General features: G+C 69.0%; 77 protein-coding genes and 2 pseudogenes. 40 read left to right on the top strand and 39 right to left on the bottom strand.

The genetic code is table 11. From position 1 onward, the window contains the following. Positions 1-117: 117 nt before the first annotated feature. Together AB0N89_RS11985 and AB0N89_RS11980 are read right to left on the bottom strand one after the other, a co-directional pair. Positions 118-1,320, bottom strand: a complete 1,203-nt coding sequence (locus AB0N89_RS11985; protein ID WP_364203544.1) for a low temperature requirement protein A — start codon at positions 1,318-1,320, stop codon at positions 118-120. A gap of 45 nt (positions 1,321-1,365) precedes the next feature. Next, positions 1,366-2,556, bottom strand: coding sequence for a TetR/AcrR family transcriptional regulator (locus AB0N89_RS11980; protein WP_364203541.1), 1,191 nt, complete (start codon positions 2,554-2,556; stop codon positions 1,366-1,368). A gap of 145 nt (positions 2,557-2,701) precedes the next feature. On the opposite strand from AB0N89_RS11980, the gene AB0N89_RS11975 reads away from it, so the two are divergent. Both AB0N89_RS11975 and AB0N89_RS11970 read left to right on the top strand, forming a co-directional pair. Then, the gene (locus AB0N89_RS11975) at positions 2,702-3,913 is read left to right on the top strand and encodes an acetyl-CoA C-acetyltransferase (RefSeq protein WP_364203538.1); all 1,212 of its coding nucleotides are present in this window, start codon (positions 2,702-2,704) and stop codon (positions 3,911-3,913) included. A gap of 10 nt (positions 3,914-3,923) precedes the next feature. Then, positions 3,924-6,095, top strand: a complete 2,172-nt coding sequence (locus AB0N89_RS11970; RefSeq protein WP_364203535.1) for a 3-hydroxyacyl-CoA dehydrogenase NAD-binding domain-containing protein — start codon at positions 3,924-3,926, stop codon at positions 6,093-6,095. Between the two features lie 82 nt (positions 6,096-6,177). Here the strand turns inward: AB0N89_RS11970 and AB0N89_RS11965 are convergent, their stop codons facing one another. The 4 genes from AB0N89_RS11965 to AB0N89_RS11950 all read right to left on the bottom strand — a co-directional run bounded on the left by AB0N89_RS11965 (position 6,178) and on the right by AB0N89_RS11950 (position 10,128). After that, positions 6,178-7,176 carry an MMPL family transporter gene (locus AB0N89_RS11965; RefSeq protein ID WP_364203532.1) on the bottom strand — a complete coding sequence of 333 codons (999 nt, stop codon included), beginning with the start codon at positions 7,174-7,176 and terminating at the stop codon, positions 6,178-6,180. A gap of 33 nt (positions 7,177-7,209) precedes the next feature. Next, positions 7,210-8,277, bottom strand: a complete 1,068-nt coding sequence (locus AB0N89_RS11960; protein ID WP_364203529.1) for an MMPL family transporter — start codon at positions 8,275-8,277, stop codon at positions 7,210-7,212. A 109-nt stretch (positions 8,278-8,386) separates the two neighbouring features. Next, positions 8,387-9,055: a response regulator transcription factor gene (locus AB0N89_RS11955; protein ID WP_364203526.1), complete on the bottom strand. Its 669-nt coding sequence runs from the start codon at positions 9,053-9,055 to the stop codon at positions 8,387-8,389. Beyond that, complete coding sequence (locus AB0N89_RS11950; RefSeq protein ID WP_364203524.1) at positions 9,052-10,128, bottom strand: sensor histidine kinase; 1,077 nt, start codon at positions 10,126-10,128, stop codon at positions 9,052-9,054. Before AB0N89_RS11950 ends, AB0N89_RS11955 begins: the two co-directional genes overlap by 4 nt. Before the next feature lie 84 nt (positions 10,129-10,212). Here AB0N89_RS11950 and AB0N89_RS11945 point away from each other — a divergent pair, with 84 nt between their 5' ends. The 5 genes from AB0N89_RS11945 to AB0N89_RS11925 all read left to right on the top strand — a co-directional run bounded on the left by AB0N89_RS11945 (position 10,213) and on the right by AB0N89_RS11925 (position 14,468). Next, positions 10,213-10,770: a helix-turn-helix domain-containing protein gene (locus AB0N89_RS11945; RefSeq protein ID WP_364203521.1), complete on the top strand. Its 558-nt coding sequence runs from the start codon at positions 10,213-10,215 to the stop codon at positions 10,768-10,770. Next, on the top strand, positions 10,763-11,650 hold the full coding sequence (locus AB0N89_RS11940) for an SRPBCC domain-containing protein (RefSeq protein ID WP_364203518.1): 888 nt from the start codon (positions 10,763-10,765) through the stop codon (positions 11,648-11,650). The genes AB0N89_RS11945 and AB0N89_RS11940 overlap by 8 nt, the downstream gene beginning before the upstream one ends. Positions 11,651-11,659: 9 nt before the next feature. After that, on the top strand, positions 11,660-12,412 hold the full coding sequence (locus AB0N89_RS11935) for an SDR family oxidoreductase (protein WP_364203516.1): 753 nt from the start codon (positions 11,660-11,662) through the stop codon (positions 12,410-12,412). A gap of 73 nt (positions 12,413-12,485) precedes the next feature. Continuing rightward, positions 12,486-12,983, top strand: a complete 498-nt coding sequence (locus AB0N89_RS11930; RefSeq protein ID WP_364203513.1) for a DUF3761 domain-containing protein — start codon at positions 12,486-12,488, stop codon at positions 12,981-12,983. 63 nt (positions 12,984-13,046) lie between these two features. Further along, positions 13,047-14,468 carry an MFS transporter gene (locus AB0N89_RS11925; protein WP_364203511.1) on the top strand — a complete coding sequence of 474 codons (1,422 nt, stop codon included), beginning with the start codon at positions 13,047-13,049 and terminating at the stop codon, positions 14,466-14,468. Positions 14,469-14,516: 48 nt separating this feature from the next. Here AB0N89_RS11925 and AB0N89_RS11920 read toward each other — a convergent pair whose 3' ends face one another. Both AB0N89_RS11920 and AB0N89_RS11915 read right to left on the bottom strand, forming a co-directional pair. Next, positions 14,517-16,070 (bottom strand): acetolactate synthase large subunit, encoded by a 1,554-nt coding sequence (locus tag AB0N89_RS11920; RefSeq protein ID WP_364203508.1) that lies wholly within the window; start codon positions 16,068-16,070, stop codon positions 14,517-14,519. A 12-nt stretch (positions 16,071-16,082) separates the two neighbouring features. Continuing rightward, positions 16,083-17,465 carry an FAD-binding oxidoreductase gene (locus tag AB0N89_RS11915; RefSeq protein ID WP_364203505.1) on the bottom strand — a complete coding sequence of 461 codons (1,383 nt, stop codon included), beginning with the start codon at positions 17,463-17,465 and terminating at the stop codon, positions 16,083-16,085. 189 nt (positions 17,466-17,654) lie between these two features. Between AB0N89_RS11915 and AB0N89_RS11910 the strand changes: the two genes are divergently transcribed. Continuing rightward, a complete protein-coding gene (locus tag AB0N89_RS11910) occupies positions 17,655-18,443 on the top strand; it encodes a Calx-beta domain-containing protein (RefSeq protein WP_364203502.1) in 789 nt (262 codons plus the stop codon). On the opposite strand, the gene AB0N89_RS11905 is transcribed toward AB0N89_RS11910, so the two are convergent. Next, positions 18,427-21,390: a BTAD domain-containing putative transcriptional regulator gene (locus AB0N89_RS11905; protein ID WP_364203500.1), complete on the bottom strand. Its 2,964-nt coding sequence runs from the start codon at positions 21,388-21,390 to the stop codon at positions 18,427-18,429. The two genes, AB0N89_RS11910 and AB0N89_RS11905, sit on opposite strands and share 17 nt — an antisense overlap. Before the next feature lie 174 nt (positions 21,391-21,564). Between AB0N89_RS11905 and AB0N89_RS11900 the strand changes: the two genes are divergently transcribed. Next, positions 21,565-22,551, top strand: coding sequence for a hypothetical protein (locus tag AB0N89_RS11900; protein ID WP_364203497.1), 987 nt, complete (start codon positions 21,565-21,567; stop codon positions 22,549-22,551). Positions 22,552-22,614: 63 nt separating this feature from the next. Here AB0N89_RS11900 and AB0N89_RS11895 read toward each other — a convergent pair whose 3' ends face one another. Continuing rightward, on the bottom strand, positions 22,615-23,112 hold the full coding sequence (locus tag AB0N89_RS11895) for a DUF3830 family protein (RefSeq protein ID WP_364203494.1): 498 nt from the start codon (positions 23,110-23,112) through the stop codon (positions 22,615-22,617). Next, a complete protein-coding gene (locus AB0N89_RS11890) occupies positions 23,112-24,362 on the bottom strand; it encodes an aminotransferase class III-fold pyridoxal phosphate-dependent enzyme (protein WP_364203490.1) in 1,251 nt (416 codons plus the stop codon). Before AB0N89_RS11890 ends, AB0N89_RS11895 begins: the two co-directional genes overlap by 1 nt. 88 nt (positions 24,363-24,450) lie before the next feature. Between AB0N89_RS11890 and AB0N89_RS11885 the strand changes: the two genes are divergently transcribed. The 3 genes from AB0N89_RS11885 to AB0N89_RS11875 all read left to right on the top strand — a co-directional run bounded on the left by AB0N89_RS11885 (position 24,451) and on the right by AB0N89_RS11875 (position 27,721). Beyond that, on the top strand, positions 24,451-25,914 hold the full coding sequence (locus tag AB0N89_RS11885) for an NAD-dependent succinate-semialdehyde dehydrogenase (RefSeq protein ID WP_364203487.1): 1,464 nt from the start codon (positions 24,451-24,453) through the stop codon (positions 25,912-25,914). Further along, positions 25,911-27,017 (top strand): tartrate dehydrogenase, encoded by a 1,107-nt coding sequence (locus tag AB0N89_RS11880; protein ID WP_364203484.1) that lies wholly within the window; start codon positions 25,911-25,913, stop codon positions 27,015-27,017. The genes AB0N89_RS11885 and AB0N89_RS11880 overlap by 4 nt, the downstream gene beginning before the upstream one ends. 227 nt (positions 27,018-27,244) lie before the next feature. Continuing rightward, the gene (locus AB0N89_RS11875) at positions 27,245-27,721 is read left to right on the top strand and encodes a DUF4262 domain-containing protein (RefSeq protein ID WP_364203482.1); all 477 of its coding nucleotides are present in this window, start codon (positions 27,245-27,247) and stop codon (positions 27,719-27,721) included. Between the two features lie 4 nt (positions 27,722-27,725). Here AB0N89_RS11875 and AB0N89_RS11870 read toward each other — a convergent pair whose 3' ends face one another. From AB0N89_RS11870 to AB0N89_RS11860, 3 genes are read right to left on the bottom strand one after another with little or no spacing between them, the layout of a single operon-like run. Continuing rightward, complete coding sequence (locus AB0N89_RS11870) at positions 27,726-28,418, bottom strand: GntR family transcriptional regulator (RefSeq protein ID WP_364203479.1); 693 nt, start codon at positions 28,416-28,418, stop codon at positions 27,726-27,728. A 3-nt stretch (positions 28,419-28,421) separates the two neighbouring features. Then, positions 28,422-29,192 carry a maleate cis-trans isomerase gene (locus AB0N89_RS11865; protein ID WP_364203476.1) on the bottom strand — a complete coding sequence of 257 codons (771 nt, stop codon included), beginning with the start codon at positions 29,190-29,192 and terminating at the stop codon, positions 28,422-28,424. 44 nt (positions 29,193-29,236) lie between these two features. Then, on the bottom strand, positions 29,237-29,977 hold the full coding sequence (locus AB0N89_RS11860) for an Asp/Glu/hydantoin racemase (protein ID WP_364203474.1): 741 nt from the start codon (positions 29,975-29,977) through the stop codon (positions 29,237-29,239). A 99-nt stretch (positions 29,978-30,076) separates the two neighbouring features. Here AB0N89_RS11860 and AB0N89_RS11855 point away from each other — a divergent pair, with 99 nt between their 5' ends. Further along, positions 30,077-31,066, top strand: a complete 990-nt coding sequence (locus AB0N89_RS11855) for a D-2-hydroxyacid dehydrogenase (protein WP_364203472.1) — start codon at positions 30,077-30,079, stop codon at positions 31,064-31,066. 7 nt (positions 31,067-31,073) lie between these two features. Further along, complete coding sequence (locus AB0N89_RS11850) at positions 31,074-32,450, top strand: amidase (RefSeq protein ID WP_364203470.1); 1,377 nt, start codon at positions 31,074-31,076, stop codon at positions 32,448-32,450. A 60-nt stretch (positions 32,451-32,510) separates the two neighbouring features. Here AB0N89_RS11850 and AB0N89_RS11845 read toward each other — a convergent pair whose 3' ends face one another. Together AB0N89_RS11845 and AB0N89_RS11840 are read right to left on the bottom strand one after the other, a co-directional pair. Continuing rightward, positions 32,511-33,731 (bottom strand): MFS transporter, encoded by a 1,221-nt coding sequence (locus AB0N89_RS11845; protein WP_364203468.1) that lies wholly within the window; start codon positions 33,729-33,731, stop codon positions 32,511-32,513. Beyond that, a complete protein-coding gene (locus AB0N89_RS11840; RefSeq protein ID WP_364203466.1) occupies positions 33,728-34,246 on the bottom strand; it encodes a helix-turn-helix domain-containing protein in 519 nt (172 codons plus the stop codon). The genes AB0N89_RS11845 and AB0N89_RS11840 overlap by 4 nt, the downstream gene beginning before the upstream one ends. Positions 34,247-34,391: 145 nt before the next feature. Here AB0N89_RS11840 and AB0N89_RS11835 point away from each other — a divergent pair, with 145 nt between their 5' ends. Further along, positions 34,392-35,330 carry an aldo/keto reductase gene (locus AB0N89_RS11835; RefSeq protein ID WP_364203463.1) on the top strand — a complete coding sequence of 313 codons (939 nt, stop codon included), beginning with the start codon at positions 34,392-34,394 and terminating at the stop codon, positions 35,328-35,330. Here AB0N89_RS11835 and pqqB read toward each other — a convergent pair. The 5 genes from pqqB to pqqA form a co-directional block, all read right to left on the bottom strand. Then, positions 35,327-36,190 (bottom strand): pyrroloquinoline quinone biosynthesis protein PqqB, encoded by an 864-nt coding sequence (gene pqqB, locus AB0N89_RS11830; RefSeq protein ID WP_364203461.1) that lies wholly within the window; start codon positions 36,188-36,190, stop codon positions 35,327-35,329. The genes AB0N89_RS11835 and pqqB overlap by 4 nt on opposite strands. After that, on the bottom strand, positions 36,187-37,275 hold the full coding sequence (gene pqqE, locus AB0N89_RS11825) for a pyrroloquinoline quinone biosynthesis protein PqqE (protein WP_364203458.1): 1,089 nt from the start codon (positions 37,273-37,275) through the stop codon (positions 36,187-36,189). The genes pqqB and pqqE overlap by 4 nt, the downstream gene beginning before the upstream one ends. Beyond that, a complete protein-coding gene (gene pqqD, locus AB0N89_RS11820; RefSeq protein ID WP_364203455.1) occupies positions 37,266-37,538 on the bottom strand; it encodes a pyrroloquinoline quinone biosynthesis peptide chaperone PqqD in 273 nt (90 codons plus the stop codon). The genes pqqE and pqqD overlap by 10 nt, the downstream gene beginning before the upstream one ends. 2 nt (positions 37,539-37,540) lie before the next feature. Continuing rightward, a complete protein-coding gene (gene pqqC / locus AB0N89_RS11815) occupies positions 37,541-38,221 on the bottom strand; it encodes a pyrroloquinoline-quinone synthase PqqC (protein ID WP_364203603.1) in 681 nt (226 codons plus the stop codon). A gap of 102 nt (positions 38,222-38,323) precedes the next feature. Beyond that, a complete protein-coding gene (gene pqqA, locus AB0N89_RS11810; protein WP_007033797.1) occupies positions 38,324-38,419 on the bottom strand; it encodes a pyrroloquinoline quinone precursor peptide PqqA in 96 nt (31 codons plus the stop codon). A gap of 315 nt (positions 38,420-38,734) precedes the next feature. Between pqqA and AB0N89_RS11805 the strand changes: the two genes are divergently transcribed. Further along, entirely contained in the window at positions 38,735-39,721 is a 987-nt protein-coding gene (locus AB0N89_RS11805; RefSeq protein WP_364203452.1) for a PQQ-dependent sugar dehydrogenase, read from the top strand. Positions 39,722-39,783: 62 nt separating this feature from the next. Here the strand turns inward: AB0N89_RS11805 and AB0N89_RS11800 are convergent, their stop codons facing one another. Continuing rightward, complete coding sequence (locus tag AB0N89_RS11800; RefSeq protein WP_364203600.1) at positions 39,784-41,160, bottom strand: wax ester/triacylglycerol synthase family O-acyltransferase; 1,377 nt, start codon at positions 41,158-41,160, stop codon at positions 39,784-39,786. Positions 41,161-41,256: 96 nt separating this feature from the next. Here AB0N89_RS11800 and AB0N89_RS11795 point away from each other — a divergent pair, with 96 nt between their 5' ends. The 8 genes from AB0N89_RS11795 (at position 41,257) to AB0N89_RS11760 (ending at position 51,136) form a co-directional block, all read left to right on the top strand. Beyond that, on the top strand, positions 41,257-42,270 hold the full coding sequence (locus tag AB0N89_RS11795; protein ID WP_364203449.1) for a glutathione S-transferase C-terminal domain-containing protein: 1,014 nt from the start codon (positions 41,257-41,259) through the stop codon (positions 42,268-42,270). Next, on the top strand, positions 42,254-43,411 hold the full coding sequence (locus AB0N89_RS11790; RefSeq protein ID WP_364203447.1) for an FAD-binding oxidoreductase: 1,158 nt from the start codon (positions 42,254-42,256) through the stop codon (positions 43,409-43,411). The genes AB0N89_RS11795 and AB0N89_RS11790 overlap by 17 nt, the downstream gene beginning before the upstream one ends. After that, on the top strand, positions 43,404-44,030 hold the full coding sequence (locus tag AB0N89_RS11785; RefSeq protein ID WP_364203445.1) for a pyridoxamine 5'-phosphate oxidase family protein: 627 nt from the start codon (positions 43,404-43,406) through the stop codon (positions 44,028-44,030). Before AB0N89_RS11790 ends, AB0N89_RS11785 begins: the two co-directional genes overlap by 8 nt. Positions 44,031-44,250: 220 nt before the next feature. Further along, complete coding sequence (locus AB0N89_RS11780; protein ID WP_364203443.1) at positions 44,251-45,882, top strand: thiamine pyrophosphate-binding protein; 1,632 nt, start codon at positions 44,251-44,253, stop codon at positions 45,880-45,882. Then, positions 45,879-47,939 carry a hydantoinase/oxoprolinase family protein gene (locus AB0N89_RS11775; RefSeq protein ID WP_364203441.1) on the top strand — a complete coding sequence of 687 codons (2,061 nt, stop codon included), beginning with the start codon at positions 45,879-45,881 and terminating at the stop codon, positions 47,937-47,939. The genes AB0N89_RS11780 and AB0N89_RS11775 overlap by 4 nt, the downstream gene beginning before the upstream one ends. Beyond that, on the top strand, positions 47,936-49,648 hold the full coding sequence (locus tag AB0N89_RS11770; protein WP_364203438.1) for a hydantoinase B/oxoprolinase family protein: 1,713 nt from the start codon (positions 47,936-47,938) through the stop codon (positions 49,646-49,648). Before AB0N89_RS11775 ends, AB0N89_RS11770 begins: the two co-directional genes overlap by 4 nt. Positions 49,649-49,650: 2 nt before the next feature. Further along, entirely contained in the window at positions 49,651-50,436 is a 786-nt protein-coding gene (locus AB0N89_RS11765; RefSeq protein WP_364203435.1) for an SDR family oxidoreductase, read from the top strand. A 4-nt stretch (positions 50,437-50,440) separates the two neighbouring features. Next, a complete protein-coding gene (locus AB0N89_RS11760) occupies positions 50,441-51,136 on the top strand; it encodes a GntR family transcriptional regulator (RefSeq protein ID WP_364203433.1) in 696 nt (231 codons plus the stop codon). A gap of 211 nt (positions 51,137-51,347) precedes the next feature. On the opposite strand, the gene AB0N89_RS11755 is transcribed toward AB0N89_RS11760, so the two are convergent. Continuing rightward, positions 51,348-53,300, bottom strand: a complete 1,953-nt coding sequence (locus AB0N89_RS11755; RefSeq protein ID WP_364203430.1) for an NPCBM/NEW2 domain-containing protein — start codon at positions 53,298-53,300, stop codon at positions 51,348-51,350. Between the two features lie 217 nt (positions 53,301-53,517). On the opposite strand from AB0N89_RS11755, the gene AB0N89_RS11750 reads away from it, so the two are divergent. Next, the gene (locus AB0N89_RS11750; protein ID WP_364203427.1) at positions 53,518-54,789 is read left to right on the top strand and encodes an aspartate aminotransferase family protein; all 1,272 of its coding nucleotides are present in this window, start codon (positions 53,518-53,520) and stop codon (positions 54,787-54,789) included. On the opposite strand, the gene AB0N89_RS11745 is transcribed toward AB0N89_RS11750, so the two are convergent. After that, positions 54,786-55,967, bottom strand: a complete 1,182-nt coding sequence (locus AB0N89_RS11745; RefSeq protein ID WP_364203424.1) for an alpha/beta hydrolase fold domain-containing protein — start codon at positions 55,965-55,967, stop codon at positions 54,786-54,788. The genes AB0N89_RS11750 and AB0N89_RS11745 overlap by 4 nt on opposite strands. Positions 55,968-56,074: 107 nt before the next feature. Here AB0N89_RS11745 and AB0N89_RS11740 point away from each other — a divergent pair, with 107 nt between their 5' ends. Genes AB0N89_RS11740 through AB0N89_RS11730 form a run of 3 tightly spaced genes read left to right on the top strand, consistent with a single transcriptional unit; the run spans position 56,075 to position 57,998 of the window. Then, the gene (locus tag AB0N89_RS11740) at positions 56,075-56,491 is read left to right on the top strand and encodes an alpha/beta hydrolase fold domain-containing protein (protein WP_364203421.1); all 417 of its coding nucleotides are present in this window, start codon (positions 56,075-56,077) and stop codon (positions 56,489-56,491) included. Then, the gene (locus AB0N89_RS11735; RefSeq protein ID WP_364203418.1) at positions 56,488-57,093 is read left to right on the top strand and encodes a dihydrofolate reductase family protein; all 606 of its coding nucleotides are present in this window, start codon (positions 56,488-56,490) and stop codon (positions 57,091-57,093) included. The genes AB0N89_RS11740 and AB0N89_RS11735 overlap by 4 nt, the downstream gene beginning before the upstream one ends. After that, a complete protein-coding gene (locus AB0N89_RS11730; protein ID WP_364203416.1) occupies positions 57,090-57,998 on the top strand; it encodes an NAD(P)-dependent oxidoreductase in 909 nt (302 codons plus the stop codon). Before AB0N89_RS11735 ends, AB0N89_RS11730 begins: the two co-directional genes overlap by 4 nt. 507 nt (positions 57,999-58,505) lie before the next feature. On the opposite strand, the gene AB0N89_RS11725 is transcribed toward AB0N89_RS11730, so the two are convergent. From AB0N89_RS11725 to AB0N89_RS11705, 5 genes and pseudogenes are all read right to left on the bottom strand, one after another. After that, a complete protein-coding gene (locus AB0N89_RS11725; RefSeq protein ID WP_364203413.1) occupies positions 58,506-58,928 on the bottom strand; it encodes a VOC family protein in 423 nt (140 codons plus the stop codon). After that, positions 58,907-59,101 (bottom strand): hypothetical protein, encoded by a 195-nt coding sequence (locus AB0N89_RS11720; RefSeq protein WP_093932797.1) that lies wholly within the window; start codon positions 59,099-59,101, stop codon positions 58,907-58,909. Before AB0N89_RS11720 ends, AB0N89_RS11725 begins: the two co-directional genes overlap by 22 nt. Before the next feature lie 248 nt (positions 59,102-59,349). After that, positions 59,350-59,868, bottom strand: coding sequence for a GNAT family N-acetyltransferase (locus AB0N89_RS11715; protein ID WP_364203410.1), 519 nt, complete (start codon positions 59,866-59,868; stop codon positions 59,350-59,352). A gap of 42 nt (positions 59,869-59,910) precedes the next feature. Further along, positions 59,911-60,441 carry an IclR family transcriptional regulator C-terminal domain-containing protein gene (locus AB0N89_RS11710; protein ID WP_364203598.1) on the bottom strand — a complete coding sequence of 177 codons (531 nt, stop codon included), beginning with the start codon at positions 60,439-60,441 and terminating at the stop codon, positions 59,911-59,913. Between the two features lie 51 nt (positions 60,442-60,492). Continuing rightward, a pseudogene (locus AB0N89_RS11705) lies at positions 60,493-60,687 on the bottom strand (helix-turn-helix domain-containing protein); the annotation flags it as partial. Positions 60,688-60,800: 113 nt separating this feature from the next. On the opposite strand from AB0N89_RS11705, the gene AB0N89_RS11700 reads away from it, so the two are divergent. Beyond that, positions 60,801-61,709 carry an SDR family oxidoreductase gene (locus tag AB0N89_RS11700; protein ID WP_364203407.1) on the top strand — a complete coding sequence of 303 codons (909 nt, stop codon included), beginning with the start codon at positions 60,801-60,803 and terminating at the stop codon, positions 61,707-61,709. Here the strand turns inward: AB0N89_RS11700 and AB0N89_RS11695 are convergent. Both AB0N89_RS11695 and AB0N89_RS11690 read right to left on the bottom strand, forming a co-directional pair. Continuing rightward, positions 61,700-63,223: a PH domain-containing protein gene (locus AB0N89_RS11695; RefSeq protein WP_364203404.1), complete on the bottom strand. Its 1,524-nt coding sequence runs from the start codon at positions 63,221-63,223 to the stop codon at positions 61,700-61,702. The two genes, AB0N89_RS11700 and AB0N89_RS11695, sit on opposite strands and share 10 nt — an antisense overlap. After that, positions 63,220-63,732: a PH domain-containing protein gene (locus AB0N89_RS11690; RefSeq protein WP_364203401.1), complete on the bottom strand. Its 513-nt coding sequence runs from the start codon at positions 63,730-63,732 to the stop codon at positions 63,220-63,222. The genes AB0N89_RS11695 and AB0N89_RS11690 overlap by 4 nt, the downstream gene beginning before the upstream one ends. Before the next feature lie 147 nt (positions 63,733-63,879). Here AB0N89_RS11690 and AB0N89_RS11685 point away from each other — a divergent pair, with 147 nt between their 5' ends. Next, positions 63,880-64,800: a PAC2 family protein gene (locus tag AB0N89_RS11685; RefSeq protein ID WP_364203398.1), complete on the top strand. Its 921-nt coding sequence runs from the start codon at positions 63,880-63,882 to the stop codon at positions 64,798-64,800. A gap of 24 nt (positions 64,801-64,824) precedes the next feature. Here AB0N89_RS11685 and AB0N89_RS11680 read toward each other — a convergent pair whose 3' ends face one another. Further along, positions 64,825-65,478 carry an NAD(P)H-binding protein gene (locus AB0N89_RS11680; RefSeq protein WP_364203395.1) on the bottom strand — a complete coding sequence of 218 codons (654 nt, stop codon included), beginning with the start codon at positions 65,476-65,478 and terminating at the stop codon, positions 64,825-64,827. Positions 65,479-65,618: 140 nt separating this feature from the next. Between AB0N89_RS11680 and AB0N89_RS11675 the strand changes: the two genes are divergently transcribed. Next, on the top strand, positions 65,619-66,461 hold the full coding sequence (locus AB0N89_RS11675) for a class I SAM-dependent methyltransferase (protein ID WP_364203392.1): 843 nt from the start codon (positions 65,619-65,621) through the stop codon (positions 66,459-66,461). A 278-nt stretch (positions 66,462-66,739) separates the two neighbouring features. Next, complete coding sequence (locus AB0N89_RS11670; protein ID WP_364203389.1) at positions 66,740-67,597, top strand: DUF11 domain-containing protein; 858 nt, start codon at positions 66,740-66,742, stop codon at positions 67,595-67,597. A 101-nt stretch (positions 67,598-67,698) separates the two neighbouring features. Here AB0N89_RS11670 and AB0N89_RS11665 read toward each other — a convergent pair whose 3' ends face one another. Continuing rightward, positions 67,699-68,931 (bottom strand): sigma-70 family RNA polymerase sigma factor, encoded by a 1,233-nt coding sequence (locus AB0N89_RS11665; protein WP_364203387.1) that lies wholly within the window; start codon positions 68,929-68,931, stop codon positions 67,699-67,701. Continuing rightward, complete coding sequence (locus tag AB0N89_RS11660; protein ID WP_364203595.1) at positions 68,932-69,327, bottom strand: YciI family protein; 396 nt, start codon at positions 69,325-69,327, stop codon at positions 68,932-68,934. It lies immediately after the preceding gene. 250 nt (positions 69,328-69,577) lie between these two features. Between AB0N89_RS11660 and AB0N89_RS11655 the strand changes: the two genes are divergently transcribed. Genes AB0N89_RS11655 through AB0N89_RS11630 form a run of 6 tightly spaced genes read left to right on the top strand, consistent with a single transcriptional unit; the run spans position 69,578 to position 75,400 of the window. Then, on the top strand, positions 69,578-70,318 hold the full coding sequence (locus AB0N89_RS11655; protein ID WP_364203384.1) for a class I SAM-dependent methyltransferase: 741 nt from the start codon (positions 69,578-69,580) through the stop codon (positions 70,316-70,318). After that, positions 70,299-71,393, top strand: coding sequence for an iron ABC transporter permease (locus AB0N89_RS11650; RefSeq protein ID WP_364203381.1), 1,095 nt, complete (start codon positions 70,299-70,301; stop codon positions 71,391-71,393). Before AB0N89_RS11655 ends, AB0N89_RS11650 begins: the two co-directional genes overlap by 20 nt. Continuing rightward, the gene (locus AB0N89_RS11645) at positions 71,393-72,181 is read left to right on the top strand and encodes an ABC transporter ATP-binding protein (protein WP_364203378.1); all 789 of its coding nucleotides are present in this window, start codon (positions 71,393-71,395) and stop codon (positions 72,179-72,181) included. Before AB0N89_RS11650 ends, AB0N89_RS11645 begins: the two co-directional genes overlap by 1 nt. Further along, positions 72,178-73,161, top strand: coding sequence for an ABC transporter substrate-binding protein (locus AB0N89_RS11640; RefSeq protein ID WP_364203375.1), 984 nt, complete (start codon positions 72,178-72,180; stop codon positions 73,159-73,161). Before AB0N89_RS11645 ends, AB0N89_RS11640 begins: the two co-directional genes overlap by 4 nt. After that, on the top strand, positions 73,158-74,213 hold the full coding sequence (locus AB0N89_RS11635; protein ID WP_364203372.1) for a cysteine synthase family protein: 1,056 nt from the start codon (positions 73,158-73,160) through the stop codon (positions 74,211-74,213). The genes AB0N89_RS11640 and AB0N89_RS11635 overlap by 4 nt, the downstream gene beginning before the upstream one ends. Continuing rightward, positions 74,210-75,400 carry an ATP-grasp domain-containing protein gene (locus AB0N89_RS11630; protein ID WP_364203369.1) on the top strand — a complete coding sequence of 397 codons (1,191 nt, stop codon included), beginning with the start codon at positions 74,210-74,212 and terminating at the stop codon, positions 75,398-75,400. Before AB0N89_RS11635 ends, AB0N89_RS11630 begins: the two co-directional genes overlap by 4 nt. A 33-nt stretch (positions 75,401-75,433) precedes the next feature. Here AB0N89_RS11630 and AB0N89_RS11625 read toward each other — a convergent pair whose 3' ends face one another. Genes AB0N89_RS11625 through AB0N89_RS11615 form a run of 3 tightly spaced genes read right to left on the bottom strand, consistent with a single transcriptional unit; the run spans position 75,434 to position 77,290 of the window. Further along, on the bottom strand, positions 75,434-76,015 hold the full coding sequence (locus AB0N89_RS11625; RefSeq protein ID WP_364203366.1) for a hypothetical protein: 582 nt from the start codon (positions 76,013-76,015) through the stop codon (positions 75,434-75,436). Positions 76,016-76,026: 11 nt separating this feature from the next. Then, positions 76,027-76,614, bottom strand: a complete 588-nt coding sequence (locus AB0N89_RS11620; protein WP_364203364.1) for a hypothetical protein — start codon at positions 76,612-76,614, stop codon at positions 76,027-76,029. Between the two features lie 58 nt (positions 76,615-76,672). Next, complete coding sequence (locus tag AB0N89_RS11615; protein WP_364203361.1) at positions 76,673-77,290, bottom strand: TetR family transcriptional regulator; 618 nt, start codon at positions 77,288-77,290, stop codon at positions 76,673-76,675. Between the two features lie 93 nt (positions 77,291-77,383). Here AB0N89_RS11615 and AB0N89_RS11610 point away from each other — a divergent pair, with 93 nt between their 5' ends. After that, entirely contained in the window at positions 77,384-78,088 is a 705-nt protein-coding gene (locus AB0N89_RS11610; RefSeq protein ID WP_364203358.1) for an SDR family NAD(P)-dependent oxidoreductase, read from the top strand. On the opposite strand, the gene AB0N89_RS11605 is transcribed toward AB0N89_RS11610, so the two are convergent. Next, complete coding sequence (locus AB0N89_RS11605) at positions 78,089-78,466, bottom strand: RidA family protein (protein WP_364203355.1); 378 nt, start codon at positions 78,464-78,466, stop codon at positions 78,089-78,091. A gap of 152 nt (positions 78,467-78,618) precedes the next feature. Between AB0N89_RS11605 and AB0N89_RS11600 the strand changes: the two genes are divergently transcribed. After that, the gene (locus AB0N89_RS11600) at positions 78,619-83,268 is read left to right on the top strand and encodes a CARDB domain-containing protein (protein ID WP_364203352.1); all 4,650 of its coding nucleotides are present in this window, start codon (positions 78,619-78,621) and stop codon (positions 83,266-83,268) included. Positions 83,269-83,339: 71 nt separating this feature from the next. On the opposite strand, the pseudogene AB0N89_RS11595 reads toward AB0N89_RS11600, so the two are convergent. Then, positions 83,340-83,897: pseudogene (locus AB0N89_RS11595) on the bottom strand (hypothetical protein); the annotation flags it as partial.

The following is an 83,897-nucleotide window of genomic DNA, read 5'->3' as shown; positions in this document are numbered from 1 at the left end:
GATGAAACACTCTTTCCTTCACGTCGCTCTTCCGATCGGGACGCTGGACGTCTCGAAAGTGGCTTTCGCGACACCGGTGAGACCTCGCGGCGGCGCAGAAAGTCGCGGACGCCCAGGTCACGACGGCTCGGTCACCGGCGACTGCTTCGCCAGTCGCGTCCTCTCGAACACCACCAGTCCCACCGCCGCCGTCGCCACGACACCGACCAGCGCGATCGCCGGCACCAGCTCCAGCAACGGCGTCGCGGCCAGCAGGAGCGCCGCGAGCACGAGCCGCTGCACGTTCCAGGCGCCCAGGTTCCGCCGCCGCAGCCCGCTCAACGCGATCAGGTAGAGCGCGAGCCCGCCGGTCAGCGCCCAGATCGGCGTCCCGTGCAAGCCGTCGGAGAGGCTGTGGTGCTCGGTGTCGGACACGTACAGCAGTGACTTCTTCAGGCCCAGCGCCACGAGAACGATCCCGGCGATGATCGGGAGATGCAGGAACGTGTAGGTGTCCGTCCCGATCTGTACCCGCTCCACGCCCTCCGCGCGCTTCAGGTTGTGCTCGGAAACGTGCGCGACGACGGCGAAGTACATCCACCACATCGCCGAGGCCAGCACGAGCCCGAAGACGGCGGCCACCGTGATCGGCCACGACATCGGGTACGAGCTGATCCCGATGCCGATCGCCACGATCGACTCGCCGAGCGCGATGATCACGATCAGCCCGAACCGCTCGGCGAAATGGCCGGGCTGGTGCAGCCGCCAGTCCGAGGACCGGGTGCGGAAGACGTTGACGTAGTCGGCCAGCATCGCGATCGCCCAGACGCCGAGCTGGATCCAGCCGGAGAAGAAGGCCGCGGCGGTCAGCAGTGCGACGCTCGGCAGCAGCCCGATGAACATCTTCAGGACGACCTTGCGCAGCTCCGGATCGGTCCGGGCGGCGCCGATGTACGCGGTCAGGTGCAGCAGCCGCACGACGAAGTAGCAGCCGACGAACATCAGCGGCGCGTACAGGCCGCCGGGCAGGTCGGTGAACGCCTCCGGGATCGTCAGCGAGACCAGGAACATCGTCCCCATCGCGGCGAACATCGCCAGCTGGGCGATGCCGCGGTCGACGTGCAGGGTGTTGGCCAGCCAGGCGTAGGCGCACCAGCACCACCACAGCACGGCGATCATGGCCACCCCCTGCCCGATGCCGAGCGGGGTGAGATGGTCGGCCATCAGCTGCGTGGTCTGGGTGATGGCGTAGACGAAGACCAGGTCGAAGAAGAGCTCCAGCGTGGTGACCTTGTGGTCTTCTTCCCGGGTCACCAGATGCAGGCCGCGTTTCGTGGGCACGTGCGACATCGTGCACCGCTCGCCTTTGCGGGACACGCGAGTTTGCTAAAAGCTGACTTTCAGGACGGCGTGCATCAGTGCCGTGAGCTCGGCCTCGATGTTCGGCCTGCCGTTGACCCGCCGGGTGCGCGCGAGATCGTTCGCGATGGTCAGCGCGGCGTGCACGGTGATCTTCACTTCGCGCAGGCTCAATTCCGGGCGGACCTCCGAAGTCAGCGCGATCCAGCGCGCGACGTAGTCCCGCTGGACCCGGATCAGGTCCGCCTTGTCGCGCTCCGGCAACTCCATGGGGCTGCCGGAGAAGGACACCAGCAGCTCAGGCGTGTGGAGCAGGGTGTGCACGTACGACGCCGCCAGCCTGCGCAGCGCGTCGCGTTCGTCGTCGGCGCGCAGCGCGCGTTCCGCGGCGAGCGCCAGCCTGTCCGCCGCGCGGTGCCCGATCGCCACCATCAGCGCGGCCTTGCTGGGGAAGTGCCGGTACACGCTGGGCCCGGCGATCCCCGCCGCAGCGCCGATCTCCTCCATGCTCACCGCGCGGAAGCCACGCTGCCCGAAGAGCTCCGTCGCGGCCGCGAGGATCTGCTCGCGGCGGGACGGTTCACCGAGCGCGAGCGACGGCGTCTCGTCCGCGGGCTCCGGAGGCTCAGGCAGTGTGACATGCAGCACCGACTCCGCCAGCTGCACGAGGATCTGCGCGAAGCGTTTCTTCGCCACTGACGTGTGATGGACGGACACGCTGCCGAAGATGCTCAACCCCGCCCAGCACAGCAGCTCGGCGTCGTCGGGGGTCAGTTCGGGACGCAGCGAGAGCAGCGCCTTGGACCACGCTTCGAGCACGGCGCCCGATCGGCGGCGGATCTCCCGGCGTCCCTCCCGGGGCAGATGCCTGCCCTCCCAGCGCCACAGCGCGGCGACCTCGCGTCGCTCCACCGCCTGGGCGGCGAGGGTGCCCAACAGGGCCTTGACCTGGGCGGGAACCGGGGTGTCGAGATCCGAAAGCGTTTCGAGGGTGGCCGTCTCCATGTCGTCGATGCCGGACAGCACGACGTAGGACAGCACCGCCTGCTTGTCCGCGAAATGCCGGTACAGCGCGGGCCCGGTGATCCCGGCCGCGGCGGCGATGTCGTTGATGCCGACGCCGTGGAACCCGCGGGCGCGAAACAGCTCCGCGGCGAGGCCGGCCAGCTGGGCCTTGCGGTCGCGCGGTCGCGGGGAACGCTCGGTCGGGTGATCCATAGGTGAACACACGATAGCGCCGGTTGCGTGCATCGCAACCCATTGACACCATGGGGATATCGCGGTTTATGTTAATCGGCATTAGCATGGCTACTGGCCGGTACGATCCGTCCTGTTACAGCGCCGTACTGCGGAGGAGTTTTCTGTGAGTAGCGAGGCCTACATCTACGAGGCGATCCGTACGCCTCGCGGCAAGAACAAGGGCGGTGCCCTCCACGGCACCAAGCCGGTCGATCTCGTGGTCGGCCTCATCGAGGAACTGAAGGTCCGGTACCCGAACCTCGACCCCGCCGTGATCGACGACATCGTCCTCGGCGTGGTGTCCCCGGTCGGCGAACAGGGCGCCGTGATCGCGCGCACCGCGGCCTTGAACGCGGGGCTTCCCGAATCCGTGGCCGGCGTCCAGCTGAACCGCTTCTGCGCCTCCGGCCTCGAAGCCACCAACACCGCCGCGCAGAAGGTGCGCTCCGGCTGGGACCAGCTGATCATCGCCGGCGGCGTCGAGTCGATGTCGCGGGTGCCGATGGGCTCCGACGGCGGCGCGCTGTTCATGGACCCCGCCACCGCGTACGACAACTACATCGTCCCGCAGGGCACCGGCGCCGACCTGATCGCGACCATCGAGGGCTTCTCCCGCGAGGACGTCGACGCGTGGGCCGTGCGCTCGCAGGAGAAGGCCGAAGCGGCCTGGTCCGGCGGCTACTTCGCGAAGTCCGTCGTCCCGGTGAAGGACATCAACGGCGTCACGATCCTCGACCACGACGAGCACCGTCGCCCGGGCAGCACCGTCGAGGGCCTCGGCAAGCTCAAGCCCGCCTTCGCCGGCATCGGTGAGCTGGGCGGCTTCGACGCCGTCGCGCTCCAGAAGTACCACTCGGTCGAGAAGATCAACCACGTCCACACCGGCGGCAACTCGTCCGGCATCGTCGACGGCGCCGCCGTCGTCCTGGTCGGCAACGAGCAGGTCGGCAAGGACTTCGGCCTGACCCCGCGCGCCCGCATCGTGGCCACCGCGACCGTCGGCTCCGAGCCCACGATCATGCTCACCGGCCCGACCCCGGCCACCGAGAAGGTCCTCAAGATCGCCGGTCTCACCCCCGACGACATCGACCTGTGGGAGCTGAACGAGGCCTTCGCCTCGGTCGTCCTCAAGTGGATCAAGGACCTGCGCCTCGACGAGGAGAAGGTCAACGTCAACGGCGGCGCCATCGCGATGGGGCACCCGCTGGGCGCCACCGGCGCGATGCTGGTCGGCACCGTCGTCGACGAGCTGGAGCGTCGTCAGGCGCGCCGCGCCCTGGTCACCCTGTGCATCGGCGGCGGCATGGGCGTCGCGACCATCATCGAGCGGGTCTGAGGAAGAGACAATGACTGAAGCGAAGACCATCCGCTGGGAGCAGGACGCCGACGGCATCGTCGTGCTCACCCTGGACGACCCGAAGCAGTCCGCCAACACGATGAACGCCGACTTCCGCGAGTCGCTCGGCGTCGTCGTCGACCGCCTGGAGGCGGAGAAGGACAGCATCACCGGTGTCGTCCTCACCTCGGCCAAGAAGACCTTCTTCGCCGGTGGCGACCTCAACGACCTGATCCAGGCCAAGCCGGAGAACGCGGCCGAGATCACCGAGAGCAGCGCCCTGATGAAGGGCCAGATGCGCCGGCTCGAACAGCTGGGCAAGCCGGTAGTGGCCGCCATCAACGGCGCCGCGCTCGGCGGCGGCCTCGAGATCGCGCTCGCGACGCACCACCGCATCGCGGCCGACGTCAAGGGCAGCCAGATCGGTCTCCCCGAGGTCACCCTCGGCCTGCTCCCCGGCGGCGGTGGCGTGGTCCGCACCGTGCGCCTGCTGGGCATCCAGAGCGCGCTGCTGAACGTGCTCCTGCAGGGCCAGCGGCACCGCCCGGCCAAGGCCAAGGAACTCGGCCTCGTGCACGAGCTCGTCGGCACCGTCGAGGAACTGGTCCCGGCCGCGAAGGCGTGGATCAAGGCCAACCCCGAGGGCGGCGTGCAGCCGTGGGACGTCAAGGGCTACAAGATCCCGGGCGGCACCCCGTCGAACCCGAGCTTCGCGGCGAACCTGCCCGCGTTCCCGGCGAACCTGCGCAAGCAGATCAAGGGCGCGAACATGCCCGCCCCGCGGGCGATCCTGGCCGCGGCCATCGAGGGGTCGACGGTCGACTTCGACACCGCGATCACCGTCGAGACCCGCTACTTCATCAGCCTCGCCACCGGCCAGGTCTCGAAGAACATGACGAAGGCGTTCTTCTTCGACCTGCAGAGCATCAACTCCGGCGGTTCGCGGCCGGACGGCTTCGAGAAGTACACGGCCAAGAAGGTCGGTGTCGTCGGCGCGGGCATGATGGGCGCCGCGATCGCGTACGTCTCGGCGAAGGCCGGCATCGACGTCGTGCTGAAGGACGTCACCCTCGAAGGCGCCGAAAAGGGCAAGGGCTACGCGGTCAAGCTGGAGGAGAAGGCGCTCTCCCGCGGCAAGACCACGCAGGAGAAGTCCGACGCGCTGCTCGCCAAGATCAAGCCGACCGACAAGGCGGAGGACTTCGCCGGCGTCGACTTCGTGATCGAGGCCGTCTTCGAGAGCGTCGAGCTGAAGCACAAGGTGTTCCAGGAGATCGAGGGCTTCGTCAACCCCGACGCCGTGCTCGGTTCCAACACCTCCACGCTGCCGATCACCTCGCTCGCCGAGGGCGTGCAGCGGACCGAGGACTTCATCGGGATCCACTTCTTCTCGCCGGTGGACAAGATGCCGCTGGTCGAGATCATCTGCGGTGAGAAGACCTCGCCCGCCACGCTGGCGAAGGTCTTCGACTACACGCTCCAGATCAAGAAGACCCCGATCGTCGTCAACGACAGCCGCGGCTTCTTCACCTCGCGAGTCATCGGCACGTTCATCAACGAGGCCGTCGCCGCGCTGGGCGAGGGTGTCGAGCCCGCGTCGATCGAGCAGGCCGGTTCGCAGGCCGGGTACCCGGCCCCGCCGCTGCAGCTGATGGACGAGCTGACCCTGACGCTGCCGCGCAAGATCCGCAAGGAGACCCGCGAAGCGATCGAGGCGGCCGGTGGCACCTGGACGCCGCACGCGTCCGAGGCCGTCATCGACAAGATGCTCGACGAGCACGACCGCAAGGGCCGCTCCACCGGCTCGGGCTTCTACGACTACGACGAGGCGGGCAAGCGGACCGGTCTGTGGCCGGGCCTGCGCGACGCGTTCAAGTCGGGCAGCGCCGAGGTCCCGTTCGAGGACCTCAAGGAGCGCATGCTGTTCGCCGAGGCGCTCGAAACCGTGAAGTGCTTCGACGAGGGCGTGCTCACCACCGTCGCCGACGCCAACATCGGCTCGATCTTCGGCATCGGTTTCCCGGCGTGGACCGGTGGCGTCATCCAGTACATCAACCAGTACGAGGGTGGCCTGCAGGGCTTCGTCGACCGCTCGCGTCAGCTGGCCGAGCGCTACGGTGACCACTTCACCCCGCCCGCTTCGCTGATCGAGAAGGCCGCGAAGGGCGAGATCTACGAGTAAGCCGCTTCGGCTCGCTCAAGTGTCATGAAAGGGTCGTTCCTGACGTTTTTCGTCAGGAACGACCCTTTCATGACATCCGGGGTCAGTGGGACGACGGTTCCAGCGCCACGTGCGGTAGCCGGCGGTCCAGCCAGCGCGGCAGCCACCAAGCGTGTTCCCCGAGCAACCGCATCACCGCGGGCACGACGAGGCAGCGGATCACGAACGCGTCCACCAGCACCGCGACCGCCAGCCCGAGACCGAACTGCGCCAGCATCCGGTCGGGGTTGAGCAGGAACGCCCCGAACACCAGGATCATGATCGCCGCCGCGGCCGTGATCACCCCGCCGGTGGAGGCGAGCCCTTCGCGGACGGCGTGGCGCGCGTCGCCGGTGCGCCGCCATTCCTCGTGCATCCGGGACACCAGGAACACCTCGTAGTCCATGGAAAGCCCGAACACGATCGCGAAGATCAGCACCGGTACGAAGGCCTCGATCGGTCCCGGCTGCGCCCCGAACAGGCCGTCGCCGAACACCGCGGTCATCACGCCGAGCGCGGCGCCGATGCTCAGCAGGTTCAGCACAGCCGCCTTGAGCGGGATCAGGATCGAGCGGAACACGACCATCAGCAGCAACGCCGACAACCCGACGACCACCAGCACGAACAGCGGCAGCCGGTCACCGACGGCGTCCGCGAAGTCCACCGAGGCCGCGACACTCCCGCCGACCAGGTACTTGCCGGGGAGCGCCGGCAGTACCTCGGTCCTGAGGCGTTCCACCAGAGCGGCGGTCGCTTCGTCCTGCGGGGAAGACGCGGGGAAGGCGAGGACCGTCGTGACGCCTTGCCCCATCGGCGGCGTCACGCCGGCGATTCCCGGTGTGGCTTCGAGTTCCCTGCGCAGTGCGGCGCCGTCGCCGTTCTCGGTGACCACGATCAGCGGCTCGCTGAACCCGGGGCCGAAGCCCTCGGACATCAGGTCGTACGCCTGCCGGGTGGTCGACGCTTCCGGATCCGTGCCCGCGTCGGCGAACCCGAGACGCATGCCGAGCGCGGGCAGCGAGAGCCCGACGAGGACGAGCAATCCGAGCGCGAGCGGCACCATCGGCCGTCGCTGGACCGCGTCCCCGAGCTTGCCCTAGGTCCTGCCGTGGTCCCGGCTGGCGGCGTGCTTGCGGATGCCCTTTTCCAGGCGGCGGCCGAAAAGGGAGAGCAACGCGGGCAGCAGGGTGACCGACGCGAGCATCGTCACGAGCACGGTCAGCGCCACCGCGAGAGCGACCCCGCGCAGCGAGCCGAGGCCGAGGGCGAGCAGGCCGAGCAGCGCGATGATCACCGTGCCGCCGGCGAACAGCACCGACCGGCCCGCCGTGTCGAGCGCCCGCCGCGCCGCCTGTTCACGGTTGAGACCACCCAGGATTTCGGCGCGGTAGCGCGAAAAGATGAGCAGCGCGTAGTCCACGCCGACCCCGAACCCGACCAGCATCATCAGCGGCGCCGTGTAACTCGCGATGTCGACGAACCGGCTGACGAGCACGATCACGCCGAGCGTGCTGCCGACGGCGAAGATCGCCGTGATCACCGGCAGCCCGGCGGCGAGGATCGAACGGAAGAGGAAGACGAGGATCACCAGCGCGGCCAGCAACCCGACGCCCTCCGACGGGCCGCCGCTCTCGCTGGTCCGCTTGATCGGCTCTCCGCCGAGTTCGACTTGGAGCCCGGCCGACTCGGCCTTCTTCGCGGTGTCGACGACACGCACGATGTCGTCGTACGGCAGATCCTTCGACTCGAGGTCGAAAGCGATGGCGGCGTAACCGATCGTGCCTTCGCTGGAGATCGCGGACGGGGTGTCGAACGGGCTCGTCACCGACTTGACGTGTGACTGGCCGCGGACTTCGGCGAGCATCCCCTCGATCGGTCCGCGTGCGGTCGCGAGCCCGCTGCCGGTCTTGAAGACGATCTCGGCGGTCGCGCCGGTCCGCGCGGGAGCCTGCGCCTTGAACAGGTCCATGATCTGCTGGGAGTCGGTGCCCGGCAGGGAATGGTCGTCGTGGTAGGCGCTGCCCGCCAGCTGCGAACCCAGCGTGACACCGATGAGGGTGAGCAGCCAGAGCGAAACGGCGAGCCAGCGGTGACGCTGTGACCAGCCCGCCAGCTTCGAGAGACCGCCCCCAGGCCGTCTCTCCGAGAGTGTGATGGTGTCCATGGCGGAAAGCATCGGCTCTTCCGCGCCGCGGATCGTCAGGCTCCGGCGGGCACTTCGGCCGCAACTTCCGGATACCCCTAAGGCGCTTCCCGTACTACCGGGGTTGTGGTCACGGGGTCAACCAGCGAGGGGTGACCATGCCCGATTCGTAGGCCAGCACGACGAGCTGCGCGCGATCACGGACGTCCACTTTGGTCATGATGCGGCTGACGTGCGTCTTCGCCGTCGCCGGGCTGAGCACGAGTTCTTTCGCGATATCGTCGTTGGACAGACCGGCCGCTACGAGGCTCATCACCTCGCGTTCCCGTTCGGTGAGCCGGTTCAGCACCGGCGAAGGAGCGGGACGGGCCACCCGGCCGGCGAATTCGGAGATCAGGCGGCGGGTGATCGACGGCGCGAGCAGCGCGTCGCCCCTCGCGACCACCCGGACGCCGTGGATCAGTTCCTCCGGTTCGGTGTCCTTCACCAGGAATCCGCTGGCGCCCGCGCGCAACGCGCCGTAGACGTCCTCGTCGAGGTCGAAGGTGGTGAGGATGACGACCTTGATCCCGGTCAGGGCCGGGTCTTCGAGCAGATGCCGGGTCGCGGCGAGCCCGTCCATCACCGGCATCCGGATGTCCATCAGGACCACGTCGGGTTTGTGCTCGTGCGCGGCTTCGAGGGACTCGCGTCCATCGGCCGCTTCCGCGACCACGGTGATGTCGTGCTCACCGTCCAAGATGGACTTGAACCCGGCGCGGACCAGTCGCTGGTCGTCGACGAGCAGGACCCGGATCATTTCTTCACCCGCACCGGAAGCCGGGCGCGTACACGGAAGCCGCCGCCTTCGCGCGCTGTCGCGGTGAGCTCGCCACCGAGTGCCTCGGCCCGTTCGGTCATCCCGCGGATCCCGTTGCCGGGCTTCGCGGTGCCGCCCCGGCCGTCGTCGTCGATCTGCACGGACACATCATGCTGCGTGTAGCCGATCCGCACCACGACGGTGTTCGCGGCGGCGTGGCGCGCGACGTTGGTCAGCGCCTCCTGGACCACGCGGAAGGCGGCGTGCTCGACGTCGGGCGGCAGATCCCTTGCCGTGCCGTCGATCTCGGTCCGGACGGTCAGCCCGTGCGCGCCCGCCGACTCGGCCAGTCCGGCGACCCCGGCCAGGCCCGGCGTATCCGCCTGGCGCAGCATTCCCAGTGTGGCGCGGAGTTCGCGCAACGCGTCCTTGCTGGTCTGTTTGATCGTGGCCAGTGCCTCCTCGGATTTCGCCGGGTCCTTGCCGTGCAGCGCCGCACCGGCCTGGACGTTGATGAGTGCCAGGTTGTGGCCGAGGACGTCGTGCAGTTCGCGTGCGATCCGGAGTCGTTCGTCCGAAGCCCTTCGCTGTGCCTCGGCTTCCTTGGTGCGCTCGGCTTCGCGGCGGTAGTGCGTCACGGCACCGACCGCGACCAGTGCGATGAACCAGCCCGCCATCAGCAGGAAGGCGAAGTTGTCCACCTGCCGCCCGGTCCGCGACTGCACCTCGCCGATCGCCACGCCGCCCATCGCGGCCGTCGCGACTATCGCCGCGCCACGGATCCGCCCGGTCGAAGCCGTGTTGTACAGCGCGAAAGCGAACGCGAGCAGCACGAACCCGTCGGGATCGGTGCTCGGGTAGTAGATCGCGCAGCACGCCAGGGTGAAGACGGCGACGGAGAGCGGATACCGCCGGCGCAGGAACAGCGCGACGCAGGCGAGCACCGTGCAGACCCAGCCGACGGCGGCGTTGCGCGGCGCTTCCGCGTCGTCCCCGAGCGAGACCGCGACGGAGCTCGCGATCACCGCCACGGTGACCGCGATTTCCGCCGCGTACCGCCGCAGGATCGCCACACGACGAGAGTAGCGCGATCCGGCCCGATTGACAAAATGGATTTTTACGTTCAAACTTATTTTTGTGATCGAGAGTGTGATGCCGTGAAGGACGTCGAGTATCTGGAGCGGCTGGAGCAGGCCGAGGCATTGCTGAAGCCGCAGCGGGTGGATGTCCTGCGGCAGCTGGCGGAGCCGCGGTCCTGCACCGAGGTGGCGGCGGTGCTGGACCAGACGCCGCAGCGGGTCTATTACCACGTGAAACGCCTGGTGGAAGCCGGGCTCGTGAAGCAGGTGTCGGAGCGGAAGGTGCGCGCCGTCAGCGAAGGCGTGTACCAGGCGACAGCGCGTTCGTATTGGCTGTCGCCCGGACTGGTCGGCCGGATCGGCCCGCGGGCGGCGCGGGACGAGCTGAGTCTCGGCTACCTGGTGGACCTCATGGAGGAGGTCCAGGCGGACGTCGCGGCGCTCGACAGGGCCGCGCCCGACCTGCCGTCGATCGGTGTCTCCGGCGAGATCCGGGTCGAGCCGGAACGGCGCCAGGAGTTCCTCGACGAGCTGAAGACGACTTTGCAGGATCTGTTCACTCGCTACGGCGGAGCGGAAGGCGACGCCTTCAAGCTCGCCGTGGCCTGTTACCCGAAGGGGGATACCCATGACTGAACCGACGAGATTCCAGGTGCGCGTGCGCGCGCCGATCGACGAGGTCTGGCAGGCGCTGCTCGATCCCGGCGCACTCCGCGCGTGGCTTTCCGAGTACGCGGAAGTCGACCTGCCGTCCCGGTACGAGTTCTGGGGCCGCTACACGCCGGACGGCGACGTTCCACGTCAACGCCTGCTGGTAGCCGAGGATCACGTCCTGCGGTTCGCGTGGACCGTCACCGGGACGGAGACCGTCGTCGAGTTCAAGCTGGAAGAGGACGGGGACGCGACGTCCTTGTCGTTCAGCCAGAGTGGTCTGCCGGACTACGACGCGATGCTCGCCGACCCGGACTCGCCGCTCGGCATGCTGTACACGTTCTGGGCGCTGTCCGTGGCGAACCTCGTCGATCACGTCGAGGGCCGCCCGCTCACCGCCCGGTGTGATCTCACTTCTCCGCTGATGAGCGAGGAAGTGCGGATCGACGCGCCGCGCGGCGAGGTCTACGGCTCGATCGCCGATCCTGCCGTGTTCACCCGCTGGTTCGGCGCCCGGATCGACGCGGAGCCCCACGTCGGCGGCCGCTGGGCGATGGGCTCGCTGGAGAAGGACCCGGATCCGGCGAAGATCCTCGACCTGGTGCCCGACTCCAAGATGTCGCTCGCGTACCAGGACGGCGTCGTCGCCACCTGGGAGCTCGAAGACTCCGATGGCGGAACGAAGCTGACCTTCGTCCAAAGTGGATTCTCCGAGGAGAAGCCGCCTTACGGCTCGTGGATGGGCTGGCTCAGTGGCCTGGCCGAGCTTCGCCGATTCCACGAGATCGACACCTGGCTCCCGCTGTGGGCCGACGTCCACTTGGAAGGAATGCCCGAAGGACTCATCACGCTGGACGGAAAATAGGAGGATCCGATGTTGCTCGAAGGCAGGAACGCGATCATCTACGGGGCGGCGGGCGGAATCGGGAGCGCGGTGGCTCGCGGATTCGCCAGGGAGGGTGCGAGAGTCCATCTCACCGGCCGCACGCTCAAGAAGCTCGACGCGCTGGCCGACGAAATCCGAGCGGCCGGCGGGAAAGCGGAAACTGCGGAGTTCGACGCGCTCGACGAGGCGGCCATCGACGAGCATGCCGCTTCGGTGGCTTCCTCGGCAGGCAGCGTCGACATCTCGATGAACGTCATCACGCACAACGACGTCCAGGGCACCCCGCTGGTCGAAATGTCGTTGGCGGACTTCGAAAGCCCGGTGCGCACGGCGGTTCAGACCAATTTCCTGACCGCGCGGGCGGCCGCCCGGTACATGATCGGGCAGGGATCCGGGGTTATCCTGATGTTCGGTGGCGACGGCGATCCGTTGCCGGGATACCACCTCGGCGGTTTGCAGGTCGCGTTCAGCGCGATGGAGGCGTTGCGCCGAGGGCTGGCGTGCGAGCTCGGACCGAACGGTATCCGTGTCGTGACCCTGCGTACCGGCGGCATTCCGGAGACGGTCCCGGAGGGCGCCGGGCTCGACGACGCGATCCGCGACATGAACGAGGCGACCATGCTCAAGCGAACGGCCTCGCTCGAAGACGTCGCCCGGGTGGCCGCCTTCGCCGCGTCGGACCATGCGCGCAGCATGACGGCGACGGCGCTGAATATCAGTTGCGGCACGATGGTCGACTGACCTCCCCGCCGGAAGTAACACCGGCGAACGATCTCCCGACTACGCGGCACTACCACGTGCCGGGGAGGCCGTTATGCCGAAGAGAACGACGAAGCTGGGTATGGCCCTGGCGATCGGACTGCTGGTCGCCGGAGGCTGCGGTGTGGAGACCGTGCCCACCGGGCGGGTCACGACGCAGAGCAGTCCGGCGTCGACGACAACGACGGTGTCGACGTCTTCGACACCGTCCAGTAGCTGGGCGGCGCCGACGACCACGGACACGGCCGTCTCCACGCCGGCACCTCAGCAGTTCGTGGCGCCGACCACGACCGCGGTGGCGGTGCCGAAGCAGGTCGATCCGACACCGACGAAGACCCGCCCGAAGACGACGCCCACGGCGAAGGCGCCGAACCTGGCGGAGTGTGGAAGCGACTACTACCGCAACACCGACGGTGTCTGCGTCCACCGGCCGGCGACCGGACCCGGCGCGGCCGACGGCGCGACCGCCGTCTGCAAGGACGGTTCCTATAGCTACAGCCAGAATCGCCGCGGTACCTGTTCCGGACATGGTGGGGTCCGCACCTGGTTGTGATCCCGTCGGTCAATCATTCACTCGGGAGGGTGGTGCTGTGTAAGGTCGGATCATGGGACGCGCATGGTGAAACCGGTCGGACGGGCACCTTCGCCCCGGATCTTCGTCGTCGTGCTCGCCACCTGTGGTCTGGTGGCCTCGTTCATGCAGACGCTCGTCGTCCCGCTCATTCCGGCGTTTCCCCGGCTGCTCAACGCGACCCCGTCCGACGCGTCGTGGGTGGTGACGGTGACCCTGGTCGCCGGAGCCGTGGTGATGCCGGTGAGCGGCAGGCTCGGCGACCTCTACGGCAAACGCCGGTTGTTGCTGATCAGCCTGGGCTTCCTGGTCGTCGGCTCGGTGGTGTCCGCGCTGACCAGCTCGCTCGCGCTGATGGTCGTCGGCCGGGGCCTGCAAGGCTGCGCGATGGGCGCGATCCCGCTGGGGATCAGCATCATGCGCGACGAACTCGCGCCGGACCGGGTCGGCGCCGCGATCTCGGTGATGAGTTCGACGCTCGGCGTCGGCGGCGCCATCGGGCTCCCGGTGTCGGCGCTGGTCGCGCAGAACGCCGACTGGCACGTCCTCTTCTGGGCGTCGGCGGGGCTCGGTCTCGTCTGTGGCCTGCTGATCCTGTTCGTGGTGCCCGAGTCGCCGGTGAAGACACCCGCGCCGTTCGACTACCTCGGCGCGCTGGGGCTGACGGCGGGGCTCGTCTGCCTGCTGCTGCCGATCGTCAAGGGCAGCGGATGGGGCTGGGGCAGCGGCCGCACCCTCGGCTTCGCCGCGACAGCGGTGGTGATCCTGCTGGTCTGGGGCGTCTACCAGCTGCGGCGCCGTGATCCACTCGTGGATCTGCGGGTGTCCGCCCGGCGGCCGGTGCTGTTCACCAACCTCGCGTCGATCATGATCGGCTTCGCGCTGTACTCGATGGCTTTGTCGTTCCCGCAGTTGCTGCAGGCGCCCGGTTCGACCGGTTACGGCCTCGGGCTGACGATGGTGGAGGCCGGGCTCTGCCTGGCACCGAACGGGGTGGTCATGTTCCTGCTGTCGCCGGTTTCGGCGCGGCTCATCGAGCGCTTCGGCCCGCGCATGACGCTGATGGTGGGTGCCGGCACCATCGCGACCGGCTACGTCTTCGCGACCGTGCTGATGGACAACGCCTTCGAGCTGATCACGGCGTCGATCATCATCGGCGGCGGGGTCGGCATCGCCTACGCTGCCATGCCCGCGCTGATCATGGGCTCTGTCCCGGTCACCGAAACCGCGTCCGCGAACGGGTTGAACTCGCTGATGCGTTCTGTCGGCACGTCGACGTCCAGCGCGGTGATGGCGACCATGCTCGCGTCGCTGGCGATCACCGTCGGCGGGGTTTCCGTTCCGTCCGCGACAGGGTTCCGGCTGAGCTTCGTGGTCGCCGCGGCCGCGGCCCTGCTGGGGCTCGCCTTGACCGCCTTCGTCCCGAAGCAACGCCAGCCCGAACCCCTGGTCGCGTCGGTCCACTAGCGCCCCTACGTGCGACGAAGAGGCTTCGCCGCACGTAGGGTGCACCGCTCAGAACAGCGTCGGAACGATCGCGTCGATCAGGTGCGGTCCCGGCTCGGTGAGCGCGCGCTGGAACTGTTCGGCCAGCTCCTCCGCGGTCGTCGCCCGGGTCGCCGGGACGCCCATGCCTTCGGCGATCTTGACGAAGTCCATGTCCGGCCGGGAAAGGTCGAGCAGTTCGTTCGCCTTGGGGCCGCTGGCGTCCGCGCCGACGCGCTGCAGCTCCAGCCGCAGGATGGCGTACGCGCGGTTGTTCAGCAGGACCGTGGTGACGTCGAGGTTCTCCCGAGCCTGCGTCCAGAGCGCGGAAATCGTGTACAGCGCGCTGCCGTCGGACTGCAGGTTGATCACCGGCCGGTCCGGTGCGGCGACGGCCGCCCCGGTCGCGACGGGCATGCCGTAACCGATCGCGCCGCCGGTCAGGGTCAGCACGTCGTGCCGCGGCGCACCCGCGGTCGCGGCGGGCAGCAGCAGACCGGACGTGTTCGCCTCGTCGGCGATGATCGCGCGCTCCGGAAGCAGCGCGCCGATCACCTCGACCCAGTTCTGCGGTGTCAGCGGCCCGGACGGCAGCGCGGGGCGCGAGGCCTCTTGCAACACGGGTTCCGTCTCGGCGGCGACCAGGTCCGCGACGTCGTTCAGCGCGCGCGGGACGTCCTGCTCGACATCGGCCAGCACATGGACCTGCGCGCCTTCGGGAACGAGATCGCTCGCCTTGCCGGGGTAGGCGAAGAACGACACGGGAGCCTTCGTCCCGGCGACGATCACGTGCTTGATCCCGTCGAGCTGGTACGCGACCTGCTCGGCGAGGTAGCCCAGCCGCTCGATCGTCGGCAGGCCTTCGCCGCGCTCGAGCCGGGCGGGGAAGGTCTCGACGAACGCCTTCACCCCGGTCGCGGCGGCGATCCGGCTGGTCGCGCGCAGGCCGGCCTCACGGCAGCCGCTGCCGCCGACGAGCAGGGCGACCGGTTCGCCACCGGCCAGCACCTCGGCGATGTTCTTCACCTTCGTCGCGTCGACGACCTGCGGGATCCGCGGCGGGATGGGCGCACAGGCTTCGCCGCCCTCGCCCCACGACGCGTCGGCGGGGAGGATCAGCGTCGCGATCTGCCCGGGGGCGTCCTGGGAGGCCGCTACCGCGGCGGCGGCGTCGGCGCCGACGTCCTTCGTGTGCTCGGAGCGGCGGACCCAGCCCTGGAGCGAACCGGCGACGGCTTCGATGTCCGATTCCAGCGGGGCGTCGTACTGCTTGTGGTAGGTCGCGTGATCGCCGATCACGTTGACGATCGGGGTGTGCGCGCGGCGCGCGTTGTGCAGGTTCGCCAGCCCGTTCCCGAGACCCGGGCCGAGGTGCAGCAGGGTGGCCGCCGGTTTGTCGGCGATCCGCGCGTACCCGTCCGCGGCGCCGGTCACGACGCCTTCGAACAGGCCGAGCACACCGCGCATCTCGGGCACGGTGTCGAGCGCGGCCACGAAGTGCATCTCCGAGGTGCCGGGATTCGAGAAACACACATCGACGCCACTGTCGACGAGCGTGCGGATCAGGGACTGGGCGCCGTTCATGTCACTCACTTTTCAAGCCCTCTCAGCGAAAAGAACGCCGGGGTTGAGGATCCCGGCCGGGTCGAAGGTCTCCTTGATCCGGCGCATCAGCGCGATCTTCGCCGGGTCCTCCAGTTCGAGGAAATAGCCGGACTTGGCCTTCCCGAGGCCGTGCTCGCCGGAGATCGCGCCGCCGAGTTCCATGCCGAGCGCGAAGATGTCGGTCAGCAGCTGCTTCCGGTTCGCCGGGTCCTTGCAGAAGATGGCGAGGTGGACGTTGCCGTCGCCGGCGTGTCCGCAGCCGAGTGCGCCTGCCTCTCGCGAGAGTGCCATCTCCCGGCTCCGGCGCAGGAACTCCGGCATCGCGGACCTCGGGACCACCACGTCGATGACGTCGTCAGCGCCCGCGGCCTTGGCCGTCCAGAACGCCTTCTCGCGGGCCTCGATGAGCTTGCGAGCCGAACCGCCTTCGAGCACGTACACGTCCATCGCGCCGAGCTCGCCCAGCATGCCGCCGAGTTCCTCGATGTCGGCGTGCAGCCGGTCGTTGTCCCGGTTTTCCAGCGCCACCACCAGATACGCCTGCGCGGTGTCGCGGATGGCGTCCGGGACGCCGAGGCTGAGCTTCTCGTTGTAGCTGATCGCGGCGAGCGTCAGGTTGTCGATGTACTCGAGGATGTGCGGCGAGAGCCCGCTGGAGACGATCTTCGGGACGACGGTCATCACCTCGTCGAAGGTCTCGAACGGGGCGAACACCGTGGCGCCGTGCGGCAGGCGCGGGTACAGCTTCACGATGACCTCGGTCGCGATCGCGAGGGTGCCCTCCGACCCGATGATCAGCTGGGTCAGGTCGTATCCGGTCGACACCTTCGAGGTCTTTCCGCCGGTCCGGATGATCTCGCCGGTCGGCAGCACCGCCTGCAGGCCCACGACGTTGTGCCGCGTGACGCCGTACTTGACCGCGCGCATCCCGCCCGCGTTCGTTCCGACGTTGCCGCCGACGCTCGCGCTCAACTCGCCGGGGTGGACGGTGTAGCCGAGCCCCGCCGCCGTGGTCTTTTCGTCCAATTCGGACAGTGTGACGCCCGGCTGGACGACGGCGACGTGGTTTTCGGTGTCGATCTCCAGCACCGCGTTCATGCGCTCGAAAGAGATCACCAGGCCGTCTTCGCGGGGTTGCGCACCGCCCGAAAGCCCGGTTCCCGACCCTCTCGCGGTCACCGGCACGCCGTGTTCGCTCGCCGCTTTGAGCAGCTCGGCGACCTCCTCCGCGCTTCCGGGTTTCGCCACGTAGGCGGGCTGCTGTGGGCTGATGGTCAAAGCCTCGTCGTGTGCGTAGTCCTCGGGGATCGCTTCGCCTGAAAGCAGATTCGTTTCCCCGACGATCTCGGCGAACCGTGCCGCAACATCGCCCATCGACTGCCCTTCCTCACGCTTCTTTGCCTGGTTACCGAAGCGTAGTACGTCACGGGCGACGATGGCCATGAATCATTTTCATGTTTGCTTCGAGCGGTCACAACCTCACGACAACCTCACTCGGTTACCCATGTCGCAGCGGGCCGCGGCGGCCCGCCGGAAGGGGTGGGACGCTCGATGGGATCAAGGATGAGACGGATCGCGACGCTGGGGGCGGCGCTCGCGGTCACGTTCGGGCTCGCGGTACCGGTGGCCGAAGGCGGGGAAGCGGGCTGCACGGCGCCCGTGGTGAACGTCAGCGGCGTCAGCCAGGCCGAGGGCACGAGCGCCGGGTACACCACTCTTGTCTTCACCGTTTCCCTCGACGACGGCGGCTGCGCGCCGCAGGGTTCGGTCGAGTACCGGACGATCGAGGGCAACGGGTCGCCGGTCGATCCGGCGTTCATCGCGAAGGAAGGGATCGACTACCTGCCGAGCGCGGGCACGCTGACCTGGTCGGGCGGGACGGCCCCGCAGACCGTGGCGGTCAAGGTCCGCGCCGACTCCCTCGTGGAGAACGACGAGATGTTCTCCCTGCGCTTGTACGGCGAGAAGGGCCTGCGGATCGGGCACGGCATCGGTGTCGCCTGGGTGGCGGATGACGACGCGACGAAGACCGCCCCGCTCGCGACTACACAGGACGGCGAGATCTGCTGGTCGCTTCCGCCCAACTTCGCGCAGGGTGTGAGCTGCAAGGTGCCCGTCGTGCTCTCCCGGCCGTGGCCGGGACCGCTCACGATCCGCTACCGCACCGAAGGCTCCGCCCACGTGCCGGTGAAGGACGGCGTCGTCACCTTCCAGCGTGGTGAGACCAGGGCGTATGCCGAGTTCACCCCCGTGCCGGGGCAAGCGGGGAAGGCGCGAGTCGAGTTCTTCGAGCCTTCACAGGGCAAGCTCGTTTACGCGACGTCGACCGTGGTGATCAGCCCCGTCCGGTGACGAGATCGGCGTCGGCCGTCGCGTTCGCCCGCCGGTAGAGCTCGATCGCTCGAGCCCAGTGGGCGGCCGCGGCGGCCGTGTCGCCGCATCGTGTTTCGAGATCACCCAGGTCGCGGTGCAGGTGAGCCTCCTCGTACGGGTCCGGGACGCTTTCCCGGACCGCGAGGCCGTGCTCCAGGTTCTCCCGCGCCGCGGCCAGGTCGCCGAGTCCGAGGTGGGCGCGGCCGAGCCGGTCGAGTGCGGCCGCCTCGCTGTGCCGGTTCCCGACGTCGCGGCTGATCAGTAGCGCCTGGTCGAAGTCGTCCCGCGCGGCTCCGAAGTCGCGGCGGGCGAGATGGACCTGGCCGGCGTGCAGCAGTGACTCCCACTCCTGCCACCGGTCGCCGATCGCGCGGGACGCGGCCAGCGCCTTGCCGAGATGGTCCAGCGCGACGTCGTGATCACCGAGTTCCTCGTAGGCCTCGCCGAGAGTGTCCAGAGTGGCGGCTTCCAGCCGGGCGTTGCCGAGTTCGCGGAACGTCTCCAGCGCGGCCGTCAGCGGGCTGAGGCCGTCCATCGGCTGACCACGGCGGATATAGGCGTGACCTAGGTTTCGCTGGGACAGCGCGCGCCCGAGCCGGTTGCCTGCCGACGTGCACCGCTCCACCGCGAGCCGGTACGCGGTGATCGCCTCGTCGAATCGGCGCAACGCCGCGTAGGCGTTCGCGGTGTTGTTGTAGATGTGCCCTTCGCCTTCGAGATCACCCGCCGCGCGGGCGGCCTTCAGCGCGCGGGCGTTGGTTTCGAGCGCGTCCGTCAGCCTGCGGGTCATGAAGTAGGCCGCTCCCAGCGCACGCAGCATCTCCGCCTCGGCCAAGGGATCGTCGAGCTCGGCGGCCGCCGCGGCCCCTTCGCGGCAGAGCCCGATCCGCTCGTTCCAGCCGCCCGTGGTGTCGTAGAAACTGGTCAGCAGGTAGGTGAGCTGCCAGGCGGCGGTGTTGCGGCCGTGCTCGCGCGCGAATCGGACCACCGGCAGCAGGTTCGCGCGTTCGGCGCCCAGGAACGCCAGCGCCGCTCGCCGTTCCGCCGGGAACGGACGTTCGGGCGGAGGGTGACGCAGCGCCGGGGTGACCAGATCGCGGTTCGGGTCGATGATCCGGTTCGCCTCGGCGGCGACGTGCAGGTACCAGTCGATCAGCCGGTCCGCCGCCTCGGCCCGGCTCGACGTCGTTTCGTCGGCGCGGGCGCACGCCACGGCGAACTCACGGATCAGATCGTGAAGGCGATGGCGATCCCGCCCCGCCGGGGTGATCAGGTGCGCGGCGGACAACGCGGCGATCGCGGTCCGGCCCGCTTCGGCGGACACCCCGCACAACGCGCTGCCGAGCGCCGGGCTGAACGTCGTCCCCGGGATCAACCCGGACAGCCGGAAAAGCTGGGCCGGCGCGTGGTCCAACGGCAGGTAGGCGCTCGCGAGGACGGTTTTGACGGTCCGGGAATCGCCTTGCACCGCAAGGGTTTCGAGCCGGCCGGCGCCGGTCAGCTCACGCGTGAGCTCCGCGATCGGACGGCCGGGCTCACCGCTCAGGCGCGCGGCGGCGATCCGCAGCGCCAGCGGCATCCCGTCACACAGCCTCGCCAGCCGCGCGGCCTGCGCGGGTTCACGGGCGACCCGGTCCGCGCCCAGCACCCGGGTGAGCAGGGTCATCGATTCCGTGTCGGCCAGCGCGTCGAGAGCGAACACGCGGACGGCGTGCCTGCTGCCGAGCGCCGCCAGGGTCTGCCTGCTGGTCACGATCAGCAGCGCCTTCGCCGTCCCGGGGATCAGCGGGAGGATCTGGTCCACACCGCCCGCGTTGTCAGCGACGATCACGCACCGCTTCCCGTGCAGCAGCGAGCGGTAGAGCGCCGCGCGTTCGGCCGTCGCGTCGGGCAGCCGATCGTCGGGGAGACCGAGCCCGCGCGACAGATGCGCGAGCGCGTCACCCGGCGAGACCGCTTCGTGCGGGTCGTGCCCGGCGAGGTCGAGGAAGAGCTGACCGTCGGGGAAACGGTCCGCGATGCGATGGGCCCACTGGACGGCCAGCGCGGATTTGCCCATCCCCGCCGCGCCGGAGATCACCACGACCGGCGGTTCGGGTTCGTCGAGAAGTCCGTCGAGCGACGCGAGTTCCTGGTGCCGGCCGGTGAAATGCCCGACCCTGGCGGGGAGTTGCGCGGGCGCGGTGCCCCGCACCGGCGCGTCGAGTTCGGGTGCGCGGCGCAGGATCGCCGTATGCAATTCGACCAGTTCCGGTCCGGGGTCGACGCCGAACTCGTCGGCCAGTCCCCGGCGGACCGCCTGGAACGTCTCCAGCGCCTCGGCGTGTCTTCCGCAGCGGTGCAGGGCGAGCATGTGCAGTGAGGCGAGCCGTTCGCGATACGGCTGCTCGGCGCGAAGCCGCGGAAGTTCCCGGAGGACCTCCTCGTGGTCGCCGAGCCTGAGTTCGGCGTCCCACAGTTCTTCCCAGGCGGACAGCCGCAGTTCCTGAAGCCTTTCGACTTCGCGTAGCCCCCAGCCGTCGAGTTCGGCGTCCGCGAAGGCTTCGCCGCGCCAGAGCCGCAACGCCTCGCGCAACGCTGTCACCGCTTGGCCGGGATTGCTCCGCTTGGCGGCACGAAGTTCTTCCTCGAAACGGAGAGCGTCGACTGAGGACGGTGCGACCGTCAGGACGTACCCGGGTTTGCGCGTCAGCAGGACCGGCGGGAATCCGCAATCCTCCAGCGCCTGCCGGATCCTGGCGACGTGGCTGTGCAGGGTCTTCACCGCGGTCCGGGGTGGATCCTCACCCCAGAGCACATCGACCAGCCGGGGGATCGGGACGACGGAACCCGCGTGCAGGGCGAGAACGCCCAGCACGGCTCGCTGGCGGGCGCCGTGCAGCTCGGCCCGCCCGGTGGGGCCGATCGCTTCGACCGGGCCCAGCACGCGTAATTCCCCTGGCCCGGGCACTCTGCTCCCTCCGGGATGTGTCCTCGGTGAGCGTATCCGGGCGAAGACTCACCGAAATCGGCCAATTAGGGCACACGATCTCCACAACCCCGCCACAACCCGGCTGAACGACGGTCGTGGAGTCGAATGTTTCGCCCCAAGGAGGGGAACATGATCAGCAGGAATCCGCGGCGCCGCCGGACACTGCTCGCCTCGGCCGTCTTGGCCGTCGCGACGCTGTTCGCGGGTGTCGCACCGGCGGTGCAGGCCGCACCGGAGGCTCGTAGCGACGTCTTCATCCGTGACAACGGATCCGATTACGGTTACGAGGCCTCGTCCGGTTCGCTCTACTCCAGCCCCGACATCCGGGTGTGTTTCTCGGCGACGGTGCTGTGCGCCACCGACGACCCGATCGTCCAGGGGACCACCGCCTACATCCATGTCACGCTCAATCGCCCCGGCCCGTACGGGGACGGATACGAGAAGGGGAACCTGCAGGTCTGGTACACCAAACAGGGCACCGTGGCCCAGTGGCCGAACCAGTGGAACTACATCGGCTCGAAGCTCGACGTGGACGTGCCCTACGGCACCAAGACGGTCGTGATCCCGTGGAAGGTCCCGATCGGCTCGCACTTCTGCCTGCTGGCCCGGTGGCTCTCGCCCACCGACCTGCCGACGGAGGGTGTCAGTACGTCCCTCAACACGCGGAACAACAACAACATCGCCTGGCACAACGTGAACGCGGTCCCGTTCAAGATCAAGGTCCCGGTGATCCGGCCGATCGTGTTCGGCTGGCACGGTCCTGAACCCACGACGGTCGGCGACATCGTCTTCACCCAGCCGGGCAAGCCGTTCACCGGCCCGGGGCGGATCACCATCGACCTCGGCCCCGACCTCGCCGCACGCTGGCGGGCAGGTGGCGCGAAGGGTGAGGGGATCGAACGGGTCGGCGAGACCGAACTGGCCATCGTGAATCCGCAGCGGGCTCGGATCAGCGGTCTGGCGTTCAAGGCGGGCGAACAGATCGACGCCAAGCTGAGCTTCACGGCCGGAGCCGAAGCGGCCGGTGGGCAGTACACCGTCCACGTGACCCAGGTCGACCAGCGCGGCGAAGAGGTCGGTGGCGTCGAATACCGGCTGGCGGGCGAAAAGCAGTAAGCCAGGGAGGGGTGCCGGCCCGTGGGCGGCGAGGGTGGGGAACCCTCGTCGCCCACGGGCTTTTCACGCGCGTGCGAACGAAAGCGTCTCGCCCTCGACACCTCGCAGCCAGAGGTCCTGCGCGGCTTCCGCCATCTCGGCCAGTCCCTCCTCGATCGTCGCGAACACGTTGCCGGGCACCCAGCCCGCGTCGCCGTTGATCAGCAGGTTGTTGCGGCCGTAGAAGATCGCGAGATCCGTCGCGCCCTGATCGCTGTGCGCCTCACTGCTCTCGTCGTAGCCGTATGCCGGATTGCCGATCTCCCAGGCCTCGAACCCGAAGTACACGACGTCACCCGGGATCGGCGTCACAGTGGGGTTCTCACGGCCCGGCTTCGGCTCGGCGAAGGGCGGCACGAGGGTGTAGACCTCGTTCCGCGCGTACTTCGCGTGATAGGCCGAACCGCTTTGCGGCAACGCGTCCCAGACCGCTCGGCAGGTTCGCGGTGCTTCGGCGTCGAGCAGCCGTGCCCGGCAGGAGACCCCGCGCTTGTCGAGCGTGATCGTGATGTAGCGGGCCATCACTCGACCCTCGCCACGACGTCACCCCAGATCCGCAGCGCCTCGTCGACCTGCGCGGAGTCGACGATCAGCGGCGGCACCATCCGGACGACGTTCATGTACGCCCCGCACGTCAGCAGCAGCAACCCGTTGGAGGACGCGGCTTTCTGCGCCGCCTGGGCCTTCGCGGTGTCCGGCTCGCCGTCCGGCGTGGTGAACTCGGAACCGACCAGCAGCCCCAGCCCGCGGACGTCGCCGATCGAGGGGGATTTGTCCGCGATCACCCGGACACCTTCCAGGAGCTGGCGTCCGCGTTCGGCGGCGTTCTCGACGAGGCCCTCCTGCTGGATCACCTCGAGCGTGGCGATCGCCGCCGCGCAGGCCACCGCGTTACCGCCGTAGGTCCCGCCCTGGGATCCGGGGAGTGCCTTCGCCATCAGCTCCTCCGACGCGGCGATGCCCGAGATCGGGAACCCGCTCGCGAGTCCCTTCGCGATGAGCACGATGTCCGGGCGCACTCCGAAGTGCTCGTGCCCCCAGAACCTGCCCGTCCGGCCGAAGCCGGTCTGGATCTCGTCCATCACCAGCAGGATGCCGTGCTTGTCGGCACGCTCCCGCAACCCGGCCAGGAACGCGGGGTTCGCCGGGACGTACCCGCCCTCCCCGAGCACCGGCTCGATGAAGAACGCGGCGGTCTCGTTCGGCGCGCAGACCGTCGCGAACAGGTAGTCGAGCTCGCGCAGGGCGAACTTCGTCGCGGTCTCCTCGTCCCAGCCGTAGTGGAAGGCGTAGGGGAAGGGCGCGACGTGCACACCGGACATGAGCGGCGAGATCCCGGCGCTGAACCGGGTGCCCGACGTCGTCATCGTCGCCGCCGCGACGGTCCGGCCGTGGAACCCGCCCTGGAAGACGATGACGTTGGGCCGCTTGGTCGCCTGCCGCGACAGCCGGAGCGCCGCCTCGACCGCCTCGCTGCCGGAGTTCGAGTAGAAGAGGGAGTTCAGGCCTTCCGGCAGGACACCGCCCAGCTTCTCGGTCAGCTCCAGCATCGGCTTGTGCATGACCGTCGTGTACTGCCCGTGGATGAGCTTGCCGACCTGTTCCCGCGCGGCGCTCACCACGTGCGGGTGACAGTGGCCGGTGCTGGTCACGCCGATACCGGCGGTGAAATCCAGGTGACGTTTGCCATCGGTGTCGTAGAGGTACACCCCTTCACCGTGGTCGACCACGACCGGCGTTGCCTGCTTGAGCAGCGGTGATAGCTGGGCCATGGGCTGCGCTCCTAGGTCGGCTGAGCTGTTGTCGATTGTTGACAATATCCATAGCATGGCGTTCGGGACAACATGGAGGAGCGTTGGGATGAGCTCGATCAGTGAGGCCGGCGTAGTCGCAGCGGTCGACAAGGAACTGTTCATCGGCGGCAAGTGGGTGCCCGCCGCGGGTGGGAAGACCTTCCCCGTTCTCGACCCCTCGACAGGCGAAGCCCTGTGCGAGGTGGCCGACGCGTCACCGGCGGACGGTGTCGGCGCACTCGACGCCGCCGTCGCCGCACAGGCCGACTGGGCGAACGTCGCCCCGCGCGAACGCGGCGAGATCCTGCGCCGCGCCTACGAACTGCTCATCAAGCGCGCCGACGAACTCGCGCTGCTGATGACCCTCGAAATGGGAAAGCCGCTCGCGGAGTCGAAGGGTGAGATCACCTACGCGGCCGAGTTCTTCCGCTGGTTCGCGGAGGAAGCCGTCCGGATCGACGGTGGCTACGCCGTCGCGCCCAACGGGACGGGCCGGTTCCTGGTCACGAAGCAGCCCGTCGGGCCGTGCCTGCTGATCACGCCGTGGAACTTCCCCATGGCGATGGGCACCCGCAAGATCGGACCCGCGGTCGCGGCCGGTTGCACGATGATCATCAAGCCCGCTGCCCAGACCCCCCTTTCGATGTTGGCCCTCGCGGCGATCCTCGCCGAAGCGGGATTGCCGGAAGGTGTGCTGAACGTGCTCACGACGTCGGATTCCGGCGGCGTGATGGAACCGTTGATCCGGGACGGCCGTGCCCGGAAGCTGTCCTTCACCGGCTCGACCGGCGTCGGGCGGAAACTGCTCGAACAGTGCGCGGACAAGGTGCTCCGCACCTCCATGGAACTCGGTGGCAACGCTCCCTTCCTCGTCTTCGAGGACGCCGACCTCGACGCGGCGATCGAAGGCGCGATGACCGCGAAGATGCGCAACATCGGTGAGGCCTGCACGGCCGCGAACCGCTTCTATGTCCAGCGAGGCATCGTCGACGAGTTCTCCCGGCGCCTCACCGAGCGCATGGAGGCCTTGCCGATGGGCCGAGGCACCGAGGAAGGTGTCGTCGTCGGCCCCCTCATCGACGAAGCCGCCGTCGAGAAGGTCAGCGGCCTGGTCGCGGACGCCGCCGGGCGAGGAGCGCGCGTCCTCACCGGCGGATCCACAGTGGATGGTCCGGGCAACTTCTATCAGGCCACGGTGCTCACCGACGTGCCCAAGGACGCCAGGCTCGCTTCGGAGGAGATCTTCGGGCCGGTCGCCCCGATCACCCCGTTCGACAGCGAGGACGAAGCCATCGCGGCGGCGAACGACACCGAATTCGGTCTCGTGTCCTATGTGTACACCTCCGATCTCAAGCGGGCGTTGCGGGTTTCGGAACGGCTGGAAGCCGGCATGATCGGCCTCAACCAAGGACTGGTGTCGAACCCGGCGGCACCGTTCGGCGGGATCAAGCAGTCCGGGCTCGGCCGTGAAGGCGGCACCGTCGGCATCGACGAGTTCCTCGAGACCAAGTACATCGCGGTGGCTCTGTGAATTCTCAAGCAGGGACTTCTCAAACCGGGACCTCTCAAGCAGGCGCGTCCTCCTATCGGATCGCCGGCATTCCCGGCGACGGGATCGGTGTCGATGTGACGGTCGAGGCCCGCAAGGTCCTCGACCGCGCGGCGGAGTCGCACGGTTTCTCCTTGTCCTGGCAGGAGTTCGACTGGAGCTGTGAGCGGTACACCAAGACCGGCTCGATGATGCCGGAGGACGGTATCGAGCAGCTTTCCCGGTTCGACGGGATCTTCCTCGGCGCCGTCGGCTTTCCCGGTGTACCGGACCACGTTTCGTTGTGGGGTCTCCTCATTCCAGTGCGGCGTGCGTTCACGCAATACGTCAACCTCCGGCCGGTCCGGTTGCTGCCGGGCACGACTTCGGCGCTGGCTGGCCGCGGTGCCGAAGAGCTGGAGATGGTGATCGTCCGCGAGAACTCCGAGGGCGAGTACTCGGAGATCGGCGGCAGGCACAACCGTGGTCAGGTGAACGAGGTCGTCTTACAGGAATCCGTGTTCACGCGGGTCGGGGTTGAGCGGATCATCCGCTACGCCTTCGAGCTGGCGAAGACGCGGACGGGCAGGGTCTGCTCGGCGACCAAGTCCAACGGGCTCATTCACTCGATGCCGTTCTGGGACGAGATCTTCGCGGAAATCTCGTCGGAATATCCGGACGTGCACGCCGAACAGTGTCATGTCGACGCGCTCGCCGCGCGAATGGTCCAGGCGCCGGACCGGCTCGACGTCGTGGTCGCTTCCAATCTTTTCGGCGACATCCTGAGCGATCTGGCGGCGGCCGTGACGGGCGGGCTCGGAATGGCGCCTTCGGGCAATATCAATCCGTCCGGCGAGTTCCCTTCCATGTTCGAGGCCGTGCACGGCAGCGCACCCGATATCGCCGGACAGGGCATCGCGAATCCGGTGGCGCAGATCCTGGCGGGTGCGATGATGCTCGACCATCTCGGTGAAACCGTTGCGGCACAAGATGTTCACGCGGCGGTGGAGAAGGTTCTCGAGGAGGGGGCCGTGCGGACCCCTGACCTCGGCGGGAAGTCCACCACCGCCGAACTCGGGTCCGCGGTGGTCGCCGCTCTATCTTGACCCATCCGCACGGTGGCTTGTCAAGTCCCGGGATGTCGCGAGTTTTCCGGATCATGGGAACGGCCCGGAAAACTCACGACATCCTTTGTGGCGACAACGGTCCTTTCATCGCGAATCGCGCGTTGAAAGGACCGTTCATCACATCCGCGTCATCCCGGGCCGTGAGTTTTTGTCGGTGCTCCGGTGCACAGTGTCGATCATCGGATTCGACGACTGGAGGAGTGCCGATGTGCTGGCATTGCGACAACCCCGGGAAGACCCGCGACGACTACCTCAAGGAGGAGGTCCGTCCGCTGATCCGGGCGTACGGCTGGATGGTGCAGACGGTCGAGGGCGGTACCGGCCAAACCGGCCTCGGGTACACGGTCGGCCTCACCGACGCCGGGCTGCCGGAACTCGTCGTCACCGGCTTGAGAGAGCGAAGATCCGGTCAGCTGCTGAACTATTTCGCCCAGCAGGTGGTCCAGTCGGGGCCTCCGGAGCCGGGCGAGGTGCTGCCCGCCGCGGTGGGATGGCCCGCGTTCGAAGTCGTACCGCTCAGCCTGCCGTCGGCGCATCTGCTCACCGCCGTCCTGATGTACGGCGAAGAATTCCGTGCCCTGCAACTGGTCTACGAGGACGAGCACGGTACTTGGCCGTGGGACAGGGAGTTCCGCGGCGGAACGGGCGGGCAACCGGTGCTGGGGGCGCGGTGCCGTGGCTGAGTCCCTAAGGCACCGCGGGAGCTTCGCCCTCCCGCAGGCTGGTCCCCGGGGCCAGCCGCTGGACGGCGTCCTCCATGTGGGCCTCCAGCAACGACAGCGCGGTTTCTTCGTCGCCCGCCCGCAGGGCCTCGATGATCCTGGTGTGCTCGGTGACCCGCTCTTCGACCTGCTGGTAGGTCCCCTGCAACGCGGTGAGGCACATCCGGGTCTCGATGAGCAGGGTCCGGGCCATCCGCACGAGCCGTTTGCTGCCGGAGGCGGCGATCAGCGCCTCGTGGAAACGGAGGTCCGCCCAGGAGAGCGCGGTCGGATCGTCGTCGTCCGCGGCGGCGGCCATGGCGACCACGGCCTGTTCGAGTTCGGTGGCGACCCGTTCCCGGTCGCCGCGCAGAGCCCGCAGCATCGCGGCGCGCTCGATGGCGGAGCGCGCCGAGTAGATGTCGTAGACGTCGCCGGGTTCGAGGTCGATCACGAACAGCCCGCGATGGCGCTCGCTGCGCAGGAGCCCTTCGGAGACGAGATGCTGCATCGCCTCCCGCAGCGGTCCCCGCGAAACCTGGAACCGGGAGGCCAGGTCCGTCTCACCGAGCTGGGTGCCGGGGGGCAGGGCGCCGGTCATGATCGCGTCCCGCAACTGGCGCGCGATGATCCCGGCGGTCGACTCCCGGCTGACCGGCTCGATTTCCGGCAAGGACATGGGTCAGTTGCCCCTCTGCCCGAACAGCGCGCCCAGGGTGCGGACGAGCGGGGCCTTCCCGGTGAGCCGCAGGCCCTCCCAGACGGTGACCTGATTGGCGGTCAGCACCGGCTTGCGGAGCCGGGTCTCGAGCGTGTTGATCTCGCCGAGGGTCCGCATGGCGGTGTCGGGGACGAGCAGCGCGTCGGCGGCCGGGTGGTCGCCGCTCGCCGCGAGTTCGACGACGGCCTCCGGGCTGAGTCCGCCGACCTCGGCGGCGGTGTCGATGTCCGCGCTGCCCATCGAGACCACTTCGATCCCGCCGGCGCCGAGGAACTCGACGAACAGCCGGGCGACGTCGTCCGGGTAGCTGGCGGCGACCGCGACCCGCCGGACGCGGAGGGCGTGAGCGGCGTGGACGAAGGCGAAGGAGGTGCTCGACGCCGGGACGCCGGCGACGGCGGCCAGCCGGTCGGCCTGATCGCGGGCGCCTTCCCAGCCGTAGACGAAGCTGCCGCTGGTGCACGCCCAGACCACCGCATCCGGTTCGTGCTTGGCCAGCAGCGCGGCGCCGTCGGCGAGACGGCTTTCGCTGCCGAGGTCCAGTAGTTCGGGCACGGCGTGCAGATCGGTCCCGTAGATGTGCTCGACAGGCAGCTTGATCCCGGCCATGTCGCCGCCGAGGAGCTGCTCCGCGAGCGGGTAGTCGTCTTCGGCCGCGTGATCGGGGTAGATGAACCCGATCGTGGTCGTCTCGGACGGCGGCTCGGGTGGGCTGAACGGCGTGATGGGCACGGGACCTCCGGAGGACAGATTGTCGACAATCGTAGGCGAAGAGGTCAGTCGACCTCCCGGAGCCACTTGCCGGGCCCGACGATCGGCAGGTTCATCCGCCGCAGGCAGGCCCACATCGTGAGCTGGTTCGCGGTGAGGACGGGCTTGCCGACCGCGCTTTCGAGCGGCTCGATCAGATCGTAGGTGGGGAGGTTGGTGCAACTGACGAAGATGGCTTCGGCGTCGGCGTGGTCGGCGGCGAGGATGCGTTCGGCGATGGTCCGGTAACTGACTTTCCAGATGCCGCCGCCCAGGCCGAGGTGATCACTCGACACGGTGCGAACGCCGAGTTCGCCCAGGAAGTCGTGCAGCTTCCCGGTCAGGTCGCCGTCGTAGGGGGTCAGCACCGAGACCCGGTGGAGGTCGAGCTGGTGCAGGACCTCGGCCAGGGCGCCGGAGGTGGTGACGGCGTCCGGCGCGCCCGCGTCGCAGATCGCCTTGGTCAGCGAACGTTCGTAGTCCACACCGTTGACGAAACTGCCGGAGGTGCAGAGATAGGCGACGACTTCGGGCTCCACGTGGAGCACATCTCTCGTGGCGGCGGCGAGATGCCTGCTGTCGCTGACGAGCTGGGCCATCTCCATGCTGACGGGCACAGGCTCGTACGGCGTCCGCGCCAGATGGAGGGAGACCTCCATGGGCACCCAACGCCACAGTTCGCGTTCCAGGGCAAGGTCGAAGGGAGCGATCACGCCGATACCGCGCTGCGCCAACGGGCCTTCGAACTCCAGTAAGTCGAAATCCAAGTCTCAGCCTCCGGAAAGCTTCTGCTGTCACAGGTCCGGTGCTCCGGGGTCGTTCCTCGGATTGTTGACAATCATACGAGCCACTTTTACGGTGTCAATGTGATCGCCTCGGAGACCCCTGTGCTGGCGGTGCTCTGCGGAGACGCACGCCCACCGGACATGCGCGCTATCGAAGCCGAAGCGATGGTTCGTTACACCGACGCGGCGGGCTTGGCCGACGCGTTATCCGGAGCCGACGCGTTCTTCGTCTACGACTTCCTGTCGACCGCCGTTCCTGGTGCCTGGCACGCGGCCGACAGGCTGCGCTGGCTGCACATCGCCAGCGCGGGGGTCGACCCTGTGCTCTTCCCGGGGCTGCAGGAGAGCGACGTCGTGCTCACCAACTCGCGTGGCGTGTTCGACGGGGCGATAGCCGAGTACGTCCTCGGGGTCGTCCTGACGTTCGCCAAGGATTTCGTGCGTTCGTGGGACCTGCAGCGGCAGGGGCGATGGAAGCACCGCGAGAGTGAGCGGATCTCCGGCCGCCGGGTCCTCGTGGTCGGCACCGGGCCGATCGGCCGGTCGATCGCGCGGATGCTGCGGGCGGCCGGGATGGCGGTGGCGGGTGTCGGCCGCCGTGCCCGTGAAGGCGATCCCGACTTCGGCGACGTCTATTCCTCTTCGGGCCTGACGCGTCATCTTCCCGAGGCTGACTACGTCGTCGCGGTCGCGCCGCTGACCGAGCAGACGAAGGGCATGTTCGACGCCGAGGCCTTCGCCGCGATGAAGCCCGGCTCGCGGTTCGTCAACGTCGGCCGCGGTGAACTGGTCGTCACTTCGGATCTGGTCGGCGCCCTGCGGGACGGGCCGCTCGGAGGTGCCGCGCTCGACGTCTTCGACACCGAGCCGCTGCCCTCCGAAAGTCCTTTGTGGACCATGGAGAACGTGCTGATCTCGCCGCATATGTCGGGCGACTTCGTCGGCTGGCGTAATACTCTGGTAGAGGTGTTCTCGGACAACTTCCGTCGCTGGCGCGCGGGGGAGCCACTGCGCAACGTCGTGGACAAGCAGCTCGGGTACGTGCCGTCGGAGACGCTTCGCCAAGGTTAGGGGCCGGATGAACGACACCAAGTTGACCGCGAGCGAGCTGGTCGCCGCGTATGCCACCGGAGAGCTGTCGCCGGTCGAGGCCACCCAGAACGCGTTGCGGGTCATCGAAGAACGCGACGGCGAGACCAACGCTTATTGCCTCGTCGACGCCGACGGCGCGCTCGAACAGGCGAAGGCGTCGGAGGCCCGCTGGCGGGACGGCAATCCGATCGGCTGGCTCGACGGCGTCCCGGCCTCGATCAAGGACATGTTCCTGACACAGGGCTGGCCGACGCTGCGCGGTTCGCGGTGCATCGACCCGGACCAGCCGTGGGACGTCGACAGCCCGGTCACCGCGCGACTGCGTGAGAACGGCTTGGTGCTGCTGGGAAAGACCACGACGCCGGAACTCGCGTGGAAGGGCGTCACCGACAACACGCTGACCGGGATCACCCGCAACCCGCACGACCTGTCGACGACGGCGGGCGGGTCCAGCGGGGGAAGCGCCGCGGCTGTCGCGGCGGGAATGGGCGAACTCTCCGTCGGCACCGACGGTGGCGGCTCGATCCGGATTCCGGCTTCTTTCTGTGGAATCGTCGGTCTCAAACCGACACACGGCCGGATCCCGCTGTTCCCGGCGAGCCCGTTCGGACCGCTCTCGCACGCCGGCCCGATGGCGCGTTCGGTGGACGACACGGCGCTGCTCCTCGACGTTCTCGCGATGCCCGACTACCGCGACCCGGCCGCACTCGCCCCGCCCGTCTCGACCTTCCGTGAAGCCGTCCGCCGGGACGTGCGCGGGTTGAACGCCGCCTTCTCGCCGACCCTCGGCTATGTCGACGTCGATCCGGAGATCGCGGCGATCGTCAAGTCCGCGGTGCAGGCGCTGGGCGACGCGGGCCTGCACATCGAAGAGACCGATCCCGGTTTCGCCGACCCCAAGCCCGCCTTCGACATCCTGTGGTCGACGGGCGCGGCCAAGTGGCTGGACACCTTCCCCGCCGGTTCGGAGACCAAGGTCGATCCCGGGCTGCGGAAGGTGTGGGAGTTCGGCAAGACCTTCTCGGCGAGCGACTACCTCAGTGCCAACGCCGAGCGGGCCGCGCTGGGCATCCTGATGGGCGAGTTCCACACGCGTCACGACGTGCTGATCACGCCGACCCTCCCGATCGCCGCCTTCGAAGCCGGGCACGAGGTGCCGCCGGGCAGCGGGCTGAGCGGCTGGCCGGACTGGACGCCGTTCACCTACCCGTTCAACATGACCCAGCAGCCCGCCATCAGCGTCCCGGCGGGCCGCACCTCCGGCGGGCTCCCGGTCGGTCTCCAGATCGTCGGCCCGCGGCATTCCGACGACCTGGTGCTCGCGGTCGCGAAGCTCCTCGAAGAGGTCCGTCCCTGGCCGTGACCAGCGGAAAGGGAGCAAGGGACCTTTGCTATCGCTCCCGGAGCTCCCGGAGGGGCGGGGTCAGGGCTGGGTGGCGTGCGTCTTGCGGGTCAGACCGCGCACCTGGCCGCTGCACAGCGCGAGACAGGTGGCGATCACGACCAGCGCGGCGCACGCGAGCAGCGTCGCGCTGACCCCGAAGTGCTGTGCCGCCGGGCCGGCCGCCATCTGGCCGAGCGGCAGGGCGATGAAGGAACCGAGCATGTCGTAGGAGTAGACGCGCGCGAGTTTGTCCTCGGGCACGTTCTCCTGCAGCGAGACGTCCCACGCCACCACGAACTGCTCGATCACCAGGCCGGACACGAACATGGCCGCCAGCATCAGCGGCAGCAACGGCGCCTGACCGAGGAGGATCAACGGTGGCGCTTCGAAGAAGATCACCGCGACCCCGACGAACAGCGCGCGCCGTGGCTGCCAGCGGGCCACGAGGATCCCGCCGACGAGCGAGCCGATCGTCTGCGCGGCGAGCGCGAAGCCCCAGCCGGTGCGGCCGAAACTGCCGTCGGCGACCAGCGGGCCGAGCACTCCGAGCCCGCCGGCGATGACCGCGTTCACCACCATGAACTGCACGACCACGACCCATACCCAGGTCCGAGACCGGAACTCGCGCCAGCCTTCGGCGAGTTCCGCCAGCGGACGGCTGCCGGGGACCCGTTCCCGGCGGTTGAGGCGGATACGCCGGTAGGACAGGGCGGAGCCGAGGAACAACAGCGCGTTCCCGGCGAGCGCCCAGCCGGGGCCGACCGCGGTGACCAGGATGCCGCCGAGTCCGGCGCCGGCGATCCGGCCGGAGTTCGAGAGCAGCCTGGCCAGCGCGTTGGCCTGCGCCAGCAGGGCGGCGGGCACTGTCAACGGCGTGAGTGACGCCGAGGCGGGCGCGGAGATCGCGGCCACCGCGCCGTTGAGCACGCTCAGGCCGACCAGCAGCGGGATCGACGCGAATCCACAAAGGACGCTCGCCGCGATGAGCGCCTGGGTCAGCGTGGCGGCGACTTCGGTGCCTTGGAGGATCACCGATCGCGGCAGCCGGTCCGCCAGTACCCCGCCGAACAGCAGCAGGATCACGCTCGCCACCGACCGCGCGCCGACGACGATGCCGATGTCGACGGCCGAACCGGTCAGGTCGATCACCGCGAACGCGAGCGCGAGCGGTGCGACGGCGTTGCCGAACTCGCCGAACGTACGGCCGCCGATCAGCCAGCGGAAGTTGTGGTGGCGCAAGGGCTCGCGCAAGGACGTCACGGTCGCCTCATCTCGAACATCGAGACCGTCGCGCTGACCGGGATCGTGCCCCGGGTGCGGGGCGGTTTCGCGGCCGTGTGCAGGAGCTCGCTCAGTTCGTGAGCGTGCGCGAGCGCCTTCTTCCAGGTCTCGCGGTCGACCCACATCTCCGCGTCGGCCATCAGCCCGCGTTCACCGCGGACGTGGAACTCGCTGCGGCGCTTGAGCTCTTCGGCCATCGCCAGGATGAGAAGCCGCTGCTCCTCGGGGTTCGCCGGCCCGAATCCCGTTCCCGACTCCGGATCGTGCCGATAGCGTTTCGCCAGCCCGCCCCGGATCCGGACCTCCTCGACGACGTCGAGCAGCCCGGCCTCGTGCAGCCGCCGCAGGTGATAGCTGACATTCGCTTGTGTCTCACCGAGTTCGCGGGCTGCCTCGGCCGCGCTCATCGCGACACCGGTCAAAAGCGACAGAATGCGCAGCCGGACGGGATGGGCGAGGACGCGCAACCCGTCGAGGCCGGGAGAGTGGGACATGAGGCCGAGTATCGACTGCCGGGACACGGACCGTCAAACAGTTATTTGGGGGTTTCGTTGGCCGGGAGATCCGGTGCAATGATCCGATGTCTGTGCTCTGCTGGAAGGTATGCGCACGACGACATTGGGCAGGAGCGGTCTCGAGGTGTCGAGGATCGCCTTCGGCACCTGGCAGCTCGGCGGCGGCTGGGGTTCGTTCGACGAAGACGCGGCGATCGCCGCGATCCACCACGCCCGCGAGCTCGGAGTCACCTTCTTCGACACCGCCCAGGCCTACGGTTTCGGGAAATCCGAGGCGCTGCTCGGGAAGGCCCTGCGCGAGGAACTCAAACGCGACCGCGACAACCTCGTCATAGCGACGAAAGGCGGCATCAAGCCACGTTCCGAACGGCCGCGTGACTCCCGGCGCGAGTGGCTGACACAGGGGATCGAGGACAGCCTCCGCTTCCTGGACGTCGATCACATCGACCTCTACCAGATCCACTGGCCCGATCCCGACGCGCCCGCCGAGGAGACCGCGGGCGTCCTGCAGGAGTTCGTCGACGCCGGGAAGATCCGGCACATCGGCGTCTCGAACTACGATGCCGCGGGGCTGGCCGACTTCGACAAGACCCGTCCGGTGGAGACGCTGCAGCCGCCGTATCACCTGTTCCGCCGTGGCATCGAAACCGACCCGCTGCCGTACGCGCGGGAGAACGACATCGGCGTGCTCGTGTACAGCCCGCTGGGCAGCGGCCTGCTGACCGGATCCTTCACACCGGAGACGACGTTCGAGAAGGCCGACTGGCGTTCGCAGTCGTCGGCCTTCATCGGTGAGACCTTCCGGCGCAATCTCGCCATAGTCGACAGGCTCAAGGAATTCGCCGCGGACAAGGGGATCTCGATCGGTCAGCTCGCGATCGCCTGGACGCTCGCGCGCCCGGGGGTGCACGTCGCGATCGTGGGCGCGCGCAAGGCGGCCAACATCGAAGCCAGCCTCGCCGCGGCCGACGTCGACCTGTCCGCGGACGAACTCACCGAGATCGACCGCCTCACCGCCGACGCCGTCCCCGTTTCGGGCGCGAGCCCCGAAGGCATCGCCTAAAGCTTGAATTCGGTTCCGTCCAAAGGAAGCGAGGCGTCGCCGTCCAGGACGGCGGCGTGCTCCGGCGAAGCGGGGTCGACCACCGGATTCGTGTTGTTCAGATGCGTGTACGCCCAACGCTGTCCGGGCCGGAGTTTCGCGAGACTGCCGGTGATCGGCAGATGTCCCATCGCCAGCTGGGCGCTGTCGCCGACCTCGGCCGCGGTGGCGCCGGACATCTCGTCCGGCGCGTAAAAGGTCCCGTCCAGCAGCACCAGGCCCGCGTCGTCGGTGAACTCGTCGAACCCGTCCGGCCAGCTCTTCAGGCAAGGCGCGTACACGAAGACGCCGCCGGTCCGAACGTCCTCGATCCGGTACGCCACCACCCAAGGTCCGTCCTCAGTGGACGAACGTGCGTACTTCGGCCGCTTGTCGCTCACCGGAAGCGTGCTCACCCGGAATCCGTCGAGGGAGACCTCCGACGACGGCAGCCACTCCCAGCCGCCGTAACCGTCGATGATCGACCGCGCGGGGAACTGCTCGGACAGCGCGCCCAGAACCGCGTCGGGAGCCCAGACCGGCAGCCCGCCGGCCTCCCGCAACAACAGCAGGCCGAGCGAATGATCGAGCTCGGCGTCGGTGAGCAGCACCCCGCGCAACGGGATCTCCCTCGGCCCCGGCCCGGCCCGCAACGGCGGCGTGGCGAGGATCTGCGCGCGGATGTCCGGCGACGCGTTCAGCAGGTACCAGCCCTCGCCGTCCGCGCTCACCGCGACACAGTCCTGCGTTCGCGGCGGCGCGTCCGAAACGCACAGCGCGCAGGCGCAGTTCCATTGCGGGAAGCCGCCGCCCGCGGCGGTGCCGAGCAGGATCACCCTCATCGAGGCCCCCGCATCACGAGCTCGTCCGTCTTCGGTGGTGTGGCGAGGATGAGATCGACGACGCCGCGATGCGGCGAACGCGAGCACACCGGGTCCGTCGCCGAGGCGTCACCGGTGAGCTGGAACGCTTGGCACCGGCAGCCGCCGAAGTCGATCGACCGCCGCTCGCAGGTGCCGCAGGTGTCCGGCATCCAGTCCTCGCCGCGGTAGGCGTTGAAGGAATCGGATTCGTACCAGATCCACGCCAGCGGCTTGTCCCGGACGTTGTCGAACTCCAGCGTCTCGATCGCCGTCGACGCGGGACACGGCAGCACGTTCCCATCGGGGGCCACGGTCAATTGCCGCGCGCCCCAGCCGTACATGCACGGTTTCGGGAACTGTTCGTAGTAGTCGGCGACCACGTAGATGATCTCCATGCTGCCGCGCAGCCGTTCGGTGGCCGCGCGCACGATCGGCTCGGCCTCGTCGAGCTGCCGCCGGGTCGGCATCAGGGCGTCGCGGTTCCGCAGGGCCCAGCCGTAGTACTGCGTGTTGGCCAGTTCCAGCCGGTCCGCGCCCATCCGCTCGGCCAGGTCGATGATCCCGGCGAGCTGATCGTGGTTCTGCCGGTGGAGCACGACGTTCACCGAAAGCGGCAGTCCGGCCTTCTTGATCAGCTCGGCGACGATCAGCTTCCGGTCGTGGGCCCGGGCACCGGCGAGCCGGTCCGCGCGTTCGGCGGTCGCGCCCTGGACGGACAGCTGGATGTGCGCGATGCCGCGGTCCAGGAGATCGTCCAATCGGGACTCGGTCAGCCCGAGCCCTGACGTCACGAGGTTGACGTAGCAGCCCAGTTGCGTGGCGTGTTCGACCAGGATGGGCAGGTCCGGCCGGGCGAGCGGTTCACCGCCGGACATGTGCACCTGGAGCACGCCGAGTTCCCGTGCCTGGGTGAGCACGGACAACCAATCCTTTGTGGACAATTCGCCGTCGCGGGCGACCATTTCGACAGGGTTCGAGCAGTACGGGCAGTGCAGCGGACAGCGGTGGGTCAGCTCGGCCAGCATGCCCAGCGGCGGCGCCGCGGTGGAGGTGTTCAGGTCCATTCGACGATCCGCCGATCTCCCAGCCGGGACAGGACTTCCAGGATCTCTTCCTCGCGGACACCGGCGTAGCGCTTGCGCAGGGCCGAAGCGATCGCCGCGACGTCTTCGACGCCGTCGCAGAGCGAAAGCACGGCCGCGGCGGTCGGATTCGGGACGAGCACGCCTTCGGGGAACAGGAGGACGTGCGTTTCCCTGGTCTGGTCATAGCTCAGCCGGACCCCGCGCCGCAGCCGCGGCACCGAGCCCATTTCGAGGGTGGTCATCGCTACTCCTCGGCCGCGGCGCGCTCGATGGCGTCGAGCATGGACCAGAGCACGTCGGTCTTGAACGACAGCGCGGCGATCGCCTTCTCCTGCTGTTCGCGGGTGACGGCGTGCCGCACGACGATGTCGAGTGTCCCCTTGCCCTCGCCGGAGACCTTGTCGATGCGGTTGGTGAAATAGGCGAGGTCTTCCGGCGCTATCCACGAGTAGTTCGCCAGCATGTCGGCGACACGCCGTTGCATCAGATGGCCGGCGAACATTTCGGTCAGTCCCGAAGCGATCGCTTCGAGCCAAGGCTTGGTGCGGGCGAAAGTCACATAGGCGTCGACGGCGAACCGGACACCGGGAGCGACGTGCCGCTGATCGAGAACCTCTTCACGGTCGAGACCGACAGCGGCGCACAAACGGAGCCAGCGCTCGATTCCGCCGTCGCCCGCTTCCGTCCCGTCGTGATAGACGATGCGGTCCAGCCATTCCCGGCGTATCTCCGGGACCGGGCAGTTGCTGATGATCGCCGCGTCCTTCTGCGGCAGCGCACATTGGTAGTACCAGCGGTTCGCGGCCCAGATCTTCAGTTCGTGCTCGGACAGTTCGCCGCCGTGCATCCGCCGATGGAACGGATGAGTACCCCAATAGCGGTGAGAAAGTCCACGCAGGGCCGCGACGAATTCCGGCGGCGACATCGGCGCGGCGGAAAGGGAAAGAGACACGTGCTGCCTCCAACGGCTCACTGATCGGGACGGCGGCACGGTGGTGGGGGACGTCCCCCACCACCGAGTGGGAAATCAGTCCTCCATACGGGCCGCGTAAGCGGTGACCTCCATGGGAGTTTCGTACTCGACGAAGTCCGGCGTGGTCCATACCTCGATGGTTTCGATCATTTCCTGCTCCTAACGTCCACATGGGATCGAACGGGTCCGAGCCCCGTCACCCTAGAAGCGGGTCGCCGATTCTGGCCAGACGTAAGGTCCAAGTTCCCGTTGCGTTTTGTAAGGTTTCCTACCTATGGCCGATCGAGCTGGCCCGATCGTCACGCTCGGCGCATACGACGAAGGTAGGTAAGCGCTTTCGTTACCCCGTCCAGTGGTGTCCGTTTCGTCCTGCGGTGTGTTTGTATCCAACTCGACGGGTGCACCCCGACCACCCGTCTTCCGCCGCCATCCGAGCTCCAGGGGTGTAGCTGAAGGAGGCGTCCCATGTCCTTACGTCGTACTCTCACCGCCACGTTCGCCGCCGCGACGGCCGCGTCGATCGTGGCCGTTCCGGCCGCGGCCACCGAAGCGCCGTCCGTCCAGGCGATCAAACAGATCGCGAGCGGCCTCAACCAGGCCTGGTCGATCGATTTCCTGCCCGACGGCACCGGCCTCTTCACACAGAAGGACGCCAAGACGATCAGCAAGATCGACAAGGCGGGCAAGGTGACCACGGTCCAGACCATTCCCGGGGTGAGCGTCACCCCGGAGGCGGGCCTGCTCGGCATCGCCGTCTCGCCGAAATACGCCACCGACCAGACGGTCTTCATCTACTACACGACCAGCTCCGACAACCGGATCGCCAAGCTGAAGCTGGGCCAGACGCCGAAGCCGATCGTCACCGGCATCCCGCGTGGCGCGAATTTCCACCACGGCGGGCGGATCAAGTTCGGCCCCGACGGCTACCTCTACGCGGGGACCGGCGACGGCCAGAACGGCGCCAACGCGCAGAACAAGAACTCCCTCGGCGGCAAGGTCCTGCGGGTCACCACCGATGGCGCGGCCGCGCCCGGCAACCCGTTCAACAGCCGCGTCTACTCCTACGGTCACCGGAACGTCCAAGGGCTGACCTGGGCGAACGGGCAGCTGTACGTCTCCGACATCGGCGCGAACAAGCTCGACGAGCTGAACAAGGTCGAGCCGGGCAAGAACTACGGCTGGCCGACCTGCGAAGGTCCGTGCGACACGGCGGGGATGACCAACCCGGTCAAGGCGTGGCCGACGTCCACGGCGACGCCGAGCGGGCTGGCGGCGTACAAGGGCTCGCTGTACATGGCCTCGCTCAAGGGCGGCACGTTCAAGCTCGACCTGAACGGCAACGGCGGCAAGCTCTGGACCGACCTCGGCCGCACGCGTGACGCGACCGCCGGCCCGGACGGCAGGCTGTACACGATCACCCCGGGCGCCATCTACGTCTCCGACGGCAGCTAGCCCCGCGCGTTTAGTCCACTGGTTGCGGTGAATAGCCGCAACCAGTGGACTAAACGCAGGCGTCAGGAGCGCCCGACGGACACGGCGTGTTCGAGTTCGGCGAGCGCGGTGTCCAGGTGGGTCAGGATGCGCTGCAGGTGCGGGACGCTCCGGCGGCAGCCGGTGACGCCGAAGTCCAGGTTGTCCCCGTTGCTGGTCAGCGTGATGTTCAGCGCCTGCCCGTCGAGCAGCACGGACGCCGGGTAGATGCCGTCGAGCGACGCGCCGTTCCAGTACATCTGCTTGCGCGGCCCCGGCACATTGGAGATCACCAGGTTGAACGGCGGTTTCGTGTTGTTCACGAAACCGGGGATCGGTGACACGCCGAGCTGGGCGACGTTGATCCCCGACAGCAGCAGCGTCTGCAGCGGGGTCAGCTCCGAGAACAGCTTCTTGCCGTTGCGCATGGACGCGTTGATCGTCGCGAGCCGGGCGGCCGGATCGGTCAGGTGGGTGGCGAGGTTGCACAGCAGCGCGCCGATGTTGTTCCCCGCCGCGTCCCCGCTGTCCTTGCGCCGCAAGGAAACCGGGACCATCGCGGTCAGCGGCGCGTCAGGGAGCGAGTTCTGCTCGATCAGGTAGTCCCGCAGCGCGCCCGAGCACATCGCGAGGACGACGTCGTTGCGCGACACGCCGGCGGCGGTCGCCACCTTGCGCACCCGGTCCAGCGACCAGGACTGCGCGGCGAACCGGCGCGCCCCGCCGATCGGCACGTTCAGCATCGTCTTCGGCGCCTGCGCCGGCAGGGTGAGCGTGTGCTCCTGGAACGCCTCCCGTGCCACCTTCATCGCGGCGGGCGCGATGCCGGCGAGCTGGTTGACGGTCTTGCCGAAGGTGCTGAGCACCGAGGGTGACGCCTTGCCGTTGCGGCCGCCGTCCGGCTTGGGCCGACGGCCCCACGGCGGCGGGCAGTCGAGGTCGGCGGGGTCGTCCGACAGCGTGCCCTGCAGATGCCGCAGGGCCGAGACGCCGTCCATCAGCGCGTGATGGATCTTGCTGTAGATCGCGAACCGGCCGTCCTGCAGACCCTCGACCAGGTGGATCTCCCACAGCGGACGATGCCGGTCGAGCAGGGTGCTGTGCCAGCGCCCGGTCAGTTCCAGCAGCTCGCGGATCCGGCCAGGCTGGGGCAGCGCCGAATGGCGGAAGTGGTAGTCGAGTTCGAGATCGCTGTCCGTCGCCCAGGCCACGTGTCCCGCGGTGTTGACCGGCCGGGCGGGACGACGGCGGAACACGTCGCGCATGTTGTCGGAATCGAGCAACTTCCGCCGGAGGTCCCGCAGGTAGTCCGGTCCGGCGTCCTCGGGTTTCTTGAACAGCTGGAGTCCGCCGACGTGCATCGGATGTTCGCGCGTTTCCACGAGAAGGAACATCGAGTCGGTCACGGGCATGAACGGCATCGTCGGGACCACCTTCCGCGCGGCGGCGTGCGAGCACGCCGGGTGCCAGAGTCTACGCACACCGAAACCACCCTCTCACGCTTTAGGGTGGCTCACATGACGATCCCGACCGATCCGCAGACCGGCGAGTTCCGTCGGTCCGCCAACCATTTCGACGCGCGCATCACCGCCGACGGCCGCGACGGCTGGCCGGTGGAGGCGGGAAGGTACCGGTTGGTGGTCAGCCGGGCCTGTCCCTGGGCGAGCCGCGGCCTGATCGTCCGGCGGCTGCTCGGTCTCGAACCGGCGCTGAGCGTCGCCGTGGCCGACCCGATCCAGGACGACAAGAGCTGGCGCTTCACCCTCGATCCCGATGACCGGGACCCGGTGCTGGGCATCAAGTACCTGGCCGAGGCCTATCACGCGGCCGATCCGCACTACATGGGCGGGATCAGCGTTCCGGCCATTGTGGACATTCCGAGCAAGCGCCTGGTGAGCAACGACTATCCGCGGATCACGCTCGATTTTTCCACCGAATGGACCAGTTTCCACCGGCCCGGCGCGCCCGACCTCTACCCAGAGCGACTGCGGGGCGAGATCGACGACGTCAACGCGGGTGTCCACGCCGACGTCAACGCCGCTGTGTACCAGGCCGGGTTCGCGACCAAGCAGGCCGCGTACGACGACGCCTACACCCGTCTCTTCACCATGCTGGACGTGCTTTCGGAACGGCTCGAAAGGCAGCGCTACCTCGTCGGCGACACGATCACCGAAGCGGACATCAGGTTGTTCACCACGCTCGTCCGCTTCGACTCCGTGTACCACGGGCATTTCAAGTGCAACCGGAACAAACTGACCGAACTGCCGGTGCTGTGGGCCTACACCCGAGACCTCTTCCAAACGCCGGGATTCGGTGACACCGTCGACTTCGACCACATCAAGCGGCACTACCACGAGGTGCACGAGCAGGTGAACCCGACGCGGATCGTCCCTTCGGGACCGGACCTGTCCGGCTGGACGACGCCGCATCACCGGGAGCAGCTGGGCGGGCGCCCGTTCGGCGACGGCACGCCGCCGGGACCGCCGCCCGGGGACGAACGGATCGGGGACACGGATGGAGCCACTTCCTGAACGCACCGACGTCGTCGTGATCGGCGGCGGCATCATCGGGGTCGGCTGCGCGTACCGGCTCGCCGCCGCCGGGGTCTCGGTGCTGCTGCTCGAACGCGACACCCTGGGCGCGGGCTCGACGGCGAAGGCGGCCGGCGGTATCCGGTCGTCGTTCACCACGCACGTCAACATCGAGATCGGGCTGCGCGGGCTGGCCGAGTACGCCTCCTTCGCCGAGACGTACGGGACCGAGATCGACTTCCGCCGCGACGGCTACCTGTACCTGGTCACGGACCCCGCGGACCTGCCCGAATTCGAGCGTTGCGCCGAACTGCAGAACTCCTACGGCGTCCGCAGCAGGCTCGTCGAGCCCGCCGAGGCGCGGCGGTTCTCCCCGCTGATCGACACCGAAGGCGTGGTCGCGGCGCTGTGGTCGCCGGACGACGCCAAGGCCACCCCGGACTCGGCGGTCCAGGGCTACGCGCGGGCCGCCCGCGGGCACGGCGCGGTGCTGAAGACCGGCGTCGAGGTCGTCGGGATCGAACGCGACGGCGACGAGATCACCGGCGTCCGCACCAGTGACGGCTTCGTGCGGACGAACGCGGTGGTCTGCGCCGCGGGCGCGTGGTCGGGCCGGGTGGGCGAGCTCGCCGGCGTCGATCTCCCGGTGCGGCCGTTCCGGCGGCAGGTCGTGTTCACCGGCCCGGTCGCGGACCTGCCCGGATCGGTGCCGCTGACCATCGAGATGCCGTCGGCCTTCTACTTCCACCGCGAGGGCCCTGGCCTGGCGATGTCCTTCTGCGACGGTGACGGCGACCCGGGTTTCGACACCCGGTACCAGCCGGGCGACTGGCTGCCGAAACTCGCCGAGATCGCCGCGCGGCGGGTGCCCGCGGTGCTCGACGCGGGGATCCGGAGCGGGTGGGCCGGACTGTACGAAGTCACGCCCGATCGCAACCAGATCGTGGGGGAAAGCGTCCACCTGTCGCGGTTCTTCTACGCGACCGGCTTTTCGGGACACGGGTTCCAGATGGGGCCCGCCGTGGGGGAGCTCGTGCGGGACCTCTACCTGGGGCGGGTCCCGGCCATCGACATCAGCGGGCTCGACGTCCGCCGGTTCGCCGGCGACCGGGCCGTGACGAGGGAGCACAACATTGTCTGACGAGTTCGTCGAGGTCACCACGGCCGCCGAGCTGCGCGAGATCCTGCCGCCACCGCTGGAGCGCACCGCGAACAAGGCGCGCCCGAAGCTGCAGGAGCTGGACCGTCAGTGGCTGGCGGAGTCACCGTTCGTGCTGATCGCGACGTCGGCGGCGGACGGCACCTGCGACGTCTCGCCGAAGGGCGACCCGGCCGGGTTCACGCTGGTGCTGGACGACACGCGGATCGCGATCCCGGAGCGTCCCGGCAACCGGCGCGCCGACGGCTTCCACAACGTCCTGTCGAACCCGCACGTCGGGCTGATCTACCTGATCCCGGGCCGCGGGGACACGCTGCGCGTCAACGGCCGCGCGCGGCTCGTGCGGGAGGCGCCGTTCTTCGACGACATGATCGTGAAGGGCAGCAGGCCGAAGCTCGCGCTGGTGGTCGACATCGACGAGGTCTTCCACCACTGCCAGAAGGCGTTCATGCGGTCGAAGCTGTGGTCGCCCGAGAGCTGGGCGCCCGAGGCGATGCCGTCCCGCGCGGCGATCGCGAAGACCTTCGAGCGGCCGGAGGAGAGCATGGCCGACCTCGAGGCGTACTACGACCCAGCCGCCTACTCGGCCGGCTTGTACTGACGTCGGCAAATGCGACGTGGTGCTTTCGCGGCACCTTCACACCTCCGGCACCGGTCCGTGAAGGCCTCCTTGAGGGACCCAGAGTCCCTCAAGGAGGCCTTCACGGACTTGGCACCCGACAGGGCACCCTCCTGCCCCTCAACGGAACCGCCCTTGCCACTCACGAGGTACTGGGCCGGATGGTTGCTGGATCGTTGAACGATCTGGCACTATCGGCGGGGTGCCTTCACCCACCGGAGCCCAGCATCTGGCCGACGCGCTGACCGCTCTGGGGACCGAAGTCGTCTTCGGTCTCCCCGGGGTGCACAACCTGCCGTTATGGGAGGCGCTGGCCGAGACGGACATCCGGCTCGTCGGGGTCCGGCACGAGCAGACGGCGGGCTACGCGGCCGACGGGTACGCCCGCGCGACGGGGAAGCTCGGCGTCGCGCTCGTGACCACGGGACCCGGCGCGGCGAACACGCTGGCGGCGGTCGGCGAGGCGATGGCCTCGGCCGCGCCCGTCCTGATCATCGCGACCGACATCCCCTCGACGCTGCGGCGGCCCGGCGTGGTCCGCGGCGTGCTGCACGAGACGTCGGACCAGCAGGCGATGTTCGCGCCGGTCACCAAGGCCGGGTTCACCGTCCCGAGCGCCGACCAGGTCGCCGCCACGCTGCACCGCGCGGCCCGGCTCGCGCTCCAGCCGCAGAGCGGACCCGTCTACCTCGGCATCCCGGCCGACTTCCTGTCGGAGCGGACGCCCGCCCGCCGTCCGCCGAGGTCGCACGCCCGGCCGTCCGAGATCCCGGATCTCACCGAGGCCGAGGCGATGCTGGCGACCGCCGACAAGCCGCTGATCTGGGCGGGAGGCGGCGCGCTGCGGGCCGGCGCCGGTGAGGCGATCGGGAAACTCGCCGAACGGCTGGCCGCCCCGGTGCTCACCACGTTCGGCGCCCGCGGGCTCCTGTCGGTCGACCATCCCTGTCTCGCCCCGAACCCGGTGCACGCGCCCGAGGTCGGCGCGCTGTGGGACGAGGCCGACGTCGTCCTCGCCATCGGCACCGACTTCGACGGGCTGATGACGCAGAACTGGCTGATGCCGCAGCCGAAGAAACTCATCGCGATCAACGTCGACCCGGACGACGCGGCCAAGAACTACCAGCCGGACATCACGCTGGTCGGGGACGCCCGTGTGCTCACCGAGGCGCTGAAAGTCGAGGAACGGGCGGGGATAGCGGCACTCGTCGGCAGGCTCGCCAAGGTCTCCGCCCGGGTCCGGCGGCGGATCAAGGAAGAGGAGCCGCAGGCAGCCGACCTGCTGTCCACTTTGGACGAAGTGCTCCCGCCCGACGCCGTCGTGGTCGCGGACATGTGCGTGGCCGGATACTGGATCGGCGGGTTCCACCGCGTCCGCGCACCGCGCAAACTCGCGTACCCGATGGGCTGGGGCACGCTCGGCTACGGTTTCCCGGCGGCGCTCGGCGCGGCCGCCGCGGGCGCCGGGCGGGCGATCTGCGTCAGCGGTGACGGCGGTTTCCTGTTCGGCTGCGGCGATCTCGCCACGCTGGCGCAGGAACAGCTGCCGGTCACGACGATCATCGTCGACGACGGCGGGTACGGGATGCTGCGCTACGACCAGGATCGGGCGGGCTTGCCGCGCCGGGGCGTCGACTGGGACAGCCCCGATTTCGTCGGCCTGGCGAGGTCTTTCGGCGTGCACGCGGACCGCGTCTCCGGATTCGGACGCGCGTTCCGCCGCCTGCTCGGCGAGTTCGTCGAGTCCGACGAGCCGAACGTGCTGGTCGTCCGCGCGAAGATGGCGCCGCCGCTCAACACCTCGCCGCGCTGGTATCGCAAGGGTTCTTCGTGACCGGGCTCCGCGTCGGCGTGGACATCGGCGGCACGTTCACCGATCTCTGCGTGCTCGACGGGACCGGCGTCGTCGCCGTCGGCAAAGTCCTGACGACGCATGACGAACCGGCTCGCGCCGTCGAGGAAGGTCTGAAAAGGACACTCGCCGACGCCGGGCTGGACGCGGGCGACGTGGAGCAGTTCGTGCACGGCACCACGCTGGTCACGAACGCGCTCATCGAACGCAAGGGAGCGCGCACCGCGCTGCTGGCGACCGCCGGTTTCCGCGACGTGCTGGAGATGCGGCGCGAACATCGCTACGAACTGTACGACCTGCTGATCGAGCTCCCGACGCCGCTGGTCCCGCGTCACCTGCGGTTCGACGTCCCCGAGCGGATCCTCGCCGACGGAACCGTCCACACAGGACTGGACGAGGAGTATGTCGCGCGGCTCGGTCGCGAGCTCGACGCCCGCGGGATCGACGCCGTGGCGATCTGCTTCCTCCACGCCTTCACCAATCCCGCGCACGAACGGCGGGCGGCCGAGGTGCTCCACGAGGTCGCGCCGAGGCTGCGGATCGCGCTGTCGAGCGAGGTCGTCCCCGAGATCCGCGAATTCGAACGCGCGTCCACCACGGTCGCGAACGTCTACGTCCAGGACCTCACCGAACGCTATCTGCGTGACCTGGAACGGCGCCTGCACGAGGCCGGGGTGCGGCCGTCGCCGCACATCATGTTGTCCAACGGCGGGATCGCGACCGTCGACACGGCCGCGCGGTACCCGATCCGCATCCTCGAATCCGGTCCGGCTGGCGGGGCGCTGGCCGCGTCCGCGATCGGATCCGCCGCCGGTGTCGACGATCTGCTGGCGTTCGACATGGGCGGCACGACGGCGAAACTGTGCATGATCTCCGGCGGTACCCCGTTGGTGACACACGAGTTCGAGGTGGACCGGAAGTACCGGCTGCTACCGGGATCCGGGCTGCCGGTCAAGGTCCCGGTCACCGACATGATCGAGATCGGCGTCGGCGGCGGATCCATCGCCCGCATCGACGCGCTCGGCCTGCTCACCGTCGGCCCCGATTCGGCGGGGTCCGAGCCCGGCCCGGTCTGCTACGGACGAGGCGGCACCGAGCCCACCGTGACCGACGCCGACCTCGTTCTCGGCTATCTGGACCCGAGGTATTTCCTCGGCGGCGGAATGACTTTGGACGCCGAGGGCGCGCGCGACGCGATCCGCTCGAAGATCGCCGGACCGCTCGGCGTCAGCGTCGAAGAGGCCGCTTGGGGCATCCACACCAGCGTCAACGAGGACATGGCCAACGCCGCTCGCGTCCACGCCGTCGAGCGCGGCAAGGATCCGGCGAAGCTGCCGATGTTCACCTTCGGCGGCGCCGGACCGGTGCACGGTGTCGGCGTGGCACGCGCGCTCGGCGCGCCCGAGGTGGTCGCCCCGCCGGCGGCCGGGGTGCTGAGCGCGGCCGGATTCCTCACCGCGCCGCTGGCCTTCGACTTCGTGCGTTCCGCGCGGGCGGCGGTCGTCGATCTCTCGTGGGAGCGGGTCGACGCGTTGTTCGCCGAGATGGAGGCCGAGGGCGGGGAACTGCTGGAGAAGTCCGGTGTGGACGGCGCCCGGGTGACGCATCGCCGGATCGCCGAGATGCGGTATTCGGGACAGGGCTACGAGATCCGCGTTCCGGTCGAACCGGGGCAGTGGCCGGAGTCGCTGGTCGACGCCTTCACCGAGACGTACCGGACGTTGTACCGGCGGACCGGGCCGGACGTCGGGATCGAGGTGCTCAACTGGCGGGTCGTTTCCAGCGGCCCGTCACCCGAAGTCACGCTGAAACTCGCGGGCGCCGAGGCCGAAGGCGACGCGCGCAAGGGGACACGGCCGGCGTACTTTCCCGCCGAAGGTGGGTTTGTCGACACGGCGGTGTTCGACCGGTATCTGCTCAAGGCGGGTGATCGCGTCGAAGGCCCGGCCATCGTGGAGGAACGTGAGTCCACCGTGGTCGTTCCTCCGGGCGCCCACTGCGTGGTCGGCGAAGACGCCAGTCTGGTGGTGACGGTGTGAGCGTCGACCCGATCCTGGTGGGGGTGCTGGGCAACCGGCTGCACTCGATCCTGGCCGAACAGCAGAACGCGCTCGTCAACACGGCGTTCTCGTCCGTGGTCCGGGAATCGCTCGACCTCGCCTGCGCGGTGTTCGACTCGCGCGGCGAGATGATCGGCCAGTCCGTCGGCGGGACCCCCGGCCACATCAACGCGATGGCGACCGGGATGCACCACTTCGTCGCCGCGTACCCGCCGGAGCGCCTGGAACCCGGCGACGTCCTGCTCACCAACGACCCGTGGCAGACCGCCGGGCAGATCAACGACATCACCGTCGCCACCCCGGTCTTCCTGCGCGGACGGCTGGTCGCGTGGTTCGCTTCCTGTTGCCACGCCCCGGACATCGGCGGGCGGCTGGTCTCGGCCGAGGCCACCGAGGTCTTCGAAGAGGGCTTGCGCCTGCCGATCATGAAGTTCCTCCGCGCGGGCGAGGTGAACGCGGATCTCGAACTGGTGATCCGCGCGAACGTCCGCACCCCGGAAGAGACCATCGGCGATCTGTACGCCCAGGTCACCGGAAACGAGGTCGGCGCCGCCAGCCTGGTGCGGCTGCTGGAGGAATTCGAGCTCGATTCGCTGGACGACGTCGCAGCGGAGATCATGAACCGGTCCGAGCGGGCGCTGCGGGACGCGGTGGCGAAACTGCCGGACGGCACGTACACCAGCGAATTGGTGACCGACGGGTTCGACGACGAGGAGGTCGTCCTCAAGGTCACCGCGACGATCGACGGCGAGGAGATCCATCTCGACTTCGCCGGATCGTCGCCGCAGAGCCGTCGCGGGATCAACGTAGTCTTGAACTACACCAGGGCGTACGCCTCGTTCGCGGTCAAGGCGGCCATCTCGTCCGAGGTTCCGCACAACGCGGGTTCGTTCCGGCCGGTGCGCGTCACCGCGCCGGAGGGATCGGTGCTGAACTGCACGCCGCCCGCGCCGGTCGCGTCGCGGCACCTGATCGGGCATTTCCTGCCGTCCCTGCTGATCACCGCACTGCACGAGGCGTTGCCCGGCAACGCTTTGGCGCACAGCGCGGACGCGTTGTGGATGACGATCTGGCGCGGCGCGGACGCCGGGGGCCGCGAGTTCATGCTCAACGTCTTCCAGACCGGCGGGATCGGCGCTCGATCCACAAAGGACGGTCTTGGTGCCACCGGATTCCCGAGCGGGCTGCGGTCCACGCCGACCGAGGTCATCGAGACGATGGCGCCGCTCGTCCAGCGCGAACGCGTTCTGCGCACCGACTCGGGCGGTGCGGGACGACGGCGTGGCGGCCTCGGCCAGCGTACATCGATGGCGGCGCGCGGCGAGATTTCGTGGAGCGTCAACGGGAACGTCGATCGCGTGCTCCGCCCTGCGTCCGGTGTGGACTCGGGGCATGATGGCGCGGTCGGCCGGTTCGGGCTCTCCGAGGGCGCGGACCTGCCGTCGAAGAGCCGGGTGAACCTGCGGCCGGACGACGTCGTCGACGTGGTCCTGCCCGGTGGTGGCGGCTACGGCGACCCGTTCGACCGGGAACCGGAAGCCGTGCTCGCCGACGTCGTCGACGGCTACGTCTCGGTGGAGGCGGCGCGCGAACTGTACGGCGTCGAAGTCACCTATCACGGAGAACCCGGGGCGCTGGTACGGCTCCCGGAGGACTACACAGCGATCACGTCGAGAGGGAAGAGATGAGCATGGGCCGGCTGGCAGGCAAGGTCGCGGTGGTCTTCGGTGGTGCGAGGGGAATCGGTCTCGCCACCGTGAAGGAGTTCGTCGCCGAGGGCGCGACCGTGTTCTCCAGTGACATCCGCGAACCCGCGGAAACCGTCGAGGGCGCCGCACACTCCCTTGTGGACGCGACCGACGAAGGCCAGGTCGACGAGTTCGTGCGCGGCGTGCTCGCCGAGACCGGCCGGATCGACGTGCTGTTCAACAACGTCGGCATCCACCTCGGGAAACCCCTGTCCGACACCACGCTGGCGGAATTCGACAACATCTTCGCGCTGAACGTGCGGGCCGCCTTCCTCGGCACGCGCTCGGTGCTGCCGCACATGATCGCGAACAAGGCGGGCAGCATCATCACGACGTCGTCCAACGGCGGTGTGATGGGCCGTCCCGCCGACCCGGTGTACAACGCCACCAAGCACGCGCTGGTCGGCCTGATGAAGTCGATCGCCGTCGCGCACGCGCACCAGGGGATCCGCGCGAACACGGTCAACCCGGGCGCCGTCGACACCGACATGCTGCGCGGCACGCTCGCGTCGCCCGAGGACTTCGAGGCGAAACAACACCAGCTGACCGCGAGCACGCCCGCCGGCCGGGTCGGCGAGGCCTGGGAGGTCGCGAAGGCCGTCGTCTTCCTGGCCAGCGACGAATCGCGCTTCATCAACGGCGTCGCGCTCCCGATCGACGGCGCGAAGGCGGCCGGCGCCATGCCGGGCAACCGGTACAGTCTCGACTTCGAACTCGGCGTCAGGTAACGCCATGTCCACTCCTGCCGCCGAGGAGACGCTGGCCCGCGACAGGCCCCTGCTCGAACGGAGCGGGACAGCGGAACGGGTCGCCGAGATCCTGCGACAGCGCATCACGGAAGGCGTCTTCCCGCCGGGGTCGCGGCTTTCCGAACCATCGATCAGCGCCGCGCTGGGCGTTTCGCGCAACACCCTGCGTGAGTCCTTCCAGCTGCTGGCGCACGAACGGCTCGCGGTGCACGAACTCAACCGCGGCGTGTTCGTGCGCGAGCTGACCGCGCAGGACATCTCGGACCTCTACGTCATGCGGCGGGTCACCGAATGCGGTGCGCTGCGGCGTGCGTCCGAACTGTCCACCGTGGATCTTTCCGGCATCGGGGCCGCGGTGCGGGCGGGCCGCGCGGCGGCCGACGAAGGCGACTGGCAAGCCGTCGGGACCGCGAGTATCGCGTTCCACCAAGCGATGGGCGACCTGGCGGACAGCGAGCGGGTCAGCTCGACGATGCGTCAGGTGCTGGCGGAGACGCGGCTGTTCTTCGTGCTGGCGGAGAACACTCGCGCGTTCTTCGAGCCGTTCCTGGTGCGGCACGAGCGGATCCTGCGGGACCTCGAACGCGGGCGGTTCGGGCCTGCGGAAACGGCGCTGGAGAAGTACCTGCGGGATGCGGAGAAGCAGCTTCTGGGCGCTTACGAGCGCCGGGGTGCTTGAGGGGCGCCGGGCCGCTTCCGGACCGAAGACGTAACTCGCGTGATTGGGCGCGGAACTCGCGTGATTGGACGGCGAACTCGCGTGTGCGGCGCCTGATCACGCGAGAGCGCTCGGCCCGCCCGCATCCGCCATCCCCGCCCGGGACGCTATGAACGGTCCGTTCCTCGCAAAATTTGCGAGGAACGGACCGTTCATAGCGTGCGGAAGGGGATCAGCAGGTGAAGGTGGCGCCCGCCCAGTCCGCGTGGTCGGAGTCGACCCCGTCACCGCCGTCCGTGACGACCAGGTCCAGCACCTGGACTCCGCTCAACGGCGCGGAAAGCTGCTGGGCGGCCTGGCCGCGCCTGAGCACACCGGTGTTCGCCAGGCGCTTGCCGTCGCCGACGACCTCGAAAGCCACGCTGCCTCCGGCCTTCTCGTCGTCGACCCCGACGGACGACGTGAACGACGAACATCCGCCGCCGAGGTAGATCCGGACCTTCGACGGCGCGTGGACGCCCAGACCGTCGTCGTAGGTCACGCCGCCGATGCTCATCTCACGGCCGTCACCCGCGCCCGATTCGCCGTTGCTGGTCCCGCGTTCCACCGGCCCGTAGCCGTTCTCCGCCGTCATGAACGCCGCCTTCGACAGCGCGCTCGTCCCGGCGGCCGGCGGCGTCACGAGGGGAGCGCTTCCGCTCGCGGTCAACGTCCGCGCGCCCCAGGTGGTCCGGTAGTCGATCCGCCCGGAGATCTCGACGCGCTCACCGGAGGGGGACGACGGGCGCACGGTCCAGCTCTGTTCCCACGACTTCCCCGGCGCGATGGCGGGGACCCGCACCTCGGTCCGGCCGTCCGGCTTCCAGCCCGCCCCGACCGTCAGCTTCACCGTGCCCGACCGCACCGGCGTGCGGCCGTCGTTGAACACCTTGAGCGTCGTGGTGAACGGCTTGTCGACGGCGGCGTATTCGGGTGACAGCAGGGAAAGCGTCGTATGCGGCGCGGCCTGCGGCCGGTTCGACGGCCAGACGCGGAACGTCGCCGAGCCGTGGCTCGGCAGCCCGGCCCGCAGGGTTCCGGCGGACTCGGTCTCGCCGCCGGTCCACAGGTCCCGGACCCGGTAGCCGGAGGCGGCCGGGGCACCGATCTCCTTCGCGGTGGCGGACACGGTCGCCGGGGCGCCGCCGCGGTTGAACAGCACGACGACGTTCGAGCCGTCGGACATCGGCTTGGCCCAGACCTCGGTGTCGCCGTCGTCGCGGACCTTGTGGCCCTGCTTGCCGCCCCAGTCCTGGTCGACCGCGAGAATGTCCTTGTTCAGCAGGATCTTCTTGGTCGCTTCGGACATCGAGCGCAGGTCGTTGCCCGCCAGCAGCGGGGCGTTGAGCAGCGACCAGAGCGCGAAGTGGGAGCGGTACTCCGTGTCGGTCATGCCGCCGTTGCCGACCTCCAGCATGTCCGGGTCGTTCCAGCCGCCCGGTCCGGAGTAGGCCTCCAGGCCGACCTGCTGGTCGAGAAGACTCGTCATGCTGGCCCAGGTGTCGGTGATGTCGCCGGTGGTGCGCCACAACTGCGCACCGGCGTTCTTGCCCCATTCCCAGGGCTTGTTCTGACCCCATTCGCACAGGGCGTAGACGATCGGGCGGCCGGTCTTCTTCAGCGCCTCGCCCATTTTCGTGTACCGCTCCAGCGCGGGCCGGCCCTGGTTGTTGCAGTTGTCGTACTTGAGGTAATCGACACCCCAGTCCGCGAACGTCCGCGCGTCGACGTCTTCGTGGTCGAGCGAACCGGGCATGGTCCGCGCGCAGGTTTCCGTGCCGGCACTGGTGTAGATGCCGAGCTTCAGGCCTTTGCCGTGGACGTAATCGGCCAGCGCCTTGATCCCGCTGGGGAATCGTGTGCGGTGTGGTTCGTACTTCCCGTCGGGCGTGCGATTCTTTTCCGCCCAGCAGTCGTCGATGTTGACGTACTGGTAGCCCGCGGCCTTCAGCCCGGACGACACCATGGCGTCGGCGGTTTCCCTGATCAGCTTTTCGTTGATGTCACAGCCGAACTTGTTCCAGCTGTTCCAGCCCATCGGCGGTGTCGCGACCGGTGGTGGTGCGCTTTCGTCGGCTGCCGCCGGAACGGCGCAGAGGGCGGTGAGCGTGCAGGCGGCGACGAGCGCGCCAGCGAGACGACGCATAAAGTTCCTCCCAGAATGCTCAACTTTGAACAAACTCACTCATCAAACAACAGGATCGACCGACGCTGGTCAAGGGCCGTTGGGATGGTGTTGGAAAATCACCGGAGGTTGCGCGACAGACCGGCGAGGTCCGCCGGGTGAAATGTGCACGATGGAGTGTTCGCGTCGCGGCCGGATCCGGGTGAGGATGGGGGCCACGAGCACGAGGAGGAAGATCATGGTTTCGTCGGCGTCCGCGCGCAATCCGCTGTGGCACCCCTTCGCGGACATGGGAGCGGTCGACGGTGACCGGCTCGTCATCACCCGCGGTGAGGGTTCCTACGTCTGGGACGACGAGGGGAAGCGGTATTTCGACGCGACCGCGTCGCTCTGGTACGCGAACTTCGGGCACGGACGCGAGGAGATCGCGCAGGCCGTCGCGGACCAGCTGCGGACGCTCGACTCGTACAACCTGTTCGGCTACAACGCCAACGAACCCGCGCTGAAGCTCGCGGAACGGGTCTCCGCGCTGACCCCGGAACCGGGCTCGAAGGTGTTCTTCGGATCGGGTGGCGGCGACGTCGTCGACACCGCCGTCAAGATCGCCCGCTCGTACTTCGCGCACACCGGGCGCCCGGAGAAGGTGCACGTCATCGGGCGGGTGCAGGGGTATCACGGCACGCACGGATTCGGCACGGCCGTCGGCGGCATCGCGGCCAACGCCGCCGGGTTCGGGCCGCTGCCGGGCGACATCTCGCACGTGCCCTACGACAGCGCCGAAGCGCTCGAAGCGGAGATCCTGCGGGTCGGGCCGGAGAAGGTCGCGGCGTTCTTCTGTGAACCGGTGATCGGCGCGGGCGGAGTCCTGCTGCCGCCGGACGGGTACATCGAGGCCGTCGCCGAGATCTGCCGCAAGCACGACGTGCTGTTCGTCGCGGACTGCGTGATCGCCGCTTTCGGGCGGCTCGGCACCTGGTTCGGGATCGACCGGTGGGCCGTGAAACCGGACATGATCACGACCGCGAAGGGCATCACCGGCGGGACGATCCCGCTGGGCGCGCTGATCGTCGCGCCGAGGGTGGCCGAGCCGTTCTTCACCGGTGAGCCGGGCGCGCCGGTGCTGCGGCACGGCGCGACCTACGCGGGGCATCCGGTCGCCTGCGCCGCGGGCAACGCGACGCTGGACATCTACGAACGCGACGGGCTCATCCCGCGCGGGCGGGAGCTGGAGAAGCCGCTGGCGGACGCGCTTTCCGGGCTGGTCTCGCATCCGCTGGTCGCCGAGGTCCGGGCCGGGCTGGGCTTCCTCGCCGCGGTCGAACTGAAAGCCGACGTCGTCGCGGCGAACCCCGGCGCGGCGAACCGGCTCCAGCGGCTGGCACGCGACGAAGGCGTCCTGGTGCGGAACCTGGCCAAGGGGATCGCGGTCTCGCCGCCGCTGATCGCCGGGGAGGCCGAACTGGACCAGCTCGCGACGGCCTTGCCGCGCGCTCTGGACAAGCTCGCCTAGCCTGCTTCGGCCGCGGAACCGCTCTCGTCCTCGCCGAGGAAACCGGCGACCTGTTCGAGGGCGTCCGCGGCCTCGGGCAGGAACGACCAGAACAGGTGGAAGACGTGCGTGCTGACCGGGTACAGGTCGAAGCGCACGTCGGCCCCCTGCTCGCGGGCCTTGTCGACGAAGCGGCGTGTCTCGGGCAGCGTCACGTCCTCGGTGCCTGACTGGACGAGCATCGGCGGCAGCCCGGACAGGTCGCCTTCGAAGACGTTCAGCAGGGGATCCGTCGGCGGGTGGTCACGGACGTAGAGCGAGAACCATCGCGCGACCGGGGTGCCGCCGTCCGGCGGGTCCACCACGTCCATCGCCGGGCACAGCAGGACCGCTTTGCCGGGCTGGGGCAAGCCTTCCTGTTCCAGCTTGAGCAGCAGGGAAACCGCCAGCCCTCCGCCCGACGAGTCGCCGCTGACGGTCAGCCGCTCCGGGGCCGTGCCCTGGCCGAGCAGCCAGCGGTAGGCGCGGAGAGCGTCTTCCAGTGCGGCGGGGAAGGGATGCTCCGGGGCGAGCCGGTAGTCCGGCACCAGCACGGCGGCGCCCGTCGCGGCCGCCAGCGCGCCGGTCAGCGGGCGGTATCCGAAGGCCGAGCCCGCGATGTAGCCGCCGCCGTGCAGGTGCAGCACGGTCGGTCGGTGCCCCGGCCCGGGGGCGACGACCAGCGAGGACACGCCGTCCGTCTGGACCGGCCGCACCACGGTGCCGTCCGGGACGGGGAGCTGCGCGTTGAGCGCTTCGAAGGCCTCCCGCATCGCGGCGAGCCCGCTCTCGCCGTCCTCGATGACCGAATTCCACAGCTGGGTGACGCGCGCGTTCACTTCGCCGCCGACCGATCGGGTGAGGGCGATCGCGTCGTCCATGTCGGACAACAGTGGGAGCGTGGCGCCGAGCAGGGCTTCGCCGGCGAGGGTCAGTTCGACACGGTGGGTCGAGCGGCGCAGCAGCTGGCAGCCGATCAGCTGTTCCAGCGCCTTGATCTGGCGGCTGAGGGCGGGCTGGGAGACGAACAGCCGGTTGGCGGCCCGGCCGAAGTTGAGTTCGTCGGCGACCGCGACGAACGCCCGCAGGTGCTTGAGCTCGATCGCGTCGGCGGCCGAAGGCATGCCCAGCAGCCGCGGCCCGGCGGGACGTTCGGACATGGCGTCGAGTATCCCCGCTCGCCCCGGCCGTGGTGATGCGTTCCGCGCAAGAAGGTGATGCGTGATCGGTCTTTCCCTTCCGCGCCCCGTCCGTGACAAGGTAGGTCATGGCCGAAACAGCAGGTCAGCGCGTTGCCGAGCTGCGAATGCGGGGCGGCGTCACGCGGGTGCACTGGCCGTCCGGGCATCGTGCCGCGGCCCCGTTGGTGCTCTGGTTCGCCCCGGACGGGGCGGGCGCCGAACGGGTCGCGGGCTGCGGGGCGGTGGTGATCGCCGCCGGACTGCCCGCGTTCCCGGCGGCGCGGGCGGTGCTGGAGTGGGCGGCGGCGCATCCCCGGAGCCTGGGGGCCGATCCGGAGCCGGTGCTGGTCGCGGGGGAAGGACCGGGGGCCGAACTGGCCGCACGCGTCGCGAAGTACGCGAAGGAACAGGGCTGGCCACCGGTCCGCGAGGTGGACGGCGGTCCTGGGGGTATCGCCGCCCACCTCGAACGAACGAAACGAATACTGGGAGGAATGCCATGAGCAAGGTCTTCACCGGCCTCGCCGTCTCCGTGGACGGCTTCATCAGCGGAAAGCTGCCCGAGGGCGCCGAAGAGTTCGGAAGCGGGCTCGGCGACGCGCCGACGCTGTTCGACTGGTACTTCGACGGCGACACCCCGAGCGAGGTGTTCGACGGCTTCAAACTGAGCGAACCGAGCGCGCGGTTCTTCGACACCATCGCGAGCCGCATCGGCGCGATCGTCGTCGGGCGCACCACCTACGAGCATTCCGGCCGCTTCGGCGGCGGGAGCCCGCACCCGGCGGTGCCGATGGTCCTCGTCAGCCACTGCCCCGTGCCCGAAGCGAGTGGCCGGCAGACCGTGATCACCACCGGCGTCGAGGACGCCGTCGCCGCCGCGCGCGAGATCGCCGGGACCAAGGACGTCGGCCTGATGGGCGGCGGGCTGGTCACCTCCGCGCTGGCCGCGGGACTGGTCGACGAGGTGATCCTCCACCAGGTGCCCATCCTGCTCGGCAAGGGCAGGAGGTTCTTCAACGAACTGCCGGAACACGTGGAACTCCGTCTGCTGCAAGCGATCCCTGCGCCCGGCGTGACCCACCTCCATTACGGCGTCGGCCGATGATCCTCGTCACCGGAGGGCTGGGCATGATCGGCGCCCACACCGCCCGCGCGCTCACCGACCTCGGCCACGACGTCGTGGTCACCGCCCATCACCGCACCGAGGTCCCGTCGTTCCTCGACGGCGAGGTGACCGTCGAACCTCTCGACGTCACCGACCGGGACGCCTTCCTGGCGCTCGCCGACCGCCACGACATCGGGGACATCGTCCATCTCGCCGGAACCATCCCCGGTGAGGACCCGGTCGGCTTCTTCCGCGCGGACACCACCGCCCTGCTCAACGCGCTGGACGCCGCGCGTACCTGGGGCGTCCGCCGGTTCGCCGTCGCCAGCAGCCTCGGTGTCTACATCGGACAGGCGGATTCCCCGTGGCACGAGGAACTCGCCCTGCCCTCGGTGGAACTACCACATCTGATCATCGCCTTCAAGAAGGCCGTGGAGGCCCTGACCACGCACGCCCTCGCGGGCAGCGGGGTCCAGCCGGTCGTGCTGCGGATCGGGAGCATCTGGGGTCCGCTGATGGATCCGGAGTCGCCGTTCAACCCCATTCCGCCGTACATCAGCGCGGTTCTCCGCGGCGAGCGGCCGTCGCCGCTGCTGGCCGACGACGGTGGCGACAGCTGCTACGCGCCTGATGCGGGGCGCGCGATCGCCATGCTCATGAGCGCGGAGAAGCTGCGGCACGACACCTACAACGTGTCCCGCGGGCGGCCGTCGCTCAACCGCGAACTCGCGGGCGCGCTGGAGGCGATCACTCCAGGGCTCCGGCTCGACCTCCGGCCGGGAGGACAGCCCGGACCGCATCTCGACATCACCCGGCTCGCCGAGGACACCGGCTTCGAACCGGCTTTCGACGTCGCGGCTGCGGTCGCGGACTACGTGGCTTGGCGGGGGAGCAACTCGCGGTGAGTGCCGGGTCTTGGTCCGTGAAGGACTCCTTGAGGGACTCTGGGTCCCTCAAGGAGGCCTTCACGGACCGGGGCCTTCGACCGGACGCCTTTGGCGTTCACCCCCGGATCGCCACTCACGACCCACCTGACCGGCTCGGCACCGGCGCCCTTGTCGCTTGCGGTACATGAAGGCCCCCTTCCTTACGCCAGGCGCAAGGAAGGGGGCCTTCATGTACTGGGGCTTCACGCGCGGCCGCGGTGACCGCTGGGGCGAGAGTGGCGATCGCCGAGGCCTTCACGGACCGGACACCTTGGCGTCCACCCCCGAAGCGGAGGCCGGACGTGATGAAGGGGCCTTTCGTGGCAGATCTCGCCATGAAAGGCCCCTTCAGGCCACGCTCCGCGACTCGAAGCGAATCGCGGAGCCTGACGCGCACGAGGGCCGCGCGCTCGGTCATGAAGGGCACAGCCGACGGGACCAGGTCCCTTCATGACACCCCCAGTGACGGGCCCTCGCGGGCCCGCCTCAGGAGAGACAGAGTTCGTTGCCCTCCGGGTCCGCGATCGTGATCCACTCGGCGGGCCCCTGCTTGCCGCGGTGCAGGAACGTCGCGCCGCGGGAGGTCAGCCGTTCGAGTTCGGCCTCGATCTTGTCCGCCCCCATCCGGATGTCGAGATGCAGGCGGTTCTTCACCGTCTTTCCTTCGGGTACCAGCTGGAAGAGGAACCGCTGCTTGGTCTCGGGGTGGACGATCGCCGCGCCGTCCTTCCACACCAGGGCACCCTTGTGCGTGGTGGTCGACTCCTCCTGGGCGTACCCCTTCGCGACCATCTCGCGGATGAACTCCTCGTTGCTCCCCTCGACCTGCCAGCCGAGCATCTCGGCCCACCAGTCGGCGAGGTCGTGCGGATGAGCGGAGTCCACGGTCACCTGGAAGTCATACGCCATACCGGCACATTAACGACCCGCCCCGACAATTCCGGGCGCTCATGCCCGCTGACCACGGTGAACCGCCACTTGTCGACCCCGCCGCCCATGATCTCGGCGTAGCGCCGGGCGCCGTCCGCGTTGGCGAAGCGCACCTGCTGGCCGTTGGTGAGATGGGTGATCTTGACCGCCATCCGTGCCTCCCTGAAGTCCGGTGCCGGCCCGCGGAGCTTCCCCCTCCGGGGCCGGCGCGGACAGTAGAACACACGTTCGACAGCGGCGGCCAATCCGACCCCCCGCGCGGGTCATCTTCGGCAGGGTGGGTCGTGCCGGTCCGGTCCGTGAAGGCCTCCTTGAGGGACTCTGGGTCCCTCAAGGAGGCCTTCACGGAATCGGCGATCGCCATCCGGTCACCGCGTCGCCCGCGAAATCTCCTCCGCCCTCACGCTTTCCGTGCCGGCCGGGAAATGCGCCGCATGGTCACCCGCGGCCACGCGTCCAGCCCGCGGGCGATCTCATCGGCGCGGACGGCACGCAGGCCCTCGGTGAGGCTCTCTTCGTCGAGAACCTCGAAGCCGAGACGCGCGTAGTACGGCGCGTTCCACGGCACTTCGGCGTACGTCGTCAGCGTCAGCCCCGCGAGCCCTTCGCGCGCTGCCCACTCCGCGGCGTGCTCGATCAGCCGCCGCCCGAGCCCGCGCCGCGCATGATCCGGATGGACGGACACCTGCTCGATGTGGCCGTGGCCGTCGACGACCTCGGCGAGCAGGTACGCCACCGGGCCGTCGCCGGTGTCGTACACCCAGGCGTGGCCCGCGTTCCGGAAGTTCGTGAGGTCCTCGATCGACGGCGGGTCGTCGTCGGCGATCGCGGCCATGCCGAGTGCGCGGAACGGTTCGCCCGCGGCGCGCTCGATGTCCTGGAGCGCGGGCAGGTCTTCGGGTTCGGCGAGTCGGATCACGGATCGAGTTCTACCCCGTCGCGGCGCGCGGGCGCGCGCGAATTAGAGGGAGAACGACGAAACGGCGCGGTGGATCCTGCTCGCGTACGACTGGAGCGTGACGATGGCGGCGCGTTTCGCGTCGTCGCTGATCCGGGTCGCGGGAGCGGCGAGGGTCAGCACCGCCGGGCGGTGACCGGTGCTCGGGATCGGCACCGAGCACGACCAGACGCCTTCGTCCAGTTCGCCCCAGCTGACCGAATACCGGTTCGCCCCGGCACGTTTGACCTCTTCCCGCACGCTCGGGCCGCGACGCTGGACGATCGACGAAAGCCGTCGTTCGCGTTCGCCCTCCGGCAGCATGGCGAGCAGCATCTTGCCCGACGCGCCGGAGCCGAGCGGGACGGAATGGCCCGGCTGGAAGGTGAACCGCATCGCGCGTTCGCATTCGACACGGTCCGCGCAGACCGCGGAATCGCCGAAATGCTGGAACAGCAACACGGTCTCGCCGAGGTCTCGGGCGGCCTCTTCCATCGCCGGGCGGGCCAGCCGGGCCAGGTCGTTCGCCAGTTGCGCGGCCCTCGCGAGCGGCATCACCTGGCTCGTCACATGATATCGGCCTGTTTTTCCCTCCTCGAGAAGTTGAAGCTCTTTCAGTAACGCGACATAGCGATACGTCGTCGCCACAGGAGTGCCGATCCTCGCGGCGAGTTCGGCGACGCTCGCGTCCCAGCGGCGTTCGGAAAAGGACAGCAGCAACTGGAGCACTTTGCGTGAACTGCTGGCACCGGGAGTGCGTTTCGGGGGAGCGGTGTCCAGGGATCGTGCGGCAGGTGTCATCTCGACCTCTCGCCGGGGCCAATCACAAAGAGTCAAGAACGTAGCACATTGTGTGAAAAGCGGACCAGGGACTTTGGTCCACGAACAAGCTGACTTCTTGCTAGGTTCGGGCGATGGAAAAGCCATTGGCGGGCAAGATCGCGTTGGTCGCCGGGGCGACCCGCGGGGCGGGCCGGGGAATAGCGGTCCAGCTGGGTGTCGCCGGTGCGACCGTTTACGTGACCGGCCGCAGCACCGGTTCGCGGAGATCGGAAATGAACCGCCCGGAGACGATCGAGGAGACCGCGGCGCTGGTCGACGGAGCGGGCGGGCACGGGATCGCGGTCGCCGTCGACCACCTGGTGGCCGACGAGGTCCGCGAACTGGTGGAACGGATCGACGCCGAGCAGGGCGCGCTGGACGTGCTGGTCAACGACATCTACGGCGCGCCCATCGAATGGGGCAGGACCGTCTGGGAGTCCACTTTGGACACCGGACTGCGGACACTGCGGCTTGCCGTCGACACACACGCCATCACCAGCCATTTCGCGATCCCGCTCATGATCAGGAGGCCGGGCGCGCTGGTCGTCGAGGTCAACGACGGGACGACCGGGTACAACGCGGAAAACTACCGCGTTTCCTTCTTCTACGACCTTGCCAAGACCGCGGTGAACCGGATGGCGTTCGCGCTCGCCCACGAATTGGCGGCACACGGCGGTACCGCGGTCGCGGTCACGCCGGGCTGGTTGCGTTCCGAGGCCATGCTCGACGCTTATCGGGTGACCGAAGAGAATTGGCGGGACGCCACCAAGGTACAGCCCCATTTCGCCATTTCTGAAAGCCCGGCGTACGTCGGGAGGGCGGTCGCCGCGCTGGCCGGTGATACCGATGTCGCCCGCTGGAACGGGAAATCGATGTCCAGTGGTGAATTGGCGAAGGAATACGGATTCACCGACCTCGACGGCAGCCGTCCCGACTCCTGGCGCTATCTCGTCGAGGTCCAGGATCCCGGCAAACCGGCGGACGTGACCGGCTACCGCTGAGCCTCCCGTCGCAGGAACGGAGTGAGCAGACCGGGCGCGGCCTGTTCCGCCATCGCCAGCCCGGCCGATTCGCCGACGTCGACCACCTGATAGCCGCCCCGGCCCGCCGCGATCGGCGCGGTCACGGTGATCAGACCGGCACGACGCTGGAAGAACGAGCGGCTGACGACGATCCCGGTGACCCCTTCACGCCGGATCGCCACCGTCGCGCGCGCCAGCGAGCCGGAGCGGCTGACCAGGTAACGCCCGACGATCGCGTGGCCGAGATTGCGGTAGCCGTCCCAGCCCACGAGCGCCGCGAACGGCAGCAGGCCGAGCGCGACCTGCCACATCCACGCCGGCAGGAAGTCGATCCAGTACAGGCCGTACAGCGCCGCCGCCAGGAACAGCACGCCGCCGATCGCCCGGGTGAGCCGCCGGGTCAGCGCCCGTCGCGGATGCCGGTCCAGCGGCACGGTGGCCGGGTCGAAGTTCTCGCGCAGCACTTCGGCCGCGACCTCGTGGACCCGGCCGACGGGCGCGGGCGGCAGCAGGAGCCCGCCGCCCTTGTCCCCGCCCTTGCCTTCGCGCAGCCCGCCGGCGATCGCGGTGAGCCGTGCTCCGCCCGCGATCCGCAGCGGCAACGGTTCCTTGACCTCGACGCCGCGGAGCCGCTCCTCTTCGATGGACACCGAACGCGTGGTGATCAGCCCGCGCCGGACGTGCAGGGTGCCCTCGGTCTCGCGGGTGAGCCTGAAGTTCCAGAACGAGAGCACGTAGCCGCCGACGGAAAGCAGCGAGACGACCACCAGCAGGGCGACCGCCGCGACGACCACGATCAGCCACAACGCCGTGTTCGCCAGATCGTCCATGAGGTCGCGCAGCGGCCCGACGTTCTCCGGGTCGATGTTCAGCTGGTGCGCGAAATGCCAGACGGCGGCGAACACCGCGCCCACCACGGCGAGCCCGGACAGCGTGAACGGCGCGTACCGCACCCACTTCCGGTCGACCTCCGCCACGACCTGCTCCGGCGGCGGCGTGGTCTCGGCCTCGGCGGGGACTTCCTTGCGGTGCAGAAGAACCGTGCGCAGGCGGTGTGCCTCGGTCTCACTGACGGCGTCGAGCACCAGCTGGTCGCCGCTGGAGCCCTGGCCCACCGAATGCCGCCCGGTGCCGATGCGCACGGCGCTGAGGGAGAACAGGCGGTGCTTCGGCTCCGAGGTGACGTCGACCGTGCGGATCCGGTCCAGCGGGATCGCGCGATGCTTGCGCAGCAACAGGCCCGTGGTCCATTCCACCTGGCCGTCGGCGATGCGGTAGCGCGAAGTGAGCACGTGCGAGACGCCGACGAACACGGTCACGGCGGTGACGCCAAGGCCGATCCACTCCCAGCCGTTGCCGCGGCCGAGGAGCACCGTCCCGATCAGCACCGGCAGCGATTTGACGATGTCGAGCACCGGGCGGATCAGCAGCATCCGGCGGTCGAGGCGGTGCCACTGGTCGACGTCGGCCTCCGGCAGGGCCTCGGTGCTCATGTCGCGTCACCCGGGGTGGCCTGTGTGGTCTTCGTGAGTGAAGCGGCCAGCGCCAGCGCGTCGGCGTGATCGAGACCGGAGATCTTGACCGGGCCCGCGGCGGACGCCGTCGTCACGGTGAGTTTGGCCAGCTTGAACAGCTGCTCGACCGGGTCGCGTTCGATGTCGACGGTCTGGATCCGCGAGATCGGCGCGATCCGCCAGTCCTGCTTGAGCCAGCCTTCCTGGGTGTACACGGCCTCGCCGGTGACCTCCCAGCGGTGGATCCGGTACCGCCACTGCGGCATGACCAGCAGATGCAGCGGGGCGAGCACGCACGAGATCGTCAGCGTCACCACGAGCCACGTCGGCGCGTCGTCGCTGGTGAACACGAACACCGCCTGGACGCCGACGACGATCACCCAGCCGACCGCGGCCCACACCGCCCAGTAGCCGATAGCGCGACGGCTGACCCGGTTGGCGGGCGGGCGCAGGGTGAGCCGTTCCGCCGTTGCTGTCTCTTCAGTCACTCACTCAGCCTGCACCACCTCGGCGCGGACCGCCCACGACACCTGTCACGGGCCGATAGGATTCCGGACACGGTCGGCGGAATGGATACCCCCTATCGGGGCGTTGCCACCCGTAGAAGGTTGTACGCACGAAACCTGGAGGATCTGGTGGCGCTGGACCCGGAAGACCTGTACGAGGTGGACTCGGACGTCCCTGACCTCGGCGGGGCCGTGCTCCTGCACTACTTCGACGGGTTCATGGACGCGGGGTCGGCGGGCAAGCTCGTCGCCGAGCACCTCCTGAACTCCTCCGAGCACCGCGTGGTCGCGCGCTTCGACGTCGACCGCCTCATCGACTACCGCTCGCGCCGCCCGACGATGACCTACTCCATCGACCGCTGGGAGGCCTACGACGCCCCCGAACTGGTCGTCCACCTGCTGCACGACGACGACGGCGTGCCGTTCCTGCTGCTCACCGGCCCGGAACCGGACCACGACTGGGAGCGGTTCTGCGCGGCCGTGCGCGGCCTGGTCGAACGCTGGGACGTCCGGCTCACCACCGGTTTCCACGGCATCCCGATGGGCGCGCCGCACACCCGCCCGCTCGGCGTGACCGCGCACGCGACGCGGGACGACCTGGTCGGCGACCACCGGCCGCTGCCCAACCGGATGCAGGTTCCGGGCAGTGTCGCCGGGCTGCTGGAGTTCCGCTTCGGCGAGTGGGGACACGACGCGTCCGGATTCGCCGCGCACGTTCCGCACTACCTCGCGGACTCGACGTACCCGAGCGCCGCGCTGCACCTGCTCGAAGCCGTCGCCGAGGCGACCGGGCTGAACCTGCCGGACGACGACCTGCGGGAGGCCTCGCAGGAGGCGGAAGCCGAGATCGCCCGACAGGTCGCCGGATCGGAGAAGGTCGCCGACGTCGTGCGCGCGCTGGAGCAGCAGTACGACACGTTCATGGAGGCGTCCAGCAAGGAAAGCCTGCTCGCGGAATCCGTCGAGCACATGCCGACCGCCGAGGAGCTGGGCAACCAGTTCGAGCGGTTCCTGGCGGAGCAGAACGGCGGGGACAGCCCCGAGCGCTGAGGTTTGTTCCGTGAAGGCCTCCGGTCAGTGGTCGATGGCGATCATCGCCTTCGAGTGCTTCGGCCGTTCGATCTCGTCGACCAGCGCGACCGCGAGATCCGCGTAGGAGAACGGCCCCGCGTCCTCCGCGCGTGGCAGCACCCGGTGGTCACCGCTGCGGTACTCGCCCGTGCGGGCGGCGTGTTCGTCGAGCGGCACGGGCGGCGGCGCGATGATCACCCAGCCGAGGCGCTCGCCGGACGCGCGGAAGACCTCCAGTTCCGCAGTGTGCCCGAGCGAGAACTCGCGGTGTTCCGGCGGCCAGCCGGGCTGGTCGTGGAACGCGACGCCCGGTGAGATCTCCAGCGCCGATCCGACGCCGACGACGACCAGCCGCGCGACGGCGGCCCGGCCGAGGCCGTCGATCAGCGCGTGCGCGGCGGCCGGGTAGTACTCCCGCGACGGGAGATCCGCGCGGTAGACGGAACTGATCGCGGCGTCGTGCCCGGCGGCCGCCTTCGCGACGTCGTCCGCGACGGTGACGTCGGCGGCGGTCAAGGTGACGTGGTCCCCGGCGAGATCCGCGTGCCGCCGGGGGTCCCGGACGGCGGCGGTGACCTGATGTCCGCGGTTCACGGCTTCGGCGACCGCGCGACGCCCTGCGCGTCCGCCCGCCCCGAAGATGACGATCCGGCTCATCGTGCTCCTTTTTCCTTGCCGGTGAACGATCACCGGCGGTGAACGCGATGCTAGGAGCGGACCCCTCGGTTACCGCAACGAAATCGGCTTCGGGCGTTCTGGATCCGTTCACCCGAACGGTGCTGGTGTATCGTCCCGGAATGCGTCACCTGGTACCCCATTCAGCCCTGAAAACCCTGGGCCGATCGGCCCGAGGCACCCTCGGCCGGGGCCTGCACCGGCTCGCGCGGCGATTCCATGATCCTTATACGGAGGAACTGGAACGGGTCGCCGCGGACCTGCGCGCGGAGATCGTCCGGCAAGGGGATCGCTGTTACGACCGCGTCATCGAGTTCGAAATCCGCAGCCGCCGCGACATGATCTACGCCGGCGATCAGGACGCGGCGCGGGACAGCAACCGTTTCGCCAGGGAGAACCTGACCGGGACCAAACACTTCGCGCGCCCGCAGGAGACGCTCGCGTACGCGCTTTCCCTTGCCCCGTCAGGCGGAATGGCGCTCGAATTCGGCGTCGCCAGCGGGAACACACTGCGGGTGATCGCGAAGGCACGCGGGGGTGTCGAGACCTACGGTTTCGACTGGTTCCAGGGCCTGCCGGAGAACTGGCTCAACGGGATGCCCGCCGGTTCTTTCGCGCGCGACGATCTGCCGGACGTCCCCGGTGCCGAACTCGTCGTCGGTCTTTTCGCCGACACCCTTCCCGGCTTTCTCGAGAAGCACGAAGGCGCCGTCGATTTCCTGCACGTGGACGGCGATCTGTACAGCTCGGCGAAAACCGTGCTCGATCTGGCGGGCCCGCGCCTGCGGCCGGGCAGCATCGTGCACTTCGACGAGTTCTTCAATTACCCCGGCTGGCAGGAACACGAGCACAAGGCCTGGCTGGAATACGTCGAACGCACCGGCGTCGAATTCGAATACGTGGCCTACACCTACGCCGACAACCAGGTCACCGTGCGCATCACCCAGGTCGATCCGTCTTCGTAAGCCCGGGCGACCGCGAGTCGTCCGGCGCTTCCGGCGCCCCTGGGCGGCGCGACGTCGTCATGATCAGCCGCTTTGTCACAGCTTGGGAACGAGCCGATGATCGAACTTCTGACCGAAGACCCGTGTTGTGCACTCGGAACGCGAAAGTGACTACTCCGAGCGGGTGAGGACGTCGGGCCACCTGGCGGGAGACACCGGTAACGAATGTCCGTTCCGGGGCGACTGATCGTTGTCCGCACCGATCGGCGAAAAGCCCCCGACCGGAATAGTGAGTACCGATGAAGCTTCGAAGAGCCTCGCTCCTGTCTTTGGTGGCCGCGGTGGCCACGATCACGCTCGTCGCGCCGGCCTCCGCCGTCGCGGCCCCGCCGACCAGCGCGGTGGAGGTATCTCCGACAACTGTCCAACGTGGACAGACGTTCACCGTCTCCCAGACCGTCTACAACGCCGACGCGACGTCCACCATCGAAGGTGGCAAGGCGACGCTCTACGGCAAGGAATCCTCGCTTCCCGCGATCGTGGACCTGGTGTCCTGTCCCGGCGCGTTCGCCTGCGACATGCTCGGCGGCAGTATCCGGGGCGGTGTCGGCTCGGTGACCCCCGGTCAGAGCAAGACCGTGCTGTTCACCTTCCGGGTCAAGGACGACGCCCCGCTGGGCAGCGTCACCCTGCAGCACCAGTTCGTCGGCGACAACTACAGCTTCGAGATCCTCGACGGTCCCGTGCTGACCGTCACCGGCACGTCGAGCAACGCCGACCTCGGCGTCACGCTGACCGCGTCCCCGCGTGGGGTCCTGACGTCGTCGATCGACTACACGGTGAAGGTCACGAACGCGGGCCCCGCCGCGGCTTCCGGGATCCGGGTGGTGTCGACCCTCGGCAACGGGCTGGGCTTCACCGGCTCGTCCGCTTGCTCGCACCCGAGCGGCACGAAGGTCGTCAACTGCGACTTCCCGTCGCTCGCGTCCGGGGCCAGTGCCACGGCCAAGTTCACGGTGGGCGCCGGGCTGCTGACCCTCGGGCCGGTCAAGACGACCGCGAAGATCACGCAGAGTTCGGTCGCCGACCCGAACGCGGGCAACAACACCGCTTCGTCGACCTGCACGGCGATCACCGGGCTGTTGCTCAGCTGCTGACCCGTACGAACTCGTGAGTGGTGAGGACGATCCGGACGCGAGCCTCGTGCAGGTCCGCGGTAGGTAGGCGAAGACCGGTCCGCCCTAACCGTCCTCACCACTCACGAGCGCAGGCGAGCGGCGCGTGACCGCAGATACCTTTGGTGCGGAAGGTTCGTCGCGCGCCGAGCGGCCTCCACATAGGACTCGACAGCGCCGGCGGTGTCCCCGGCCATTTCGAGCAGATGCGCGCGGGCGGCGGGGAACCGGTGATCGCCGGAGAGCCGGTCGCCGAGCTTTTCCAAGGCCGCCAGGCCTTCCCGCGGTCCTCTCGCCATCCCGACGGCCACCGCGTGGTTCAGCGCCACCACGGGATTGTCCGAAAGGCGCAGCAGAAGTTCGTACAGCGCCTCGATCTGCGGCCAATCGGTCTCTTCGGCGCTCGGAGCTTCGTCGTGCACCGCGGCGATCGCCGCCTGGATCTGGAACTGCCCGGTCGGCCCGTGCGGCAGCGCGGCCGACAACAGCGCGACGCCCTCGGCGACGTACTCGCCGTTCCAGTGATTCCGGTCCTGCTCGGACATCGGGATCGGCCCGCCGTCCGGCCCCGTCCTCGCCGGACGGCGGGCATCGGTGAGCAGCATCAGCGCGAGCAGCCCGGTGACCTCGCTGTCGTCCGGCAGCAGCCGATGGACGATCCTGGTCAGCCGGATGGCTTCGGCGGACAGCTCGGCCCGCAGCAGCTCGGGGCCGGACGTGCTGGCGTACCCCTCGTTGAAGATCAGATACAGCACGTGGAGCACCGCGTCGAGCCTCGCCAAGCGGTCGGCTTCCGGCGGCATGCCGAACGGGACACCGCTCGTCTTGATGCCGGTCTTCGCGCGGCTGATCCGCCGCGTCATCGTCGCCTCGGGCACCAGGAACGCGCGGGCGATCTCCGCCGTGGTGAGGCCGCCGACCGCCCGCAGCGTCAGCGCGATCTGCGACGCGGGTGACAGCGACGGGTGGCAGCACAGGAAGAGCAGGATGAGCGTGTCGTCGGAATCGGCGGCCCGCCGGTCCGCCGCGGGCGCGAGGTGTTCCTCCGGCAGCGTCCACTGGACGACGGTGTCCTCGCGACGGCGCCGTGCCTGCTCGGCGCGCAGCAGATCGGTCAGCCGCCGCGAGGCGACCGTGATCAGCCACGCGCGCGGATTGTCCGGGCGCCCCTCGGCGGGCCATTGCGTCGTGGCCGCGAGAAGCGCCTCCTGCGTCGCGTCCTCCGCCAGGTCGAAGTGACCGTACCGGCGGACGACGGCGCCGAGGACCTGCGGAGACAGCTCACGCAGCAGGTCCTCGACGCCGCTGTCCGGCATCTAGAGCTCCAGTTCTTCGAAGCTGTCGGCGCACGGCCGGATGTCGACGTACCAGTCGCGGTCGAGATCGTGGTCCGCCGGGAACGGGGTGTCCGCCAGCTTGGCCGCGATCTCGGTCGCGCGGTCGTAGCTCGCGCAGTCGACGATCGTGTAGCCGACCAGGACCTCCTGCGTCTCGGCGTACGGGCCGTCCGTCACCACGGGAGCGCCGTCACGCAGGGAGACGCGGCGCGCGTGCGCCGGCTGGGAGAGGCCCTGCGCGTCGACGAACTCGCCGGTCTCGACCAGGTCGTTGTTCCACTTGCCCATGAACTCGTGCAGGGCCGTGGCGTCCTCGGCGCTCCAGGTGCCGCCCATGGTCTCGAGATCCTTCTGCGACCCCATCATCATGATCATGTACTTCACGGTTGACTCCTCTCGGCGGGCACCGCCCCGGTGCCTTCTGCCGGAGACGTCGGAGCCGCCGGACAGGACCGGACATCGTTCGCCGGGAATTCTCTCCCGGGCACGGACGGCGGGCGAATCCGAGCCGCTCCCTGACGGTAATCAGTGATCACTCCACGAGAAAGGCTGCGACACCGGGAACCGAAGACGATCCTCCGACGACTTGTGGGGCTGAATCGTGCGGCCCGGCGAGCGGAGTGAGATGCACTGGTACGAGGACGACGACCTTTGGGTCGGCTTCGCGGACGTGATGTTCCCGCCCAGCCGGGCCGAAGAGGCCGAACGCCTGACGGCCACGTCACCGCTGCTGGAGGTCGCCGACGGCGCGAAGGTGCTGGATCTGGCCTGTGGTCCGGCGATCCACGTCGTGCCGCTGGCGAAGAAGGGCGCCGACGTGACCGGCGTCGACCTCAGCCCGGCCATGCTCGAACGCGCGCGCGAGGCCTGCGAAAGCGCGGGAGTCGCCGTGAAGCTGATCCAGGCCGACATGCTCGAATACGCCGAGCCCGGCGCGTACGACCTGATCATCAACATGTTCACGTCGTTCGGCTACTTCACCGAGCCCGGCGACAACCTCACCGTGCTGCGAAACGCCTACGCCAGTCTCGCGCCCGGAGGCAGGCTGCTGATCGACGTCCTCGGCAAGGAGGTGCTGGCCGGCTGGGTCGGCCGCCCCAAGGTGGCCGACGTCGACGGCGGGACGGTGTTCATGCGCGACACCATCCTCGACGACTGGACCCGGCTCAAGACCGACTGGACCCTGGTCCGCGACGGTGTCGCGAAGCAGGCCTCGATCCTGTCTTTCCTGTACAGCGCCGCGGAACTGAAGGCACTGTTCGAGTCCGCGGGCTTCACCGGCGTCGAGTGCTTCGGCGATTTCGACGGCTCGCCCTACGACAACCACGCACGCCGCCTGATCGTGCGTGGTGAACGTGCGGGCTGAACCGCTCCGCCTGTTCGCGGAGCCGGACGAAGGTACTGCCCGTCCGCTCCGGCTCACCGGTCCGGTGCTCCTGTTGTCGGCGGCGCTCGTGCTCTCGCTGATCGCGGGCATCTCGCTCGGCCCGTCGACCGTCGCCCTGCCGGATGTCCTGCGTTACCTGGGTAAGGCGGTCACCGGCGGCACCATCACCGGCGACGAGGTCACCGGGTACTCGATCGTCTGGCAGGTCCGCACGCCGCGGGTGCTGCTGGCGGCCGTGGTCGGCGCCGGGCTCGCGGTGGTCGGGGTCGCCGTACAGGCCTTGGTGCGCAACGCCCTCGCCGATCCGTTCGTGCTCGGGATCTCCTCGGGCGCCTCGGTCGGGGCGGCCGCCGTCGTGGTGTTCGGCCTCTTCGCCGGGCTCGGCGTGCTGGCGCTGTCGACGGCCGCCTTCCTCGGCGCGCTCGGCGCGACGGCGCTGGTCTATCTGGCCGCCCGCAGCAAGGTCGGCCTGACGCCGTTGCGTCTCGTGCTCACCGGGGTCGCGCTCACCTACGCCTTCCAGGCCGTGATGAGCGTGCTCGTCTACCTCTCGCCGAACGGCCAGGCCGCGCAGACCGTGCTCTTCTGGCTCCTCGGCAGCCTCGGGGCGGCGACCTGGGCGTCGTTGCCGCTGGCCGCGTTCGGGGTGATCGTCGCGATCGTGGTCCTGCTGCGTCACGGGACCGCGCTCGACGTCCTGTCCATGGGTGACGAGACCGCGATGAGCCTCGGTACCGACGCGGCCGCGCTGCGCCGCTGGCTGTTCCTGCTCACCGCGGTCGTCACCGGTCTGCTCGTGGCCGTCAGCGGTTCGATCGGGTTCGTCGGGCTGGTCCTGCCGCATGTGGTGCGGATGGTCGCCGGATCCGGGCATCGCCGCGTGCTCGCCCTCGCGCCGCTGGTGGGCGCGGTCTTCCTGGTGTGGGTCGACCTGCTCGCCCGCACCCTCGTCGCGCCCGAAGAACTGCCGCTCGGGGTGATCACCGCGCTGATCGGCGTCCCGGTGTTCCTCGTCGTGATGCGGCGTCGCGGCTACGCGTTCGGAGGTCGCTGATGCTGTCCCTGAACGCGCTTTCCGTCGAGGTCGCCGGATCGACGCTGATCCGCGAGCTGTGCCTGGACGTCGGCGCGGGCGAGGTCGTCGGTCTCCTCGGGCCCAACGGAAGCGGTAAGTCGACGGCGTTGCGCTGCGTCTACCGGGCGTTGAAGCCGTCCGGCGGCGCGGTGCTGCTCGACGGCACCGACCTCGCCGAACAGGGCCTGCGCGACACCGCCCGCCGGATCGCCGCGCTGTCCCAGGACAGCCGGGCGGATCTGGACTTCACCGTCGAGGAGGTCGTCGCGCTCGGCCGGTCGCCGCATCAGCGCGGCAACCTCCGGCTTTCGGCCCGCGAACGCGAGCTGTGCCGGGACGCGGTGCGGCGGATGGACATCACCCATCTCGCCCAGCGGAGTGTGCTGACGCTTTCGGGTGGCGAGCGGCAGCGGGTCCTGGTGGCGCGGGCACTCGTGCAGGAACCCGAGGTGCTGGTCCTCGACGAGCCGACCAACCACCTCGACGTCCGGCATCAGGTGGAACTGCTGAAGTTCCTGCGCGACTGCGGGCTCACCGTGCTCGTCGCCCTGCACGACCTCAACCTCGCGGCCGCCGTCTGCCATCGGATCGCGGTGCTGCGCGGCGGATCGCTCGCCGCCTGTGGCACGCCTGCCGAAGTGCTCACGCCGGAAACGGTCCGCGCCGTGTTCGGCGTCGACGTCACCCCGGTCACCCATCCCGTGACCGGTGCGCTCCAACTGCTTTACGACCTTCCCGCCGACGAAACCGAGGGGATCTCACGATGAAGCCGTCCAGGGTGACCGCGCTCTTCGCCGCGGCACTGCTCTTGAGCGCCTGCGGCGCCCAGGTCGAGGCCGGACCGGCCGCGCCGGCACAGGCCACGGTGACCAACTGCGGCGCGCGGGTCACGTTCCCGGCGCCGCAGCGTCCGGTGGCCTACGACGTCTCCGGGGCCGAGAAGATGTTCGCGCTGGGGCTCGCGAGCCGGATGCGCGGTTACGTGATGAACTCGCTCGGCGATCCGTCGATCGCGGGTTCGCCGTGGAAGGACGACTACGCCAAGGTCGAACGGCTCGGCACCTCGCGGGTCACCCGCGAGATCCTGGTCGACGCCAAGGCGGACTGGGTGATCGCGGGCTGGAACTCCGGGTTCAGCGAGGAACGCGGGATCACGCCGAAACTGCTGGACCAGGTCGGCATCCGCAGCTACCTGCACACCGAGACCTGCTGGGAGTACCCCACCGCGAAGTCGGAAGTGACGCCGCTGGAGGCGCTCTACACCGATCTGCGCAACCTCGGCGACATCTTCGGCGTCCGCCAGCGCGCCGACGAACTGGTCTCGGAACTCAAGGGACGCTTCGACAAGGTCCGCGCGGGAGCGCCGAAGACGCCGGCTGCCAAGGTGTTCGTCTACGACTCCGGAACCGACCAGCCCTTCACGTCCGGGAAACACGCCGCTCCCAACGACATCATCGACGCCGCGGGCGGGACGAACGTCTTCCGCGACCTCCAGGACGGCTGGGGCAGCGTCGGCTGGGAAGCGGTGGTGAAGGCCGAACCCGAGGTGATCGTCGTGGTGGACTACGCCGATCGGCCCGCGCAGGACAAGATCGCGTTCCTCAAATCCTCGCCGCAGCTGAAGAACACGCCCGCCGTACGCGACAACCGGTTCCACGTCGTCTCCTACGGGGACTTCGTGAGTGGCCCGCGCAACGCGGCGGGCGCCGAGTCACTGGCCGCGTACCTGCGCTCGATCGGCCGGTGACCGCGATGTCCGTGCCGGTCCACGACCACGTCACCGACGCGATCAAGACCCCGGCGTTGATCCGGTTGAAACCGAACATCGTGCTGATCCGCTTCGAGACCCTGAAGGTCTACGCGGCGCTCGGCGCGGTCCGGTCGCTGCTCGCGGACGGGACGGTCCGAAAAGGACAGACGCTGATCGACAGCTCCAGCGGGATCTACGCGCTGGCACTGGCGATGGCGTGTCACCGCTACGGTCTGCGCTGCCACATCGTCGCGTCCACCACCGTCGACCTCACCATGCGTTCGCAGCTGGAGATCCTGGGCGCGACGGTCGACCAGATGCCGCCGTCCGAGGACCTCCGCCTCGACCAGCGGCGCCGGGTCGCGCGGGTGCACGAGCTCCTGGAACGGAACCCGGGGATGCACTGGATGCGCCAGTACCACGATCCCGTGCACTACCTGGGATACGGCGAGGTCGCCGAGCTCGTCGCCCGCGCGCTGCCGTCCGGGCCGCTGACCGTCGTCGGCAGCGTGGGCACCGGCGCGTCGACCGGCGGGATCGCGCGGGCGCTGCGCGAACGCGACCCGGACGTCCGGCTGACCGGGGTCCAGCCGTTCGGGAGCGTCACCTTCGGCAGCGAGCGGTTCACCGATCCGGACGCGATCATCGCCGGGATCGGCTCCGCCATCCCGTTCGGCAACGTCGACCACGAGCTGTACGACCGGATCCACTGGCTGGACTTCGTGCACGCCATGGCCGCGACCGTCGGATTGATGCGCGAGCACGCCGTCTTCGCCGGGCTTTCCACCGGCGCCGCGTACCTCGTCGCGGGCTGGGAGGCGGCGCGGAATCCGGAGCGGACGCACGTCGTGATCGGCGCCGACACCGGACATCGTTACACGGCAAGGGTCTTCGCCCGGCATCGCGAGGCCGTCGACCCGGCGGGACTCGCGCCGCGCGAGATCGCTTCCCTGGACGACCTTGCCCTGCCGTGGGCGGCGATGGACTGGCGCCGCCGCCGATTCGGGATCCCCGTCCAGCCGTCGTACCGGAAGGAGCGCGTGTCATGACCGTCGTTCTGTTGGAAGCACTCACCTTCGGTCTCGGAAGGCTGGCCGAAGCCGCGGCGGAGGCCGGGCGGAAACTGGTGCTGTTCACCGGAAACCGTGACATCTACCGGTACGAGCTCGGCATCCTCGCGCCGGGCAGGGTCGAGGTCGTCGACATCGACACCACCGACATCGCGGCCTGCGAAGCCGCGTTGCGCGCGATCCCGGACCTCGCCGGGATCGTCAACTCGACCGACACCTGGGCGCTGCCGGGCGCGGAACTCACCGCCCGGCTCGGCCTGCCCGGTCCGGATGCCGCGGCCGTCCGCGTGCTGCGGGACAAGGGCGCGGTGCGCGAGCTGCTGTACGAACACGGGCTCACCCGCGGCAGGCCGGTGCCCGTCATGGTCGCCGAAGAACTCGGTTTCCCTTTGGTGGTCAAGGATTCCTCGGGGACGTCGTCGCGCGGCGTGTGGCTCGTCCGCGACGAGGCCGAGCTCGAACGTGCCCGGCAGGAGGCGAAGAACACGCCGCTCAAGGGGCATCTGATCGCCGAACCGTACTTCGCCGGACCGCTCTACAGCGCGGAAACCGTCACCTGGCAAGGAAGGACCCGGCTGCTCGGTATCCTCTCCCGCCAGCTGTCGCCCGAGCCTGTGCGACGCGAGGAGGCCGCCGCGTTCCCGGTGGCCTTCCCCGAGGCCGAGCTCGCCGGGCTGGAGGACTGGATCGGCCAGGTGCTCAAGGCCGCCGGCCACGAGCAGGGCTTCGCGCACACCGAGTTCGTGCTCACCACCGACGGGGCCGAGGTCGTCGAGATCAACATCCGGATCGGCGGGGCGATGCTCGGCGAGGCGCTGTGCCGGTCGCTGGGCACCAACGTCTATTCCGCGATGATCTCCTTGGCGCTGGGCGAGGAACCCGCCTTGCTCACCCAGGAGATCGGCGGGGGACCGGGCATCGGGTTCGTCCTCGCGTACCCGGCCGAGGAAGGCGTGCTGAAGGGCTGGTCCGGCCTCGGCAGACTGGCCGGTCTGCCCGGCGCGCCCGAGTGGTACCCGACGGCGAGCCCCGGTGACGAGATCCGGCACCTCACCGATCAGCGCTCCTGCACCGGGATCGTGCTGGCCGAGGGGCCGACGGCGGAGCTCGCACTGCATCGCGCGCTCGCCGCGGCGGGCGGGATCACGCCGGTGATCGGTTCTTGAGAGGTCCCGGCCACTCACGAGACCCGGCGTGAGTCAGGAACCCGGCGCGCACTTCTTCGCGGCCGCCATGGCGGCCAGCAGCTCCGGCGTGTCCATTTTCAGCGACGCGAACGGATCGGTGGTCTCCGTGAGCGGTTTCTGCGCCGCGTCCAAGGCCTTGAGGCCGGCGTCCAGCGCGGCCGGGCTCTTCGAGGCGTCCAGCTTCCGCTTCCCTTCCGTCGCCGCGTCCCGGGCCTTCGTGTAACTGTCCACAAGGGACTTCTTCGCCGCGTCGCCGCCTGGAACCGGTGACTCGGGCAGCGCGTTCAGCTCGTCGACCACCTTGCCCGTCAGGCCGGCCCGGACACCGAGGTCCTCGCTCAGCCAGGGGCGTGTCACCTCGACGCCGGAACCCTGCTTGCTCGCGTGCTCGTTGCTGGCCTTCACGTAGCCGAAGAGCGTGCCGCACATCCCGTCCAGCCAGGCGACCGTCTTGGCGTCCGGGGCGGGCGGCGGCGTGGGTGCCGGGGTGACGGTGACCGTCGCGGGTGGTGGCGGGGGAGCCGCCTCACCCGAACAGGCCGCCACCGCGAACAGGGCTCCCGCCAGGACCGTGGTCAAGGCTTTCGTTCTCATGGGGACTCCGGTCACTGGGGAGACGAGCATTTCTTGGCCGCGGCCGCGGCGGCCATCAGGTCCGGTGTCTTGAGCGTGAGAGAGGGCAGGAGATCGGGGGTCTCCGTGATCGGTTTCTGCGTGGCGTCCATCGCCTGGATCGCCGCGTCCATGGCGGCGCCGTTCCCGGACTTCTCCAGGCGCTGCTTCCCGGTGTTCGCCGCGTCCCTGGCCGTGGTGAACCGGTCCACAAGGGACTTCTTCACCGCGTCACCGCCCGGAACAGGTGACGCGGGCAGCGCGTTCAGGTCGTCGACGGCCTTCCCCGCGAATCCCGCGCGGACCCCGAGTTCCTCTTTCATCGCACCGCGGGTCACTTCGGTTCCCGATGGCTGCTTGGTCGAATAGTCGTTGGACGCCTTCATGTAGCCGTACACCGCGCCGCACACTCCGTCGAGCCACGCGACGGTCTTCGCGTCCGGTCCCGACGGCGGCGCCGGTGCCGTGGACGACGGCGTGGCCGTGACCGTCGTGGGCGGCGGCGGTGGTGTCTCAGCCGAACAGGCTGTCGTCGCGAACAGGGCCCCCAGCAGGGCAAAGAACAGAAGCTTCGTCTTCATAGGATCTTCCCTCCGGGGTGAACACGTCCCGGAGGGGTCCTGGGTTGCCTGCCGGTTTTCAGTCGCAGCCGCGCATGATCCCGGCGAGTTCGCCGGGCAGCAGCGGCGGTTCCGGCAACGGGTTCGCGGCGGTCGCGCGCATCCCGTCGAACAGGAGGGCGAGGTGGCGGCGCCACACCTCCGGCCGGACGGCCGAGGCCGCCTCCACGGTCCGCGCGATTCCCCAGGTCACGAAGGCCATGTCTTCCAGGGTGAAGTCCTCGCGCAGGGCACCGCTCTCCTTGGCGCGTTCGACGACCCGGGTCATGAGTTCGTAGCCGCGTTCGAGGTCCTCGGCCTGCGGCGGCCGCGTCGAGGCCAGTTCGTTGTAGCCGCGATCGGCGGCCTGGAGTTCGCAGACCCGTTCGACGAACGACGTCAGCCCGGCCCACGCGTCGTCGAGGGACAGCGCGTGTTCGGCCAGCTTCGCGACGGTCTCGGTCCGGTCGGCGAACACGGCGTTCACCAGATCCGCGCGCTGGGGGAAGTGGTTGTACAGGGTGCCGATGCTGACGCCGGCGGTCTTGGCGATCTCTTCGAGCGCGACGTCGAGGCCGCGCGCGGCGTAGAGCCCCCTGGCGGCCTCGACCAGCAGGTCGCGGTTGCGCTGGGCGTCCTTCCGCAGGGGTTTGGTCATGACCGTATCGTAGTCAAGTTGAAGGTGGCCTCGACTTGTGTGTACCTTCAAGGAAGTTGAGGACACCCTCAACTTAATCTTCCTGGAGGACCCATGACCAGAACGCTCGCGATCTTCGGCGCCGGACCGGTGCTGGGGCTGTCGCTCGCCCGCCGCTTCGGCCGCGAAGGCTTCCGGATCGCCCTCGTCGCGCGCACCACCGAGAACCTCGACGCGCTCGTCGCCGAACTGGGCGGAGACGGCATCGAAGCGCGCGGGTACGTCGCCGACGTCTACGAACCGGAGCAGATCGAGGCCGCCGTCGCCGCCATCGGCCGGATCGACGCCGTCGCGTTCAACCCCGGCGGCGGGACCATGGGCGAGGGGATCGTGCCAGTACTCGACGTCGATCAGGAGAATCTGCGGCTCGTCCTGGACCGGTTCCTGGTGTCCGCGGTGGCGCTGGTCCGGGCCGTCCTGCCGGCCATGGCCGAGCGCGGCGACGGCGCGATCCTGTTCACCGCCGGCCAGTCCGGCCTGCACCCGGCGCCGTTCCTCGGCAACGTCGGCATGGCGCAGGCCGCGCTGCGGAACTACTTCCACAACCTCAACGCCGTGCTCGCCGAGAAGGGCGTCTACGCCGGAGCCGTCAACGTCGGCGCGCTGATCGAGGGCAGCGTCCCGCATCGGGTGCTCACCTCGAGCCCGCTGGACTTCGAGCCCGAGGTGATCCACCCGGATGTCTTCGCCGACGCCTTCTGGAAGCTCTACGCGACGCGCGAGTCTCCCGAAGCGCTGGTCGGGTCGTTCGGGAAGTAGCTACTTCTCGATGGCGTAGGCCTCGATCTCGACCTTCATCTTCGGGTCGAGCAACGCCGTGACCTCGACCATGGTGGCCGCGGGCAGCACGTCGCCGAAGGCCTCGCGATGCGCCCGCGCCACCAGTCGGGCGTCCTTGATGTCGGTGACGTAGGTGACCGTGCGCACCACCGCGGCCAGGCTCGAACCGGCCTCCCGCAGCGCGGTTTCGATGATCGAAAGCACGGCGGCGGCCTGTTCGTACGCGTCCCCCGAACGGAACGGTTCACGCGCCGTCGTCCCGGACACGTGGATGTGGTCGCCGACGCGTACCGCCCGGCTGTAACCGAAGATCTGCTCGAAGTCCCCGCCGGAAGAGATGTTCACCCGCTCAGTCATGCCCGAACGAAAGCACAACGGCGGCCGGAGCGGAACCGGATTCGGCTCACCCATGATCGAACACGTTCAGGTGGCGCCCCGGCTTTCGAGTTGAGGCTCGCGGCACGGCTTGTAGCGTCAGGCTGAGTTGGCTCGCCACCGGGAGGCTCTTCGTGGTCGTCGCTCAATACCGGCGTCGTGCGCTGAAACCGTTGTCACGCCGGGTTTTGTCGTTCGGCACAGTGCTGGCGGTCCTGTTCGGAACCCTGGTCACGACGGGGACGGCGCAGGCGGCGACGTGGCCGGTGCAGGGCGAGAACGACCCGTCGACGTTCGACTGCGACCACCTGTACTACAGCAACTTCCGGTCCGGCATGCAGTTCCGCGCCGACGCCGCGGGGGACGCGGAGATCCAGAACACGGTGATCAGCAAGCGGGCGGGCACGGGCCTGCCGGACTACTGGTCGACGAACATGGCGATGGGCAAGGACCCGGACACCGGCCGGGTGGCCGCCTTCTACTCCAGCTACACCACCGGGAACCTCACGCTCTACAAGCACGTGTCGGGCACGAACACCGTCACCGACGAGATCGCCGGAGGCGAGACCCGCAAGCTCCCCGCCGGAGTCAACTGGGGCGGGCTCGGAGCCGATCCCGCGTCCGGAATGCTCTACGGCGCGCAGAACGGCGGGGCGCCGGTGTTGTTCGCGATGAACCTGGCCAGCGGCGCGACGAAGACCTTCTCCCGCGGGTCGACGCTGAAACCCGTTCCGGCGAACGACCCCGTGTTCGCCGGCGGATCGCTCGTCCCCGACCTGTTCGTCGATTCCTCCGGCGGCGTGTACTACGGGATCGTCTACGGCGGCCAGAGCTACATCTACCGCTTCGACCCGGACACCGGCGAGACCACCCAGGCGGTGAAGGTCACCGGTCCCGGATCGTCCAACGGCTTCAACAACTACGGCATGGCCTTCCTGAACGGGTCGATCTACCTCGGCTACTACGGTGGCGCGCTGTACAAGGTCGATCCGCGCACCGGCGTGTCCCAGCAGGTCCCCGGTGGTAACGCGCACACCAACCAGGTCGGCCGGATCACCTCCGAATCGGGCGGGACCTGGCCCATCACCGACCTGGCCAGCTGCTCGATCGCCCCGGACCTGACGAAACGGCTCGTGGTCGCCAAGAAGGCGGACAAGACCGACGCGAAGCCCGGCGACAAGGTCACCTACACCGTCACCGTCGCCAACGAGGGAACGGCGACCGCGCCCGGGACGGTCGTCACCGACGACCTGTCCGGCGTGGTGGACGACGCCGCGTACAACGACGACGCGAAAGCCGTATCCGGCGGCGGCGAGCTGGCGAAACCCCAGTACGACGCGACGGGGAAGCGGCTGACCTGGACCGGCGACATCGGCCCCGGCGCGACCGTGACGATCACCTATTCGGTGACGATCGGTTCGCCACCGGGCGGCGACAAGAAGCTCGACAACGTCGTGACCGTGCCGGACAGCAACTGCGCCGAGGGCGGGAGCGACCCAGAGTGCGCCGCGCGGGTCGCCGTGGCGACGTTGAAGATCGTCAAGACCAGCGCGCCGAAGAAGCCCATGCCCGGCCAGAAGGTCACCTACACGGTCACGCTCACCAACGACGGCACGGCCGACTGGGCGGACGCCACCGCCGTCGACGATCTGTCCGATGTGGTCGACGACGCGGCGTACGACGGCGATGCCACCGCGACCTCCGGCGTCGTGACCTATGTGGACGGTGACAAGACCCTGCGCTGGGCCGGTGCCGTCGGGAAGGGCGGCACGGTCACGATCACCTATTCGGTGACAGTCGCGAACCCGCCGGGCGGGAACAAACGGCTGACCAACGCGGTCATCGGGCCGGACGGTTCCACCTGCCCCGAAGGCTCCACAGACCCGGATTGCGGCACGGACGAGCCGATCAACGGCGTCGTGATCACGAAATCGGCCGCACCGGACTCGGCCAAACCCGGCGACGTCGTGACGTACACCCTGACCGCGCGCACTCTCGACGGTTCGGCCGCGGCCGGGGTGACGCTCACCGACGACCTGTCCGGCGTCGTCGACGACGCCACCTACAACGGTGACGCCGTCGCCAAGGCGGACGGGACGCCGACCCCGGCGCAACCCGCCTACGCCAGCCCGACGTTGACGTGGGCCGGAGACATCCCCGCCGGGAAGACGGTCACGATCACCTATTCGGTGAAGGTCGGCACGCCGCCGGCCGGGGACAAGGTGCTGCGCAACGCGGTCACCGGTCCGGACGGCTCGACGTGCCCGCCGGGGAGCACGGACCCGGCCTGCGGCACCGAGACCCCGATCGGCGCCCTGGAGATCAAGAAGACGGCGAGCCCGGCCTCGGCCATGCCCGGGGACAAGGTCACCTACACCGTGAAGGTGCGCAACGTCGGCTCGGCGGCCTACCCGGGCGCCTCGTTCACCGACGACCTGACCGGCGTCCTCGACGACGCCGCGTGGAACGGCGACGCCTCCGCCACCGCGGGCGTCACCGCCTTCGACGAGCCGGGCCGGAAACTCACCTGGACCGGTGACGTCGCCGCGGGAGCCACGGTGACGGTCACCTACTCGGTCACCGTCGGCAAACCGCCCGCCGGGGACCGGCGGCTGACCAACGTCGTCGTCGGACCGGACGGCTCCACCTGCCCGCCCGAGGGCGGGGACCCCGACTGCGCGACCGAAACCCCGCTCGGCGCGCTGGTGCTGGCCAAGACCGCGGCACCGGCGAGCGCGAAGCCGGGCGAGGCCGTCACCTACACCGTGACCGCGAGCAATCACGGAACCGGCGTCTACCGGGGCGCCCGGTTCACCGACGATCTCGGCGGTGCCCTCGACGACGCGACGTACAACCAGGACGCGCGGGCCACCGCGGGCACCGTCACGTACGCGGCGCCGAACCTGACCTGGACGGCGGATCTTCCGGCGGGCGCCACGGTGACCATCACCTATTCGGTCACCGTGAACAAGCCGCCCGCCGGTGATCGGACGCTGCGCAACGCCGTGACCGGCACCGACGACTCGACCTGCCCGCCCGGCTCGACGGATCCGGCTTGTTCCACCGTCACCCCGGTCGCGGCCCTGCGGATCGCCAAGACCGCCGAGCCGTCCGCGCCCCGGCCGGGCGAGCGGCTCACCTACACGGTGCGCGTCCAGAACACCGGAACCGCGGCGTACCCGGGAGCGCGGATCACCGACGACCTGACCGGCGTCCTCGACGACGCGACCTACAACGACGACGCCACGGCGACCGGTGGCACCACCGGCTACGAGGCCCCGGTGGTGACCTGGACCGGTGACGTCGCGGCCGGCGCCACCGTCACCATCACCTACTCCGTTACCGTGAACCGCCCGCCCGGCGGCGACAAGAAGCTCACCAACGCCGTCGTCGGCACCCCGGACGGCAACTGCCCGCCGGGCTCGGCGGATCCGGACTGCGGGACGGTCACGCCGGTGCCCGCGCTCAAGATCCGCAAGACGGCGACCCCCGACGAGGTCAAGACCGGTGACACGGTCACCTACACCGTCACCGTCGAAAACGTCGGCGCGGCAACGGATCCCGCCGCGTCGTTCACCGACGACCTCACCGGTGTGCTGGACGACGCGACCTACAACGGCGACGCGAAGGCGGACACCGGCACGGTGACCGTCACCGTCGTGAAACCGGCCTTGACCTGGACCGGCTCCCTCGCTCCCGGGGACAAGGCCACCGTCACCTATTCGGTCGTCGTGACCAACAAGGGCGACAAACGCCTGGTCAACGTGGTCACGGGCACGGGCTCGAACTGTGAAGAGGGCTCCGACGATCCGGACTGCCGCAACGAGCTGCCCACCCCGGCGCTGCGCATCACGAAGTCGGCCGCCCCGGCAGTGGCCGCGCCGGGCGGCAAGGTCACGTACACGGTCGTCGTGCGCAACACCGGCGAAGCCCCGTATCCCGGCGCTTCGTTCACCGACGATCTGACCAAGGTCCTCGACGACGCGACCTACAACGGGGACGCGAAGGCCACCGCGGGCGACGTCGCGTACGCGGAGCCGAAGCTGACCTGGACGGGCACGGTCGCTCCCGGTGCCACGGCGACCATCACCTACTCCGTCACCGTGGCGAAACCCTTGCGCGGGGACCACTTCCTGGACAACGCCGTCGCGGGCGACGAAGGAACCAACTGCCCGCCGTCAGGGCAGCGGGATCCTGCCTGTTCCACCCGCACCCCGGTACTCTCGATGATCATCGCCAAAGCGGCGTCGCCGTCGACCGGAGTCGCTCCCGGCGACAAGGTCACGTACACGCTGTCGATCACCAATACCGGCACCGGCGCCTACGACGACGCCGTCGTGACCGACGATCTGACCGATGTCCTCAGTGGAGCGACGTACAACGGCGACGCGAAGGCCACGAGCGGATCTGTCGAGCTGAAAGAGAAGCTGCTTCGCTGGCACGGAAAGCTCGCTGTCGGGCAAAAGGTCGCCGTGACGTATTCGGTCACCGCCGGTTCCGGGGAAGCGAAGCTGCGCAACGCGGTCACTTCCACCACTCCCGGCGCCAACTGTCTCACCTCGGACGAACCCGGTTGCTTCACCGAAACGTCGGTCACCCCAGGCGAGCCGCCGACGCCTCCGGTCGACCCGACGCCTCCCGTCGACCCGACGCCTCCGGTCCATCCGCCCGGTCCGTTGGCCTCGACCGGTTCGCACACCGGTGATCTGGTCGCGCTGGCCTTCGCCTTGATGCTGGCCGGAGCCTGGATGCTGCGGTACGCACGCCGCCGGGTTCGCCGCTGACGATCTGAAAAAGCCCGGTTCGGGTGTCCTGTGTGGACACCCGAACCGGGCTCGGTTCGTTCGAGCGTGGATCAGGGAGCGTTGTTCCCGCGCGAATCACGCGGGAAGTGGTCTCCGGCCGCCACGCCGGGGAGCACTGCCCCGCGGATCATGTCGATCGTGCCCTTCGTGATGAGCGCTGTACCGTTGTGGTTCGGGTCGGTGATGTGCTTGATGACATCGACGACCTTGGCGAACTCCTTGTTGTCGGTCCAGCCCGGGGGGCCGTCCATGATCTTCAGGATCTCGTTCATCTTCTTGTCGAAAGCGTCGAGCTGATACTGGTTGATCGAGCCTGGGTGCTCGTTCGCGTACTTCCTCGCGCCGTCCATGAAAAGGTCGTGCGTCTTTTCCTTGCTGTTGAACAACCAGTTCTTGTCGTCCTTGGCCGGAGCCCCGGTGCCTCCGTTGCCGTCGGCGTTGTTGGTTCCGCCGGTGCCTCCGTTGCCGTCGGCGCTGTTGCTGCCGGAGCCAGAGCCAGAGCCGGAGCCGTTGCCGTCGGCGCTGTTGCTGCCGGAACCTGAGCCGTTGCCGCTGCCCGATCCTGATCCGGAGCCGCTGTCAGTGCCAGAACCCGAGCCGCTGCCGGT

This window comes from Amycolatopsis sp. NPDC089917, from assembly GCF_040684635.1.
Classification (GTDB): Bacteria; Actinomycetota; Actinomycetes; order Mycobacteriales; family Pseudonocardiaceae; genus Amycolatopsis.
This window is presented reverse-complemented; position numbering and strand designations above follow the sequence as displayed.

What these genes read in the sequence shown, in the direction of transcription:
- AB0N89_RS11655 (WP_364203384.1), top strand. Translation starts at nt 69,578, where the DNA reads ATGCACTGGTACGAGGACGACGACCTTTGGGTCGGCTTCGCGGACGTG.
- AB0N89_RS11735 (WP_364203418.1), top strand. Translation starts at nt 56,488, where the DNA reads ATGAGCAAGGTCTTCACCGGCCTCGCCGTCTCCGTGGACGGCTTCATC.
- AB0N89_RS11620 (WP_364203364.1), bottom strand. Translation starts at nt 76,614, where the DNA reads ATGAAGACGAAGCTTCTGTTCTTTGCCCTGCTGGGGGCCCTGTTCGCG.
- AB0N89_RS11740 (WP_364203421.1), top strand. Translation starts at nt 56,075, where the DNA reads ATGGCCGAAACAGCAGGTCAGCGCGTTGCCGAGCTGCGAATGCGGGGC.
- AB0N89_RS11730 (WP_364203416.1), top strand. Translation starts at nt 57,090, where the DNA reads ATGATCCTCGTCACCGGAGGGCTGGGCATGATCGGCGCCCACACCGCC.
- AB0N89_RS11885 (WP_364203487.1), top strand. Translation starts at nt 24,451, where the DNA reads ATGAGCTCGATCAGTGAGGCCGGCGTAGTCGCAGCGGTCGACAAGGAA.
- AB0N89_RS11625 (WP_364203366.1), bottom strand. Translation starts at nt 76,015, where the DNA reads ATGAGAACGAAAGCCTTGACCACGGTCCTGGCGGGAGCCCTGTTCGCG.
- AB0N89_RS11680 (WP_364203395.1), bottom strand. Translation starts at nt 65,478, where the DNA reads ATGAGCCGGATCGTCATCTTCGGGGCGGGCGGACGCGCAGGGCGTCGC.
- AB0N89_RS11660 (WP_364203595.1), bottom strand. Translation starts at nt 69,327, where the DNA reads ATGATCATGATGATGGGGTCGCAGAAGGATCTCGAGACCATGGGCGGC.
- pqqB (WP_364203461.1), bottom strand. Translation starts at nt 36,190, where the DNA reads ATGAGGGTGATCCTGCTCGGCACCGCCGCGGGCGGCGGCTTCCCGCAA.
- AB0N89_RS11645 (WP_364203378.1), top strand. Translation starts at nt 71,393, where the DNA reads ATGCTGTCCCTGAACGCGCTTTCCGTCGAGGTCGCCGGATCGACGCTG.
- AB0N89_RS11725 (WP_364203413.1), bottom strand. Translation starts at nt 58,928, where the DNA reads ATGGCGTATGACTTCCAGGTGACCGTGGACTCCGCTCATCCGCACGAC.
- AB0N89_RS11890 (WP_364203490.1), bottom strand. Translation starts at nt 24,362, where the DNA reads ATGGCCCAGCTATCACCGCTGCTCAAGCAGGCAACGCCGGTCGTGGTC.
- AB0N89_RS11675 (WP_364203392.1), top strand. Translation starts at nt 65,619, where the DNA reads ATGCGTCACCTGGTACCCCATTCAGCCCTGAAAACCCTGGGCCGATCG.
- AB0N89_RS11915 (WP_364203505.1), bottom strand. Translation starts at nt 17,465, where the DNA reads ATGGGCGATGTTGCGGCACGGTTCGCCGAGATCGTCGGGGAAACGAAT.
- AB0N89_RS11870 (WP_364203479.1), bottom strand. Translation starts at nt 28,418, where the DNA reads ATGTCCTTGCCGGAAATCGAGCCGGTCAGCCGGGAGTCGACCGCCGGG.
- AB0N89_RS11940 (WP_364203518.1), top strand. Translation starts at nt 10,763, where the DNA reads ATGACTGAACCGACGAGATTCCAGGTGCGCGTGCGCGCGCCGATCGAC.
- AB0N89_RS11755 (WP_364203430.1), bottom strand. Translation starts at nt 53,300, where the DNA reads ATGCGTCGTCTCGCTGGCGCGCTCGTCGCCGCCTGCACGCTCACCGCC.
- pqqD (WP_364203455.1), bottom strand. Translation starts at nt 37,538, where the DNA reads ATGACCACCCTCGAAATGGGCTCGGTGCCGCGGCTGCGGCGCGGGGTC.
- AB0N89_RS11805 (WP_364203452.1), top strand. Translation starts at nt 38,735, where the DNA reads ATGTCCTTACGTCGTACTCTCACCGCCACGTTCGCCGCCGCGACGGCC.
- AB0N89_RS11935 (WP_364203516.1), top strand. Translation starts at nt 11,660, where the DNA reads ATGTTGCTCGAAGGCAGGAACGCGATCATCTACGGGGCGGCGGGCGGA.
- AB0N89_RS11955 (WP_364203526.1), bottom strand. Translation starts at nt 9,055, where the DNA reads ATGATCCGGGTCCTGCTCGTCGACGACCAGCGACTGGTCCGCGCCGGG.
- AB0N89_RS11760 (WP_364203433.1), top strand. Translation starts at nt 50,441, where the DNA reads ATGTCCACTCCTGCCGCCGAGGAGACGCTGGCCCGCGACAGGCCCCTG.
- AB0N89_RS11700 (WP_364203407.1), top strand. Translation starts at nt 60,801, where the DNA reads ATGGAAAAGCCATTGGCGGGCAAGATCGCGTTGGTCGCCGGGGCGACC.
- AB0N89_RS11670 (WP_364203389.1), top strand. Translation starts at nt 66,740, where the DNA reads ATGAAGCTTCGAAGAGCCTCGCTCCTGTCTTTGGTGGCCGCGGTGGCC.
- AB0N89_RS11615 (WP_364203361.1), bottom strand. Translation starts at nt 77,290, where the DNA reads ATGACCAAACCCCTGCGGAAGGACGCCCAGCGCAACCGCGACCTGCTG.
- AB0N89_RS11710 (WP_364203598.1), bottom strand. Translation starts at nt 60,441, where the DNA reads ATGCCGCTCGCGAGGGCCGCGCAACTGGCGAACGACCTGGCCCGGCTG.
- AB0N89_RS11720 (WP_093932797.1), bottom strand. Translation starts at nt 59,101, where the DNA reads ATGGCGGTCAAGATCACCCATCTCACCAACGGCCAGCAGGTGCGCTTC.
- AB0N89_RS11850 (WP_364203470.1), top strand. Translation starts at nt 31,074, where the DNA reads ATGAACGACACCAAGTTGACCGCGAGCGAGCTGGTCGCCGCGTATGCC.
- AB0N89_RS11610 (WP_364203358.1), top strand. Translation starts at nt 77,384, where the DNA reads ATGACCAGAACGCTCGCGATCTTCGGCGCCGGACCGGTGCTGGGGCTG.
- AB0N89_RS11750 (WP_364203427.1), top strand. Translation starts at nt 53,518, where the DNA reads ATGGTTTCGTCGGCGTCCGCGCGCAATCCGCTGTGGCACCCCTTCGCG.
- AB0N89_RS11910 (WP_364203502.1), top strand. Translation starts at nt 17,655, where the DNA reads ATGAGACGGATCGCGACGCTGGGGGCGGCGCTCGCGGTCACGTTCGGG.
- AB0N89_RS11800 (WP_364203600.1), bottom strand. Translation starts at nt 41,160, where the DNA reads ATGCCGTTCATGCCCGTGACCGACTCGATGTTCCTTCTCGTGGAAACG.
- pqqA (WP_007033797.1), bottom strand. Translation starts at nt 38,419, where the DNA reads ATGATCGAAACCATCGAGGTATGGACCACGCCGGACTTCGTCGAGTAC.
- AB0N89_RS11875 (WP_364203482.1), top strand. Translation starts at nt 27,245, where the DNA reads ATGTGCTGGCATTGCGACAACCCCGGGAAGACCCGCGACGACTACCTC.
- AB0N89_RS11925 (WP_364203511.1), top strand. Translation starts at nt 13,047, where the DNA reads ATGGTGAAACCGGTCGGACGGGCACCTTCGCCCCGGATCTTCGTCGTC.
- AB0N89_RS11695 (WP_364203404.1), bottom strand. Translation starts at nt 63,223, where the DNA reads ATGAGCACCGAGGCCCTGCCGGAGGCCGACGTCGACCAGTGGCACCGC.
- AB0N89_RS11665 (WP_364203387.1), bottom strand. Translation starts at nt 68,931, where the DNA reads ATGCCGGACAGCGGCGTCGAGGACCTGCTGCGTGAGCTGTCTCCGCAG.
- AB0N89_RS11930 (WP_364203513.1), top strand. Translation starts at nt 12,486, where the DNA reads ATGCCGAAGAGAACGACGAAGCTGGGTATGGCCCTGGCGATCGGACTG.
- AB0N89_RS11795 (WP_364203449.1), top strand. Translation starts at nt 41,257, where the DNA reads ATGACGATCCCGACCGATCCGCAGACCGGCGAGTTCCGTCGGTCCGCC.
- pqqE (WP_364203458.1), bottom strand. Translation starts at nt 37,275, where the DNA reads ATGGACCTGAACACCTCCACCGCGGCGCCGCCGCTGGGCATGCTGGCC.
- AB0N89_RS11630 (WP_364203369.1), top strand. Translation starts at nt 74,210, where the DNA reads ATGACCGTCGTTCTGTTGGAAGCACTCACCTTCGGTCTCGGAAGGCTG.
- AB0N89_RS11965 (WP_364203532.1), bottom strand. Translation starts at nt 7,176, where the DNA reads ATGGTGCCGCTCGCGCTCGGATTGCTCGTCCTCGTCGGGCTCTCGCTG.
- pqqC (WP_364203603.1), bottom strand. Translation starts at nt 38,221, where the DNA reads ATGTCGCCGCCGGAATTCGTCGCGGCCCTGCGTGGACTTTCTCACCGC.
- AB0N89_RS11960 (WP_364203529.1), bottom strand. Translation starts at nt 8,277, where the DNA reads ATGGACACCATCACACTCTCGGAGAGACGGCCTGGGGGCGGTCTCTCG.
- AB0N89_RS11745 (WP_364203424.1), bottom strand. Translation starts at nt 55,967, where the DNA reads ATGTCCGAACGTCCCGCCGGGCCGCGGCTGCTGGGCATGCCTTCGGCC.
- AB0N89_RS11840 (WP_364203466.1), bottom strand. Translation starts at nt 34,246, where the DNA reads ATGTCCCACTCTCCCGGCCTCGACGGGTTGCGCGTCCTCGCCCATCCC.
- AB0N89_RS11900 (WP_364203497.1), top strand. Translation starts at nt 21,565, where the DNA reads ATGATCAGCAGGAATCCGCGGCGCCGCCGGACACTGCTCGCCTCGGCC.
- AB0N89_RS11790 (WP_364203447.1), top strand. Translation starts at nt 42,254, where the DNA reads ATGGAGCCACTTCCTGAACGCACCGACGTCGTCGTGATCGGCGGCGGC.
- AB0N89_RS11640 (WP_364203375.1), top strand. Translation starts at nt 72,178, where the DNA reads ATGAAGCCGTCCAGGGTGACCGCGCTCTTCGCCGCGGCACTGCTCTTG.
- AB0N89_RS11980 (WP_364203541.1), bottom strand. Translation starts at nt 2,556, where the DNA reads ATGGATCACCCGACCGAGCGTTCCCCGCGACCGCGCGACCGCAAGGCC.
- AB0N89_RS11970 (WP_364203535.1), top strand. Translation starts at nt 3,924, where the DNA reads ATGACTGAAGCGAAGACCATCCGCTGGGAGCAGGACGCCGACGGCATC.
- AB0N89_RS11895 (WP_364203494.1), bottom strand. Translation starts at nt 23,112, where the DNA reads ATGGCCCGCTACATCACGATCACGCTCGACAAGCGCGGGGTCTCCTGC.
- AB0N89_RS11765 (WP_364203435.1), top strand. Translation starts at nt 49,651, where the DNA reads ATGGGCCGGCTGGCAGGCAAGGTCGCGGTGGTCTTCGGTGGTGCGAGG.
- AB0N89_RS11605 (WP_364203355.1), bottom strand. Translation starts at nt 78,466, where the DNA reads ATGACTGAGCGGGTGAACATCTCTTCCGGCGGGGACTTCGAGCAGATC.
- AB0N89_RS11920 (WP_364203508.1), bottom strand. Translation starts at nt 16,070, where the DNA reads ATGAACGGCGCCCAGTCCCTGATCCGCACGCTCGTCGACAGTGGCGTC.